Genomic DNA, 96,767 nt, shown 5'->3' with positions numbered 1-96,767 from the left:
ATCTGACAAGGTATAGATGGTTTTAAGCAACAGGTACTTAAACATCCGAACAGGGCTTTGAGCCATACGTCCGTTATTAGTACAGTATTTATTAACCAGCTCTTGGTAAACAAAACTAAAATCTATGATGTCATTAATCTTTCGAAGAAGATTGTCCTTTGGCACTATCAAATCATAAATGGAGCCATACTCACTGAACTTAATCTTTTGTTGATGTAACAGCATGAAATTGAGTATTTTATACACAAAAAGATACAAAAAAAGGTGTAGAAAAGTAATTTTCTTACACCTTTTTTTACTAACAATTAACCATTAAAGGACTTTTTCAGTGGCCTCCAAATCGGCAGGGCTTTTTCCTAACTGAAAGAACGAACAATTTTTATGCAGCATCAACGATGTTCAACACGTTGTATGAGCCATTTTTAAGCGAATACTGAATACCATTCACTTCCTGAAAGAACTCAATCAGCAACAGGTAAAACTTAGTGCCAGTACCAGCAGGAACACCGGCAGGAGTAAGTGTTACAGGAGTGTTGGTTCCGTCAATCGGCAAGTTGGTTACAGGGCTGTACTCAATTGCACTGATTTCATTTGTGAAGTCAACATTTGCAAAAGCACCTTTCATGCTGATATGTGTAGCCCCTGAAGGATACGAAATATCATTAATCGGTACAAAGGCAGGAATGTTGATTACCCCGGTAAGAGGCACAACAGTAAAGGGTGCAAACATCACACCACTCAAAAGAGCTTTGTCGTTGAAATCAAAATCTTTCAACAACGCCAATGCAGCAGGATCAGCAATACCATCGGCAACGGTGCGTTCACCACGAGGAGAAGCCACATCGTAATTTTTGATTTGCGTCATGATTTGCGTTAAACGACTGGTAACACGATTGTCAGCAGCGTTCATCATCAAATTACGAACTGCATTGCGGAGAACTTTTCCGGCAGTTGCAGAGCTTCCAAATTCAGAACCGTTTTCACGGGTACGCTGAAAGTTTGGATCATTTGCAATACGGTCAGCAGAAACACCACCTTTGGTTTTCACCAGGTGGCCATCTTGTGTTTTGTAGAATGTTAACTCATCCAGAGTTCCTTCAATTTTTAGAATACCTTTTAATTTTGCCATTGCTTAAAATTTTTATGAGTTAGTAAAACCGTTTCTTTTTTAGCTGTTTTATCAGCATTTGAAAACAAAAATAGAAGCAGTATTTAGGCTATGCAAAAGTTGAAAGTCATCCGTTCCGTTTCTTCCGCATTATTCCAACAAACACACTTTCACCGCCTATGAAAATGATTTATATTTGCAGTATCACTTTCATATTTGAAGTATATCATCGGTATGGATAGTGTATTAAGAAGTATAATTGAAATAATGAATAGACTGTGCATTTATCCGAAGGACATTCAGGTAATCACAGGCAGAAGCGACAGGTATGGAAGAAACCTCATCAAGAAGATTAAAGATCACTTTAAAAAGCAGCAGCACCAGGTTGTTACTGTTGATGAGTTTTGCCAGTACATGGGCTTGCAACCGGAAACAGTTGCAAAGCAACTTAGGTAAGTAGAAATCTTATCTTTGCTTTTGTCTATGATAAGGCACAGCACACCCTACCATCAACAAAGATTTTTCTTTTCTTTGTGTAGCGTTTTCCCTTGCTTAATCAGTTGTTGTTGGCTATTTGTTGCCCAATCTTCGGAAAGCCCTGATATATAAGGGTTCACTATTTTTTGTATCGGGAAGTAAAGGTATTTGGGAAAAACCCTTCCACCTGATCTAACATTTTTTGCTTAGCTTAATTATTAAGCCTTTTTTACAACTTTTAGCTACATTAATGGAGTTTTCCAGGCAAGTCAGACAAGTCAGATTTATGTTTGAATTTGATTCATTAAAAAACGAGTCCAATAAAATCAAACATGGAATTCATTTTGAAGAATCAAAAATATTATGGAACGATCCGAATAGGATCGTGATTGAACCACGTACAGTAGATGAAATCGAGCATGAAGTAACCGAGACACACTGGGGATAACAATCAAGCAAGCGAGATTCCATGTGACCTATGAAAATCAATTATAGACACATTAAAAGCGATTTATGATGATTGCCGAACTTAATGAAACTATTTGGTCAACCATTTATACACTACGCCTAGATTAAAAAAGAATTATTTCGGTAGGAAGATCCAGAGAAAATGAAAAAGAAATCTATCACAGCGGCTGAATTTGACGAAAAATTTGACGGCAATGAAAATCTCAATGAATTTCTTGATTTGGAAAATAGTACTAGACCTGGCCAAAAATCAAGAAGAGTGAGTGTTGACTTTCCGGAATGGATGGTTCAGGAATTGGACAAAGTAGCTAGAAATCTAGGGATAACTAGGCAAAGCGTGATTAAGGTTTTCATTTCTGACAAGCTCAAAAAGACGGTTTGACATTATTTAAGGAGTATGAATTATTTATACATTTTTTCAAAACCTTGGAATAAGAGCTAGACTCTGATAAAACGACAAAAGTTGTCTTAATTTTTTCCAACTCTTTATCCTATACTTCACTTTTTAGTCAAAAAAAATGCATCTTGTGTACAGATTTTTTTCCAAGCAAGTTGATTTCCTAATGACCGATAAGTTTCTCAAACCCAAACAGGCCCTAAATCCAGCATTCCGAAAAGTAAAGCCCAATCGGACAGCTATTGAGAGCTTTAAATCGAATCTCATCCAACTTATCGACCGAATCAATGAATCTGAAAATGCATATGAGGAATTTCACAAGAATCTCGTCATTGACTTTTTAAAAAAAACCTATTACGACCCCTCCCACTTTGTTAACATCAAAGACAAAAATGATTTGGTCATCCACGTTGGAGAAAGTGCCAAGTCAAGCGTGGGGGTCATCATAGAAGCCAAAAAGCCAACCAATAAGGCGGACATGATCAGCAAGTCCAACCTCAACTACAAGGCTTTTCAGGAGTTGGTGTTGTATTATCTACGTGAACGCATTACCAATAATAACCTGGAAATAAAACATCTGGTCGTTACAAATATTCACGAGTGGTTTATTTTCGACGCACTCGCCTTTGATCGGTATTTTGCCCAAGACAAGGTATTGGTTAAGAAATTCGAGGACTTTGAAGCTGGGAGGTTGTCAGAGTTTAAGACGGATTTTTTCTACAAAAACATCGCTGAACCCGCCATTGAAAAGGTAAAGGATCAGATTCCTTTCACTTACTTTGATTTCCGGGACTATGAAAAGCCACTGCGCAATGCGGACAAAAACGATGATATCAAGTTAATTGCCCTTTTCAAACTCCTTTCACCCGAGCATTTGCTAAAGCTGCCTTTTGCGAACGACAGCAACAGCTTGGACAGACGATTTTACAGCGAACTGCTGCATATCATTGGACTAAGCGAAACCAACGATGGCGGAAAAAAGATAATTGGGAGAAGTAAGGTTGGGGAGCGGAATGTGGGTTCCATTTTGGAAAGCACGATTACCGAGCTGGACAGCCTGGACAAAATCAGCCGATTGGGAAAACCCAGTCAATTTGGTGCCACCCATGAAGAACGGCTTTTCAATGTAGGCTTGGAGCTCAGCATCACTTGGATCAATAGAATCCTGTTTCTCAAGCTATTGGAAGCCCAGCTGATCAATTATCATCAAGGTGACCGCTCCTATTCATTTCTGAATCGGGAGAAAATTAGAAATTACGACGACCTCAATAGCCTATTTTTTAAAGTCTTAGCCAGAAAGTATCAAGACAGATCTGAGGAGATAAACCAGATTTTTGGAAATGTTCCTTACCTAAATAGCTCGTTGTTTGAGCCAACGGATATGGAACACGATACCCTGTTCATCTCCAATCTCCGAGATGAAAAGTCCATCCTGATTATCGGAAGCACGGTTTTGAAAAACGATCAGGGGAAAAAGCGGACCGGAAGTCTCCCCGCTTTGGAATACCTCCTGGAGTTTCTCAATGCCTACGATTTCAGTTCGGAGGGCTCGGAGGACATTCAAGAGGATAACAAGACCCTGATCAACGCTTCCGTGCTGGGTCTCATCTTTGAGAAAATCAATGGCTACAAAGATGGGTCTGTGTTCACGCCCGGATTTATCACCATGTATATGTCTGCAAAGACGATTCGGAAAACAATCGTCCAAAAATTCAATCAGGCCAAAGGGTGGAACTGCCAAACCTTTGAAGAACTAAAGGAGGATATACAGGAGGAAATCAGGTCTGGAAACAGAAAAGAAGTCAGAAGAATAGCCAATGAGATCATCAATAGCCTGAAAATCGTGGATCCCGCGGTTGGGTCTGGTCATTTTCTGGTTTCGGTTTTAAATGAATTGATTGCCATCAAAAGTGAGTTAAAAATCTTGGTGGATTCCAATTTTGACCCGATCAGCAGTCATGTGGTCGAAGTGGTCAATGATGAATTGATCATTGCTGACTTAGAGGGTAATCTGTTTGAATACAAGTATTTAAGTAAAGAAAGCCAACGAATCCAGGAAACACTTTTCCACGAAAAGCAGACGATCATCGAAAACTGTCTTTTCGGGGTGGATATCAATCCCAACTCAGTCAAAATCTGTCGATTGAGGCTTTGGATTGAGCTTTTGAAAAATGCGTATTATAAAACACCAACCCTCCAAGGGTTCGAAACCCTTGGAGGGTTTCAAGGTCGCGAGCTGGAAACCTTGCCCAATATCGACATCAATATCAAAGTCGGCAATTCACTGGTTTCAAGATTTGAATTGGATTCAGATCTTAAATCCGCTTTAAAAGGGGCTTGGAAAATCGAAGACTACAAAACGGCAGTCTCCACCTACCGCAATGCAAAAAGCAAGGACGAAAAAAAGGCTATGGATGCGCTAATTGGCCAAATCAAATCAAACTTTCGAACTACAATAGCTAAAACCAGCAAAGAGCAACAAGCACTTGATAGACTTGGATATGAGCTTTTTAAACTAACTGGAAAGGGGCGTGACGGATATGGAATGATGCTTTTTGAGGAAGGTGAACTTAAAAATTCTGATAAAAAACTTGAAAAAAAGAGAGTTGAGAAAGTCAAAAAGTTAGAGTCAGAAATAGAAAAGTTCACCAAAATCATCAAGGAAATAAAAGACAGTAAGATCTATGAAAATGCCTTCGAATGGCGCTTTGAGTTTCCAGAAGTGCTCAATGACGAAGGTGATTTTGTGGGTTTTGATGTGGTGATTGGTAATCCTCCCTACATCCGACAGGAGGAATTTTCCGATCTCAAACCCTATCTACAGTCCAGATTTAAAACTTTCGCTGGCACGGCCGATCTCTACGTCTATTTTGTCGAGCTGAGCATGAACCTGCTACGGGATTCCGGAGACTTCGTTTTTATCATTCCCAATAAATGGATGCGGGCAGGATATGGCAAATCGCTCAGGAATTATGTCAAAACCTTTCAAATCAATGAATTATTGGATTTTGGGGATTTACCCGTATTTGAGGAAGCCACGACTTACCCCTTGATTATTTCCCTGTCCAAATCCCATGCAGGCGAAAAATTCAGGGCGGTAAACCTGGATACCCTGGATTTCCCGGCTGGTATGGATACCTATTTAAAGGAAAATCAACTGGAAGTTTCCCCGGCTGGCCTTTCGGATAGTGGCTGGACACTAACCGACAGTCGATCCCAGGCACTCCTACTCAAACTCAAATCCCAAGGCGTTCCTTTATCAGAATATGTCGACGGAAAAATCTTCTACGGAATCAAAACAGGCTATAATGAAGCCTTTGTCATCGATCTAGAAACCAAAGAGCGCTTGATTGCCGAAGACCCACGAAGTGCAGAAGTGATCAAGCCCTTTTTGGCAGGAAGGGATATCAAGCGGTATCAATCCCCCAATCCTGAAAAGTTTTTAATCCTTTTTCCAAAAGGCTTCACAATCAAAAGTAATTTACCCGATGGTGACCCAAATAAAATAAGTCATGTAAATGAGCCTCCTAGATACGGATACATGGACTACGATCCAGCATTGGAATGGCTAAAAAGTAATTTTCCCGCTATTGCGAAACATTTAAAACCCTTTGAAAAAGCAGCAAGAAAAAGAACAGATCAAGGAGATTTTTGGTGGGAATTACGGGCATGTGATTATTATGGGGAATTTGAGAAGAACAAAATTATAATTCCCGCTATAGTCAAAAGTGCTTCATACGCTTATGATACCAAAAATCAATTCAGTAACGACAAAACGACTATTATTCCAACTACTGACCTTTTTCTTTTAGGAATTTTGAACTCTAAGACGATTGACTTCTACTTAAAGGCAATAGCATCAACAAAGCAGAATGGATACTTTGAATACAAGCCTGTGTATATCGCCCAACTTCCAATCCTAAACCCTGAACCAAAAATCAAAGACCAAATCGAAGAATTGGTGATAGAAATACTTGAAACCAAAAAGCAAGATCCAACCTCAGACACCTCGACTCTCGAAGCCGAAATCGACCAATTGGTTTATGATCTGTATGGATTGAGTGAGGAGGAGATTGGGATAGTGGAAGGGAGTGAGAAATGAAAGAAAAAAGTAAGGTTAAAAAACAACATTATGTACCTCGTCTTTATCTGAAAAATTTTTCAATTAATGAAAGAATATTTTCATTTGATAAAACCCAAAATAAGACTATAGCCACCAATATTAAAGATATTGCTACAAAAAATTACTTTTATGATGATCAAAAATTAGATAAGGTGACAGGTGAACAAACTTATGAAAAAGCCCTATCTGAAATGGAAGGTATTTTTGATAGGTATCTTAAAATATTTATTCAGAATTTGAATAGTGGTTACTCAGGCCTATCTAATATAGATTTAAAAAGTACAATTTCAGAGTTTATTGTAATTCAATTATTCAGAACACCATCTTCCAATAAGAGTTTTGAATATTTAACTGAAATTTTAAATAAAGAGATTCATAATTGGGTCGGCAAAGATTCTAAAATTAAATCACTTATACCAAACATAGACTTTTTAGAGATTTTTGGAGAAAGTTTGCAAAATCTTAATGCAAGAGCTACTTTAATTTTTGAAAAAATTTGGGTGATATGGCATAACGAAACAAAGCTGAAATTTATAACCTCGGACAATCCAGTTGTGGGTTTCACAGAACCATTAAAAAAGGGTTATGAGATTTATTTCCCAATAAACCCCGAATATTCCATCAGTTTATATGATAAGACTAAATATTCAGATTTTAAAGAATTAGATGGAAATATTATTAAGGTTGGTGAAGAAAGCGTTTTGTATTATAACGATCTAATTTTCAAAAGTGCTGAAAGAAATTTTTACTCAATTAATAATGATTTTGAATATTTAATAAAATCTTAATGAAAACCAACGAACTCCAGAGAGAGAAATTACCTGTGGAGGAGAGAAATTACAACTATTCTATAAGTAAATAAAAAAATGCCCCGCATGCTCCCCATCTCCTTAATCATCCTCGGCGGAATTTTATTGGTTTCCGGAATTGTGCTTTTGATTAAATCCAAGTCAAATCAAAATGAATCGTTGACTCAAGCCATTGCAGCGGTAAAAGCTGATGGAGTATTGACCCCAAAAGAAGAAAAGCTAATTCGGGAAATTGCTATCAGTGAAGGAAAAGATGCCGAATTGGCCATCCTTCAGATCAAAAGTGAACTGGAAGAATCGGAAGAAGACTCAGAGACGGAACTGATCGATGTAAACCAAAAAGCCGGCTTGGATTTCGAGAAGTTTGTGGTCCAGAAGTTTGATAAGAAATTTTTCAAAATTCGGAATTGGGCAGGTGACAAGTTTGTAGATGGCCGATATGCAGACACCACCACACAGCCGGATATTCAGTTATCCCTGACTCTTCGAGGTCAGTCCTACCCTTTTGCTGTGGAATGCAAGTGGAGATCTGAACCCAAAGGTGACTATATCCGCTTCGCCAATGATGGACAATTGGAGCGATACAAGGCCTTCACTGAAAAAGAGAATCATCCTGTATTCATTGTTTTGGGAATTGGTGGTAAAGCTTCAGATCCCGCAGCATTGTACATTTTGCCAATTCAGGAACTCTCCCAACCCTACATTCATAAAGATCGAATAGGTAAATACAGCAAGAAAATCGATGCGGATTTCTTTTTTGATCAAGGGTCAGGACGATTGAGATAGGCAAAAGAGGAAATGAACAACCAGATTGAGATATACCCAATGGTATGTCGGGAATTCCGACATACCACTCCCTACAAGGTCATTCCCAAGAAAAAGAAATTAAGCTCTAGGTGATTAAGGCATTAAAAAAGTCCAGCTTATTAAATCAATATTATTCCATTTTTTGTAATTTTGTTACATATTACAAAATAATTGGATTCAATGAGAATCGTTACTTTCAAGCGGATACAGGAGTTTTCTGAAAAGCATGCCGACGCAGAAACTCAGCTTCGCTTCTGGTATTCGGTAACTAGCAAAAAAGACTGGGAATCACTCAATGATATCAAAAAAGACTTTAATTCAGTCGATTACGTAGGAAATCATCGCTTTGTCTTCAATATAAAGGGAAACTCCTATCGGCTGGTTGCGATCATTTCCTTTAATGCTAAGAAGGTTTATATCCGATTTATTGGCACCCATTCCGAATACGACAAAATAAAAGACATTCAAACTATCTGAGTATGATCAAATCTGAAAAAGAATACAAAGCCATTCTGGAAAGAATAGAAGAATTGCTTGCAGATTCAGAGAACATCGAGAATTCTGAATCAAAAGGTTTTGTGGAACTTAACCTGCTCTCAGATCTTGTAGCAGATTATGAAGAAAGCCATTTCCCAATTTCTCCTCCAACCCTGTCCGAAGCGATTAAATTGAGAATGCATGAGCGTGGATTGACTCAAAAAGCGCTGTCCGAATTTTTGGGAGTCAGCACATCTCGTATCAGTGAATACTTGAATGGTAAAAGTGAGCCCACTTTGAAAATTGCAAGGGAAATCAGCCGGAAACTGGATATTGAAGCCTCAATTGTACTGGGTGTTTAGGGAAAGGATAATTTGTATTTCATTCCAACTATCAAGGAATCCTTGGAGGTTGAATTGACAATTTTATAATGGACAATCAAATCGAAATATATCAGGGTAGCGACGGCCAAACTCTTATTGAGGTGAAGTTTGAGGAGGATACTGTTTGGCTAAACCAAAAACAATTGGCGGAACTCTTTGGCAAAGATGTAAGAACGATAAGTGAGCATATCAAAACAATATATAAAAGCCAAGAATTGGAAAAGGATTCAACTATCCGGAATTTCCGGATAGTTCAAATTGAGGGGAAAAGGAATATTGAAAGGAATATTGACCACTTTAATTTAGATATCATCATTTCGGTTGGTTATAAAGTCAACTCCAAACAAGGAATCCAATTCCGACAATGGGCAACCAAACGCTTAAAGGACTACCTTATTCAAGGATATGCCATCAATGAAAATAGACTCGCTCAGAAAGAGCAAGAAGTCCAAACTTTAAAAGATGGAATCCGGATTTTAAGCAGAGCAATTCAGCAAAAAGAAGAAGATCTGAATTTGGATTGGCTCAATCACTTTGCCAAGGGTCTGGAACTACTTGATGATTACGATCATGAAAATCTAGATAAAAAAGGGTTAAGTAAAAGAAAAGTAAACTATCCTGATTTAGCTCAATATCAGGAAGTAATTAGATCCATGAGATCAGATTTTGAATCCGGTGTATTTGGTAGAGAAAAAGATGGAAGCTTTGAAAGTGCAATAGCACAAATCAGCAAAGGTTTTGGCGAAGAGGACTTCTATCCTACCCTGGAAGAAAAGGCCGCAACCCTACTCTACCTGATCGTTAAGAATCATGGGTTTGTAGATGGGAACAAAAGGATAGCCGCCGCATGCTTTCTTTTCTTTTTGCAGCACAATGATATTCTGCATACTAGTGATGGAATTCCAATCATAAGTAATGACGCCCTTGCCAGCTTAACGCTCTTCATCGCATCAAGCAAGCCGGAGGAAATGGATACAGTGAAGAAATTGGTGATTAGTGTATTGAACCGAAACAGAGACGGTAGGCACTGAACCTGAAAACAGCGTTGTACCCATTTTGCATGGAAAAAACTCAATCCAACCGTTTGGATAAACTTTGTGCACACACTGTGTGCACAAAGAAAGATAGTTGAAAAAGAAAAAGATTTAAATTGCCATTTGCCTTAAAAGCAACGAATTGGCCACCTTCAGTCAAGATAAGTTACTTGACAAATAAGGAAATGTAAAACTGAAAAACAGTACAAAAATGGTGACTTTAAATAAATTTCTCGTTTGACAAATTAATTCTACTTGATTCTATTTGAGTGCTTTACTGATGACACTTTATTTCTGAAGATCCAAAAAAACCTGACTATTTGAGCTTGGGGAGAACTTTATCTGTAAATAGTTTTTTAAATTAGTGGTATGAAGAATGTGAAGAAAACCAAGAGGGCTAAAGTGAGCAAAAATACAGCTTATTTGACCAAGCGTGATTTGGTTCGCGTTGCGTCAGCTGCTGTAAGAAAAGCCTCGGATGACTCCATGCAAATCGCAGGGTATGTAGTCAAAGCGGAAAATGGATGGATTGTAAGAGAAAATTCCGATGGTTCGGTAATTCAGATCGAGAAGTTGAAAGACTATTCAAAATCCCGAAAACTTGTCCTCGACTAAATCAAATCTAAGACTCAGGGTTTTTGCGGGGCCTAATGGGTCTGGAAAGAGCACAATCATCAATTCTGTTCGGGATCACAAGGTTCGTGAAATACCGGTAGATTTTGGTACTTACATTAATGCAGATGATCTTGCAAATGAACTATCAAAGGACATGGTTTCTTTTGCCAGGTATCAAATCAAGACAAGTCTTGAGGAATTTTTAGAATTTAGCCTTTCATCAGGATTAATAAATAAAACCTTCACAAGAGCGGATTTTTTAGAAACATTTTCTTTAGAGAATAATCAAATCACGCTTTTAAAACCTGAGCTGAATGAACGTTTAGCACAAATCATGGCTGATTTTCTACGCAGGAAACTTTTATCTGACAGAAAGAAAATTTCTTTTGAAACTGTTTTTTCACACCCTTCCAAAATAGATATCATGAAAGAGGCAAAAGCGGCTGGATATAAAGTTTATCTCTACTTTGTCTCTACGGAGTCGCCTGAAATCAATAAGTATCGTGTAAAAGTTCGAACCCAAAAAGGTGGGCATAATGTACCAGAAGATAAGATTGAGCAACGTTATTATCGTTCCTTGGACCTTATGTTTGATGCTGCACAAATTGCCTACCAAGCTTATTTTTTTGATAATTCTAAGGATGGTGAAGATTTCAAGCTATTTGCTCATTTCAAAAATCCAAAAGGTGAAAAAATTTGGGATCCGATAGACGAAAAAACCGTCCCCAACTGGTTTATTGAACATTATTCAAAAAAAGTAGGGCTATAAGTGTACTAATCCGGTATCTGCCAAATTCATCCAATGAGCAATTAAACTTATTTCTATAGCTCAAGATATCCCGAGAAATGAGTTATAGAGCGACTTTCTATCCCTCACAGGAAAAGACTTAGAGAAAAACTATATCTAAAAGCATATAAAAATTAATCATTACCAATTTTTATACGTAAAAGCATATAAATCAAATCTTTTTTCTACATTTATATGTAAATACATATAGAATGAATCAAATAGCCGAATTTGTAAAAATCAGAAGAAAGCAATTGGGGATGACTCAGGAAGAATTTGCCGACAAAGCCGGGGTTGCACTAACCGTAATCCGGAAAATCGAGCAGGGAAAGGAAAATCTAAACCTATCCAAGGTAAATCATGTATTGAGCATGTTTGGTCATGTATTGGCACCCATTGATGCAAAAGATCCGAATAGGTATAGTAAAATACTCCTGTGAATTGGCAGCTTTTTGTTGTAGAATAATCAGAATTAGCCCAAACACCAAGTATTTGAAAAGACCAAAAAAACCCTGATTTTTAACCAGGAAAAAAAAGTCCAACTCTCTCTTTTGTACCCTATTTGTACCGATTTTTTCCAAATATCTTTTTTATAACTAGTTACACTTTCTGTATCGACAAATAATACCTCCCAAAAAATACCCCGGAAATATCCGAGGCATTTCTACTAAAATCAAACCTATTGTATTATCTGCCTTCGGAAGGACTGTTTTTCAGATCTTGATTTTTTGGCAAATCAATGGAAAAATCGAGCGTCTTCATCCAAGAAATAACTTTTGAAATAAAAGGAATTAAGAGCAACAAGGCCCCAAATGCCAAAACATGGACAGGATTAGTGAAATAATCCCCTGCACTGAAAATACTTAAAATAATCAGCGTGCTAAATGGCAAAGACACAGCCAGAATATTAATTCCTAACTCAAGGTCAAATGTCCTCGAGGGGTTTCCATTTTCAGTTACTGACTCCAGCTGTCTGACTGCCGACATGTGTGCAAACGGCCAGAATGAGCAACTGGATAGCGGGAAAACAACGGCTAGCAGAATAGCTGTCGTGCTGGAAAAGGAAAACAGGCTAATCAATGCTCCACTTAACAGCAAACTTATCCCTGCCCGCAACATTAATAAACTGATTATTGATTGAATCTGCTTCCGCTTCAAAATCACCGACAATCCGATAAAGAGAAGTATAAGCGGAGTCATCATATCTTTCAGACTGAGGATAGACTTACTGATGAATCCCGGAATAGTGTCCATATTCCAGCCTATGCTAAGTAATAGTATCGCCAAGATCAGAACCAGATTAATGGGCTCTTTAAGCATCGCAAAGAGTAGCTGTTTTACTTTTTCACCTTTGGATCTTTTCCCCAACCGATGCACACGGTAATACCAGGTCATGGCAATCAGGTAAGAGAAAATCAGAACGTAGACTTTATTTCCCACATCAGCTAACGCACCCCAGGCAAGCGCCTCTTCATCCAAATACTCGATCAAAAAAGGAAAGCAGGATAAACCAGGCGCCAATGAAGGAAAAAGCATCAACCAGGTGCGATGCTGAGCACTATCGCGTTCCACTCCCAACCAGGGCAGCCCAAAGTAACCGGCAGCGAGCATGAATCCATTCCACAGCAGTACCAAAACAGGCAGAATCAATAATTCCGCATCCATTTTGATCCCCAACAAGGCCACAAAAATCATAGCCGGCAAAGCTAAATCTAAAATTACCACTTTCAAGCCTTTGCGATGCGAATCATTGTCCAGCTTACTCCGAAGAAGAAAGCCAAGCAAAATCATCAATAAAAGCGAAAGGGAAGTTTGAATTGCTGTAGGCATAGTATTGGCTTATTCAGGCTTTGGTGACTTTTTTGAAAGTCTCGACGAAGTACTCCAACTCCTCATGCGTACCCATGCTGACCCGACACCAGGATTTATCATACATCTCATAGGCTCGGATTCCCACACCTTCATCGTACATGGATTTCATAAAAACCTTTCCATCCATTTCTATTGGGAAAATCATAAAACTGGTAAAAGAAGGAATCGGATTGTAGCCTAATTTGGTGATTTCGGAGGTCACATACGTTCTGCATTCGGTGTTCTGAGCTTTGCATTGGCCCAGAAAATCAGTCTCCTTCATACTTGCAATGGCACCTTTCAGAGAGGTCACACAAAGCCCCATTGTGCTTCTGACCTTACTTGTGATACTTTCGATTCGCTCAGGGGTAGCCACAATATAACCGATTCTCAGCCCTGCCATTCCATGGATTTTGCTGAAAGTCCGGGCGACAATCACATCTCTACCCTCGGCCACTAAATTTACCATGGTTTGAGTTTCTGGCTTTTCTAAAAACTCTAAGTAGGCCTCATCGACAAATACAGGAACTCTTGCCGAGGCATCGATACAGAATTTTTTCAAAGCCGCGGCATTGGTAATGGATCCCGTTGGATTATTGGGATTACAGACATAGACCAATCTCGTTTCGTTATCTATCGCAGATATCATCCCCGCCAAGTCATGGGAATAATCCGCAGCAAGCGGCACAGGTTTCCAGTTTCCCCCCATGGCCTGCGCAGTATTCATCACAGACATGTAGGATGGATCTGCAGATACGATATTGCCTCCATGCTGAAATCGGGTTATTGCCAGCTTTTCCAACAAATCAGTTGACCCGGGTCCGAGCATAATGCATTCTTCACTCACTCCTTCTTTTTCGGCAATCATGCTTATCAGTGTAGCTGCATCACCGTGACCGTATCGGTTTCCCTGACTTATTGACGCTGCGATGGCCTGAATTACTTTTGGAGATGGACCATAGGGATTTTCATTGGCATTCAATCTGGCCAATATCCGGCTTTCATCTATGCGGAATTCAGGAACAAACTCCCGGATTAAACTCGAAGAAGCAGTAGTGACAATTTTATTGGACTTAAAAGCCAAGGATGGTGTAGCGACCAATCCTCCAGCCATCAAAAGACTGGATTTAAGCCAATCCCTTCTGTTTAAAGATTTTATCATTTTAGGACTCAATTAAGTTTAACGAAATATTTAGCATTATTCAATTTCAATTGTATAGGAAATGTGATTTGCCTGAACTGAAAAAGTCAGGAGAAATGGAGCGATAATCTCCTTTACAGGCTATTTTGGGAATTAGGTATAAAAATGAACCTAATATTGAATTGAAATTAATATAAAAAATTAAACAGGTAATTTTTTTAACCTATTTTTTATTAAAAATTGTTTTTTATGGTTTAAATGGTTGATTTTTAACATCAAAGATTAAATTTTTCAAAAGTCCAAACCTTTTTCAGAAAATTTTAATCCATAGTGGCCAACAGAATCATCCTGGACTTAATATGATTTTAAAAGGAATTATCGTATTTCGATAAAGAAATAATTTAAAACTTTTCCAGAATTGATTCATTTTCAGGGAATGATGAGAAGCAATGAAAAAAAAAAATTTGCTTTCAAATACCTAATTTTGCTTTTCGAAGAGAGGTAATTGAATAATATATTGTTTTTGCATTTTTTTCAGAATTTAATTTTGATATATTAATATTTAAGTCTAGTTTTCGTTTATTATTTCCGTTTTATGAAGTTTTTTCCATCAAAAAAACAGAAATAATTACAGGCAAAAATTATGATCATCCAACGCTACTCAGATCAAAATTTATGAAACTTGGAATCCTTGGAGGTACTACACTCTCCAAAACATTGGGAAAGAAATACCTGGAAGCAGGGCTGACCGTTGTATTCGGTGTTAGGAGTGATTTTAACACTGAAGAAAGTGACTGGAAAAATCTAAATCGGCTTCATAATCGAATTTGCCCTTTTCAATCGGCGATAATCCAATCAGAAATCATTCTGATTTGCTGCGAAAACCAATACCTGGAGGAAATATGCAGTGCCTTGAAAAATGAAGATCTCGAAGGGAAAATTATCATTGATTGCACCAACGCAAACTATGATAAAGTCCTTGCCAGCAGTAATACCCAGTTGATCGTCGAATCTGCTCCAAAAGCAATTATCTTCAAGGCATTCAATAACTTAGGCATAGACTATCCCACTTCAGATATATTGGGTATTATCAAAGAGACCTACTACTGCAGCGACAGGGAAGCGGAGAAAATCAGGGTAAAAAGACTTATTGAACTGATCGGTTTCAGAGCCATAGACGCTGGAAAAATGAATAATGCCCCGCTCTTGGAGGCTTTTTACCATCTCAGCAGAGAAATAACCTGGCACCGGAAAGAACAATCTAACTATCACTTCAAGTTAATTTCAGCTTAATCTCATTTTTTGAATCACCCTCTAACCGAAAAGTGAGGTCGAAAGATCTCACTTTTCCTGTTTTTCCCCACTAAGGGACATGTCTTCTACCCAATTGAGAAAATTCAAGAAACTCAGGGCTAAAAATACTTTCGAATGATCAGCGCTAAAGTAATTCTGCAAATTTCACACATTACAAAATAAAATACCTGCAAGTCTTATTTAGCATGAGTATTATTCAGGTTTTTGCAAAAGGATCTGTTTTCAATTTAAAAGGAATAATAAGATAAAGTGAACTTCTCTTTTAACTCCAATCTAAAATGACCTCCTTCTAGCAAAAGGATTGTTTATCTTTGGGCCTGATTTCACAGCAATGCACCTAGAATTTTCCTTTAATCGGATTCTGATTCTAATCTTAGCCTTGTTTTTGTACAGTCAATAACCTTGAATCCTGCAACACTTTAAAGAAAAGAATGAAAGTACTGGTAATCGACATTGGTGGATCCAACATAAAAATTCTTGCAACCGGCCAACCTGAACGAATAAAGATTCCTTCAGGTGGTGACTTTACTCCCGAACAATTAGTGCCATTGGTCATAGAAAATGCCAAAGATTGGGAATACGAAGCGATCTCCATTGGATTTCCCGGAGTGGTAAAGGGAGGTAAAATTGTAGCTGATCCCGTCAATATGGGTGCCGGCTGGAAAGGATTCGATTTTGAAAAGGCCTTCGGCCGTCCCGTGAAAATCATCAATGATGCGGCAATGCAGGCATTGGGAAGTTACGAGGGAGGCAAACTGCTTTTTATGGGTTTTGGAACCGGATTAGGGACTGCCATGGTATTTGAGGACTTGATTCTTCCGATGGAAGGAGGACACCTTCCCTTTAAGCAAGGAACTTTTGAAACACATGTAGGAAATGCCGCCATGGAGAAATTCGGAAAGCCAAAATGGAAAAACTGGGTTTCCCAGGCTATTGCCCATTTCAATCATTGTTTTCAGCCCGACCAGATTGTTCTCGGAGGAGGAAATTCCAAACTTTTGGATACTTTCCCTTCAAACTGCCGCCTGGGGTCCAACAAAAATGCCATTACAGGAGGTTTTCGTTTGTGGGAAAAGCCCTATAAGTATTGATCACTCCCTAATCAGTTTATTCTAAAATATTCGTTGCTGAATTATTTCTAATTAATCGATTCCCTCAATTTCCCCTTCTTCATGACTCAAGTCAAATCAGATGCTTTGGTTTTCTATGGTGCAACCGGTGATCTGGCTTTTAAAAAAATCTTTCCTGCACTCCACATGATGGTCAAGCGTGGAAATCTGAATTGTCCCATTATTGGGGCAGCCCGAGGAGCTTATGACTTGGAAAAGCTCCGAGCCAGAGCCAAGGAAAGTATCCAAAAACACGGACAATATGAGGAGGAATCATATAAGAAATTTTGTAGCCTTCTCGCATTTGTGGGCGGGGACTATACAGATCAAGAAACATTTCTGAAAATCAGAAAAGCTTTGGGTAATGCCAAAAACCCAACACATTACCTGGCGATTCCTCCCGTACTTTTTCCCAAAATTATTGCTCAATTGGATCAATCAGGCTGTGCTAAAGGCGCCAGAGTGATCGTGGAGAAGCCCTTTGGAACTGACCTTGAATCTGCCAAAGCTTTGAACAAAATCCTTCTTAATAAATTTTCAGAGGAGGATATCTTCAGGATCGACCATTACCTGGGCAAGCGACCTGTAAATAATATTGTCTTTTTCCGATTTGTAAATTCTCTTTTGGAGCCGGTCTGGAATAACAAACACATCGAAAGTATCCAGATTACCATGGCTGAGGATTTTGGAATCCAAGGTAGAGGAGCTTTTTATGATGTCACAGGTGCTATCCGGGATGTCATCCAAAACCACTTGTTTCAGGTGCTATGCAATTTGACCATGGAGCCCCCCAAAGCCTTGGATAGTGAATCGATTCGTGATGAAAAAGTTAAAGTGCTGAAAGCAATCAGTCCTCTTCGGAAAGAAGATGTCATTTGTGGGCAATACACGGGCTACCTCAAAGAAATAGCTGTAAAGGAAGGCTCAAAAACCGAGACTTTTGCGGCAATGAAACTACAAATCAACTCACCCCGATGGGATGGAGTGCCACTTTATATCCGTGCCGGAAAGAATCTACCGGTCACTTCAACGGAAATTGTAGTGAAATTCAGGCATTTACCCTCTGCTTATTCTTCCATCGCCACACAACCCAACCATATCCGATTCAGAATCAGTCCGGATGTGAAAGTAGCTTTCGGTATGCTTATCATGGCTCCTGGGGAAGACATGACCTCTGTTTTATCGGAAGTTCAGGGAAATCCCACTCCATTTCCCAATGAAAAAGAAGCCTACGAGCGGGTTTTGACAGACGCAATGGCAGGAGATCCTACCCATTTTGCCCGTCAGGATTATGTGGAGGAAGCGTGGAAGATTGTAGACGATTATTTGGCTCTGGACAAGGAAGTATACCCTTATGAAATCGGGACCTGGGGTCCTGAAAACGTATATCAGGAAATTTATCCACCCGGAGGATGGAACAATCCTGTCGTAAACAAAAAAAATGACTAATGGAAATTCGGACATTTGAATCTGCGGATGTAGTTGCCACAGAAGCTGCGCTCTACATAGCTGATCGAATACGCGAAAACATAGCTAAAAAAGGTATTTTCACCATGGCTATCAGTGGCGGACGTACTCCATGGGCCATGATCAAAGAATTGGCAAAGGCAGATCTTCCTTGGGAAAAAGTATTCCTTTTCCAGGTCGATGAACGAATAGCACCTGATGCACATCCTGACCGAAACCTAACTCAACTTTTTAAAGCAATCGAAGGAAGTAAGCTGGTCTTGAGGCTTAACCTATTTCCCATGCGGGTCAATGCCGAAGATCTCAACGAAGCCTGTGCCGAATATGAAAGTCACATCAACCGAATGACCGGAAATGGAAAACTGGATCTGATTCATCTCGGAATAGGAACCGATGGTCATACGGCCTCCTTGGTCCCGGATGATCCGATACTAGAGGTGATGGATAAAGGCGTAGATATCACCGGAAATACGTATCAAGGACGGCTTAGAATGTCACTCACCTATCCCCTGATCAACCAAGCTGAAAAAATCCTCTGGGTAATCACCGGGGAGGAGAAAGCTGAAATGCTGGATCGGTTGCTACACAGAGACCACGCTATTCCAGCTGGAAAAATAGACCAGCAACACGCATTGGTTTTTACTGAAGAGCTTGCCGCAGCTAAAATAAAATAACCGAAAGAGGTTGTCTCGTAAGTAACGATTGTACGTAGACCGTAGCCGAAATGTGGTCTCATTTACGGGAAATGGCCTTCAATTCCGCTCAGGTTGACACCATTAAGTCTTTTGAGACAGGCTCTTTTCTTTGGTAAAATCACTAATCGGTTAAAAAAAAAGGACTTATTAGTATTAAAAAAAGATGGAAATTCTGATAAAAAATATGGTTTGCCCCCGCTGCATCCAAGCTGTAAAGGAATCCCTCCAAGCTTTGGAGATCCCTTTTGAATCCATCGAATTGGGGAAAGTCACACTCGTAAATTCCTTACTAAAAGACCAAAAGTCGGAGTTGGCCAAATCGTTGAGTGAAAAAGGATTTGAGCTTTTGGAATCAAAAAATGCTGCCCTTATTTCCCAAATCAAATCATTGATCATCAACCAAATTCATCATTCAGATCAGGTAATGGGTGAAAATTTTTCCACTTTTCTGTCTGAAAATCTTCATCAGGAATACACTTCGTTGAGTCGTCTTTTTTCGCAAGTAGAAGGGCTTACCATAGAAAAATACATCACCAGGCAAAAAATCGAACGGGTAAAAGAACTTCTTTTTTATGACCAACTTAGCCTTAGCCAAATTGCCTTTGAGCTGAATTACAGCAGTGTAGCCTATTTATCAGCCCAGTTCAAAAAAGAAACAGGCATGACTCCCAGCGAATTTAAAAAATCCAGAAAAATCGACCGAAAAAGTCTGGATCAGCTTTGATGGAAAGTCCAAACCGATCTTTTTGCTTCATTTAAAAAACAGTGCAGTCAGAAATGAAAAAAGAGGCCTTTCCGAAGAAAAGCCCCTTTTCAAGAAATAATTAAACTAACTCAATCAAAAACCGGACACATTCAGTCTCCCTCCCGTAACAGTCTTTCCTGCAAGAGAAGCTGTCGGAGTAGTAGAGCTCATGATTGCATTTTTGATTTGTAACGCGTCGGCTCCAGGGTTTAAGGATGCATACAATGCGGCTGCACCTGCCACATGAGGAGTTGCCATAGAAGTACCGTTATAGCTCGCATAGCTGGAAATGATAGTTGCATTCTTGCCTTTTCCTGAGGTAGCCGGCACTGTGGACCAAATAGCTGAACCTGGTGCACCTAGATCCACTGTTGTTGCTCCGTATTGCGAGAATGAAGAAAGTCCACCCGTACTGGTAATTGAAGCAACAGCAATGATGTTTTCTGAAGTGTATCCGGATGGATAACTTGCCGATGCATCATTATTTGTACCTGAATTACCCGCAGCTGCTATGAATAAAATGTCAGCAGCTCCAGCTCTGTCAATAGCATCTTTAAGCCCCTGAGAATAACCTCCCCCGCCCCAGGAATTATTGGTAGCAACGAGGTTCAATCCATGACGGGTTTTAAGATCTGTAAAATAATCCACCGATTTAATTGCATTAGCCGTGGTGCCCCCTCTGGAACCTAAGAATTTAGCATTGAGCATTTTTACATTCCACACGACTCCAACAACGCCTTTGTCATTTCCTCCTACAGCACCGATTGAACCTGCCACGTGGGTTCCGTGGTCATCACCTACTCCATCAAAGACCGTATTGTTATTGCCTTCAAAATCCCAACCATAAACGTCATCAATCAGTCCGTTACCATCATCATCCATGCCATTCCCGGCAACTTCTCCCGGATTGACTCCTGCATTGGCAGCTAGATCTTCGTGCATGTACATGTAGCCTTCATCAATAATTCCTATATACACCGTATTGGATCCGGTTTTATTCGCAGCCCAGGCTTCAGCTGCTCTTGAACCATTCAGATTTCCGCCTGCAGACATTCCCCAAAGTTGACCACTTTCAAAATAAGGATCATTGGAAACAGCAGTGTGCTGATAAATCCAATTCGGTTCAGCGTATTCAATCTCCGGCATGTTGCGCAAGCGCTCAATGGCTTCCATGGTACCCATTTTGGATTCCACTAGCAATAAATCTCCAGTTTGGGTGCCCTTTCGCGCATTGGCCATTTCCATCGCTCCAGTACGAATCTCCTCTACCACAGTGGCCTGGATGAGGTTAAGAACATCTTGGGAAAGTCTTGAACCCTGAGTAGATGTTTTGTACTTGATTAAAAGTTGACCCGGAACAAACTGTTCACTAAGCATTCGTTCGGTCGGGGATGTCAAAGCCACATCGCTCTCGATGATGTCCCCGCAGGAGGCTGCAATTCCCAGCAATGCCGAAAAAGACAACACAGAATAGATTTTTCTCATAAGGTGTATTGGTTAAAATTTGTTCTGGAAACTATACAGTTATCACAACAATTACAATAGGTCTGAGGCTGATTTAAAAATATATATTCGTGAAAAAACTCAATCTACTATCTAATTAAAAAATCAGCTTTCAAAGTTCGTTTTACCGTATCCAAAAATTTAAACTAATTAATTTTTAGAAATATTTATTTTTATTTTCCCATCAAGAAGTCCTAGAAAAACTCATCATCTTCCTAAAAGCACGAAAATGATAGGACATAAAATCAAAAAAACATCATCATACGAATGTTCTGCATCGCTTGAAAGTCAGAGATAAGAGATGCATAATTTCATAAAACTTTGTCAAAAATCTATAACAGTTTACACGGTCTAACGGGTGAAATTTGAAGTATGGAAATTCAGAATCCCAAACTCCAAAAGCGATCCTTCCCTGTCACAGGTATGACCTGCGCTGCATGTGCATCCAGTGTGGAAACCATTCTTCAACACACTGACGGGGTAATTTCCGCAGCAGTAAATTTCGCAACCGGCACAGTTCAGATTGAATTCTCGGAAAGCACTACTCCTGAATCATTAAATTCTGCATTGGAAGAAATTGGCTATGGTCTGATTATCAGTGACCGAGAAGTCAGTGAAACGGTGCAAGAAGAACAAGAGAAGAAGTATGAAAAAGTCAAAATACAGACCATGGGGGCGGCACTTTTGACTTTACCGGTATTCGTTCTGGGAATGTTTTTCATGGACTGGGAACCCGGAAGATGGATCAGTTTAGCACTCTCAATTCCGGTGCTATTTTATTTTGGCAATCGTTTCTACATCAACGCCTGGAAGCAAGCCCGTCATGGCAAAGCCAACATGGACACCTTGGTGGCATTAAGTACAGGTATTGCCTTTATCTTCTCGGTGTTTAATACCGTTTTCCCGGAATTTTGGCATCGTCAAGGTATTCATCCACACGTTTATTATGAAGCAGCGACTGTAATTATCGTCTTTATTTCCTTCGGAAAACTACTGGAAGAAAGGGCAAAATCCAGTACAGGTACAGCTCTAAGAAAGCTCATAGGACTTCAGCCAAAAACGCTCACACGAATTCAAGATGGAAAAACGCAGGAAATCAAGATCGAGGATGTGATTCTTAAGGATCGAATTCTAATCAAACCTGGAGAGAAAATCCCTGTGGATGGGAAGGTCATTAATGGATCATCTTTCATAGATGAAAGCATGATTAGTGGTGAACCCGTGCCAATAGAGAAAAAATTGGGGGACAATGTATTTGCAGGAACCATCAACCAAAAAGGCAGTCTGGAAATAGAAGCCGAAAAAGTGGGAGCCTCTACCCTCTTAGCCCAAATTATCCAACGAGTCCAGGAGGCACAAGGCAGTAAAGCGCCTGTTCAGAAGTTGGTTGATAAAATCGCAGGAATTTTCGTTCCGATTGTTATCCTAATATCAATCTTGACCTTTGGAGTTTGGATGGTTTTTGGTGGTGAAAATGCTTTTTCTCATGCTTTGCTCGCCTCCGTTTCTGTATTGGTGATTGCTTGTCCCTGTGCTTTAGGATTGGCCACGCCTACGGCCATTATGGTTGGAGTAGGTAAAGGTGCCGAAAATCAGATCCTGATCCGGGATGCAGAAAGCCTGGAATTGGGTCATCGGGTCAATGCTATCATTCTGGACAAAACCGGGACAATCACAGAGGGAAAACCGACCCTTACCGGTATTCAGTGGGCAGTTGGCAGTGAAAAGAATGTAAGTGGTAAACAGTTAGTAGTAAGTGGTGATGAGAGTTATGACTTACTACTAACGACTCACTACTTACAAATACTGCTGGCATTGGAAAGTAAATCCGAACATCCATTGGCCGAAGCAGTGGTGAAATTTCTAAAGGGAAAAGAAATTGAATCGGTCGATATCCAAGAATTTGAAAGCATAACAGCAAGAGGGGTAAAAGGAAAAGTAAGAGGAAAGACCTATTATGTGGGCAACCCTAAACTCTTGAAAGCAAATAGCATTCAAATTCCAAATGATCTTGCGGATTTGGCAAAAGCTTGGAGTGAGGCTGCCCAAACGGTCATTTGGTTTTCAGACTCTGAGCAAGCATTGGCTATCCTAGGCATTCAGGATCAGATTAAACCGAGTTCAAAATCAGCTATCCAAAAGCTTCAAAAAGCAGGAGTTGAGGTTTACATGCTGACGGGTGACAATCACCAAACTGCAACGGCTGTAGCTCGAGAAGTTGGAATCAGGGACTTTCGTGCCGAAGTGATGCCATCTGACAAATCGCAGTTTGTCAAAAACCTGCAGGAAAAAGGAAAGGTGGTTGCCATGGTTGGGGATGGAGTCAATGACTCCGAAGCTTTGGCACAGGCAGATGTAAGTATAGCAATGGGCCACGGTTCGGATATCGCAATGGATGTTGCCAAAATCACGTTAATTAATTCCGATTTGGAGAAAATTCCACAAGCATTCCGGCTTTCTAAGCTTACAGTAAATGGAGTGAAGCAAAACTTGTTTTGGGCCTTTATCTATAATCTGATCGGAATCCCCATCGCGGCAGGCGCGCTATACCCAATCAATGGATTTCTTCTAGATCCGATGATAGCCGGAGCTGCAATGGCATTTAGTTCGGTATCGGTGGTGTTGAACAGCTTACGATTGAAAAATTCTAAAATTTGAAGATTGAAAAATTAAACCAAGTACGATATACGAGCTCAAAGGGAACTCCTTGCGAAAAAGCCCAATCAAAGCTTAATTCACCAAAATCTTAAAGCCAGCATCAGAAAAAGTACGAAATACGATTTACGAAGTAAAATTGAACCTCAAACTGAAAAACCAAACTGAAGCTTTTCCAAAGTCTTATGTCTGGTATCTAATATCTAATGTCTAAATTCTAACAGATGAAATCGAGCATGACGAAGATCGTCACATACTGGGATGATTATAAACCATGCGAGATTCTCCCGAAGAAAAATCGGGACAGGCTATCTGACCAATTAAAATCAAGTTATAAACAGATGAAAACGCTAAAATTCAAAACCAATATCCAGTGTACCAATTGCCTGGCCAAAGTCACTCCCAAACTCGATGAACAAGCCGATATCCAATCTTGGAATGTCGATTTGTTGGATCCTGAGCGCACCTTGACCGTAGAAACAGAAAATCTAAATCCTCAGGATATCAAAAAAGCCGTGCTCAAGGCAGGCTTTATTGCGAATGAGAAAGAGTAAGAATTTAGACTATCGACACAAGATCCAAGACTGATTGAAAAGGAATTTCAATTTTTGGTTACCCCAATTTGAATTTTCTGGTCTTTTTTCTTGTGTCATGCTTCTAAACTCTTGATACTTATGTCTTGATACTTTTGTCTTAATTATTCCCTACATTTGAACTTGTGAAAACCATTTTCTCCATAGCACTTGCCTTTTTGGTTCTTTTCTCCTCCATAGGGATGGCGAAGACAACCCATTTTTGCATGGGCCATGTGATGAAAAGTGACATAGGTTTTTCTGCGAAGCATCTTGATTGCGGAATGGCAATGGATATGGAACATGAGGAAAGTGATTCCAAGTCAGAAAACTCCCCACAATCCTGCTGCAAAAATATCATCGAGCACCTTCAGGTCGATGAAGATGTCCAGCTCAAAAAAGTAGATCTCAAACTCTCCGTCAACTTTACCGTTGCGCTAGTTCAAGTTTTTGTTTTCGGACTTGAATCTTCTGATAGTGATCAGCCCACTTTTTCGTATTACACCTCTCCCCCACTTAATCAGGACATTCACGTCCTCATTGAGCAATTTCTGATTTAAATCCAAGGTTAGCAGGATTATTCCCTGCATGCGATTGACTTTCGCCAAGCTGGCTTAAAGTTTCATTTTCTGCATTTAACCTTTGTGATTTATGCTAAACAAAATCGTCAAGTATTTCCTTGAAAATAAACTGGTTACCGTTCTTTTCCTCTTGCTGATTATCGGCTGGGGTATCGTCACGGCACCCTTCAATTGGTCTGTCAGTTTTCTTCCGAGGGATCCTGTTCCTGTGGACGCGATTCCCGATATCGGAGAAAACCAACAAATTGTCTTCACCGAATGGATGGGTCGTTCACCACAGGATGTAGAAGACCAAATCACCTATCCACTGACCACTTCTCTCCTGGGACTTCCAGGTGTAAAAAGCGTAAGGTCCAGTTCAGCTTTCGGTTTTTCCAGTATCTATATCATTTTCGAAGAAGACGTTGAATTCTACTGGAGCAGATCCCGTGTGCTCGAAAAGCTAAACTCCCTTTCTGCTGGGCTCCTTCCCGAAGGGGTTCAACCCAAACTAGGTCCTGATGCCACAGCTTTAGGACAGGTCTATTGGTACACGCTCGAAGGCCGTGATCCTGAAGGAAATCCTGCTGGAGGTTGGGATCTCCATGAGCTCAGGACCATCCAAGACTACTACGTTCGCTATTCATTAACTGCCGTGGAGGGCGTTTCGGAAGTAGCTTCCGTCGGCGGATATGTCAAAGAATATCAAGTTGATGTCGATCCGGGAGCCCTAAAGGCAAACGGAGTCACGCTGATGGATGTAATGGAAGCGGTTCGGAATTCCAATTTGGATGTCTCTGCCAACACCATAGAAGTCAACAAAGTCGATTACTTCATCCGGGGTTTAGGGTATGTCGAAGAACTCGCAGATTTGGATAAGGCTGTAGTCAAAGTTACGGACAACGTGCCCATCCGAATTCAGGATGTCGCAAGGGTCAACATCGGTCCTCAAACCCGAAACATGTCAGGCATATTGGATAAGTCCGGTGCAGAGGCTGTGGGCGGTGTGGTCATCGCACGATACGGAGATAATCCGCTCAAAGTCATCGAAGGGGTCAAGGCAGAAATAGAGAAAATCTCCCAAGGGCTTCCTTCCAAAACACTGGCAGACGGCACAGTTTCCAAAGTGACCATCGTCCCTTTCTACGATCGGACAAGTCTCATTTATGAAACTTTAGGAACACTGTACGAAGCAATCAGCCTTCAAATTCTGATCACCATTTTGGTCATCATCGTCATGGTGTACAATCTGAGGGCTTCCTTGCTGATCTCTGCTTTGCTTCCGATGGCAGTTTTGATGTGTTTTATTTTCATGAAATACTTTGGCGTAGATGCCAATATCGTAGCCCTTTCGGGAATTGCCATCGCGATAGGCACCATGGTCGACTTGGGGATTATTTTGAATGAAAATATCCTTCGGCATCTGGAAACTGCTCCTGCCGGCCAAACTAAACTGAAGACTGTCTATCTCGCTACTTCGGAAGTATCCGGTGCAATTATCACCGCTGTCAGTACGACCATCATCAGCTTTTTACCGGTTTTCACACTTCAGGCAGCAGAAGGAAAACTCTTTGGCCCCTTGGCCTACACCAAAACATTCGCATTGATTTCGGCAGTGATTTTCACCTTGCTGATTATGCCGGCATTTTCCCACTGGATTTTTTCCATCAAAAAATCAAAAGGTCATATCGGGCGCTACCTGAATTATGCCTTACTCATCTTGGGTCCCATCATCGCATTTACAGTTTGGTCTTGGGCAGGTTGGTTGCTTTTCGGCTATGGTTTGGTGCATACCGCCGCATTCCATTATCCTGAGAAGGTAGAACCACGGAAAAGTTTCCTAATCATCGTTGTGACGCTTTTGGGGGTTACCTGGCTTCTGACTCAGGAATGGATGCCTTTGGGAGTTTCTGTCAGCTTTCTGACCAATTTCCTTTTCATCGCCTTGCTCCTTGCCTTGGTATTGGGAGGATTTGCCGGATTTATCCGAATCTATCCCCGGATTTTAGGATGGTGTTTGGAAAACAAGTTCAAGTTTATGCTCTTTCCTGTCGTTGTCATCCTACTCGGGGCAAGCGTATGGCTGGGCTTCCATCGGGTTTTTGGGGTTATTCCGAAGGGTTTTGACCTGATAGGTATCAATATTCGAACCTCCGGATTCTGGTCAGGAATGACCCATACCTTCCCCGGTTTAGGCAAAGAATTTATGCCTTCACTCAATGAAGGTTCATTTCTTCTGATGCCAACTACGATGCCGCACTCCGGAATTCAGGAAAATAAGGAAGTCCTGCAAAAGCTCGACATGATGGTGACGGCAATTCCTGAAGTGGATATGGTCGTGGGAAAAGCAGGTCGAGCCGAGACGGCAATCGATCCGGCACCGATGTCCATGTTTGAAAACACCATCAATTACAAAACCGAATACGCCACCGACATCCATGGCAGTAGAATTCGCTTCAAAATCAACGAGGAAGGAAAATATGAATTGAAAGACGGTTCGCTCTTTGATCCTGAAACCATGACTCCCAATCAGATTAATGTCAAGAATCTGGTAGAAGATCCGGATGGAGAATATTTCCGTCAATGGCGACCCCATATCAAAACTCCCGATGATATCTGGAATGAAATTGTCAGCGTGATCAATCTCCCGGGTGTCACTTCTTCGCCGAAGCTCCAACCCATCGAAACACGACTCGTCATGCTGCAAACCGGCATGCGGGCACCGATGGGAATAAAAGTATATGGCCCTGATCTACAAACTATTGAAAGCTTTGGCCTACAGTTGGAAAAGTACCTAAAAGAGGTTCCATCGGTAAAGAAGGAAGCAGTCTTTGCCGATCGGATTGTTGGCAAACCTTACCTTGAATTGGATATCGATCGAGAGCAAATATCCCGCTATGGATTAAATGTCATGGATGTGCAGGACTTCATCGAGACTGCAATTGGGGGAATGAAACTCAGCACCACCGTCGAAGGCCGGGAGCGTTTCCCGATTCGGGTACGCTATGCACGGGAGTTTCGAGATGATCCCTATGCCATTGAAAACTTGCAGATCCCCACTCCTGTCGGGAATTACATTCCTTTGGGGCAATTGGTCAAAGTTAGTTATCGACCCGGCCCGGATATGATCAGAGGCGAAAACAGCTTCTTGGTAGGCTATGTACTATTGGATAAGATGCCGGGCTTTGCTGAGGTTACTGTGGTAGAGGATGCCCAACGGTATCTACAGGGAAAAATCGATTCGGGCGAACTGAAAATCCCAAGTGGGGTCCGCTATGCATTTTCAGGTTCGTATGAGAATCAAATCCGTGCCGAGGAACGGCTTTCTCTGGTGGTACCTTTGAGTTTGATTCTGATCTTTCTGATTCTCTATTTCCAGTTCAGGGCTGTTTCTACGACCCTGTTCGTGTTCTCAGGAATTGCAATGGCTTTTTCAGGAGGATTTCTAATGATTTGGTTCTATGGACAGGATTGGTTTATGAATTTCTCCTTTTTCGGCGCTAATCTCCGGGACCTGTTCCAGATGAAAGTCTACAATCTCAGCGTGGCGGTTTGGGTCGGATTTATTGCCTTGTTTGGAATTGCAACTGACGATGGGGTGGTCGTAGCATCTTATTTGGATCAGAGCTTCAAAGAAAACAAGCCTAGTACTGTTCAGGAAATCCGTGACTCGGTATTGGAAGCCGGAAAACGAAGAGTTTTGCCCTGCATGATGACTACCGCTACCACTATGCTGGCCTTGGTTCCGATCTTCACTTCCACCGGAAGAGGATCGGATATTATGATTCCGATGGCGATTCCTTCTTTGGGAGGAATGGTTTTGGAAATCACCACCGTATTTATTGTACCGACCCTGTATTGTTGGTGGGCCGAACGAAAATTAAAACACAATTCCGAAGTATTCACCGAGGAATCACATGCCTAAGGTTATGAGAAAAACAACCATCAATTGGTTTATTGAGGCTCAGACCTCGATATATCAAATAAAATCTGCAAGAATCCGGGAATTTTTCCGCACTAATCTGTGGGAAAACTTTGTAGGCATTGAAAAAAAATCCGTGCGAATTTGTGCTTTTTTCAGTGAAAATCTAAGAGAGAAATTCAAAAATTCAGCTTTCTCACTTCAGCCTTCTGATTTGAAATTTCAGCTTTCTCACTTCAGCTTTCTGACTTCAAAATTCAACGTTCTAACTTTCTCCCTACTACTTACGCTTTACTTCCCACTATTTACATCTAAGTCAAAAGCCCAATCCCTCGATGACTACCTGATTGTCGCAGCGCAAAACAACCCCGGACTAAAGGCCTCCTACGCCCGCTATGCTGCATCCAAGGAACGAGTTGGGCAAGTTTCACTCCCTGATCCTGAGTTGAGAGTAGGATTTTTCCTTACTCCTATGGAACGATTCATGGGCAATCAGCAAGCTGACATTCAGCTGATGCAGATGTTTCCTTGGTTTGGAATGCTTTCCGCGCAGAAAGAAGAGGCCAATTACATGGCACTTGCGCAATATCAGCTCTTTCTGGAGGAAAAAAATCAGCTGTTCTTTCAGGTCAAATCCACCTGGTACGAGCTGCATCGATTAAACGAAGAGATACGGATAAGCAAGGAAAATCTGGAATACCTGAAAAAATACGAACGTCTCGCCTTGATTAAGTATCAAGCTGCGTCACCAAGTTCTGGCAGTTCCGCTCCGGTGGAGAGGAGTCCTGCTACCAGCATATCAGGAAGTAGCGCTGCTGGAGCATCATCCATGAACTCGATGGGTTCGGGTACCTCACCAATGCCAGCCACCTCCCCTTCTTCGATGAGTGGCGGCGGTATGGAGGCAAGCTCAGGTTCGGGCATGAGTGATGTCTTGCAGATTCGAATCGAAATGAAGGAGCTCGAAAGTAATCTGGTGCAGCTGGAGGCAGATTTGGAACCTTTGCAAATCAAGTTCAACCAACTCCTCAATCGGGAAATTCGAGAGGAGATTCAGTTGGCAGGAGTGCTTTCGCCTGCAAGTTTGAATGAGGAAAAACTCGAAATTCTGGACAGCATCAAAAGACATAATCCTATGCTGGCCATGTATGATTCCGAAATGTCAGCCTACGAGCAGCAGGCCAAAATGGCAAAATTCGACGGACGGCCCATGCTCGGTGCAGGAGTAAACTACATGCCCTTCAAACCCCGAATGGAAGATGGCATGATGATGGGCGGAGAAAATATGGTCATGCCGATGGTAACGATGACTTTGCCGATCTATCGTAAGAAAACCAATGCCAAAATCAGGGAGTCGGAATACCTCAAAGAAGCCGCCTCCCTATCCCGTCAAAAAACCGAAAACCTACTTACCATGGAATGGGCAAATGCTTTTCGGGATTGGGAAGATGCAGAACGGAAAATTGAACTTTACACGGAACAGGTGAAACTTGTCGACCAAACTATCAATCTCCTGCTAACCGCCTTCAGCAGCAATGGACGGGATTTTACAGAAGTTCTGCGGGCACAGCAGCTTTTGCTGGATTACCAACTCAAACGCATCAATGCAATCAATCAGCAATATCAAAGTCTTGCTATGCTGGAAATGCTCGCTTCATCAGATGCTCAACTTAAATAAGATTTTATTATGCAAAAGATATTCGAAAATAAATTCGCAATTATAGTCATCACCTTGTTGATTGGGGGATTGATCGGCTGGTTAATCAAGCCTGCTCCAACTCAAATGATCTCAGAAGAGGGTCATGATCATGCCCTCGAAAATTTGACTAACCAACTATGGACCTGCTCAATGCACCCTCAGGTAAAGTTGGGCGAACCCGGTGACTGCCCGCTTTGCGGAATGGATCTTATTCCGGTTTCAACAAGTTCCGGTTCTTCCAACCCGATGGCTTATGAAATGACTCCGGAAGCCGTGGCTATGGCTCAAATCCACACCACAAAAATCGGTGGAGTCAATGGTGCAGGAGAACTTTTCCTTACCGGAAAAATTCAGGCGGATGAGCGGGAAAATGCCTCCGTCACAGCCAAATATCCGGGCAGAATCGAGCGCTTGTTTGTCAGCTTTACCGGCGAGGAAGTCAAAGCAGGACAGCGATTGGCCACACTTTATTCCCCTGAGTTACTTTCCGCGCAGCAGGAACTTTTAGAAGCTGTAAAAAGCAAAAACGATTTTCCCGAACTCTATCAGGCGGCGAGAGAAAAACTTAAATTCTGGAAGCTGACCGAAAGTCAAATCAATCTCATTGAACAGTCAGGCCGAGTCACCGAGCAAATAGACATTTTTGCAGATCAATCAGGGGTAGTTGTGCAGCGTAATGTGGCGGTGGGCGATTATGTCAACACCGGAACTGTCCTCTTTAATGTGGTTAATCTGAATAAGCTTTGGGTATTATTAGATGCTTATGAATCAGATTTACAGTTCCTTAACATTGGAAATGAGATTAACTTTACCGTATCTGGATTTCCCGGAGAAGCCTTCAAAGCCAAAGTGACCTTTATTGACCGATTGCTCAATCCAAATACCCGAGCAGCATCTGTTCGTGCCGAAATTCAAAATTCAGGTCAAAAGCTCAAGCCGGAAATGTTTGTCACTGCCAAAATTAAAACGAATGCCAAGTCGGCTGCTACAGGAATTTCTGTTCCGAGAACCGCCGTCCTGTGGTCAGGCAAGCGGTCCGTAATCTACGTCAAAGTGCCGGGTGCAGAATTACCCTCCTTTGAAATGCGAGAAGTGACAATCGGTCCAAGAATGGGTGAAAATTACCTGGTCGAATCCGGCCTTCAGGCAGGTGAGGAAATCGTGACCAATGGGGTGTTTGCGATTGATGCAGCTGCACAACTTTCCGGCAATTTCAGCATGATGAATCGTCCGGAAACCAAATCCTTGGAGGTTTCCGACGAATTCAGAGATCAGCTCACCGCAGTGGCAGATGCTTATTTTCTAGTGAAAAATAGTCTCGTACAAGACAAGTTAGCCGATGCCCAAAAATCGCTGAATTCACTGGACCAAAGTTTGACCAATGTGAATATGAATTTGGTGAAAGGTCAAGCCCATGACCTTTGGATGGGAATCCTGAGTGGAATGAAGGATGCCAAAGCAAAAATAGCTGGAACCAAAGACATCGAGGAAGCCAGAAAGCACTTTTCCATGCTTTCCTTTCACATGTTGGAGGCGACCGAAACCTTCGGATTAAATAAAGCGGTGGTGTACAAGGATTACTGCCCGATGGCCTTTGGAGATCAGGGTGCCTATTGGTTAAGTGAGCAAAAAGACATCACCAATCCCTATTTCGGTGCCAGTATGCTAACTTGCGGGGAAGTCAAACAAACCTACCTCAAAGGACAGCCGGTAATGAATCTAGCAGGAAATTCACCTTCCGTTCCTACAACTCATAATCATTGAGAATATCTAAGACCTGTCAGGTTTTCAAATTGACAGGTCTATACCTTTTCAGACTGAAACTTGAAAGAATCAAAATCTAACACGAATCACATTTCAAATCAGCTCTAATTTCAAATGAAAAAGACCCTATTATTTGCTTCTTTTATCACCTTCGCTTTGTTCTCCTGTGGAGAAAAGGCCACCACAGAAACGAGTCAGGAAGAAACTTTGACATTGAATTAAATTAATGTGAAGGGCGGGCATCTAAGAATGCTCGTTTTCAAATTTCACCAAATTATGAACCGGAAAATTCTTATCACCCTAAGTCTGCTTTTCATGTTTTTTGGATCTACCAAAGCTCAAGAAAAAATCCTGGAACCCCTGAAAGTCTCTCAGATCCGAGGCATCAATGTTTTTGGAAAGCCGGTGGACAACCAGACCCGCTGCGTGCATTGGCACTCCGAACTGGACATCATTGCGATCAAATTCAAATGCTGCAATAAATATTACCCTTGCTTTTCCTGCCATGAAGAAGAAGCAGACCATGAACACCAAGTCTGGCCAAAGACAGAATTTGATCAAAAAGCAATTCTTTGCGGCGTTTGTGGAAATGAATTGACAATAGCGGATTACATGGCTTCCAATAATACCTGTCCCACTTGCAAATCAGGTTTTAATCCAGGATGCAGCAAGCATTATCACTTGTATTTTGAGACGGAAGATGGAGGAAAGAAGGACGAAGAGGCTTCCTCTCAAACTAATAACTGATCAATCCATTGCTCTTTCCTCCTTGCCTTATGAGAAAAAACAACCAATTCTACGCCCGAAGAATCCACCGCTTTTTAGGCGTTTTCATCGGGATTCAATTTCTGTTTTGGACGATTTCCGGCTTATACTTCTCTTGGACCGATATTGATGAAATCCATGGGGATCATTTTCACCAGGATCATATGATGCACATGCCTGCTACCCACTTGGTGAATCCGGCAAGTCTGGACTCAACCCTAGAAATTGCAAGTCTTGAACTTCGATTTGTGAAGCATCAACCTTACTATTGGGTGAATTCAGAAAAATTATACCATGCCCAAACTGGCTTGGCTAAGGGTGGGATTTCCGAGGTTGAAGCCAAAGAAATCGCTAAAATCTACATCAAAGGTGACTTTGAAATCAAATCCGTAGAATACTTGACGGAAACGGGTTCGCATCACGAATACCGAGGTCGCCCACTACCTGCTTGGGCTGTGAATTTTGATCACCCAGAGAATCTTACTGCTTACATCGATGCCAAAAGTGGAAATTTCGAACGGGTTCGTCATCGCAATTGGCGCTGGTTTGACACGCTATGGATGTTTCATACCATGGACTACGCCGGGCGTGACAACTTTAACAACCTTTTGCTGAGGGCTTTTTCTCTTTTTGGGCTTTTTACGATTGGATCTGGATTTACACTCTTCTTTATGACGCTGAAAAAGTCAAAAAAAGCCAAATAGTAGTTTCAAATAACTTTTTTAAAATTCAAAACTTTGGAAAAGTTATAACTCTAGTTTTTAACTATTAAGGCCATTTAGGAAATTAAGATTCAAGTATTCAAGTTAAAAACTCATTCAAAGGCCAGCTCTATAAACTCAATGCCCTTAATTTCTTAATTTTCAAATATTTATGAATTTGAATTCATACTGCTTTAATTTTTTCAGCCTTTTGATTTGATTCTTCTGACTTCCAAATCTCTTGTTTCTTGCCTCTTGCTTCCGATATCTTGATACTTGCTACCAAATACTTGCTACTTTAATTTACTCTTTCCACTTCCTATTGGCCTTTTTTTCAGCCTGGACCTTCTTTGATTTCAAGCGATCTTCTATCGCTCCTTTGCCGGGTCGAGTAGCTTTTCGGACCTTCTTCTTATGAAAGGCTGATTTCAGCGTATCATAAAATTTCCTGATCACCAGTTCTTTATTCTGAATCTGTGAGCGCTTTTCCTGACAGGAAAGATTCAGATTTCCCTCCTGATCGATCTTGTTTTTAGCTTTTTGAAGCAAAGTCAATTTCTCTTCTTCAGTCAATACCGAAGATTTATTCACGTTAAAGCTCAGCTGAACTTTAGTTTCGAGCTTGTTTACATTTTGCCCACCCGGTCCGCCACTTCGGGCAGTTTGGAATTGGAGTTCCGGTAAAAAGTCTCCGTCGGCTATTCGTTTTTCGAGGGACATTGGGTTGTAAAGTTTGGAAGTTGCAAGGTGGCAAAGTTAGGACCCAACTTTACAACTTTCACACTTTGCAACCTTACAACTCTTTTAATTTATCTTCACGAACTTATTGAAACCAAATCGACGTTTCATCCCCGTAACCTAATGGACCTTGAATCCATTAATTATTACTTATGCAAAAAAAAACAAGAGTCGTTGTCGGTCTCTCCGGCGGAGTCGACAGCAGCGTTGCTGCCAAATTATTACTAGATCAGGGCTACGAAGTCATCGGCATGTTTATGAAAAACTGGCACGATGAATCCGTCACCATCTCCAACGAATGCCCTTGGATGGAAGACTCCACTGATGCGATGCTAGTTGCAGAAAAACTGGGCATTCCCTTTCAAGCCATTGACCTAAGCGAAGAATACCGGGAGCGCATTGTGGATTACATGTTTTCTGAATACGAAGCCGGCCGAACTCCCAATCCCGATATCCTTTGCAATCGGGAAATCAAGTTTGATATTTTCTTAAAAGCTGCGCAAAAGCTCAAAGCCGACTTTGTGGCCACAGGTCATTATTGCCAAAAAGGTGAAATCGAAGTAGATGGAAAGCCCGTGTACCAGCTTCTGGCAGGTGCCGATCCCAACAAAGATCAGAGCTATTTCCTTTGTCAGCTTTCTCAGGAGCAACTTGCCAAAGCTCTTTTTCCTATCGGTCATTTACAAAAACCGCAAGTTAGGGAAATGGCCAAAGCGGCTGATCTGATCACTGCCGAAAAGAAAGACTCACAAGGACTTTGCTTTATAGGAAAAGTGCGCCTGCCGGAATTTCTTCAGCAACAATTGAAACCTAAAAAAGGAAAAATCATTCAAATTCCGGATAATTTGGAAATCTATCAAAAACTTCAAGTTCCTGCAGGAATCGAACCTGAAGATTGGGATGAAGAAACATTGAAATCCCTTTCTCTTCCCATTCATTACTCAACGGATCAGGGAAAAGTACTGGGTGAGCACAATGGTGCACATTATTTCACCGTGGGCCAGCGTAAAGGACTGCAGGTCGGCGGAACCGGAAAGCCACTTTTCGTGATCGCTACCGATACACAGGAAAACGTGATTTACACGGGTTTGGGAGAAGATCACCCAGGCTTGAACCGCTTTGCCTTATTTGTCAAATCCGATCAAATCCATTGGATCAGAGAAGATTTAGCTTTAATGCCCGGACAAACAGCTGAATATATAGCTCGCATTCGATATCGTCAGCCACTATCCAAATCAACGTTGATTATGCGGGAAAATGGACTCTTTGTGATCTTTGAAAATGCTCAAAAAGGCATTGCTTCAGGTCAGTTTGTGGCTTGGTATCAGGGTGAAGAGTGTATAGGTTCTGGGACGATATTTTAAATCACCACAGAGAGCTCTGAGAAATTAGGAGTTTCTTAGTCAAACTCTAAAATGGACTTCAATCCTAAAAACTGAAATCGGCCTTTTTGAGGTCTCAGAGAAGGCTTTTGTTGCATTTAAATTGTCGATACAACTTTCTTTGCGCCCTCTCAATTTTCCTCCGCGGACTCCGTGGTTAAAAACCCATATGCTAGACATCCTCTTCGAAGACGAACACCTAATCATTATCGACAAGCCTGCCGGATTGCTGGTTCACCGGACCCGACAGGCTTTTGGGGAAGACGAAAATGCGCTAATCCAACTTCGCGATCAGATCGGATCTTGGGTTGCACCAGTCCATCGATTGGATCGGGCCACAAGTGGAACTTTACTTTTTGCAAAAAATGAAGAAGTTTTACCCCTTCTGAAGGCGCAGTTTAGTGACAGAAAAGTGGAAAAAACTTACTTATGCATAGCGCGAGGCATCCCTTCAGAAAAAGAAAACTTCATCGATCATCCCCTGACCAGTGAACGATCCGGTAAACTTCAGGAAGCTCAAACCAAATACAAGGTACTGACAGAATCAGAAATCCCGTTTAACTCCACGGGGCGCTACCCTACGAGTCGCTACAGTTTGCTCGAAGTGGGCTTATTGACCGGACGGACACATCAGATCCGAAGGCATTTAGCACATGTCCGGCATTACATTATCGGAGACAAAAAGCACGGTGACAATAAGCAAAACATCTTTTTCGAAAAGCAATTTGGCTTGAACAACCTTTTGTTACACGCCTGGAAGATATCCATAAATCACCCGATCACCGGAGAAAAAATTATGGTCTCCTGCCCTGTTCCTGTACATTTCCGAACAATCATGCAAGAACTGGGGTGGAAACCGAATGAAATTCTAGAGACACCGGACTGAAACCGGGATTTAGCACTATTTTTCACCCGCTAATAATTACCCTATGACAAAATCAACACTCACGCTGTGCATTTTACTAGCAACAGGCTCAATCGTATTTGCCCAAAGACAAGAGATTGAAAAAAGCTTTGATGGAAAAGCTGCTGTTGCGGAGTTCACCTATTTGGCTTCCGATGAGCTGATGGGAAGGGACCCTGCACGTCCTGAAATGAAGCTGGCCTACACTTTTATCGCCACACAACTCGAAAATGCAGGTGCTAAACCCCTACTCGGGGCAGATGGATTTTACCAAAACATTCCTTTCCGGGTATCTTCACCACCGAAGTCAGGTTCAATCAAAATAGGCGATTCCGAATTTATCCAGGGAAAAAATATGCTCGTCCTGGATGGGAAATCATTCTCAGGAACCTTTGAATTGGTCGAAGTAGGCTTTGGCACCGATGAAGATTTTGCAGGAAAAGATCTTGCAGGAAAAATAGCCATAACCAATGCAGGCGCACCCGGAAAATTAAGCCCAAATCAACTTTTTGCTGAAGGAAGAAGCAAAACCCTTCGAGCCAAAGAAGCCGGGGCGGTTGCATTGATTGAGCGCTTTAATGTACCTGCTATTCCCTGGCAGTTAGTCTCCGGATTTCTAAACCGACCACAAATGAGCGTGGATCAAGGTTCGGCAAGCGAACTTCCGTATGTATGGATAGAAGATCTCAAAAATAAGATGACCGGTGAAAAACTCAGCGCTGCGACAATAAAGGTGGAAGGAAAAGTGAATACACCGGTAGAAGGCAAAAACGTCGTCGCTTGGATCGAAGGAACCGATCCGAAATTGAAAAATGAATACATCATGCTTTCTGCCCACTATGATCACGTCGGTGTGGGAACGCCGGATGCTGCCGGGGATTCCATTTACAACGGTGCCCGGGATAATGCAGTCGGTACCGTGGCAGTAATGAATGCGGCGAAATTTTTTGCTAAAAATCCTCCAAAACGCTCCATTCTGATCGCACTTTGGACTGCTGAAGAAAAGGGATTATTAGGCAGTGCGTATTTTGCAAATAATCCATTGGTTCCCCTGAATCAAATTGTCTATAACCTCAACATTGATAATGGAGGATATAATGACACCTCTATCATCACCGTCATAGGACTTGGCAGGACAAGTGCTGATTTTCTTTTAGAAGAAGCCGTAGCTGAATTCGGTATTAAGGCGATAGCGGATCCCTCTCCCGAACAGGGGTTGTATGATCGTTCGGATAATGTGAATTTTGCAAGAAAAGGAATTCCAGCTCCGACTTTTTCCTTGGGTTTTACTGCATTTGACGATGAGATTCAGAAATATTACCACAAGGCTGGTGATCATGTGGATAACTTTGACCTGGATTATGCACAAGTGTATTGGAAGTCTTACATTTTAAGTGCACAAAAGATTGCCAATTGGGATCAAAGACCTGTTTGGACTCCCGGAGATAAGTATGAAGAAGTCAGCAAAGCGCTCTATGGAGATAACTAGTTTTAATTAGACACGAGACTTAGCTATAAGACAAAAGCCCGATTTCGGATTGAAATCGGGCTTTTTTAGTGTTTTGGATATTCTACCAATTAAAACAACTTGGTAAGTTCTACTATTTGAGTCTAACGTCTTAAATCTTGCGTCTTATTACTTAATACTAGATACTTTCAAAAAAGCATTCCCGCTATCGTTGCAGTCATCAGGCAGGCCAATGAGGCTGCTGCCAAAGATTTGAAACCCAATCGACTCAAATTTCCTTGCTGGTTTGGAGCAATGATTGAAATGCCTCCCAACTGGATAGCAATCGAGCTGAAATTAGAGAACCCGCATAGCGCATACGTGGCAATCACTACAGACTTGGTGCTCAGTGATCCAGCCTCTTTCATTTCTGCCAGACTGAGATAGGCCACAAATTCATTGATGACCGTCTTTTGTCCCAGAAGGCTACCCACCTGCAAAGTATCTACCCAATCCACACCGATCACCCAGGCAAATACCCGGAACATTTGTCCAAAAATATATTCCAAAGAAAAACCTTTGAATTGACCGTTGGTCGAGTTTTCCACCAAAACATTCAGGCCGGTATACTCTCCGATCAAGCCGCTTAGTCCAAAGTTGATTGCAGCGATCACCGCAATAAAGGCCAGTAGCATCCCTCCTACATTCAATGCCAATTTTAAGCCTTCTGAGGCACCGATGGACATAGCATCAATCAGATTTACTCCAATGGCCTCTTCGTTGACTTCCAGCTTATCCTGCTTGATTTCTTTTTCTGTTTCGGGTATAAAGATCTTGGACAAAACGATGGCCGCAGGTGCGTTCATGATACTTGCACCCAAAAGATAGGCTGCGAATTTACTTTGCTCTTCCAAGTTATCCCCTCCCAAAAACGCCACATAACCGGCCAAAACCCCACCGGCAATAGTTGCCATCCCTCCAGTCATCAGACACATCAGCTCAGATTTACTCATGGTGGGAATAAAAGGCCGCACTAAAAGCGGTGCTTCAGTCTGCCCAAGAAAGATATTTCCGGCCGCAGAAAGTGATTCCGGGCCCGAAAGCCGCATTGTCCGAGCCATGACCCAAGCTATCCCGTAGACGATTTTTTGCAAAATCCCCAGGTAATACAATCCTGATGAAACCGTGGAAAAGAAAATAATGGTAGGAAGTACTTTAAACGCGAAAATGAATCCGAAGCTATCACCTGCCAAATCACCGAAAATGAAAATTGCTCCGGCTTCGCTAAAGCTCAAGAATTTCACAAAACCCTCAGAAAGCAATTCAAAACCGGCACGGACGAATTCGACTTTGGTGATCAAAAATCCAAAAACCAGCTGTAGCGATATCCCGATTACAACCAGTCGCCAGTCTATCTTTTTTTTATTACTTGAAAAAATAAAGGCTACCAATACGATAATCGCCAAACCAAAGGTTCCTCTCAAATAGTCCATGAAATCTAATTAAATAAACGAAGCGCTAAAAATAACCCAAACAAGGTCAAGAAAAAAGCCCGAAAATTTCCGGGCTTTGAATGAATCAATTTCTCTTATTTATTTCGTCTCTAATCCGTGCTGCTCGCTCATAATCTTCATTCGTTATCGCTTTCTCCAGAAGCTGATTGAGTTTGTCCAAACTAAAATCTTTAAGCGACCCTTCTTTCTTTGAAGGTACTTTTTGAGTCTCTGGGGTAGTTTCCTTTCTACTTTCCAGTTTCTTATCCTCTTCAGTAAATTCGATTGCAGCTTCCGACATTACTTTTTCGGCACATAAAATATGGGAAGAAAATCTGACTGCTATAGCAATAGCATCAGACGGACGACTGTCAATTTCGACATTCGTAGAACCACTTTTGCAATGAATTTTTGCATAAAAGACCCCTTCCTTCATATCTGAAATGACGATTTTATCAATCTCAAATTTGAAACTATCTGCAAAGGATCGGAACAGATCATGTGTCATCGGACGGTTGGGAATTATTTTCTCAATCTCAATAGCAATGGCCTGAGCTTCAAACATCCCAATTACGATTGGCAATCTCCGACTTCCATCCACCTCTCCCATGACCAGAGTGAACGACCCTGATTGGGAATGATTGGACGAAAGTCCCAAAATCTCCAGTTCTACAAGTTTTTCCACAAAAATTAAAGTTCTTCTTTAAGTGCTGCTGTTAGTTTGGGTACTACCTCAAAAGCATCTCCAACAATCCCGTAATCGGCAGCTCTGAAAAATGGCGCCTCAGGATCTTTATTGATCACTACGATACACTTTGAGGAGTTCACACCTGCAAGATGTTGAATAGCGCCTGAAATTCCTACAGCAATATATAAACTAGGCGCAACTTTTACCCCTGTTTGTCCTACGTGCTCATGATGTGGTCTCCATCCAAGGTCAGAAACAGGCTTGGAGCAACCCGTAGCAGCACCCAGCGTTTTGGCCAGTTCTTCTATCATTCCCCAATTTTCAGGACCTTTCAGACCCCGTCCACCAGAAACTACAATATCCGCTTCAGGTAGCAAAATCTCTCCCGTAGCTCGTTCCGTATTGGTAATTTTCGAGGCAAAGTCGGATTCAGAAAGGGTTACCGCTAATTTTTCAACGGATGCTTCCCCACCATCAGTCTTCAAATCTACTGCATTTTTCTTAACTGCCAGAATTTTGTTTTCTGTGCTGATGGTCGTTTCTGCAAAAGCTTTACCTGTGTAGATACTTCTTTTCACTACATATCCTCCGGAAGTATTGGGAAGTTCTACCACATTTGAAACTAACCCAGCATTCAATTTAATCGAAAGTCTGGCGGCTACTGCATCCCCGAGGGAAGATTTCGCCATGACCAGTGTTTTAGCTCCCACGGAAGAAAATGCCTGCGACACCGCAGTAGCATGAGCCTGAATCACTCCATCAGTTAATCTGGGATCATCTGCATGCAACACTTTTGAGGCTCCCGCTTTGCCTACAGCAACCAACTCTGCGCTTCCAATAGTACCTAAAGCTACGGCAACCACATCTCCCTCACCCGTCTGGGCTGCCAAGGCATTGGCAAAAGAAACAGCCTCCAGACTGGTTTTTTTTACTTTTCCTTCAGCATGTTCTAGATATACTAAAATTGACATAATATCTTGATTTTATGAATCTTAAAACTAAATAATTAAAGTACTTTCGCTTCGTTTTTAAGCAATTTTACCAACTCAGCTACATTGTCTTTGTCCACCAGTTTCACAGACCCTTTGGCAGGAGGTAACTGGTAGCTGCTGACTTCGGTTTGGGTTTCGTCGGATATAGGCTCTACCACCTTCAATGGTTTGGTCCGAGCGGACATAATCCCGCGCATATTTGGAATTTTCCATTCTGCTATCGGTTCCTGGCACCCTGCGATCAGGGGAAGTTGGGCTTCGAGCATTTCTTTACCGCCTTCGATTTCGCGTGCCATTTTCACTGTTTTTCCATCTACTTCTAATTTCATAACCGGGGAAAATGACGGCATTCCCAGCAGTTCACCGACCATACCATGAACCATCCCACCATTGAAATCAATTGATTCACGACCCATCAAAATCAAATCATACCCGCCTTCTTTGGCATAATGTGCGATTTGCTTGGCTACAAAAAATGAATCTTTGGGAAAAGAATTGACGCGAATCGCATCATCTGCACCTATGGCTAGGGATTTTCTTAAGGTCGGTTCCGTCTCAGCTTCTCCCACATTTATTGCAGTCAAGGTGCCACCTGTCTGATCTCTGAGCTCCACAGCTCTTGCGAGTGCATAATCATCGTATGGTCCGATAATAAACTGAACTCCGGTGCTATCAAATTTGGTATTGTTGGCAGTAAACTGAATCTTGGAAGTCGTATCCGGTACGTGGGTGATACAAACAAGAATCTTCATTGGTTTAGAGTTAGGTTATATTAAATTTATTTGCGTGAAAATAACAGGCTACCTTCAATAAAAAAACTATTCATGGGCAATTTGGAAAGGGTGCATTTACTTCGGGAGTACATTAAAGAAGAACCTGAAAATCCATTTAATCGGTATGCTTTAGCATTGGAAATCAAAGAAATAGATCCTGATGAGGCCTCCGAAATATTGGACTTTTTACTCCTAAACCATCCAAGTTACCTCCCTGTTTATTTTCCTTCAGCTCATTTCTTTTTTGAGCTAGGTCAAATAGAAAAAGCAAAGGAAATATTTGAAAAGGGAATTCATTTGGCACAAAGTCAAAAAGAAGAAAAAACACTCAAAGAGCTGAAAAATGCCTATCAGAATTTCCTATTTGAAAACGATCTGGATTAGACTGGTTTCCACTGAGTTTAGTACAAGATCCAGGTGATAATTGCCGATTATTTACTTATTTTAGGCTTATCTCACCATTTAAAAAGCTATGATCTCTCAGAAAGAAATGCTGGAACATTTTTTACCCCTGATGGAATCGCAGGGTAAACGATACAAGAAGAAAAGTCTGGTCCGGGCCAAAAAAGCCGAACCGGGATTAGTCGTAGTGACCCGCACCAGCGATGGAATAGAAACCAAAAATACAGCGGAAAAAGGCGACTGGTTTGTTGAAAATCAGACCTCTGCCAAAGAAAGCTACCTCATCAAAGCAGAAACTTTTGAAAAAAAATACAGCTTGTTGGATTCACTTGGAAATGGATGGGGATGCTATCGTCCAAAAGGAGAAATCTCCGCAATGAAAGTCTCCGCACAGGATTTAGAAAATCTTGGTGCGCAGGATATCTTAGAATTTCAGGCTCCTTGGAAAGAATCCATTGTCCTCAAGCCAGGCGATTTTTTGGTGATTTCTTTGGAGAAAAGTGAAATTTATCGCATTGCAAACAAAGAATTTATCGAAACCTATGAGCAAATTCAACCTACCAAAAGCAAACAGGAAGGGATTTGATGATACTCAAAGGAACATTTTAAATCAAATGGAGTACGGTGTACACCTTGAAAAAAATAATCTAATGGTGAAGATGGGTTTAATAAAACCTCATTCCTCTTTGGCCTAACGGCTTCGGTTTATTTCCCCAGTGAGCGTTCCCACTCACTGGTCGAAATTAAAAACTTCAATATCCCAACACCTTCAGCATACTTTCCTCCGTCTGATCTTTGGCAAAAAGGCGATGCGTGATGTTGCCGTTTTCATCCCGATCAATCAAGACATGCTTGGGTGCTGGAATCAAACAATGTTGGATTCCGCCATAACCGCCAAGTGACTCCTGATAGGCTCCGGTATGGAAGAAACCAATATACTGTTTTCTGCCGGGTTCGATTTTGGGTAGGTAGATGTTGTACTGGTGTGCTTCAGAGTTGTAGTAATCCATGCTGTCACAGGTCAAGCCGCCAAGCGAAATCCCCTGATAGGTTTCATCCCAATTGTTGACTGCCAGCATGATAAACTTTTGATTTAATCCCCAGCTATCAGGCAATTGGGTGATAAATGATCCGTCAATCATGTACCAGAGTTCCTTGTCGTTTTGGAGCTTTTCTTCCAAAATCGAGTAGAGTACTGCCCCACTTTCTCCTACTGTAAAGCTGCCAAACTCAGTGAAAATATTCGGTTCGGTCGTGTTGTTTTTGGCACACATCCACTTGATATTTTTGACGATCTGATCAGCCATGTATTGGTAATCGTAATCGAAAAACACATTGGTCTTAATCGGCCAGCCTCCACCGATATCCATGGTGTCCAAGGAGGGAGCGATCTTTTTCAGATCCACATATTTCTGGATAAATCGGGTCAATTCTGACCAATAATAGGCCGTGTCCTTGATTCCTGAATTGATAAAAAAGTGAAGCATCTTCAGGCTCACCAAAGGATTATCCTGGATTTTTTCTTCGTAAAGCTTCAGGATATCATTGTATCGAACACCCAGCCTGGAAGTGTAAAAGCCAAATTTCGGTTCCTCGTCCGCCGCGATACGAATACCTACCTGAAAGGGCACTTTCACATGCTCCAGGTAATAATCGATCTCACCGATATTATCCAAGATTGGAATACAGTTCGTAAAACCATCATTTAATAGCTCTGAAATGTATTTTTTGTAAAGTTCGCGCTTAAACCCATTGCAGATGATGTGGGTGTCTTTGGTGATTTTCCCCTTTGCATAGAGACTACGAACCAAAGGAATGTCGAATGTCGAGGAAGTTTCGAGGTGGATGTCGTTCTTCAAAGCCTCATCCAAGACAAAGCTGAAGTGCGAAGATTTGGTACAATAGCAATAGGTGTATTTCCCCTGATAATTATGCGTTTCCATGGCATTGCCAAAATAGGTTTTGGCGTTCTGGATGCTTTCTGAAATCTTTGGCAAATAGGTCAGCTTAAGCGGCGTGCCATAAGTTTCGATGATTTCCATCAGGTTGACTCCATTGAAGTAGAGTTGATTGTCTTCTACATGAAACTCTTTGGTGGGAAAGTCAAAAGTCTGTTGGATCAGGTCAATATATCGGTTCATTTACCAGGGGTTTGATTACGCAAATTAGGCTGCAAAAATTGCGCTTTTATCGGGGGATATCAAATTGTAGATGAAAAAACCCCGGCTTCATTTCCCCTTTAGCAAAAAATTAATATTGAGGTAAAAAAGAAAGGTGAATTTCAAAAAAAATTAGTCCGATAAAAACCACAGATTTATAGCCGGAAAGAAAGCTCCGGGAATTCGCTACCTTCAAGCTAAATTCTAACCCAATCAACTTAAAATTCTAATGGGCTTTATCAATAAAATACTGGGGAATTCCAGTGAAGTTTCCTTCGAAAAACTTGTGGAAAAATATGGTCGTCTGCTCGCCGATGGAGAGCAAATCGACATGGGCTTTCAGCTTTTTCGGGATACTTTTATTTTCACAAACAAGCGGTTAATCTTAATTGATGTCCAAGGCGTAACGGGCAGCAAAGTGGAGTTTAAGTCCATGCCATACAAAAGCATCACGAGGTTTTCCCTGGAGACCGCAGGGACTTTTGAACTCGATGCGGAACTCAAAATATGGATTTCAAGCGAGGCTTTGCCCTCTGTATCAAAGAAGTTCAACAAGAGCATTGATATCTACGAAGTACAACGATATCTAGCCGGTAAAGTGATTTAATTGGAATATGACCAACTACTTCTTTTTGGTTCTTTGAAAAATGGAGAGGTAATCAAACCAAAACTCCTTATCAATTCATGACACTTTTACTACTAATCTTTCTTTACTGATAAATCAAAACAGTTCTTCAATTGAATTCCCTGGCCTTTTGAGTAGTTTTGTCAGAACAAAAGCACTTCTTAAACCCAAATCTTATTTTTAAATGCGAAAAATAAAACTCGTAGAAGTCAGATCCGAAATCGCCGCAGGTACCCGAGGCGCGAGTTTGGGAATTGACGCTCTCAAAATCGCAAGTCTTGATAAAAAGTCCAATTTCTTTACTCAATTTGACCCAATCAACGTCCCTGATGCCAACAGTTTCCTTTGGAAAGGCAACAAGCATCCGCATGGCAAATACATCGACGGCGTATATCAAGTCTTGAAAAATGTCTACTCTACCATCGAGTCACTTCGACTGGAAAAGAAATTCCCCATCGTGTTGGCCGGAGATCACAGCACAGCTGCCGGTACAATCATGGGCATCAAGGCTGCCCATCCCGAAAAGCGTCTTGGCGTGATTTGGATCGATGCGCACGCGGATCTTCACACGCCCTTCACCACACCCTCCGGCAATATGCATGGGATGCCGCTGGCCATGACCGCCCAATTGGATAATCTGGAATGCCAAGTGAATGAAGTTGAATCAGAAACTATTTCTTATTGGGAGAAAATCAAAAAAATCGGAGGAGATTTCCCGAAAATTGATCTCAAGGACATTGTCTTTATTTCGGTTCGTGATACAGAAGGACCGGAAGATCACCTCATCAAAAAATACGCTATCCGGAACTTCAGTACGCAGGAAGTCCGAGAAAAAGGAATTGAGAAAGTCGCTGCTCAGGCTCTGGCGGTCTTAAAAGATTGCGAGCAACTCTACATTTCCTTTGATGTCGACAGTCTGGACAGCTCCATTTCAGTGGGGACCGGCACTCCTGTCCCCGATGGCTTGACTGTGGAAGAAGCCATTCGTCTCAATGCCGAACTGATCAAAGACAAACGCGTCTGCTGCTGGGAAATCGTAGAAGTGAATCCCACGCTCGACACCGAAAACACCATGGCCGAAGCCGCCTTTGAAGTCTTGGAGGCTACCACAAAGTCATTGGTGGATAATTACTAACACTTTTTTACCACTAAGGCCGCAAAGGTTAAATTAGAGTTCACAAAGTTTTTAATTATGAGCTATTCGGATTTTTCAGAGGATGAGTTGGCATCAAAAGTTATTGGGTATGGCATTCAAGTCCATCCTGCTTTGGGACCTGGGCTTCTGGAAAATGCATACAAACAAGTTTTGGCTAAAAAATTACTTAAAGAGGGATTTCAAATTGAGGTAGAAAAAATTCTCCCTCTTGAAATGGAAGACATACGAATCGAGGTAGCATATAAAATTGACATCTTGGTCAAAAGGAAGCTTGTCTTAGAAATTAAGTCAGTCGAATCTTTGTCGGACCTTCACATGGCCCAAACCATAAATTATCTGAAACTTGGGAATTATAAACTTGGACTTCTAATGAATTTCAATGTTACCCGTCTTAAATTCGGCCTCCAAAGAGTAATAAATGATAAAACAAGAATTCAATGAATACCTATTCTATAAATTTTAGTTAAATGAAATCTTTGAATTAGGGATTCCTTATCAATAAAAATACTCTAAAATTAAACTCTCCGCGTTCTCTTATTTTCCCTCCGTGAACTCTGTGGTTAAAAAATTTACGATGAACATTCAAGAATCAATCATTCAATGCATACAGCTGGCATTTCAGAACATTTACAACCATGATTTGCCGCTGGATCAAATAGCCCTCGCCCCTACCCGAAAGGAATTTCAGGGAACGTATACCTTTGTGGTTTTTCCATTTCTGAAAATCTCACAGGCAAATCCCGAGGCCACTGCCAATCAGATCGGCGAATACCTCAAAGGGAATCTCTCGATAGTGACCGGATTCAACGTAGTCAAAGGCTTTTTGAATATTGAACTCAATGAACGGGTCTGGGTGGATCTTTTCCAACAACTCTATTCCAACCCGAACTTTGGCCAATTCCCTGCCAACGGCCAAAAAGTCATGGTGGAATATTCCTCCCCCAACACCAACAAACCGCTGCATTTAGGGCATTTACGAAATAATTTCCTTGGCTTTTCAATAGCTGAAATTCTCAAAGCCAACGGCTATGAGGTAATCAAGTCCAACTTGGTCAATGATCGTGGCATCCACATCTGCAAATCCATGGTGGCTTATCAGCATTTTGGAAACGGTGAAACGCCCGAATCATCAGGACTCAAAGGAGATCACTTAGCAGGGAAGTATTATGTGATTTTTGATCAGGAATACAAAAAGCAAATCAAGGAATTGATTGACCAAGGTCAATCGGAAGAAGAAGCCAAAAAAAACGCCCCGCTCCTTCTCGAGGCCCAGGATATGCTGCGCAGATGGGAAGCAAGTGACACGGAAGTGTTGGCGCTTTGGAAGCAAATGAATGCTTGGGTTTATGCTGGTTTTGAAGCCACCTACAAGAGGATGGGGGTGACCTTTGATAAGCTTTACTACGAATCAAACACTTACCTTTTAGGGAAAGAAATTGTGGAAGAAGGCTTGGAAAAAGGTGTCTTTTTCAAAAAAGAAAATGGCTCAGTCTGGGTGGACTTGACAGCTGAAGGACTGGATGAAAAACTTGTCAGACGTGCTGATGGCACTTCGGTTTATATCACACAAGACCTTGGTACAGCTGATTTGAAATATAAAGATTTCCAGATTGACAAGTCTGTATATGTTGTTGGAAATGAGCAGGATTACCACTTCGATGTTTTGTTTAAGATCATGCGGAAACTGGGCCGTTCCTATGGAGATGGCTTATATCATTTGTCCTATGGGATGGTGGATTTGCCTACCGGCAAAATGAAATCCAGAGAAGGGACTGTTGTGGATGCGGATGATTTGATGCAGGAGATGATCGAGACAGCAGCCCACCATACCAAGGAATTGGGCAAGATCGAAGGCTTCACGGAGGACCAAGCCAAAGAATTGTATGAGACGCTGGGACTTGGAGCGCTGAAGTTCTTTTTACTCAAAGTCGATCCGAAAAAACGAATGCTTTTCAATCCCCAAGAGTCCATCGAATTCCAGGGATATACCGGTCCATTTATTCAATATTCGCATGCGCGTATTGCTGCGATTTTGAGAAAAGCAGATCAAATCGGAGTGAATTATGAAGCGCTTGATTTTGCGGAAATCACTGAACTTACGGAATCGGAATCAGCCTTGATTCTGTTATTGAATGACTTCGAAAAGAAAATCAAACTGGCAGCCGAGGAATATTCACCTTCCGTGATCGCGCAGTATTTGTTTGACTTGGCCAAAGAGTACAATCGATTCTACGCGGATGTCCCGATTTTTCATGAGAAAAATCTAGCGGTTCAATCCTTCCGGGTGGCACTTTCATCGATGACAGCCAAAACAATCAAAAAAGGAATGAGTTTGCTTGGTATAGCTGTCCCTGAACGAATGTAAAATGAAAACACTTCTTTTAATTCTCAGTATTACTTTCTTAGCCTGCGGAAAGACCTTGGAAAGACCAACGAATCAGGCGGAATATCACCTATCATTTAACCAATCAATGGAAAGTTCATTTTATAATTTTAAGATGAAAGACATCAACGGAAAAGAAGTTGATTTCTCAGAATTCAAAGGCAAAAAGTTGTTACTTGTTAACGTAGCTTCTAAATGCGGCTATACCAAGCAGTATGCGCAATTGCAAGAACTATATGCTACCCACGGTGACAAAATCCTCATTTTGGGTTTCCCGGCCAATAATTTCGGAGGTCAGGAGCCGGGTTCAAATGAAGAAATCAAAGCATTCTGCGATGCCGAATTTGGCGTGACTTTTCCCCTGTTTGAGAAAATTTCTGTCAAAGGATTTGACAAGCATCCACTTTACAGATGGCTATCTGATGCTTCGCAAAATGGCTGGAACAACGAGGAGCCGAGCTGGAATTTTTGCAAGTATTTCGTAAATGAAAAAGGAGAATTGGTGAAGTTTTTCCCTTCATCCGTCACTCCTTTGGATGAAGAAATACTTGAATTGATAGAGGCATAATCCTGGAATTTCACTTTTGAAAAAAGAAATACAAACCAAAAATGAAGCCTGGCTCCATGCAGTCAGGCTTCGAACTTTACCACTTGCATTGGCAAGTATTTTCGCCGGTTCGTTTTTGGCGGCTTGGAAAAACGAATTTCGATGGGAAATCCTACTGCTCGCATCGCTGACGACCATTTTTCTCCAAATCCTATCCAATCTCTCCAACGACTATGGGGATACCATCCACGGAGCGGATTCTTCCGAGCGAGAGGGACCGGTTCGGGCTGTTCAGTCGGGATTGATTTCTTTGCAGGAAATGAAGGGGGCCATGTACCTATTCGGGGCCCTGTCTTTATTCTCAGGCTTACTACTCCTCTATTTGGCAGTTCAGGACTGGATCCTGTTTGCCCTCTTTCTAGGCTTGGGATTGGCGGCTATTTGGGCCGCAATTTCCTACACATCAGGCAGCAAGCCTTATGGATACTCGGGTTTGGGCGATATCTCGGTTTTTGTTTTTTTTGGTTTATTGGGAGTTTTGGGAACATTCTTTCTGCACACCTTAAGTTTTGAACCGATCACCATCTTCATTGGAATTTCATTAGGCTTGTTTAGTACCGCTGTACTCAACATCAACAACATCCGGGACATCGAATCCGACCAAAAAGCAGGCAAGCGCTCCATCCCTGTGCGAATCGGCCGAAAAGCAGCTGTTCAGTACAATTGGGCCCTTTTGGCTGGAGGGTATTTTTGCCTACTGGCCTTTGCCCTACTGAGTGAAGAGCTACTTTCTTTAGGTGCGACTTTGGCTTGGCCTATTATGATGAAAGTGGGATATGGAGTCCAGCATGCCCAATCTTCAGCCGAAACAGATCCTTTTCTCAAAAAAATGGCAATGAGCACCTTGCTTTGGGTGATACTTTTTGGGATAGGACTTTTATTCTGATCAAATCATGACAAAAATTAGCTTGTTGATCCCCTATTTTGGCTAATTTGGTAAAAACTTAAACCCCAAAGCAATTATGATGAAAGTCCTCGTTCCTTACGATTTTTCTCAAACCGCTGACTATGCCCTGAATTTTGCAACTGGTCTATCCGAAAACTATTCCGGTATTGAAATAACGGTATTGCACATCATCGAAACTCCCGTAGCAACAGGAATGGGAACGATGGGAGGCGGTTTGGATTCTGTTCCTGAATTTGAAAATCAGATCTATTTCATCGAATTAATCGAGCGTCGCAAAAAACAACTCAAGGAAATCGATGAAAAATTTAAAGATTCGGCAGTCACTTTAAAAACTAAACTGGTACTTGGCTCAGTATTCAAAGGAATTACAGAATCGATAGCTGAGCAAAGTCCTGACCTGATCGTAATGGGTTCTAAAGGAGCCTCAGGACTTGAGGAGGTAATCGTCGGAAGCAACACCGAAAAAGTCGTACGCACAGCCACCTGTCCCGTGGTCACCATCAAGGCAGAGACTGATGTTAAAAAGATGAAAAAAATCGTATTTGCCTCTGATTTTCGTGAATCTGATGAGAAAGTTGCCAATCGAATCAAGCGAATCCAAACTGTTTTTGATGCCCAATTCTACTTTGTGGTTGTAAATACTCCTGGCAATTTTGAAACCACCCGGGAATCTATGAATCGGATTCGGACCTTTGTTCAAAAGCACCATTTCGAAAATATCAAAGCAGAAGTTTACAACTCACTCTCTGAAGAATCCGGTATCATTGAATTTGCCGATGATATCGATGCAGACTTGATTGCCATGACTACACATGGACGCACAGGTCTCATTCACCTGATCACCGGAAGTATAGCAGAGGACGTGGTCAATCATTCCAAAAGACCAGTTTGGACATACAGAGTTAAATAATTCGACAAGTAACTCAAAGCCCGCTTTCATTGTGGGCTTTTCTATTTTACCATGAGCAAAAAAGGCAACGATTGGAAAAAGCGGGATGGAGTAGTCTATTCTACCAGTGATTCTTTTGAATATAACCTTGGGGATCAGGGGGAGGCAGAAACAGTGCCTGCTTCCCAACAAAAGCTTAAAGTACTTCTCGATAAAAAAGCCCGTGCCGGAAAGCAAGTGACTCTTGTTGAAGGCTTTGTTGGCAATGAGGAAGATCTGAAAGAACTTGGTAAACTGCTTAAAAACAAGTGTGGTGTGGGCGGGTCAGCCAAAGACGGGGAGATTCTCATTCAAGGCGATCACCGTGACAAAGTCCTTCAAGTACTCCTGGCGGCCGGCTATGGGGCCAAAAAATCAGGAGGCTGAGGATTTCAGAATACCTCAAATTTCAGGCAAAGCGCTATCCGGTTTTGCTTTTTTAATTTTTCAGGCGATCCAGGTCAGAAAGATCACCTCTTGTCTCCTTCGATTTCTACCAGCAATTCTTCGTACCAAGCTTGCCCATATTTTCTGACCAAAGCGTCTTTAAGAAAGCGATAAAGCGGTACTTTCAAGCTTTGCCCGAGTTGGCAGGCAGGATCACAAAGATGCCAGCGGTCGTAATTCAAGGCATCAAACTCTTCATATTTGGTCACCCGAATCGGATACAAATGGCAGGAAATCGGCTTTTTCCAGGATATTTTTCCATCCAGGTATGCCTGCTCTATCCCACACTTAAGTATTCCCCGCTTATCATACAAGGCATAGGCACATTCCCGATTGTCCCCGATGGTAGGAGTTCCCTTGTCACCATCTTTGTCAATGACCCAAGTTCCCTGCTTTTCAATAACAGCCCTACCCTCAGCGGTGATGTAGTTTTTGACAATAGGGTATATTTCTTCCAATATTTTGGTTTCCTCTTCTTCCAGTGGTGCTCCGGCATCTCCCTCCACACAGCATGCTCCTTTGCAAGCTTCCAAGTCGCATACAAAAAAGTTCTCTTTGATATCATCAGATAAAACCGCATTACCCACTAAAATCATAATTGTCTGTTTTTTTCTGTAAAAGTAATTCATTCTGGCCAAAGCTTCATTTTGCCTCAGATTTCCATTTAAAAAGATAACTCAAACAGGCAAAAAAAGAACCGCCCCTTTCGGAGCGGCTCAACCCAGCACTATGAAGAAAAGCTATTTAAGCCTTTAATGGTGTTATAACAGGCAGTGATTCCGAATGTTTTCGAATCTTGAAAAAAAATCAAAAATTTATTTCAAAACCGGCTGTGATGAATCTTGGAAGCCCAACTCTGATTCCCTGTGGCCTTCTGGTCGATATGTATCGCTCGTCGGTAAGATTTTTTACACTCAGATTCACGGCAGAATTCCATTTGGCAATCTGATAGCTAACTACTGCATCCAGTAGAAAATAGGAGGGTAAAAGCCCGGTGGTACCGTCCAAAGACGCCTCAACGGTGTTCAACTCATCACCAAATTGATCTCCAACATAATTTGCGGTAAGTTTAGCTCCAAAACCCGAATTGCCTTCAACTTTAAGCGATGAGTTGATAAACCATTCCGGTGCATATGGAGTCCTGTTACCCTTGATATTGACATCGGAGACAAATCGGTCAGCATCGTAAAATGAATTCACGTAAGTCAAATTGATATCGTAGACAAAATTCCAGTTTTTGGATTGGAAAGTTCATTGTAAACACCAAGTTTAAGTCCCAATTCAGACTTTTCATTTAGCGAGAAAAGGAATTTGGTGTTGAAGTCCGTGATTTTAAATTCAGTAGGCCCTACATTTTCAGCTCCTTTACGAAGTAGATTGACCTGCAATCCGGTATTGCCGAAGGTATTGCCATAATTGACTAGTCCGGAGTAAAATCCACCCTGACCCCCTTGTATTCTTACCGAACCTTCTTCCTCCTGAGGTGGGTTAGGTGTGATGTAATTAACCACTCCACCGATGGTTTGTGGGCCATAAAGTAGCTGCCCGGAACCTTTAAGCACTTCAATCCCAGCCATTCGGTCGATAGCCGGAGAATAATAGAGTTCGGGCTCCCCATAAGGTGCCAAAGCTACCGGAACCCCATCCTCAAGCACCAAAACGGATCTACTGCGATCGGGATCCAATCCACGAATTCCGATATTTACCCGCATGCCCAATCCCTCTTCGTCCACTACATGTACACCGGGCATTCTTCTCAATACCTCATTGCCGGAAATAGGCTTTAGGGATTTGATTTCGCTTTTGTCTAAAAATGAAACAGAACCTGGAACTTTTGAAAAAATCCGGTCTCTGTTTGCAAAAAGAGAAAACTGAGGCATTTCTACTCCTGTTTCTTCAAAAGTGATTTCAAGTTTTTCGGTTCTGCTTTGACTCACAACCACCCTTTGATTGATAGATTTAAATCCGACCGCTGAAATCGACAATTCGTAAGTTCCATCGGCTAGATTAAAAAGCTGGAAAGTACCGTCGGAATCCGTAAACGAACCTTTGACCGTACCTACCACTGCTACATTTGCATAAGCGACGGGATCTCCGGAGGGTGTTTTCACCACACCTTCAATAGACAAAACATTATCACTGACTACACTGTGAGATCCTCCTCTCTCGATTTCAGATAATGGCGTATTAAGCATTAATAAACCGGATAATAGAGATATAATGAACATGTATATTTATTTAGATTGATTTTTAATAAGACAAAAGTGTTTCTTATCTAGACTTAATCCAAATAGCTAGGTGTGGATTTTTCAATATTTTTTTTCCTTCGCGACAAGGCTTCAAAATATGAATCCACATAAGGGAAAATCACGTACTTTGCAGTGTGCAAGTCAACTTGTCGCCCCGATAGGTATCGGGGAGGAAAGTCCGGGCAACATAGAGCGCCATACTTCCTAACGGGAAGGATTTCTGTTGGTGACGACAGAAAGACAGCTAGTGCCACAGAAACAAACCGTCCCGATAGCTATCGGGATAAGGGTGAAAAGGTGGGGTAAGAGCCCACCGTCCGAATGGTGACATTCGGGGCTAGGCAAACCTTATGGGTTGAAAGATCAAATAGGCCCCGGGCAAAGAGCTGCTCGTTCGATTTCTGCTTCGGCGGGATTCCGGGGTGGGTAGATCGATGGACCCCGATCGCGAGGTCGGGGCTAGATAAATGACAGGTATCACTCAATTCGTTGAGTGAAACAGAACCCGGCTTACAGACTTGCACTTTTTTCTTTACTTTACACTATGCCAAAGATTCTCATTATTGACGACGAGCGGTTTATCCGCGCCTCCCTTCGGGAGATCCTCGAGTACGAAAAGTTTGAAGTCACTGAAGCCCAAGACGGAGAAGAAGGATTGGCTAAAATGCAGGAGGAGGAGTTTGATCTTGTCCTCTGCGATATCAAGATGCCCAAAATGGACGGAATCGAAGTTTTGGATCAGGCGAAAGCCATGGGACGATCTCCACAGTTTATCATGATATCGGCGCATGGCAGTATCGAGACAGCTGTAGAAGCTACCAAAAAAGGTGCTTTTGACTTCATACCAAAGCCTCCCGATCTCAACCGACTACTCCTCACTGTCCGCAATGCACTGGACAAAAAGCAGTTGGTGACCGAAACCAAAGTCCTGAAGAAGAAGCTATCTAAGAAATTTGACATGGTGGGAGAATCTCCTGCAATTGCAAAAGTCAAGGAAACCATCGAAAAAGTAGCACCTACGGACGCCCGCGTTTTGATCACCGGACCAAATGGAACGGGAAAAGAACTAGTCGCTCATTGGATTCATCAGAAAAGCAATCGACAGGCAGAACCGTTTGTGGCAGTCAATTGTGCCGCTATCCCATCAGAATTAATTGAATCGGAGCTTTTTGGACACGAAAAAGGAGCTTTTACTTCAGCCCACAAACAACGGAATGGAAAGTTTGAGCAAGCTCAGGGTGGAACTTTATTTTTGGATGAAATTGGAGACATGTCTCTGTCAGCACAATCCAAAGTATTGCGCGCCCTTCAGGAAAATCTAATTAATCGAGTGGGAAGTGACCGGGATATCAAAGTTGACGTTCGTGTATTGGCAGCAACAAACAAAGACCTGAAAAAAGAAATTGAAGGCGGAAGATTCCGTGAAGATCTTTATCACCGCCTAAGTGTGATTCTGGTTCAAGTACCGTCCTTGAAAGAACGAAAAGAGGATATTCCTCTTTTAGTGGATAAATTTCTGGAAGATATCGCTCAGGAAAGTGGCGATGCAAAAAAAGGAATAACCAGCGAAGCACTTCTCAAACTTCAGGAATTCCCCTGGACAGGAAATATCCGGGAACTCCGAAATGTAGTGGAACGATTAGTGATACTTGGTGAACCGATTATCAGCCTGGAGGACATAAAAAAATATGCTGACTACTGACGGTCAGCATATTTTTTAGCTAGTGGCTTTTTGCGCGGCAGGCGCTTTGGCGTAGGCAGGGCAAGGTTTGCTGGAGGCACATGCTCCCAAAGCTAAAATCCCAACTAACAGTGCAATCGTGGCTAATTTTTTCATTTGATTAATTTTATCTTTTCAAATATGTCTATTAAATTTTAAGATAGCAATTACTGCACCAACAAGTTGCAGCCCCGAATCTCTGAGTTGTCAAACCGACCGAGGACTTCCAGAAATCCATTTTCGTCAAACTTCCCCAAATCCTGTGTTTCGATAAAGGCACAGGAATGAAAATTTGCCAAATCTATCACGTTGATTCCACCATGGGAGCGTTTGGACCAGCTCAAGGGATCATTTACATCCCGAAGCATAACGCGCATGGAGCCAGGAAGCGTATATTTCCCCTGCCCTTTTGAATAAGCCTGTGACATCAGTTCGGTCATTCCATATTCGGAATGGATCGATTTAACTTTGAAAAAGGACTTCAGGATGTCATGAACTTCCTCGCGGATCATTTCTTTTCTTCTTCCCTTCATCCCTCCTGTTTCCATCACGATGAGATTCTCCATTGGGGGAAATACCTTACCTGATTCGGCTAAATCCAACAAAGCAAAAGTCACTCCCAGCAATAAAACTTTTCTTGAGTCATTTCTGAGCAAATTCAATTTTGCCAACAACTCCTCCTGATTGTATAAATAAAATCCGGAATGTGGAGAGCCTGACTTTTCGATGAAATGCTTGGCCATGGAGACCAGACTGCTACCCGGACGCTCCAGATAGGCGGGCAGCAAAGCCAATACATGATAATCAGTCAAATCCCCATAAAACCCTTCAAATATCCGCTGTGCATGGTTCAGATACCAAGATTCAGACCAGATAAAATGCCTGCTAGTAATCGTACCTGTGGTGCCACTGCTCGAATAAAAAGTAGTAAAATCAGAAACCTGACCACTTATTACCGGAAAATCTTTGAAAAAACGTATAGGCAAAAACGGAATGGAGTCGAGAGTTTTGATCTTGTCATGCTGAACTTTTCTCGCACTTAAATAAGATCTATAAACTTCATTTTCAATGGATTGAAAGTGAAACAAGTCCAAGGCAAGATCTTCAAAATGACTCTTGTCCAAAAAGGATAGTCTTTCTGAAAAACTTTTAAAATCCTGCATCGTTTTATATTTTGCGTTTTTACTGAGAAAAACTAACGTTATTTTCGGGTGTAAATTTACCTTCAGCCAATGCGATTCAAAAACTATTCAGGATTATTGTTTGTCACGGCCCTGTACTCAACTTCATGTATCAGTCCTCCTGAGAACTTTCCCAGTGTTCCTAGAATTGAATTTTCCACTGTAGAATTTGTCCCTACTTCCGGTCAGGATTCCTTGATCATCAGTGTGGACTTTAAGGATGCTGAGGGAGATTTAGGGCTTTCGGCTACAGATGTCAATCCGCCATTTAATCCACTGAATTATAAGCGGGATAATCTTGGAAATCTAATCACTTACAGTAACAGACCATCCGAAGCTCCCAACTACAACCCCATTGATTGGGTCATAGACCCATTGATCAACAACACCGTAGTCAAAGACACAATTTGGGTTGAGCAAAATGAAAATCAGTATAATATTTTTGTACGATTCTTCATCAAAAGAAATGGACAATTCACAGAATTCAGATGGCAGGACCCTCCGTTTTTTACCACGTTCAATGGAAGATTTCCACGGATTTTAATTTCTGAAGAAGGGCAATCAGTAGAAGGAAATATCAAATATAGAATGCTCTCCTCAGGCTGGGAATCAATTTTCAGAACGGACACCATTCGGGTAGATGTACAGATTCAGGATCGCGCACTCAATCGAAGTAATGAAGTATCAAGTCCCGAAGTCACGCTAAGACAAATCACAAGAAATTAGTTCTTAAATTAGAGACTATTTGAAGATCAAATTCAGATCATCTTTTATTCCCTTAATTCGACCAAAAACAACATTGAAAAGCCCTCAAATTGAGGGCTTTGTCATTTATATAGCGGGAAACTTTTTAGGATTTGATTCATGCATGATACGGTAGACTTTTTCGACTACATCATCCGTGCTTGGCTTTGAAAAGTAATCTCCGTCAGATGAATAGGCTGGACGATGAGGCTTAGCAGCAAGCGTCTGTGGTTCACAATCAAGATATTTAAATACATTCTGTCCTTCTATCACTTGCTGAAGCATAAATGCAGAAGCCCCGCCCGGCACATCTTCATCAGCGAAGAGGACCCGATTTGTTTTTTTGACAGATTCCCCGATTATCCCGAATGTATCAAAGGGCAGTAAGGTTTGCACATCAATGATTTCTACTGAAATACCGATTTCCGACAAAACTTCCGCAGCTTCTCCCACTATTCGGCACATACTTCCATAAGTGACTACAGTTATGTCTTTACCTTCTCTTAGAATTTCCGGTTTGCCTACTGGTACGTTGTATTCTCCAAGATTTGCCGGCATTTTCTCCTTTAACCGATAGCCGTTCAGGCATTCGATCACGAGTGCAGGTTCGTCAGATTCCAAAAGCGTCCTGTACATGCCGGCTGCCTGTGTCATGTCACGGGGCACACAAATAATCATCCCACGTAGAGAAGATAAAATCATCCCCATCGGAGAGCCCGAATGCCAGACACCTTCCAATCGATGTCCCCTTGTCCGAACGATCAAAGGAGCTTTTTGACCACCTTTGGTTCGATAAAGCAAGGAAGCCAAGTCATCAGAAAGCATCTGCAATCCATAAAGTAAATAATCCAAGTATTGGATCTCCGCGACTGGCCTTAGTCCCCTGAGTGCAGTACCTATTCCTTGACCGATAATGGTACATTCCCGAATTCCGGTATCAGAAACGCGCATTTCCCCATATTTAGCCTGAAGTCCTGAGAAAGCCTGGTTAACGTCTCCGATTTTACCGACATCTTCCCCAAAGGCAAAGAATCGGGGATCTTTCTCCAGGGTATAGTCAAAAAACGCCTGTAAGATCTCACGTCCGTCCACCATGGCAGACTTTTCATTATAGCTCGCAGGTACCACCTTTACTTTCTCGGCAGACCATTCCGTTTGGCTATAGAGGTGGCTGTTGTATCGATCAAAGTTTTTCTCTTCCTGAAGTTTGTACCAGGACTTTAGACCGCTTTTCAAAGCTTCTCCATCAAATCTTAACAGAAGGAGCGCCTTTCTCACGGTGCTGATTACATCCTTTCGGATAGGATTGAGCGTTTTGGATAAATCTTCAGCCATTTGGAGCAACACGACTTTACGGGTGCTTTTCTCAGCTGTAGTTTTCAAAAGCTGCACAACTTCCTGAATCTCCTTCTTTATTTCGCCCGAAAACTCATTCCATGCAGCGTCTTTTTGTCTTTTGACTTCAGTCTTTGCCTCAGACTCGATTTGGTCCAATGCATCATCTGTGGCAATGCCATTTGAGATTATATATTCTCTGAATTTGGCGATGCAGTCCCAGTCTTTTTCCCACTGTAGCCGTTCAGCTGATTTGTACCGCTCATGCGAACCAGAAGTGGAATGTCCCTGAGGCTGAGTCATTTCTTCCACATGGATCAAAACCGGAATATGGGAAGTTCTTGCCAAATTTCCGGCAGAGTTGAAGGCTTGCTTTAACCCCTCGTAATCCCAACCTTTGACCCGGATGATTTCAAATCCCTTTTTATTCTCATTTCGCTCAAAACCCATCAAAACTTCCGAGATACTTCCTTTGGTCGTGTGATATTCCTGCGGTACAGAAATCCCATATCCATCATCCCAAACAGAAATCACCATGGGAACTTGCAGCACTCCGGCAGCATTAATCGACTCAAAAAACATCCCCTCGGAAGTTGATGCATTACCGATTGTTCCCCAGGCTACTTCGTTTCCATTTACCGAAAACTTCTTCAGGTCTTTTAGCTCTTTATTTTCTCTGAATAGTTTGGATGCGTAGGCCAAACCCAGAAGTTTGGGCATTTGTGCAGCCGTGGGCGATATATCCGCCGCTGAATTATACATTTTGGAAAGGTCCTTCCAGTCCCCATTTTTGTCTAAAGAGCGGGTAGCAAAATGACCATTCATCAATCTTCCTGCACTGGCAGGTTCTGCTTCCACATCCGTATGGGCGTAGAGCTGTGCAAAATACTGCTGAACACTCAACTCTCCGATAGCCATCATAAACGTCTGGTCACGATAATAACCGGATCGAAAATCGCCAGGCTGAAAGGCCTTGGCCATGGCAAGCTGCGCGAGCTCCTTACCGTCACCAAAAATCCCAAACTTTGCCTTGCCCATAAACACTTCCTTCCGCCCCATCAGAGAAGCATGTCGGCTGGTGACAGCCACCCTAAAATCATTCAAAACTTCCTCCTTTTGAAGATGGGATATCTCCGGAAATTGGGATTGTGATTTGGTTATTGCCATTCTTGAGCTTAATCTAATTGTTAGTTTGGGTTTTGGCTTCGCACTTAGCACTATCAAAAATAGCCAAAATAGAATTTGAAGCAAATTTCAGGTTTACAATTTAACAATCAAAAATTTTGAATCTTTTATAATATTTTCAATCTATTGAAATAATATTTTGAGTTTTATCAACAAACATTACAAATATTTGAAAATTAAGAATGAGGTTATTTTTCGAGTTAAAAAATTTTAAAGAAAAAATTTTCAAAATATTAATCTTTAAAAAATTAAATTTTGGAATATTCTGAATTTTACAGAAGAAAATTAAAATAAACTATCGAAATACAACATTTAGCCAAATCAATACCAAATACTATTTTTTAAACAGCTTTTTCCATCCTCTTTGCTTCTTATCTTTGCAGCGAATATTAAAATCCAAATACGCTAATCATGATTATAGGTGTTCCAAAGGAAATTAAAAACAACGAAAACCGAGTAGCGCTTACTCCTGCCGGTGCCAAAGAATTGATCAAAAGAGGTCATACCGTCTATGTGCAACATACCGCCGGTGAAGGAAGTGGATTCCCCGACTCCGAGTACGAAATTGCCGGCGCCAAAATTTTGCCTACCATCGAAGCAACCTACCAAATCGCTGAGATGATCATTAAGGTAAAAGAGCCAATTGAATCTGAGTACAAATTGATCAAAGAAAATCAGCTGTTGTTCACCTATTTTCACTTTGCTTCTTACGAGCCACTAACTAAGGCAATGGTAGCAAGTAAAGCAGTTTGTTTGGCCTATGAAACTGTAGAAAAATCTGATCGCAGTCTCCCACTTTTAGTTCCCATGTCTGAAGTAGCCGGAAGAATGGCGATTCAAAAAGGTGCAAACTACCTGGAGAAACCCTTGAAAGGTCGTGGAATTCTTTTGGGCGGCGTACCGGGGGTTTTACCGGCCAAAGTTCTCATCCTCGGAGGAGGAGTCGTAGGAACACAAGCCGCCTGGATGGCAGCAGGTTTAGGTGCCGATGTGACCATCATGGATGTATCGCTACCTCGAATGAGATACTTGGCGGACGTCATGCCCCCCAATGTGAAAACGATGATGTCTAATGAATACAATATTCGCAAGCTCATCAAAAACCACGACTTAATTGTGGGCGCAGTATTAATTCCGGGAGCAAAAGCACCGCATCTGATCACTCGGGATATGCTGAAAGAAATGCAGCCCGGAACGGTCTTGGTGGACGTGGCAGTAGATCAGGGCGGCTGTATTGAGACTTGCAGACCGACAACCCACGAAAATCCAATTTACATCATCGATGATGTAGTTCATTATTGTGTAGCAAACATGCCGGGTGCAGTTCCTTATACTTCCACCCTTGCTTTGACCAATGCGACCTTACCTTACGCTATTCAATTGGCGGATAAAGGCTGGAAAAAAGCTGCGCAGGAAAATCCCGATTTAGTCCTTGGTTTGAATGTAATCAATGGAGAAATTGTGTACGAAGCCGTAGCGCAGGCATTCGATATGCCTTACACTCCGGTAGCTAAATATTTGGCTTAATCCCAATAGGTATAAAAGTGAAAATCCCTCGGATTAGCTCCGGAGGGATTTTTTTTTCAATGTCAGTATCTCAAAGAAAGACCACGAAACGGTCGAACTTTTCAATAGCCTAGGTGAAAACCTAGGAAATTTTAAAAAAGGAGGCGAATCAAAACCCCGAATGGGGGTTGAACTTTTGCGAAAGCAAGATTATAGTTCTACACCCTTTAGGGTCTTCTATCAGTATTGAATTTTAATTAATTCTCAAAAGAAGCTATTAGCCAACTACACTAAAATGGCACTCTTAATAGAGCGATGTCAATAACTGGTGGAGTACAAGATCCACCTTATCCAAATCAAATTCTCGATCGCCTCCATAAACAACTCCAGAACTGATTCCCATCCATGCGATTTCATTGGTTTTGGAATCTTGAATCAAAAAAATAACCTTTCCGAGCATTCCTCGATTAATCGTCGTTTTATGACCACCACTAGGCGTCCCATTGCCTGAACTGTTAGCACCATAAAAAATACCACCAGGAATAGACGAATAGTAGAATTCCCGTCCATCCTTGATGAAATCCCGGGAAACAATGACTCCCTGAATTAAAAAATCAGGATTTTCTGAAGCTTCTTCAAATCCAAATTCGATTAATTTGTCTCTAAATGTATGTTTGATTCGCTCATTTCTTTTGTCAGAATAATCCTCTTCAATCATTTTAAAAGTCTGATACTCTTTCATCATTTCAGAGTTTGTTAGGGTGTCTACGGAAACAACTTCTGAAACCTTGCAAGAACTCAAAATAAAAACTAGAGCGAATAATAGAAGTAGATTTTTCATAATTCGAGGATTGTCAAAGAAATAACTAAAATTACGGATTATTCAATAACTAGTTTAAAATCAGGAATTATTTTAAAAATTCATTTTCAAATGTACACCAGTGGGGCCCAAACTAATATTCTGGACCAAGTTTGGCAATTCCTTACCATGAACCTGATGAAAGCCATACATCACGCCGTCAAAAGCCAACAGAAAAGCTCCCTGCAAAATGACCGACTTGCCAAAGCCAATCAATCGGTCATTCCCTTTCCGAAGACCTCTTTCTTTCAAATAAAAACCTCCTGCAATATAGGCCAAATCCAATGCACCGTTTAGAAGCAAAACTTTTTCAATTCCTTGCTGCGCTTCCATGGTGGCCCAAAAATCAGTTCCCGGAGTTTCTTTGGTCGCCTGCCAATAGCCAAAACCTGCGATCACCAGATTGACGGAATTCCAATAGAGGTTCATTTGGTGAAAGGCTTTGGTCTCTCCGGTGGTTTCACCCGCTCCTATCCCACCCCAGACCATATTTCCAACTGCCCAGGACCCGAGAATCAGCATTCCTTTTTCGTTGTAATCGAGACGAGTCTGGTTAAAATCAGACAAAGCAGGAATTTCTTGTGCAAAAAGCGAAAATGAAAAAAGGAATACGAGCAGAAATAGAAGTGACTTAATAGCAGGACTTAAAGTTGATTCCATGAAGCATTAAACCTACATCGATCCAATTTAGTTTAGCAGATAGCTTAGCGGGAAAAGGTATTCCAAATCATTTTCAATCCAAAGTAGCAAACCATCAGTCCCACTCCTTTATTTAAAACCATCCGCAATTGGGTCGTCATCAAATGAGCCAATTTTCCCGCTACAAACGCCTTCACCAAATCTGTCCCAAAAACGGTCAGGAGCAAACCAAAATAATAGAAAAACACATCCAATTGACCCCAGGTCGATTTTAGATTAAGCATGCTTGCGATGGAAATCCAAAAAAGCATCACAAACGGATTGATGCCATTGACTCCGAAGCCTTTGATAAAAGCGGTTCGCTTTTTGGCTTTTGGCAATGGGATACCTCCTGAATTGGGTCTTGACAAATTTTCTTTTCGCCAAAAGCTGATCCCAAAACCCACTAAAATTGCCCCACCTGCGTAGCCCAAAACCTTCTCAATTGTGGGTGATTCAGTTAGAAAACTTACTCCCAAAAATGTAATCGCCACATAAATCAAATCACTAGTCAAAATTCCCAAAGCCAAAACTAAAGCATATCGAAACCCCTGTTCCATACTTGCAGTAATCAGGGTAAAAAATACCGGACCCACCATCAGAGAAAGAACAAGTCCCATTCCTATTCCCTCTAAAATCGGTGCTTGCATCTCCAAAAGTAATCTTCCTAATCTATATTTGTCCGTATACCAATTACAACTTTTGCCACAATGGATATCAAAGCCAATTTAGAAGTAATTAAGAAATCATTTCCAAATCAAGATTGCAAACTGATCGCAGTCAGTAAAACCAAACCCCTCTCCGACCTCAAAGCAGCCTATGAAGCCGGAATCCGGGATTTTGGTGAAAACAAAGTTCAGGAAATCCTAGCCAAGCAACCTGAAATGCCTGCCGACACCCGGTGGCACATGATCGGCCATCTTCAAAGTAACAAGGTCAAACACATTGCACCTTTCGTCCAACTGATTCACGGCGTGGACTCGTTCAAACTACTTCAGGAAATCAATAAACAAGGCAAAAAAATCGACCGCATTATCCCGGTGTTGATCCAAATGCACATCGCTGAGGAGGAGAGTAAATTTGGCTTTGACCGGGCCGAATTGGAAGAAATGCTGAGTTCAAAAGAATTTGCCGAATTGACTCATGTGAAGGTGATTGGGCTGATGGGCATGGCCACTTTTACTGAAAATGCAGATCAGATCCGGAAAGAATTCAGAGGTTTGAAGCAACTTTTTGAGGAATTGAAAGGCCGTAAACTCCCCGATTTCGTTGATTTGAAGGAAATCTCCATGGGAATGAGTGGTGATTACAAAATCGCACAGGAAGAAGGAAGCACGATGGTGCGAATTGGGTCGGCGATATTTGGAAGCCGAAGTTGATTTCGGAGGTTTGATTTCGAATTTCGGATTTGTCCCCCTCATCAAAGCCTACAATGTAAGAACTGATAACTCAACAGCAACTGACTAATCAACCAATAACTCAATCCCCAACTCCCACTTGAAACCAACGACCATCATCCAAACCGCAGCAATCTTTGGCGCTATTGCCGTAGGAATCGGAGCTTTTGGAGCTCACGGACTAAAACCCATGCTGGAAGCTTCTGGCCGATTGGAAACCTTTGAAACGGCTGTCAAATATCATTTTTATCATTCTTTGGCTCTTTTTGGGCTAGGCATTTTGGCCTTGATCAAACCAGAGTGGAAATCCCTTGTTCTTACTTTCTGGGGATTTACGCTAGGGATTTTGATTTTCTCAGGATCCCTTTATGTACTTTGCCTGAGCGGAATCACTTGGCTGGGAGCGATTACACCTTTGGGCGGTGTGGCTTTTATTTTGGGTTGGCTGGGGTTATTTTGGGGAGGTTTAAAAAGCGCTGAAAGCAAATGATTCTTGACCTTTCATTTTGTTTTATAAAAAATCACTTGATTCCAAACCGCAAATGCAGATTCACTTTTTTCCTGCTTTATTGTCTCCTCATAACCAATAGCTTATATGCCCAACTTTCCCGAGACCAATTCATAAAACTCGAATCAGCTCTTGGGGATCAGAGCTTTTTCAGCGGCCACTTAACCGGGTTTATGCTGTATGACTTGGATTCCCAGCAGGTTTTGTTTGAGAAAAACTCCCAAATCCGCATTATTCCCGCATCGACTACTAAGCTTTGGACGCTTTTTGCAAGCATTCTGATCCTTCAGGACAGCACGCAAACGCTCCGATATGTCACTTCGGGTGATACGATCAAAATTTGGGGTAGCGGAGATCCGAGTTGGAAGTACAAGAAATTTACCCAACCTGATTTCCAAAAGTTACTGTCACCCTATTCCGTCGTCCAGTTTTCGGATGCCAATCAGGTATCTCCCGGTTTTGGCTACGGCTGGCAATGGGATGATTATTACTATGATTATTCCGCCGAACGCAGTTCGCTTCCAATCTTCGGGAATCTGGTGGAAGTGCGAAAAGTCGGCAATCAACCCACAGTCTTTCCGCTACTCTTCCAGTCCGCCATTCGCATGACCAACAGACCTATCAAAGAACTGGAGCGGGATTTTCACAGCAATACCTTTGCTTACAATCCAGCCACATTCCTTGGTCGAGAGAAATACATCCCATTTTTGACACAGCCTGACTTACTGGTACAATTGGCAGCTGAGGAAACGGGGAAAAAATGGATTTACTCAGCGGAAAGCCTTCCCGCTGATCATCTGGTTTTTCGAGGAGCACCGCTTTATCCCTTACTTAAAGAGATGATGCTCGAAAGCGATAATTTCATCGCAGAGCAATTGCTTTTCATGATTTCGGATCGGCTTTTTCAGGAATTGGATGCTGAGCGGGCAATCGAATACATTCTCAAAACTCACTTAACCGATCTTCCTGACCTACCCAAGTGGGTCGATGGAAGTGGTTTGAGTCGTCATAATTTATTCACTCCACGCTCGATGATGACACTTTTTGAGAAGATTTACCGAATTCTCCCAGAGGATCAATTGTATGATTTGCTTCCTACAGGCGGAAAAACAGGAACCCTCAAAAACACTTATCAGGCGTCCTCACCCTATGTTTTTGCCAAAACCGGAACCATGGCCAATCATCACAGCCTTGTCGGTCTGATCAAAACTAAAAGCGGAAAAATCTATGGCTTGGTTTTCATGAATTCCAATTATCCTTATCCTGCTTCCACTGTCCGAAAAGAAATGGAAAAAGTACTGGTGATGGTGAGGGAGATGTTGTAGTTGGAAGTGGGGAGGCTAGGAAGTGGGAAGTCGGGAGATTCGGAAAAATTGTAAGTGGTGAAGGGTAAGTGGTAAGTTGTTTCCTTCCGGTCTTAATACTTGGGTCTTGATACATAAGTCTTAATACCTACGTCTAATTTTTTTTCAAATTTCTGTAAGGTTTCCAAGGCCACTTAGTCTAAAGAAGAAAAAAAGCACAAATCATGAAAAAGCTATTTCTTCTTTACTTCATTCTTTTTGGAGGTTTATCCACTGCATTCACCCAAGGCCTTGATGTCCAAGTCTCCGGTGAAGGCCCAAAAATTATTCTTATTCCCGGCCTTGCGTCTTCTGGTGAAGTTTGGGATGAAACGGTCGCCCAACTTTCCAAAAACTTCGAATGTCATGTCTTGACGCTTCCCGGCTTTGGTGGCAATCCAAAAGTCGAAATGCCCGAGGGATTTCTCGGCGCAATGGAAAGCCTGATCACCAATTACATCAATGAACAAACTGAAAAAGTCACTTTAATCGGACACAGCGTCGGCGGGTTTATCTCGCTCAGACTGTCCCGGAGCATCCCTGACAAAATTAATCGCGCCATCATCGTCGACTCCTATCCCTTTTACTCCGCTGCCTTTAATCCCGCAGCAACTGCAGAAAATATGGTAGCTATGGCATCTCAAATGAAGGAGTTGATGATCGCCCAGAGTCCCGAGCAATTCCGTGCTCAACAGGAAATTTCAATGCCTGTGATGACAACCAATCAAGAGAAATTACCTACAGCTGTGAACTGGTCATTGGAAAGTGATCGGGAGACCACCGCCCAGGCGCTCTTTGAACTGATGACCACAGATTATCGGGATGAGTTGGCTGAAGTTTCTACGCCTATCCTGGTTTTGGGTGCTTGGCACTCCGGAAAAGCGTACGGATGGACAGAAGAAAGCGTTAAAAAAACCTTTGAAACCCAATACCAGCTTGCTAAAAATGTCCAAATTGAAATGGCTCCAACAGCTCACCACTTCATTATGTGGGACAACCCGGAATGGTTTATGGAAAAAGTGACTGCATTTATCAAATGAAGAGTACTAAAGAACTCCAGTTCAAATCATTGTACAAAAATCACAAAGACAAGGTTTACCGACTTTGCCTGGGATTTGTGAAAAAAAAGGAATTAGCAAATGACCTTTTCCAGGAGATTTTGATCAAAGTTTGGAGGCACTTGGACAGCTTTAAGGGAGAGAGCGACATCAGCACTTGGATCTACCGGATTGCCTACAATACAGCCCTGACTTTTTCCGCAAGGGAAAGGAAAAAGGACGAAAAGCAAACCGAAATACCTTCAAATCAAGAATTGAGTGAACCTGAAAACTACAACTCAGAGCAGGAAATACGCATCCAGATGCTTTACGAGGCAATTAACGGACTTCCCGAATTAGACCGGGTCATTGCTACACTTCTCTTGGAAAACACCTCCTACAAAACCATCGCAGAGATCAGCGGAATCTCTGAAAACTACGTCGCTGTCAAAGTCAACCGCATCAAAGCAGCTTTAACCCAAAAACTCAATCCTCAAGCTCATGGAAACCAACTTCAACGATATACAACAACTTTGGCAAAGTCAAAAAGCTGAAAATTTCGATTTAGCCTCATTGATTGAAGGTTTAAAAAAGACGGAAGTCAAACAAAAACGGGAACGTATCGCCATTGCCATCATTACACCGGCCACACTCGTCTTTTTATTCATATTCATGCCTTGGCAAGAAAGCAAGGCGATATTGCTGAGTCTATTGGTGATTGCTGTGGCCATGATCGGTGTTGGAATATTGAGTTTCAGTTCACGGATTAGCCCAAGTGACGATTCGGAAAATTTCAGCAACAAGGAATACCTCAAATCACAGTTCGAGAAGCTAAAATTCAGATATAAAATCGCCGGAAAGTACATGTATTACTATGCTTTTCTGTTAGCTGTGGCTCTCAATGTCGCTTATTTTGTATTGCTCGCTCCATTTTCTGATTTGATTCGGATCTTAACCCATACCGGTCTTACGGTCATGATCTTTGGAATAATGCATTTCAGTATCAAACGGCGATTAAAGAAATATGACAAATCGCTCCAACCCATGATGAAACAGCTGGAAAAACTTTTGACTGAAGCAAAAAATTAATTGAAGCCCTGCAATCTGGCAGGGTTTTTCTTTGATGTCCTTCGGAAAAAGAAAGTAATTTGATCTGTTTATAATTTGATTTTAATTGGCCACCTGGAATCTCGCATGAATTATAATCATTCCAGTGTGTGACGAGTTAGTCATGCCTGTCTGCCTAAGGCAGGCTCAATTTCACCTTAAATATTCCCAAGATGGACAAACGGACTTTTCTTAAATCAATTGGACTTGCAGCAGGATCATTCCCATTTCTGGGTTTTGATTTTAACAGAAATGAAGCCTTTCCTTATTCCCTTTTACCCAAATCAATCCAAAAAGGAGATACGGTCGGAATCATCAGCCCTTCTGCGGCTACAGCTGACCGGATGGAATTCACCTACGCCAAAGAAGCGATGGAGGCTTTGGGATTCAAGGTGAAACTCGGCGAAAACCTCAAAAATCGATTCGGCCACCTGGCCGGAACCGATGAAGAGCGGGCAAATGATCTCAATCAAATGTTTTCTGATCAGGAAGTGAAAGCAGTGATTGGTATTCGGGGTGGTTCGGGCGCTGCAAGGATTCTTCCAATGATTGATTACGCAACAATCAAGGCCAACCCAAAACCCCTTTTGGGATACTCGGATATTACAGCACTTCATTGTGCGATCTACAGCCAAACGGGAATGATCACTTTTCATGGTCAAAACGGAACCGGCAGTTGGAACAGCTTTAATGTGAAGCAATTCGAAAAGGTCTTTTTTGAGAAGGAATTGGTTACCTATCAAAATGAAATGACTAAAGGGGACGATCTGGTCACCAAAGGGAACCGCATTCAAACGCTGAAAGGAGGCACAGCAGAAGGCGTTATTCTAGGCGGAAATCTTACTGTACTTACAGCTTTATCAGGAACTCCCTATTATCCTGACTTTCATAATTCTATTTTGTTCATCGAAGACATCGGAGAAGACCCCTACCGCATCGATCGGATGATGAGTACGCTTCACCTGAACGGTACTTTGGGCAAAATCAAAGGCTTTATTTTTGGTCAATGTTCGGGTTGCACTCCGGGGGGAGGTTACGGTTCATTCACTGTGGATCAGATCATGGATCACTACATTTTACCATTGGGAATTCCGGCATATACCGGAGCGATGATCGGACATATTCCCAGGCAGTTTATTATTCCTGTGGGGGCCAAAGTGAGGATGGATTCAGATGCAGGAACTTTCTCTCTTACGGAATCGGTCTTTTCCTGAAGAATAATCCTAATTTTCCAACGCGGAAAAATCTAATTATCCCACAGATGCTATCTGTAAAGTCAATTTTCATCCAGCAAACTTATTTGATCCCGAAATGCGAGTAGTAATTAACTTTATGTTTGTGCTTACCCTCCTGGCCTGCAAGAGTTCTGACCTTTCAACATCCATGTCAAAAAACACCCAACTAACCTACCTCGCCCTCGGAGACAGCTATACCATTGGTGAAGGAGTTCCGGAAAACGACCGATATTCAGTTCAATTGGTCGATGCGCTTAACCATTCCGGTAAAATGAGTTTTTCCGCTCCTCAAATCATCGCTAAAACCGGCTGGACAGTAGACGAATTGGACGCAGGAATCAATTCTGCCAATACAAAAAGTGAGGGCTATGATCTTGTTACTTTACTGATCGGTGTCAACAACCAATACCGGGGCAGGCCTGTGGAAGACTTCGAAAAAGAATTTGAGTTGATTCTGAACCGGGCAATTATTTTTGCCAGGGGAGAAACCGATCATGTCGTGGTACTTTCGGTTCCGGACTGGGGAGTGACACCTTTTGCCGTCAATCGAAAATCAGATCAGGCTAAAGTGGCCAAAGAAATCGATGCCTACAATTCAGCCCAAAAAGCAATCTGCAGAATGTACGGAATCACTTTCATTGATATCACAAAAGATTATCGTGCCATTGGCGCAAGACCCGAGATGGTGGTCGAAGATCAACTGCATCCCTCGGGTCTGGTCTATCAACGATGGATGGAAAAGCTTTTGTCTGAAGTGAAAAAAATCAAGTTTTAAGCCTCAAAAAGCTTCGGACCTTTGCTTGTCTTTGCAAAATCTCAGAATAAAATATTGGGGTTTGGTGTTTTTAGAAATAAGAAATTCGTGTGCCACTTTTAAGTTTGATCAGTAAAGCAAACTTAAAAGCCCATGAAAGTCTTAAAATATGTTTTCGTTTTAGCACTTTTTATTCTTTCAAATTGCGAGGAAAAAGAAATTCCTTCGGGTCAAGCGTTAAACCAATCTGTCAAATACCAAATACTGAACCGATCACTTCATGTGTCTGGAGGATGTGCTTACGGTCAAACAGGCCTTGGTGAAGTGGGAGAAAGAAAAATTCAACTGGCAACAGTATACCGCCGATTGGACATTGACAAAATTTGCCTTGCCCAAAACCCTTCTTCTCAAGCAGATTTTGGATTTGTAGGTAATACGGTCGAATATGAGATCACTTCTGATGGATTCTTGGATTTTTTCGATGCTTCAGGCAATCTCTTAATTTGCTTCGAGCCTTCTGAGTAAAATTCTCCCTTATTCAAAGTTTTCGTCCACTTTTTGCCGCAGATATGCTTATTTTCACGCATTCAAAGCCTTCGTGCTTTTGAGCAAAACCAGCAAAATACTACATGAAAATCATCTGCATCGGCCGAAATTATGCCGCTCATATCGAGGAACTCAAAAACGAAAAACCCGGAAAACCGGTCGTATTCCTCAAGCCGGATACAGCACTGCTAAAAGGTGGAGCTCCTTTTTTCTATCCGGATTTCTCCGAAAATATCCATCATGAAGTGGAACTTGTCCTTAAAATCTCCAAAGAAGGCAAATACATTCAGCCTCAGTTTGCCCATCGCTATTTCGAAGAAATAGGCTTGGGAATTGACTTCACCGCACGGGATCTTCAGGATCAATGCAAGGCCAAAGGTCTCCCTTGGGAAATCGCCAAAGCATTTAACAGCTCGGCACCCATCGGTGATTTCAAGTCAGTCGCGGATTTTAAAGACCTGAAAGACATTGATTTTCACCTCGAAATCAATGGAGAACTCCGACAAAAAGGAAACACAAGCCTAATGCTATTCGATTTTGCTACGATCATCTCCTTCGTTTCCCAGTTTTTTACCCTGAAGAAAGGCGACCTGATCTACACCGGCACTCCCGCCGGAGTTGGGCCCGTCAAAGTCGGGGATCACCTGACTGGTTTTATTGGTACAGAAAAAATGCTGGATTTTGAAGTTAAGTAAATTGAGCTCAGGTCCACGTCAGTGCGAACGCAGTGAAGCAATCTCTGAAGTGTTGAAGTTTAGCAAAATCTTCTTTTTAGTACTGGTAATAAATCTAGCCTCAACAACTGGAAGTTTTTCACAAGAAATCCAACAAGGCTATTTCCGCTCTCCAGTCAAACCCGGAGGACGAAATTACCTTTCAGGAAATTTTGCGGAACTAAGACCCAATCACTTTCATACCGGATTGGATTACAAGTTTGGCGGCTCTGAAGGTGAACCGATTTACGCTGCGGCCGATGGTTGGGTGCATCGGATCAAGGTTTCTTCCTTTGGCTACGGCAATGTCATCTACCTCAAGCACCCCACAGGTCACATCACGCTCTATGGTCACCTGCGGAATTTCAATCCGAGACTGACCGAGTGGATGCGGCAGAAAATGTATGAGGCAAAGCAGAATGAATTGGAAGTCTACCTCACACGCGATGAATTGCCTGTGAAAAAAGGCGAGCTGATCGCCAATGGCGGGAATACCGGAAGCTCGGGCGGACCGCATCTTCACTTCGAAATCCGTGACAGTTTGGATCGGGCGATGGATCCGCTTTTGGCGGGATTCACTGAGATTCTGGACAACATCCCTCCCACTCCACAGAAAATCGCCATCGTTCCCCTGGAAATTGACAGTCGTGTTAATGGCAAATTTCAACGAATCGAACTCACTCCTGTACTCAGTGGGGCAAGCTATCGAATACCTGAAACTATTCGAGTCACCGGAAAAGTAGGCCTTGAAATTCAAGCTTATGATAAATTGGACGGAGCTGAAAACCAAAATGGCTTTCCGAAATTTGAGGTTTCGGACGAAACAGGACTACTCTATTCCCTTACAGTTGATCAGGTAGATTTCAACTTTACCCGGCATTTTCTTCTTCATACCCATCAGAATCGCTTTACCCGACTCTATCACCAACCCAACCTGAAGTTTGACTACTTCAGCCCCAATCAGCCTGGCACCGGCTATTTTGAATTGGAGGGAGGAACAAAAAAGGCACTGACTATCAAATTGCTGGACGCCTACAACAATCCACGGCTGGTCAATCTGACATTGACGGGTACAGACTTAGACTCAACTGTTTCTGATGGTGCTGCACCGGCAAAGGCTCAAACAAGCTATATCAAGCATCATATGAAAATCAAAGTTGCCCAAACGGATAAAGGTGGCTTGGCGCAATTTTTCATCGGAAACAACGTCTACGAAGTTCTACCCGCCTATCAGGACGCTCAGTCACGAACCTATCTTTGGGACTTGAGATTTGGCATTCCATCTAAAATTGACCTCTGCTCAGAGATTTTGATTCCTGAGCTGATTGGCCATTTTCCGCTTGGAAAAGAGCATTTACATGCCATCGACAAATTGAAAATCAGAACGGAAGAAAACAGTCTTTTGGAAGATTTATACCTGAGAGTAAACCTCTCCGGACCCTCAAATGCTCCCGTGCTTCGCCTGCAAGAAACTACTGAATACCTCTGGAATCCCATCGAGCTGACTTGGGATGTAAGTGGCTACACAGGGGACAAAAGCCGCACCCACGTGTATCAGCGTTCACCCAATGGCTCAAGATCTTTTGTCGGTGGGGAATGGGAAGACGGACAAATCCGCTTCAAAACCAGAAATTTTGGTAGTTTTGTTTTGGCTGTCGACGATGTCAAACCTACCATTACTCCGATTAGGGTCAACGGCCAGGGAATGCGATTTACGATTAAAGATAACCTCTCGGGGATCAGGAGTTTTGAAGCTTTGGTAGACGGCAAGTGGGTTTTGATGCGATACGAGCATAAGCAGGCCGTGATCTGGTCTGAGACTTTGGATAAACAACCGCTGAGAGGAGCAGTTTTACTTAAGGTGACCGACATGGCTGGCAATATTGCCGAGTGGAAAGGCACCCTATCTTAATCTTTGTTCCATTCAAACAAAAAAAAATATGTCACTAGAAGTAGGCCAATTGGCACCGGATTTCACAGCAAAAATTGAAACCGGAGAGACCATCAAACTCTCTGATTACAAAGGAAAAAAAGTGATCCTTTACTTTTATCCCAAAGATGCTACACCGGGCTGCACCGCACAAGCCTGTAACCTGCGAGATAACTATGAAGCCCTTCAAAAAGCAGGATATGTTGTCTTGGGCATCAGTTCAGATGCTGAAAAATCCCATCAAAAATTTATTGAAAAGCAATCCCTCCCCTTCTCGCTCATCGCAGACACCGATCTGAAAGTACACGAAGCCTATGGCACTTGGGTGGAAAAATCCATGTACGGACGCAAATACATGGGAACTGCACGGACCACATTTGTGATCGATGAGCAGGGAAAAATTGCCGAGGTGATCGAAAAAGTCGATACCAAAAACCATACTGCTCAAATTCTAAAATAAACCTTAATGAAAAAACAATCAATCGAACAACTTCAAAAAACCTGTACTCAGCTCCGAAGAGATGTGTTGCGAATGGTGCACGCCGTTCAGTCAGGACATCCCGGAGCTCCGCTTGGCTGCGCCGAGTTTTTCGTCGCGCTGTATTTTGATCAGCTGAGACACAATCCTGACTTCAAAATGGATGGCAAAGGCGAGGATATTTTCTTCCTTTCCAACGGTCACCTTTCAGCCGGATGGTATTCTGTACTTGCCCGAAGTGGCTATTTTCCGGTTTCCGAATTGAAAACATTCCGAAAACTAAACTCCAGACTTCAGGGTCACCCCGCTACGCACGAACACCTACCGGGTATTCGTATTGCTTCCGGATCGCTTGGACAGGGACTTTCTGTGGCCTTGGGCGCGGCTCAAGCCAAGAAAATCGACCAAGACGATAAGCTGGTCTACATCCTGATGGGTGACGGGGAATTGCAGGAAGGACAGGTTTGGGAAGCTGCCATGTATGCAGCCCACCACAAAGTTGACAATTTGATTGCCACCGTAGATTACAACGGTCAGCAGATCGACGGTCCGACAAAGAAGATCATGGATCTGATGAACCTGAAAGCGAAATGGGAAGCTTTTGGCTGGGAAGTCAATGAGATCAAAGAAGGGAATGACATGAAGTCTGTCCTGGAAGGATTGGAAAAAGCAAAGGCTTTGACAGGAAAGGGTAAACCGGTCTTGAATCTGCTTTACACAGAAATGGGCTATGGAGTCGATTTCATGGTAGGCACGCACAAGTGGCACGGTTCTCCTCCCAACGACGAGCAATTGGCCCAAGCCTTAGGCCAACTGGAAGAAACCCTCGGCGATTATTAATTCCTCCCTCCAACAGACTTTATCATGAGCTTAGATTTAAAATTTACTTATACAGAAAAAAAAGATACCCGATCCGGATTCGGTGACGGCTTCCTGGAAGCAGGAAGAAAAAATCCAAACGTAGTCGGCCTTTGCGCTGACCTGATTGGATCCTTGAAAATGGGCGATTTCCAAAAAGAATTTCCCGATCGATTCTTCCAAACAGGAATCGCCGAAGCCAATATGATCGGTATTTCTGCGGGCCTTGCCATTGGCGGAAAAATTCCTTTTGCCGGCACATTTGCCAACTTTGCCACCGGCCGGGTCTATGACCAAATCCGGCAATCTGTGGCCTATTCCGACAAAAACGTGAAAATCTGTGCATCCCACGCCGGATTGACCTTGGGAGAAGACGGTGCCACACACCAGATTTTGGAGGACTTGGGCATGATGAAAATGCTCCCCCACATGACGGTCATCAACCCGTGTGATTACAACCAGACAAAGGCTGCAACCTTAGCAATTGCTGAATACGAAGGCCCGGTTTACCTGAGATTTGGTCGTCCGAGCTGGCCGATCTTTACTCCTGCTGATCAGAAGTTTGAAATTGGAAAGGCTTGGAAAATGATCGACGGGAAAGACGTAACCATCTTTGCCACCGGCCATTTGGTTTGGGAAGCGGTAGTAGCTGAGGCTATGCTGCGTGAGGAAGGAATCCATGCTGAAGTGATCAACATTCACACGATCAAGCCTCTGGACGAGGCAGCGATTTTGGAGTCGGTGAAAAAGACCGGTTGTGCCGTATCTGCCGAAGAGCATCAGATCAATGGTGGCTTAGGCGACAGCATCGCTCAGGTTCTCAGCCGCCACCATCCTTCTCCATTGGAATATGTGGGCGTAAATGACAGCTTTGGCGAGTCAGGAACACCAACTGAATTGCTCGAAAAATACGGCTTGAATGCCGAGAATATCGTGAAAGCTGCAAAACGCGCTTTGGCGAGAAAGTAATAAGGCAAACTTACCACTGAGTTCACGGAGAGATAAGTTTCGTGAAGTCAAAAGTAAAAAGTACCTCATTCAAATAGTTTTCTAGTAGCCTTTTTTGAGGACATAGAGTATGCGCTTCGCTAGATTAATTTGAAAAACTTCTACCAAACTAACCTTTGAGTGCGCTGTGGCGTACTCGAAGGTTTTTTTGACCCGAATCCTAAGACCTTGTAGAAAAAATCTGTGTAAATCTGTGTTTTTTTCTGTTCTGATCTGTGGGAACTTTTCTTTTTCATTCTTTTCGCCTTAGAATCTTTCTGGAATGGAATACTATGCGTTCTTATGCACGTGGTGAAAAATCTTCGAGTCCTTTGCGGCTGCCGTAATTACAAAAAGCTTTAGCTTTTCTCCGTGGCCTTGAGAAAGATCTCCTATGCCGGATAGGAATGAAGTTATTTTAATACATTGAACCTCTCAAAAACCTCTTTCTCCGTGACCTCAGTGATTTAAAAATCTTTGCGTTCCTTCGCATCCTTTGTGGCAAAAGTTTTTTTTATTGAAAACACTTTATTGCTCCAGACACGTAGACTATAAAAAAAAATTTTGATTCTATGGAAAACTACGAACCTACCCTTGTCGAAACCCTCGAAAAACTCCGAAAAGAAGGCTACACCGAAGATTTCAATATCCGATTTGACAGCTTGATGTGCGGCGATGTCTGCCTGCTACCTTCTCAGTTTGAGGTGGACAAAACCTTCCGATTTGAGGGAAATACCAACCCTTCGGATGAGGCTGTCCTTTATGCGATTTCTTCCCATGATGGAAAAATAAAAGGCGTCATCGTCAATTCATACGGAGTTTATTCTGATGATATGACCGATGAATTGATGGAAAAATTCAAATAGCTTTTTCTATTTTCGGGAATGAATATCACCCTTGATTCCCGGTTAAAGCTTGTTTTGAATCCCATTCATGCTGAAGATCAAGCAGTCTTGTATCGACTGATGGACGAAGTATACCGATCCGGCTATCGCTACATTTGGGAGGATCAGGGAGATTGGTATGTAAATTTGATTTACAATCGGCATACCTTAAATAAAGAACTCAACCGATCTTCAAGTCACTATTTCTTCGTGGAATTGGACGGGAAGAAAATAGGAATTCTCAAATATGACTTCCCCTTTTCCCCCGGGGAAATAGAAATTCCCAACGCAATGAAACTCCATCGGCTTTACCTTCATTCCGATGTCCATGGAAAAGGAATCGCTCAGCTCTTGATGGATCATTGTGAAAAAGTTGCGCTGGAGAATGGACTGGAAACTATTTGGCTGGAGGCGATGGAATGCCAGCCGCAAGCCCGGAAATTCTATGAAAAAATGGGCTTCCGTGAAGTCCTCACGTATACCTTGGATTTTGAACGGATCTTTCCTGAGTACAGGAAGATTCAGATTATGAAGAAAAGCCTTCATTGATCAGATACGGTTCAATGGAATAGGCTGATATTTTTCAAATTCGTCTTTTTCAAAAGACTCCCTTTTTATGAACAGCAGTTTTTTGTCCTGGATTTTTCAAAAACAGCACCTCAACGATTCGTTGGTATCTCTAAAATTAAAATTTGAATACTAACTATTGCTTTTTCATAACCGCTTGATTAACTTTTACCTACAGTTTCATACTGTTTGTCAATTTGTTTCATTTTAAACCCACACTTTTATGAGTAACCTGATTTCAATTGAAATCCCGGAGCCGGTTTTAGCCAGCGTCCGGGCGCACATTGCAGCCGTCAATGCGGAACTAGGCCCGTACCTGCCGGATATCTCTCCGGATATGTTGGAGGGCCTCCCCAGGATGGCCGATGGAAGAGAACCTTTTGTGGCAAAGGCAATGGATTTTGCCGAAACCAATCCTCAGTTCAATCCACCTTATCTGGATGTCCCCGAACTGCGAAAGGATCTGCAAGCCTATCGTGAACTTACTCCAATTTTCTATGAGTTGGAGCAAATCACTAATCGGGTCAGAGTAGCCTACTCCGCTGCGGGCTCAGAAGCCTTTGTAGCTTCCCTGACCTTCTACAATACGGTGAAGCAGGCTGTCAAAGTAGGTCTGGCTGCTGCCAAACCTCTGTATGAGGCCCTGCGAATTCTCTTTGAGCGTAAAAAGCCAACTGCTCAGTAAGCTTTGCCGGGAGATTTGACTTAACACACCCAACCGGACCTTCACAGGGTCCGGTTTTTTTGTGTCTGTTCGTCTCATGCCCGTTAAGCTGCTTTTCCTCAAGCAGCAAAGGTTGGATATAATATCGCTTCGGCGCTAGTCCCGGTTATTTTTTTTCAAAAAAGGATAATGGAATAATATTCTGTTTTTATTTTTTTTATAGATTTTTATTTTGAAAAATAGAATTATTTGTTGCTGCAGCATCGTGATTGCTACTTTTAGTAGAAATCGTCTATCTGGCAATAGAACATTTCACCAAATTCATAGCCCATTCCTACATTTTGGTACAACGTTCCTACTTTTTGCAAGAACGTTCCTACTTTTTTGGTCAAGTACCCCTACCTACAGTAGGAACGTTCCTACTTTTTACAGGAACGCTTCTGTTTTTTGGTGAATCGTTGATGTTTTTTGGTGAAACGTTGATGTTTTTTGCACAAACCTTCTTCTCCCAGGTGGAACGTTTCTGTTTTTAGGCAGGTCATTCTACCTACAGGTAGAACGTTCCTGTTTTTTGGTACCTCGTTCCTCCATTTACCAGGAACAGTCCTACATTTTGGTACAACGTTCCTGTTTTTTGGTAGATCGTTCTTGCTGGAGGTAGATCGTTGTTGCTGGAGGTAGATCGTTGTTGTTTTTGGATCGAAATGGGGGAGGAAATTGGGCGAAAGCACCATTCCAATTCATAGGATTGAATTCGAACCCATGAATTGCCTCCTGCTTTAGCGGGAGGGATAAAAATCAGGCAAGAGATTTCCGGGCTTTAGCCCAATCCTTCCATGGGCAGTTGGGAGAAAAAATGCCGTAGGCAGGGACGATATTAAATCCGGAGATAGGTTCGACACCCTTCGGGGTCGTGGGGAGATCATGTGGGTATCGTCTTGTCCACGGGTTTCACCCGCGGCTATTGAGAGGTTTGACCCCATACGGGGTCGTGATTCTGGCGATTTGGAAATAATTGAAATTTGGAATCAGAAAATATTGAAGAAAAAAATGACGATCCTGAAAGGATCGAACTTCTCAATAGCCCTAGGTGAAACCTAGGGAAAAGATGTCAAGAACGAGGTGAACAACCCCGAATGGGGTTGAACTTATAGGAAAATGGAATTACTCCCGGCAGCTGTACGGGATTCCGAAAAAATAGGTTCGACACCCTTCGGGGTCGTCGGAGATCATGTGGGTATCGCCTTGTCCACGGGTTTCACCCGCGGCTATTGAGAAGTTTGACCCCTTATCAGGGGTCGGGAATTTGAACCATCAATAGGTCTAAATGGTCATGAATCGAAACCAATGACCACGGAGTGGTCGAACCTCTGAATAGCCCTAGGTGCAACCTAGGGAAAAGATTGTCAGGATGTTTTATGATAACCCCGAAGGGTGTTGAACTTAGAGAAGATATTTCTCATCAAATTCAATTTCATGTTCCATTAACAATGCTTTGTATTCGTCAAGGAATGATATTTTCTTATGATGTTCCTCCTGATTTTTAACATAATTGATCAATCGGTCCTTTGACTTTATGGATTCAGAAAAGGCACCATATCCATCCTGCCAACCATTGAATTTTGGAAAAATACCTTCTCGCTTTATAAAATCATCACTAGCCAATTTGATGTCTTTCACCAAGGAGGAAATCGCAATTGTGGGATGAACGTGAGTAAGAATATGCAGATGATCTTCCACCCCGTTGATCCGGTAGAGATGGCAATTTTTATTGGTGAGAAGGTGGTGGATAAATGCGAATAATCTCTTCTTCTCGTCTTGGATGATTGTTGGTTCACGGTGTTTTGTGGAATAGACGATATGGTAAATCAATTGTGTGTGGGTCCCCATAAAAATCAGGTTTTAAAAATGAATCAAATGAATTTCGGAATTTGTGATGGTTTTGACAATTGGTTTCAGGATTTGTTCGACTCCCTTCGGGGTCGTGTAATGTTCACGCCGGTTCATAATCCACGGGTTGAGGTTCGACTTCGCTCACCCACCCGCGGCTATTGAGAGGTTTGACCCCTTGTCAGGGGTCGGGAATTTGAACCATCAATAGGTCTAAATGGTAATGAATCGAAAACAATGACCACGTAGTGGTCGAACCTTTGAATAGCCCTAGGTGCAACCTAGGGGAAAGATGTAAACGATAACGAGGTGAACAACCCTGAAAGGGTTGAACTTGTGGGAAATGGAATTACTCCCGGCAGCTGTACGGGGAGGAAATTGGGCTAAAGCCCGATGATGTTTGGAGTATCCATTTTGGAATGGGCTAAAGCACCATTCCAATTCATAGGATTGAATTCGAACCCGTGAATTGCCCCCCGCTTTAGCGGGAGGGATAAAAATCAGGCAAGAGATTTCCGGGCTTTAGCCCAATTCTTCCATTGGCAGTTGGGAGAAAAAATACCGTAGGCAGGGACGATCTTAAATCCGGAGATAGGTTCGACACCCTTCGGGGTCGTGGGGATGGTCACGCTCATTCGTTTTCCACGGGTTTCACCCGCGGCTATTGAGAGGTTTGACCCCATACGGGGTCGGGATTCTGGCGATTTAGAAATAATTGAAATTTGGAATCAGAAAAGATTGGAAAAAAATGACGATCCTGAAAGGATCGAACTTCTCAATAGCCCTAGGTGCAACCTAGGGAAAAGATGTCAAAAACGAGGTGAACAACCCCGAATGGGGTTGAACTTATAGGAAAATGGAATTCCAAATTCCGAAGGATAGGAAAGCGTAGATGCAATTTACGCTTAGCGTCAAGCGAACCTCAACGCTGAAAGACAATAGACTCCGTTGAGGTGGGACCTATCGGTTGAAAAATTTTAAATGGCATCCAGAGCTAAATAAACCATTGAAATGGTTTTTCTTCGCTATCCTGTCCACCATAGCCCACGAATTAATGGGCTATAAAGGAAACCACATTTTCCGTAAAATGGATTTATCCATTTCCCTCCACTATCCTAATCTCCTCCGTCAATCCATACAATTTATACACCAAGGCGTCGATTTCGCGGTGGAGGCGGGTGATGCCGAAAATCTGATTTGTTAGATCGGTCATTGGCTTTTCTTTTCCCTAAAGATATCCCTTTACCCGAAAACGAAAAGCCGTTTTTGGGAGGTGGAGGGGAAATGTCGGAGGAATATTATCCATTCTACTTTCCAAACACTCGTAAATCCAAAATTCAGGTGTCTTCCTTAAGCCCGACTTGATTCAAAAATTTCCCATCCTGTGGATTTTTTGGATAATTCTACATCGGATCGCTTCATGAAGTCTTTATGTCCATCGATAGTATTCAAACTATTATTTTGCTTTAAGAGGATTATCTGAAACCTTCTTTGGATTAATGGCAATCTTCTGTTTTCGGACTGATATTGGTTTAACGCTTCAAAACCAAATAACTACACCATGAACGAGACGCCTTCAAACTCTGCATTTCAGCCTCAAGCTGAGGATCAAACGCAATCCAATCAGGTCACCACGCAAAGCCACTATCGGAGGCGCAATTCCCATAATAAAGTCAATCCTAATCATCTGGGTGGAAATACTCAAACTGTCATTCAAAGCAGCAAAATGGATGATCAGCATCATACCCCGACGAATGAATCAGGACAAGAAGAGCTAAAGCCTAGAAAGCAGGCAGAGAAAGTTTCGAATCCCAATGGAATAGAACCCGATTCTCATGGCCATAAACCCGAGGATCAAAAGGAATTTGACCCAAAAAAGGAGATACCCGAAGAAGACAATTACTTGGTAGATGAGGAAGGATCTATCATCAAAGAACCTACTCGTGAACTAGACGACCCCTATCGGCCGGGACATGGAAGCAAGAAGGGCATGCCCCCGATCAAAAAGGACTTTTCCATATCCGACCTCAAGGAAAATATCAAAACCAATTATTAATTAAACCCACGGCTTGATTTTGAAAAAAAGCTCCAAATAATCGCGAGGCGGCGCCATTGGCTTGTTTTTTCTGAGACCTCATTATCAATAGGAAATCAGCAAATTCAGAATTCGAATTAAATATTTTCCCTTAAACAATTATTTGAAAACCTGAGCATTTACAGTGACAGCGGAACAGATTATTGCCGGAGTCAAGGCAAAAGATAGATTGACCACCGAATATCTTTATAAAAAATATTCCAAAGCACTCTATACTGTAGTTTGTAGGATCATCTCCAATAAGCAAATTGCCGAGGAAGTTTTTCATGACTCTTTCATTAACATCACCCGGAAAATCCAAAGTGAATATGTCCACGACGGCCACTTCTACACTTGGATGGCCAATATCTGCAGGAAATTCGCAAAGGAAAAAAACAAGTCCTAGAAATCTTTCTTTCCCATTTTTTTACCATCGGTTGGCGAAAGTGATCCCTGCTGCCTAATTTTCATGAGTTTATAATTTGTTTCTCAATGGCCAGATGGAATGCCCCAGATAATCATCCCCCTGTGTGTGAAGACTTTCTCATGGGCATTTCACCAAATCACTTTCACCATACCTTATGACTAGAATATTACCCCTACTCTTGGCTACAGGACTGGGATTTTCGGCGTTTGGACAAGGAACCCAATTACTCCGTCAGCCCACTTTGAGCCAAACCGAAGTTGTCTTTGTCTATGCCAATGACCTCTGGAAAGTCCCCAAAACCGGAGGCAGTGCCATCCGACTCACCAGCAATGAAGGGGAAGAGACCCTGCCTCACTTTTCCCCTGACGGAAAACACATCGCCTTTACAGCGGAGTACGATGGAAACACGGACGTTTACCTCATTCCTTCCTCCGGAGGCGAACCCGAACGCCTGACCTGGCATCCGGGCGCCGACTTGGTGACAGGTTGGAGCCCTGACGGAAATCACATCACCTTCACTTCGGGGCGGGAAGGCTTTGCGACGCAGGAATCCAAGTTTTTCAAAATCAGTAAAAATGGAGGCATACCTGAAGCCATGCCGATTCCCCGTGCAGTAAACGGAGAGATTTCACCGGACGGGAAGCATATCGCCTATCAGCAAATCGCCTTTTGGGATCCGGAATGGAGAAACTATCGTGGCGGTCAGGCCAAGCCGATTTGGATCGTAGATCTGAAGGATTACAGCCTGAAAATGACTCCTCAAACGGATAATGAGCGCCACACCGATCCGGTTTGGCTGGGAGGAAAAGTCTTTTACATCTCCGAGCGGGATTATTTGGCCAATCTTTGGTCCTTCGATCCGGCTACCGGGCAGGAAAAACAAGAGACTTTCCTCAAAGACTTTGACATCAAAAGCATTGATTCCAACGGAGAAGAAATCATCCTGGAGCAAGGGGGATACCTGCATACCTACAATCCTTCCAGTGGCCAGTTGACCAAGTTGACCATTGAGGTTCAGGGCGATTTTCACTGGGCTAGAGCGCGCTGGGTGGATGTGAAAGGCAATGAACTCAGCAATCCTCAACTTTCTCCCACAGGTCAGCGGGCGATTTTCGAATTCCGCGGGGAAATCATCACCGTTCCCAAAGAAAACGGCGCAGGAAGAAATGTCACCAACACGTCCAAATCTGCCGAAAGAGCTCCTGTCTGGTCGCCTGACGGCAAGCAGATCGCCTATTTCTCCGATGCCAAAGGGGAATATGAACTGGTCATTGCCGATCAGGACGGCGTAATTTCCAAGAAAATCAACCTCCCCGATCCCAGCTTTTTCTTCAAACCGGAATGGGCTCCCGACGGAGCGCACCTTGCTTTTACTGACACGGATTACCAAATCTGGGTGGTGAATGTAGCCTCAGGAAATGCAAAAGTGGTGGAAACGGATCGCTTTGCCCATCCCAACCGAAGCATGAATCCCATTTGGTCACCGGACGGAAAGTGGATTGCCTACGTGCGACTGATGGATAATCAATTCAAATCGGTTTTTGTCCTGAACGTGGAAACTGGAAACAAAATCCAAATTGGCGATGCCATGGCCGATGCGATTTCACCGGTTTGGGATGAAAGTGGAAAGTACCTTTATTTCCTTGCGAGTACGGATTTTGGATTGAATACAGGTTGGCTGGATATGAGTAGCTACGACCATCCCGTCACGAGAAGTCTGTACCTGGCCGTATTGAGTGCGGAGGATTCTTCCCCGCTTTTACCGCAAAGCGATGAGGAAATCGAGGTAAAAAAAGAGGAAAAGAAATCCGAAACTCCCGTTACGGTCAAAATTGATGCGGATGGAATTCAAAACAGAATAGTAGCAATCGACATTCCGGCGAGAAACTATACCGGATTGGCTTCGGCACCGGAGGGTTTTGTTTTCTACATGGAAAGCATCCCCAATCAGGGTACTACGCTGCATCAATACGATCTGAAAAAGCGCAAATCAGAAGTCTTCCTTCCGGGAGTAAGTCAGGTGGTGGTATCCAAAGATCGAAAATCATTGCTCTATCAAAGTGGAAGTACCTGGGGAATTGTAGAAACCACAGGCACAGGCAAAAAGTCCGGTGACGGTGCTTTGAAGGCTATTTCAACCCTGAAAGTCAAAGTCAACCCGATGGACGAATGGCAGCAGATCTACCGGGAAGGCTGGAGATATCAGCGGGATTTCCTCTACGTGGAAAATGTGCACGGCGCGCCTTGGGATGATATCTTCAATTGGTACAAGCCCTGGGTGGATCATGTCAGGCACCGCAGCGACATGAATTACATCATCGACATCATCGGCGGCGAAGTAGCGATAGGCCATAGCTATACACGTGGTGGGGATTTTCCAGAGGTCAATTCGGTCCCAATAGGTTTGCTCGGTGCTGATTACGAAATCGTAAATGGCAACTACCGAATCAAAAAAATCTATTCCGGCGAAAGCTGGAACCCCAATCTCAAAGCACCGCTTGCCCAGCCGGGAGCAACGGCAAAAGTGGGTGAATATGTAGTAGGTGTAAATGGAAAAGCGATCGCATCAGGCACTAATCTCTATTCATATTTCGAAGGTACTGCCAATCAGCCGACAAAAATCCACCTGAACTCTAAACCGGGATTGGATGGATCAAGAGTAATTCAGGTCATTCCTGTAGCCAATGAAGGCCAACTCCGAACCATCGATTGGGTAGAGGGTAATCGCAGAAAAGTAGATGAGCTTTCCGAAGGGAAATTGGCGTACGTCTATATCCCTAATACCGGACAACCCGGCTATACCTCATTCAATCGCTATTATTTTGCGCAGCAGGATAAAAAAGGCGCCGTAATCGACGAGCGAAACAATGGCGGGGGTTCGGCAGCGGACTACATGGTGGACATCATGGCCCGAGACCTGCATGGTTATTTCAATTCCCGTGCTAACGATCACCGGCCATTTACCACACCGATGTCGGGCATCTGGGGGCCGAAAGTCATGCTGATCAATGAGCGCGCAGGTTCGGGCGGAGACCTCCTACCCTACCTGTTCAACAAAATGAAAATCGGACCATTGATCGGTACTAAAACCTGGGGAGGCCTGGTCGGAACCTGGGACACGCCTCCGTTTGTAGATGGAGGCAGAATGGTGGCACCTCGGGGTGGATTCTATGATGTCAATGGGGAATGGGCGGTGGAAGGTGTCGGAATCTCTCCGGATATCGCTGTGGAGCAGACTCCCAAAGATGTCATCGAAGGCCGTGATCCACAATTGGAGCGAGCTGTCCAAGAAGCCTTGGATAGAATCCTGACCGAAGGAATTGAGCTAAAGCCGGAGCCAAAAGCCCCAATTCGATATTTCAGGCCAAAGGGAAATTGATTACATCCATAAAGGAGAGATTAAACCATTAAGGGCATTGAGGAAATTAAGATTTAGGCAAAAATCTCAGGGATTTCCGCATTTCTTAATGCCCTTAATTTTCTAAATGGTTAAAAAAAAGGGCTTTTATTCTGTCAACTTAAAATCCTTTCGAAATTTTTTCGAAAGGATTTTTTTTGGATTTCAATTTATAGCTACATTCTACAATGAAAATCAGAATCACCCTCTATCTGCTTTTTCTTATCCTGGCTTCCTGCGGCATGGAGGACCGTAGACCAAGCGGAGTATTTATCCGTGTTCAGAACAACTCAGATGTCAATTTCACAGGTGTCCTTATCCAATCCGGAAATGTGGAAAAGGCATTTGGAGCCATCTCGGCGAGATCAGTTTCGGATTACAAAGAGTTTGAGTATGCATTCAAATCAGCTACAGTTTGGCTGCAAGCTGAAGGTCATCCATTTTACTTAAATGCCACCGTGAAAGAGGGAGAACTGCCACTGAAAGCAGGATTCTACACCTACCGATTAGGCTTGAATTCGGCGAATCTGACCGATGCGGGTCTGGTATTTGAATTCATCAGGGATTGAAAGGAATTCTATTTTTTCACGGTATTTTCTTATTCAATAATATTTATAGCCCAAGGGGTAGTCGCCTAAATTTCAAATCTCGAAATTCAAATCTGCGATATTCAGCGCTAAAAATCCGCGAAAATCAGCTGGAAATCAATCCGATACCGAATTCAATTCCTCCCTACCCCCTTTTGATTTGCATTTTCCTCTCAATAATATTTCAATTCCAAATATGAGTTGGTACCAATGCAAACTGAAACTGCCTACTTACTATTTACAACTCACATTTAACCACTGACAAAATCTTACTTTCTAACCCCCATACCTCCCTACTTCCCAACCTCCTTCTTCTCCGGCCAAATCACCGAGGCGGCAATCGAAACAAGCAGAATCGTTCCTACCACAGCCAGCGAATTTGTGGAGCTGAAATGGTAAATCGGTGCAGAAACCATCTTTAACCCGATAAACATCAAAATGATGGCAAGCCCATATTTCAACTTGCTAAACATGTGAATGAAATTGGCAAGCAGGAAATAAAGCGATCTCAGGCCCAGAATGGCGAAAATATTGGAAGTATACAGGATAAATGGATCATCAGGAGCGATGGCAAAAATTGCAGGGATCGAATCCACTGCAAACAACAAATCGGTGAATTCAACCACCGCCAAAACAACAAGCAAGGGAGTGGCCATTTTAACTCCGTCTTTGATCACAAAAAACTTATCTCCATGATACTCCCGCGTCACCTTGAAATACTTGTAAATCAAGCGTGCCCCGGGGTTTTTAGTGTAGTCTTTTTCCCCCTCTTGCTCTTTGCTGGCAAACCAGGATTTGTATCCCGCATAGACGAGAAAAACCCCAAAAACGGTCAAAACCACATTGATTTTGACACTTCGCTCCAAAATTGTCATCTCAGGCAGGTAGGTCATTCCGATGATCCCCACTCCTGCAAAAATAAAAATCGCACGCATCACCAGTGCGCCCAGGATTCCCCAAAAGAGCACCTTGTGGTGGTATTCTCTCGGTACATTGAAAAATCCAAACACAAGAATAAAGACAAACAAATTATCTACCGACAGTGCCTTCTCGATCCAATAAGCGGACTGAAATTGCGAGAATTTCTCCAGACCAACTTGCTCACTTGTAACGATGTAAATGAAAACACTAAACACCATCGAAAGCCCAATCCAGAAAATAGACCAGATGGCAGCCTCTTTATTGGAAATGATATGGCTCTTTTTGTTGAAAACGCCCAAATCAAGTAAGAGCATAAAAGCAACAATGAGGGCAAATCCGATAAGAATACCGGGGTGATTAATTAATGAATCCATGGGAATTAGAATTTCAAAATGGGAAGAATGGAATTATTATCCAGACTAGAGGCCGGATATTTAGGTAAACTTAAATTGGCTCATCCTAGGCTACCAAGTCTCAAAAAACACCTGGAAGATCAGCCTTGTGTTAAAAAAAGAGGGAACCGGAATCAAGCCATCTCCCTTGGCAGAAAGAAAGCGAAACTGAATTTGGGGATAGAAATCAAAACCTGAATTGAGTCCTGACGCCTCCGAGTGAAAATCAATCGGGAAGGTACTGGTCAGGGAAGTAGCTCGCTGGTTGAGTTCCGGAATCCCCTCCTGACTGATGGAACCTGAACCGTCACCGTCAATTTGGTAATCCGGAATTGGTGGAAAAAGACAAATCAAAGAAAGTCCGGCAATCCAACTCAAAAATAAAAGCGTAAAGCAAACTTGGTTATTCATGGATTTACAAAGACTGGGCAAAGGTAAAGTTTATTTAAGGCGAGATCAAAAAACTTTTTCAGGCTTGTTGACTCGGAAAATAGCGGTGGAAATCTTCAGCTAGCGTTTCACCAAAATGTGCTTTCGCAAGTTTGTTGGCCCTGATTTCTGTCCAAAAAGTCCGGTGCGGGCCTGAAAATGCAGGAATCCGGTTGAGGATCGGAACGAGGTTTAACAGGCTGGGAATTCCGATCAAAAAGTAAAAGCCCAGCAGTCTGGAACCAAGTAATCTTTTTTGGTCGGCATTGCTCCCGAATTTATAATCCAAAAAATGCCCGTATTCGTGCTGGATGATCCCCAACTTCGCCTTTTCATGAATGGAAGAATGGATAAAAATTCCGATGCCCGGCAGGCAGATTCCACTTCCCCGCAGCATCCACGGAGTCTGGTACACCCGGATTCCGATTATCCTATTTAGATTTTCAATTTCTCTGATCACTTGTCTGATAAAAGTACCTCAAATTTCTAGTTTGATCTAGACCCCAGGATCTCAACCTAAACAAAAGGGAGCGTGAAATTATAACTCAGAAAATTTTTGAAGCACTTACTTTTATGTGCAAATTTAATAGAACAAACTTTTAAAATCATGCTAGAGAAACTGTTGAAAATGGCTGATGGACCACTGCAAGACGCACTGGCAAAATCAGGTGTAAATGCTAGTCCCGGTACAGTAGGGACTATAGAAGATGTATTGGGATCACTGCTGCAAAAGCAGGCAAAATCAGGAAATCTCGATGCGGTGATGGAAATGTTTTCGGGCAAAGAAACCTCTCCTAACAGCCCCGTGGTCAATAATCTGTCCGGTGATCTCGCCAATGGATTAGCCAATAAGTTGGGAATTGATTCCAAGCAAGCCATGGCCTTGGCCGCTACAGCTTTACCGCTTTTGATGAATTTTTTCAACAAAAAAGTAAATGATGCTCCTCAGGCCAATGAAGACATCATGTCATCCATCGCCAAATCGCTTCAAGGCGGTGGAAACGGTGGCGGATTGGAAAGCATCATGGGCAGCCTGCTCGGCGGAAGCGGAAGCAAAGGCGGAGGAATGGACCTCGGAGGTTTGATGGATTTGGGAAAAGGCCTGTTCAAATAGATTCAGCGCTGCCTATTAAGAAATATCTGAAGAATAAGACCAAAGGAATTGAGCCGCTCAAATCAAAATTCGGACTGTCATCACTTGCATTCTGCCGTCTTTTTGATTCACTTTGAAGCCTTGGAGCTCTTCCAAGGCTTTTTATTTACCCCAAATTCATGAACAAACTCTTCAGCTTACTCGCTTTATTCTGCATTTTTTCTTGTTCAAAACCCCAACAACCGATCGAATTTTGGCTGACAGACCCCGAGCAAGGCATCCTTTTCCAAAAGCAAACCCAGGCTCAAGATGTCGCCGACACCGAACTAAAAGTGCTGATCGACCCGGAAACCAGCTTCCAACTGATGGATGGATTTGGATTTACTCTGAGTCAGGGAAGTGCCAAGCATCTCTTGGGAATGAGTGAGTCAGCAAGAGCTTCGCTTTTACAGGAACTCTTCGGTAATGGGGAAAATGACATTCGGATATCTTACCTCCGATTGGCAGTGGCAGCCTCGGATCTGAATGAATTTCCATTTTCATACAATGATTTGGAAGATTCCCTGGCAACTGATCCTGCATTGGAAAACTTCAGTCTAAGTCATGACACATTAGATGTCATCCCGGTTTTGAAGGAAATTTTGAAAATCAATCCAAGGATCAAATTGATGGCCTCTCCCTGGTCCCCGCCGAAGTGGATGAAGGATAACAAGGACACCAGAGGAGGATCTCTTCTGGAGGAATTTGAGGGTGTTTATGCCTGCTATTTGGTCAATTACATCAAAGCAATGAGCGAAGAAGGAATTGAAATTGATGCGCTGACCATACAAAATGAGCCGCTTCACCCGGGAAATAATCCTTCACTTTTGATGCTGCCTGAGCAGCAGGCGCGATTTATTGGCGTTCATTTAGGCCCTGCTTTCGAAGAAAACGACATCAAAACCAAAATTTTGATTTATGATCACAATGCCGATCGGCCAGACTATCCGATCAGTGTTTTACGGGATTCGCTTGCCAATCCCTTCATCGATGGTTCAGCATTCCATTTGTACGGAGGAGATATTTCCGCATTGAGCGAGGTTCATCAAGCCTTTCCTGACAAAAACATTTATTTTACCGAACAATGGATCGGGGCTCCCGGCAATCTCCAGGGAGATATGCCTTGGCATGTGAAAAACCTGATCATCGGTGCTACCCGCAATTGGGCTAAGACGGTTTTGGAATGGAACCTGACTTCCAATCCTGAACTGACACCACATACAGACAGAGGAGGTTGCGACCGCTGCTTGGGTGCTGTGACTGTAGCCGGTGACTCTGTATCCCGAAATCCGGCCTATTACATCATCGCCCACGCCAGCAAGTTTGTAGAACCTGGTTCGGTAAGGATCGACAGCAATATTTTTGAAGGTTTGCACAATGTGGCTTTTCTGAGACCTGACGGGAAAAAAGTGCTAATTGCGCTGAACGACGCCAAAGGACCTATCAGCTTTCAAATCGTCGATAAGGAAAAAGTTTTCTTTGCAGAATTGAATCCCGGGGCAACAGGAACTTGGATTTGGTAGAAAGAGTTTTTTACCGCGATGGTTCAAGGTACTATCTTTCAAACCCACAATTATGCAGTCTTCAGACTGCTTAAAAAAACAACCACAGAGGGCGGGAGAAAAATGGAGATTGGTATAAAAAATCTATGTCCATCTGTGACTTTTTCTGTGATTATCTGTGGGAAATAATCCGCGGAATTCCGCGACCTTTTCTGCGGCTATCAGCGGGAAATTTTGACGCGTTATTTATACTTAAAATACTTAGCGTCTTCGCGCCTTTGTGGCAAAATCCCTCTCTGCGCACTCTCATTCTTACTTTGTGAACTCAGCGGTTAACAAAAAGGATCCATGACACTTATCCCCGCACTTAAATCGATTTTCTAAACGTCCATACATTTCCATGGATTTGACTTAATATTTTTTCATTTTAGACATTTAATCCAAACTCATGATGATCAAAACAATCTTGGTGGATGACGAACGGCACGCACTCGAATCTCTCCAATTACTTTTAGAACAACTTTTCCCCGAGCAATTCGAATTTTTGGCGCTATGCCATTCCGTGGACCAAGCCATCCCTGCCATCCAACTTCATGAGCCGGATTTGGTGTTTTTGGATATTCAAATGCCGCAAAAAAACGGCTTTACCTTGCTTGATGTCATGCCAAATCGTGACTTCGATGTAATCTTCACCACCGCCTTTCAAAATCATGCCTTTGAGGCTTTCAAACATACCGCTTTTGATTATTTGCTGAAGCCAATCGACACCATAGCTCTTCAGAAAACCATTGTCCGCTACCTCGAAACCAAAAAAGCAGACCCGATACATTCCATTTTGGAATCGCTCTCCCAGCAAATGGGTGGATTGGACATCGTGGCTTTTTCCACTTCAGAAGGGCTGGAATTTGTCCATTTCGATGAAATCAAATATTTGGAAGCCGACCGGAATTACACCACTCTTTTCCTGGAAGAAAACCGCAAACTCCTTATTTCGAAATCCATCGGTCAGATCGAGACAAAACTTCCCGAAAACCGATTTATCAGAATCCATCAATCCTTCACGGTGAATGTGACCAAAATTCTCCGCTACGATCGATCAGAAAACTATTTGGTTCTCAAATCCGGTGAAAAACTCTCCGTATCCGTCCGCAAAAACTCCAATTTGACCAAGCGCTTTGTCTAGAATTCTGCTCAAACTGTGTCTGGTTCTCTTTTTCTCCCATTTCCAGGGAATAGCACAGCAATTTCCTTCCCGTCAATACACCACTGCGGAGGGCCTGTCCAATAATGCCATTCGAGCACTTCACTTGGATTCGAGAGGAATTTTATGGATTGGGACAGAAAATGGAGTTACGTCACTGGAAAACGGAGTTTTCCGAACTTTCTTCGAATCTGACGGACTGGCATTCAACAGTTGCTGGGCCATCGCGGAGGATAGAAACCACAACCTCTGGTTTGGCAGCTACGGTGGTGGAGTGACTTTTTTTGATGGAAAAACCTTTCAGAAAATCCAGGAAAAAGATGGGCTAACCGACAACAGAATCCGACATTTTTACCCTTATCAAGACTACATGCTGGTCGGGACAGAGGACGGAATAAGCTTAGTTCATTTGGAAACGCTCAAAGTGACCACATTAGCAGGATCGTCCAATGACACGGACCTAAACTACACGGCTGGATTTTGGGAGTCAAATGGCAGGCTTTTTTACAGTACCTATCGCAGAGGTTCTTTCGAGATCATTTGGGAGAATGATATTCCCAAAACTCGGAAAATTAATGATTGGCTTCCGATTTACGCTGTTTTTCAGGAAAGTGAAAAACTCTTTCTTTCCGACAAAGGAAGCCTCAAATCGATTCCAATTGATGATTTCATCGTGGGGAAAACTCCATTTGAATCTCAGGAATCATCCGTTTTCTGGCAAAAACTTTCTGGCCCAAATCAAGAAACGTACCTTTTGGCAGCAGGTCTTTTCACAAAAGATGGTGGAGTTTTTCAATTGGAAAACGGGGGCTTAACCTCACTCAACGAACGATTTGGAATTGATTCCAAATTCATCCTGACAGGTGTTTTAGATGCCGACAGTGGTCTGTTGTATTTGGGGTCCAAGGACAAAGGCCTATACAAAGTTCGAATTGACGGCACCGTGATCTATGAGGAGTTTGGTGAAAAAGAAGTCAAAGGAATAGCCGGAAATGAAAATCTGCTCGGCCTATTACATTCTCAAGGTCTTGAAATCCGAAATAGGGAAACAGGAAAAATCATTCAGGTCCAAAACCAGAAGTTGAAGGAAACTCAATCCAACTATTTCCGACGATTTCCGGAGAAAATTCCGGAGCACATGGAAGGCTTTTTCGAACTGGACCCTATGATCTCAGCCGAAGAATTGGAGTTTTACGAGCTCCATTTTCAGGATTCGTTTTTTTGGCTTAACTCCAATTTAGGGGTTTACAAAATTGATGAAGCCGGAAAAATAATGACCTATATTCCCGTGCATTGCTACAGCATGGGTTTTACTCCGGAGGGAAAATTAATGGAAACCAATCCCTACGCGGGAGTTCGGGTCTATGATGACCCGGATAATTTCTCCTACACCTATTTCCATCCTGACGAACCCTCAACGCCACTTCAAATCTCAAAAGTGGTAACCGGAAAGCAGCGTACTTATCTGGCTTCCGTTTTTCATGGATTCTATCAATGGGACGGGAAAAACTTCATCTCCTATGTCAAAGAGGGGATTTGGGCAGAGCAAAAATTCAAGTCTTTGCATCAACTCGATAACGGGAATATTCTGGTGGGAACTGAGTTTGGAAAACTATTTCAAATCACACCCTATCCGGATTTTAAGGTCATAAAGCATTGGAAAAGCGATGACCTTCAAGGCGCTTCAATCTTAGGTATTGAGTCCTATAAAAATGTCATCATCGTCATTACCGAAAAGGGAATTCATCTTTTGGAGGGTGAGAAAAACAGCTTTTTGGACGAAGAGCAAGGATTTAATCAAAAGGTCTTCCTAAGCACAAAACGCATCGGTGATGTGCTTTACATCGGGACCTCGAAAGGATTTTATCAGGTAGACTTACCAAAATTCATCGAAAACCAAAAGCTAGAAATCCAACTCGGAATCACAGAACTGAAGATCAATCATCAAGCTTTGACCAATGAATATTTTGATTGGTTTGTGCTGGAAGGGAATAAATTAAACCTAAAATCAAGTCAAAACACCCTTTTCATCCGCTTCAAGCCTATCGGTACCATCAGTTCAGAAAAGCTTAAGTATCGCTATCGGTTAAAACCGGAAGCAGAATGGACTGAATATTTTTCCGAACCCAATCTTGAACTCCCCTATCTGCCTTGGGGAAAGTACCTGTTGGAAGTGGAAGTTTGGGACTATTATTCGGGTTCGATGTCTGTAATCCCACTTTTGGACTTCAGTATAGAGCGCCCCTATTTTCTTAGGGTATGGTTTATTTTAATGGCGATTTCAGCCTTGGCTTGTCTTTTCTTTTTGATTTATCATGCTAGAAGTCGTCAGTTTAAAGCCAAAGCCTTAATGAATCAAAGGCTCACTGAAATAAAATTAGAGGCTCTTCGATCCCAGATGAACCCACATTTTACCTTCAATGCGATCAACAGCATCCAGTATTTTATCCTGAAAAATGACACCAAGCAAGCCCTGAACTACCTGGGCAAGTTCAGTTCATTGATTCGCAACACCCTAGACCAAAGTTCAAAATCTCAAATTACACTTCAAGAAGAGATCGACTACCTCAGTCGCTACATCGAAGTGGAAAATATGCGGATGGACAATCGGGTGACTTGGACCATCGAAGGCGATGCGCTAGACCAAAAAAATGACCTTCGACTTTCTCCAATGCTGATTCAGCCTTTGGTGGAGAATGTCTTCGTCCATGCCTTCCCTCCGAATCATCCCGAACCCAAACTTACCATCCGTTTCGAAATCCAAGTTCCTAACCAACTTACCTGCACCGTCGAAGACAATGGCGTCGGTTTCCCTACCGACCAACAAACCACCCACGAATCCAAAGGCACCAAGCTTATCCGCGAAAAACTCATGCTCCTGCCGGGGTATTCCGAGGATAATTTGGTGGTGGAGACCGGAGATTGGGGGACTAAAGTGAGGGTGAGGATTTACTTTTAAGTGGGAAAAGGGGACGGATGTATTAAAAAATTTGTCGCTTATACATTATTTAAATACCTATTATTTTTAATACTCATATTCAAATAAAAAGATATGGGATTAAATACTGAATGTCCAAGATGCGGCCACGAATCTGCTTTTCACAATGACACATGCTATGAATGTCCTGAGTGTGATTATGAATGGGGGTGTATTGAGGAAGAGGATAATGATAACGATGATGGTGACAAAAAAGGGAAAGATTGAGAATAAAATCAAAATTTAAAAAGTATTAAATAAAAAGTCAAATGGAATTAACTCCTGAAATTATAATAAGCTTTTGCTCAGGTTTACTTATTTCTTCCTTTATTTTTATCTTATATCTAAAAAAAATAGCATCTGAAAGAGGGGCTTTTACTAAGGAAAAAGATCTTTTTTTTGAGACAAATAAACTTAAATCTGAAAAGTATTTTCAACTCGGGAGGGAAGCAGGTATCAAAGAGGAACGAAATAAATTACAAGTTCGAATTATTCCATATTTTGAAAAAGAGGATGGGTTTTTCTCTTCTACCTTATTTGTGGGATACTTTGAAGAAGTGATATACAATGGATTTTCTATCGGGGAACCTTCTTACAGGAGTTTGAAAATTTATGAAAAATTCAAACAAGAAAACTTTGATAAAATAACGTCTATAACTTTCGATACTATTGAAAAAATAGCTACCAGCTATATATCTAAGTTCGGTTTATCAGCAAGTATAGATAGAAACATAGACATTTTAGAAAAAAAATAACCATGCCCACCTTCCACTGCGAATACTGCGGGACGAAATTCCCCTCAGTTGCCAACTTAACCAGCGTACCCTGTTACCGACATCCTAATGGCCCAAATAAGGGAAAGCATAAATTGTATGAGGGTTCAGAAAAGTCTCGCTATACCTGCAAATATTGCGGTACAACAAACACAACCATTGCCAACTTGACCTCTATCCCCTGTGTCAGACATCCGAAAGGAATTAACAAAGGCCACCACGCTCCTGCTTTATAGCCAATTCAGAACAGATATTCATTGAAACCCATCGATTGCTCATAAAGTGATTCGATTCAAAATCAAGTAAATACCTTAGTAATGTGTTAAGCAATACTTTTTCATAACAACCGGTCTTTCTTCAGGGGTGATGGAAGGATCGGTTTTTTATTGTGGATTTTTCTTTAAAATTAGTTCGACGCCCTACGGGGTCGTTTGAAATATATGCATCAATTTTTTTCCACGGGTTGCACCCGCTGCTAATGAGAAGTTTGACCCCTGTCAGGGTCGGGAATTGAATTATTGATTTCAAATACTGACCAGGAAGTGGTCATGATCCTGAAAGGATCGAACATCTGTATCCATCCGACCAACCCATGTTGTAAGTAAAAAAATTTTATGTAGG

Annotated in this window: 89 protein-coding genes, 1 other RNA gene and 1 pseudogene; 66 read left to right on the top strand and 25 right to left on the bottom strand. The window is 42.4% G+C overall.

The annotated features are described in order from the left end of the window. The 3 genes and pseudogenes from C4S61_RS14090 to C4S61_RS21880 form a co-directional block, all read right to left on the bottom strand. Window positions 1–225 (bottom strand): annotated as a pseudogene (locus C4S61_RS14090) (IS5/IS1182 family transposase); the annotation flags it as partial. A 154-nt stretch (window positions 226–379) separates the two neighbouring features. Continuing rightward, window positions 380–1,129 (bottom strand): hypothetical protein, encoded by a 750-nt coding sequence (locus tag C4S61_RS14085; protein WP_103925448.1) that lies wholly within the window; start codon window positions 1,127–1,129, stop codon window positions 380–382. Between the two features lie 225 nt (window positions 1,130–1,354). Further along, complete coding sequence (locus C4S61_RS21880) at window positions 1,355–1,534, bottom strand: hypothetical protein (protein WP_160111256.1); 180 nt, start codon at window positions 1,532–1,534, stop codon at window positions 1,355–1,357. 661 nt (window positions 1,535–2,195) lie between these two features. On the opposite strand from C4S61_RS21880, the gene brnA reads away from it, so the two are divergent. The 10 genes from brnA (at window position 2,196) to C4S61_RS14025 (ending at window position 11,925) form a co-directional block, all read left to right on the top strand. Beyond that, window positions 2,196–2,435 (top strand): type II toxin-antitoxin system BrnA family antitoxin, encoded by a 240-nt coding sequence (gene brnA, locus C4S61_RS14070; RefSeq protein WP_200820587.1) that lies wholly within the window; start codon window positions 2,196–2,198, stop codon window positions 2,433–2,435. A gap of 181 nt (window positions 2,436–2,616) precedes the next feature. After that, window positions 2,617–6,552, top strand: coding sequence for a class I SAM-dependent DNA methyltransferase (locus C4S61_RS14065; RefSeq protein WP_103925453.1), 3,936 nt, complete (start codon window positions 2,617–2,619; stop codon window positions 6,550–6,552). Further along, window positions 6,549–7,361: a DUF4238 domain-containing protein gene (locus tag C4S61_RS14060; RefSeq protein WP_103925447.1), complete on the top strand. Its 813-nt coding sequence runs from the start codon at window positions 6,549–6,551 to the stop codon at window positions 7,359–7,361. The genes C4S61_RS14065 and C4S61_RS14060 overlap by 4 nt, the downstream gene beginning before the upstream one ends. Before the next feature lie 87 nt (window positions 7,362–7,448). Next, window positions 7,449–8,168 (top strand): hypothetical protein, encoded by a 720-nt coding sequence (locus C4S61_RS14055; protein WP_103925446.1) that lies wholly within the window; start codon window positions 7,449–7,451, stop codon window positions 8,166–8,168. A 201-nt stretch (window positions 8,169–8,369) separates the two neighbouring features. Beyond that, on the top strand, window positions 8,370–8,666 hold the full coding sequence (locus tag C4S61_RS14050; RefSeq protein ID WP_103925445.1) for a type II toxin-antitoxin system HigB family toxin: 297 nt from the start codon (window positions 8,370–8,372) through the stop codon (window positions 8,664–8,666). Between the two features lie 2 nt (window positions 8,667–8,668). Next, the gene (locus C4S61_RS14045) at window positions 8,669–9,028 is read left to right on the top strand and encodes a helix-turn-helix domain-containing protein (protein ID WP_103925444.1); all 360 of its coding nucleotides are present in this window, start codon (window positions 8,669–8,671) and stop codon (window positions 9,026–9,028) included. A gap of 68 nt (window positions 9,029–9,096) precedes the next feature. Continuing rightward, window positions 9,097–10,080, top strand: coding sequence for a RhuM family protein (gene rhuM, locus C4S61_RS14040; RefSeq protein ID WP_103925443.1), 984 nt, complete (start codon window positions 9,097–9,099; stop codon window positions 10,078–10,080). 372 nt (window positions 10,081–10,452) lie between these two features. Beyond that, the gene (locus C4S61_RS14035) at window positions 10,453–10,698 is read left to right on the top strand and encodes a hypothetical protein (protein ID WP_103925442.1); all 246 of its coding nucleotides are present in this window, start codon (window positions 10,453–10,455) and stop codon (window positions 10,696–10,698) included. Then, window positions 10,685–11,467, top strand: coding sequence for a zeta toxin family protein (locus tag C4S61_RS14030; protein WP_103925441.1), 783 nt, complete (start codon window positions 10,685–10,687; stop codon window positions 11,465–11,467). Before C4S61_RS14035 ends, C4S61_RS14030 begins: the two co-directional genes overlap by 14 nt. Before the next feature lie 230 nt (window positions 11,468–11,697). After that, window positions 11,698–11,925 (top strand): helix-turn-helix transcriptional regulator, encoded by a 228-nt coding sequence (locus tag C4S61_RS14025; RefSeq protein WP_103925440.1) that lies wholly within the window; start codon window positions 11,698–11,700, stop codon window positions 11,923–11,925. Window positions 11,926–12,172: 247 nt separating this feature from the next. On the opposite strand, the gene C4S61_RS14020 is transcribed toward C4S61_RS14025, so the two are convergent. Together C4S61_RS14020 and C4S61_RS14015 are read right to left on the bottom strand one after the other, a co-directional pair. Beyond that, window positions 12,173–13,315 (bottom strand): AEC family transporter, encoded by a 1,143-nt coding sequence (locus tag C4S61_RS14020; protein ID WP_103925439.1) that lies wholly within the window; start codon window positions 13,313–13,315, stop codon window positions 12,173–12,175. 13 nt (window positions 13,316–13,328) lie between these two features. Then, on the bottom strand, window positions 13,329–14,498 hold the full coding sequence (locus C4S61_RS14015; RefSeq protein WP_103925438.1) for a pyridoxal phosphate-dependent aminotransferase: 1,170 nt from the start codon (window positions 14,496–14,498) through the stop codon (window positions 13,329–13,331). 654 nt (window positions 14,499–15,152) lie between these two features. On the opposite strand from C4S61_RS14015, the gene C4S61_RS14010 reads away from it, so the two are divergent. From C4S61_RS14010 to C4S61_RS13990, 5 genes are all read left to right on the top strand, one after another. Then, window positions 15,153–15,770: an NADPH-dependent F420 reductase gene (locus C4S61_RS14010; RefSeq protein WP_103925437.1), complete on the top strand. Its 618-nt coding sequence runs from the start codon at window positions 15,153–15,155 to the stop codon at window positions 15,768–15,770. 452 nt (window positions 15,771–16,222) lie between these two features. Further along, window positions 16,223–16,882 carry an ROK family protein gene (locus tag C4S61_RS14005; RefSeq protein WP_103925436.1) on the top strand — a complete coding sequence of 220 codons (660 nt, stop codon included), beginning with the start codon at window positions 16,223–16,225 and terminating at the stop codon, window positions 16,880–16,882. 81 nt (window positions 16,883–16,963) lie between these two features. Then, the gene (gene zwf / locus C4S61_RS14000; protein ID WP_103925435.1) at window positions 16,964–18,349 is read left to right on the top strand and encodes a glucose-6-phosphate dehydrogenase; all 1,386 of its coding nucleotides are present in this window, start codon (window positions 16,964–16,966) and stop codon (window positions 18,347–18,349) included. Continuing rightward, the gene (gene pgl, locus C4S61_RS13995) at window positions 18,349–19,041 is read left to right on the top strand and encodes a 6-phosphogluconolactonase (RefSeq protein ID WP_103925434.1); all 693 of its coding nucleotides are present in this window, start codon (window positions 18,349–18,351) and stop codon (window positions 19,039–19,041) included. The genes zwf and pgl overlap by 1 nt, the downstream gene beginning before the upstream one ends. A gap of 184 nt (window positions 19,042–19,225) precedes the next feature. Then, window positions 19,226–19,786: a helix-turn-helix domain-containing protein gene (locus C4S61_RS13990; protein ID WP_103925433.1), complete on the top strand. Its 561-nt coding sequence runs from the start codon at window positions 19,226–19,228 to the stop codon at window positions 19,784–19,786. 114 nt (window positions 19,787–19,900) lie between these two features. On the opposite strand, the gene C4S61_RS13985 is transcribed toward C4S61_RS13990, so the two are convergent. Further along, window positions 19,901–21,292 (bottom strand): S8 family peptidase, encoded by a 1,392-nt coding sequence (locus tag C4S61_RS13985; RefSeq protein ID WP_103925432.1) that lies wholly within the window; start codon window positions 21,290–21,292, stop codon window positions 19,901–19,903. Window positions 21,293–21,682: 390 nt separating this feature from the next. Here C4S61_RS13985 and C4S61_RS13980 point away from each other — a divergent pair, with 390 nt between their 5' ends. From C4S61_RS13980 to C4S61_RS13945, 8 genes are all read left to right on the top strand, one after another. Beyond that, window positions 21,683–23,968: a heavy metal translocating P-type ATPase gene (locus C4S61_RS13980; RefSeq protein ID WP_103925431.1), complete on the top strand. Its 2,286-nt coding sequence runs from the start codon at window positions 21,683–21,685 to the stop codon at window positions 23,966–23,968. Between the two features lie 338 nt (window positions 23,969–24,306). Next, a complete protein-coding gene (locus tag C4S61_RS13975; protein ID WP_103925430.1) occupies window positions 24,307–24,519 on the top strand; it encodes a heavy-metal-associated domain-containing protein in 213 nt (70 codons plus the stop codon). Between the two features lie 164 nt (window positions 24,520–24,683). Next, window positions 24,684–25,097, top strand: coding sequence for an HYC_CC_PP family protein (locus tag C4S61_RS13970; RefSeq protein WP_146064411.1), 414 nt, complete (start codon window positions 24,684–24,686; stop codon window positions 25,095–25,097). 91 nt (window positions 25,098–25,188) lie between these two features. Then, on the top strand, window positions 25,189–29,022 hold the full coding sequence (locus tag C4S61_RS13965) for an efflux RND transporter permease subunit (RefSeq protein ID WP_103925428.1): 3,834 nt from the start codon (window positions 25,189–25,191) through the stop codon (window positions 29,020–29,022). A 4-nt stretch (window positions 29,023–29,026) separates the two neighbouring features. Further along, the gene (locus tag C4S61_RS13960; protein ID WP_160111254.1) at window positions 29,027–30,697 is read left to right on the top strand and encodes a TolC family protein; all 1,671 of its coding nucleotides are present in this window, start codon (window positions 29,027–29,029) and stop codon (window positions 30,695–30,697) included. 9 nt (window positions 30,698–30,706) lie between these two features. After that, window positions 30,707–32,482, top strand: a complete 1,776-nt coding sequence (locus tag C4S61_RS13955) for an efflux RND transporter periplasmic adaptor subunit (RefSeq protein ID WP_103925426.1) — start codon at window positions 30,707–30,709, stop codon at window positions 32,480–32,482. A gap of 276 nt (window positions 32,483–32,758) precedes the next feature. After that, complete coding sequence (locus C4S61_RS13950) at window positions 32,759–33,229, top strand: CHY zinc finger protein (RefSeq protein ID WP_103925452.1); 471 nt, start codon at window positions 32,759–32,761, stop codon at window positions 33,227–33,229. Window positions 33,230–33,258: 29 nt separating this feature from the next. After that, window positions 33,259–33,951: a PepSY domain-containing protein gene (locus tag C4S61_RS13945; RefSeq protein ID WP_103925425.1), complete on the top strand. Its 693-nt coding sequence runs from the start codon at window positions 33,259–33,261 to the stop codon at window positions 33,949–33,951. Window positions 33,952–34,251: 300 nt separating this feature from the next. On the opposite strand, the gene arfB is transcribed toward C4S61_RS13945, so the two are convergent. Continuing rightward, the gene (gene arfB / locus C4S61_RS13940) at window positions 34,252–34,668 is read right to left on the bottom strand and encodes an alternative ribosome rescue aminoacyl-tRNA hydrolase ArfB (protein WP_103925424.1); all 417 of its coding nucleotides are present in this window, start codon (window positions 34,666–34,668) and stop codon (window positions 34,252–34,254) included. A 170-nt stretch (window positions 34,669–34,838) separates the two neighbouring features. Between arfB and mnmA the strand changes: the two genes are divergently transcribed. The 3 genes from mnmA (at window position 34,839) to C4S61_RS13925 (ending at window position 38,461) form a co-directional block, all read left to right on the top strand. Next, a complete protein-coding gene (gene mnmA / locus C4S61_RS13935; protein ID WP_103925423.1) occupies window positions 34,839–36,050 on the top strand; it encodes a tRNA 2-thiouridine(34) synthase MnmA in 1,212 nt (403 codons plus the stop codon). A gap of 187 nt (window positions 36,051–36,237) precedes the next feature. Then, the gene (locus tag C4S61_RS13930; protein WP_103925422.1) at window positions 36,238–36,954 is read left to right on the top strand and encodes a pseudouridine synthase; all 717 of its coding nucleotides are present in this window, start codon (window positions 36,238–36,240) and stop codon (window positions 36,952–36,954) included. 43 nt (window positions 36,955–36,997) lie between these two features. Then, window positions 36,998–38,461 carry a M28 family peptidase gene (locus C4S61_RS13925; protein WP_103925421.1) on the top strand — a complete coding sequence of 488 codons (1,464 nt, stop codon included), beginning with the start codon at window positions 36,998–37,000 and terminating at the stop codon, window positions 38,459–38,461. 167 nt (window positions 38,462–38,628) lie between these two features. Here the strand turns inward: C4S61_RS13925 and C4S61_RS13920 are convergent, their stop codons facing one another. The 4 genes from C4S61_RS13920 to C4S61_RS13905 form a co-directional block, all read right to left on the bottom strand. Continuing rightward, window positions 38,629–39,912, bottom strand: coding sequence for a NupC/NupG family nucleoside CNT transporter (locus C4S61_RS13920; protein ID WP_103925420.1), 1,284 nt, complete (start codon window positions 39,910–39,912; stop codon window positions 38,629–38,631). A gap of 85 nt (window positions 39,913–39,997) precedes the next feature. Beyond that, window positions 39,998–40,597, bottom strand: coding sequence for a bifunctional nuclease family protein (locus C4S61_RS13915; protein WP_103925419.1), 600 nt, complete (start codon window positions 40,595–40,597; stop codon window positions 39,998–40,000). Window positions 40,598–40,602: 5 nt separating this feature from the next. Further along, a complete protein-coding gene (locus C4S61_RS13910; RefSeq protein ID WP_103925418.1) occupies window positions 40,603–41,571 on the bottom strand; it encodes an electron transfer flavoprotein subunit alpha/FixB family protein in 969 nt (322 codons plus the stop codon). Between the two features lie 35 nt (window positions 41,572–41,606). Further along, window positions 41,607–42,344, bottom strand: a complete 738-nt coding sequence (locus tag C4S61_RS13905; RefSeq protein WP_103925417.1) for an electron transfer flavoprotein subunit beta/FixA family protein — start codon at window positions 42,342–42,344, stop codon at window positions 41,607–41,609. 72 nt (window positions 42,345–42,416) lie between these two features. Here C4S61_RS13905 and C4S61_RS13900 point away from each other — a divergent pair, with 72 nt between their 5' ends. Continuing rightward, a complete protein-coding gene (locus tag C4S61_RS13900) occupies window positions 42,417–42,749 on the top strand; it encodes an enzyme of heme biosynthesis (RefSeq protein WP_103925416.1) in 333 nt (110 codons plus the stop codon). A gap of 88 nt (window positions 42,750–42,837) precedes the next feature. Beyond that, window positions 42,838–43,353, top strand: a complete 516-nt coding sequence (locus C4S61_RS13895) for a hypothetical protein (protein ID WP_103925415.1) — start codon at window positions 42,838–42,840, stop codon at window positions 43,351–43,353. A 166-nt stretch (window positions 43,354–43,519) separates the two neighbouring features. Here the strand turns inward: C4S61_RS13895 and C4S61_RS13890 are convergent, their stop codons facing one another. Continuing rightward, window positions 43,520–44,908, bottom strand: coding sequence for an arginine decarboxylase (locus tag C4S61_RS13890; RefSeq protein ID WP_103925414.1), 1,389 nt, complete (start codon window positions 44,906–44,908; stop codon window positions 43,520–43,522). A 247-nt stretch (window positions 44,909–45,155) separates the two neighbouring features. On the opposite strand from C4S61_RS13890, the gene C4S61_RS13885 reads away from it, so the two are divergent. The 8 genes from C4S61_RS13885 to C4S61_RS13850 all read left to right on the top strand — a co-directional run bounded on the left by C4S61_RS13885 (window position 45,156) and on the right by C4S61_RS13850 (window position 51,919). Beyond that, a complete protein-coding gene (locus C4S61_RS13885) occupies window positions 45,156–45,533 on the top strand; it encodes a PH domain-containing protein (RefSeq protein ID WP_103925413.1) in 378 nt (125 codons plus the stop codon). Between the two features lie 202 nt (window positions 45,534–45,735). Continuing rightward, window positions 45,736–46,686: an arginase gene (locus C4S61_RS13880; protein ID WP_103925412.1), complete on the top strand. Its 951-nt coding sequence runs from the start codon at window positions 45,736–45,738 to the stop codon at window positions 46,684–46,686. Window positions 46,687–46,743: 57 nt separating this feature from the next. Continuing rightward, a complete protein-coding gene (locus C4S61_RS13875) occupies window positions 46,744–47,148 on the top strand; it encodes a GxxExxY protein (protein ID WP_103925411.1) in 405 nt (134 codons plus the stop codon). A gap of 133 nt (window positions 47,149–47,281) precedes the next feature. Then, on the top strand, window positions 47,282–49,072 hold the full coding sequence (gene argS, locus C4S61_RS13870) for an arginine--tRNA ligase (protein ID WP_103925410.1): 1,791 nt from the start codon (window positions 47,282–47,284) through the stop codon (window positions 49,070–49,072). 1 nt (window position 49,073) lies between these two features. Next, on the top strand, window positions 49,074–49,658 hold the full coding sequence (locus C4S61_RS13865; RefSeq protein ID WP_103925409.1) for a glutathione peroxidase: 585 nt from the start codon (window positions 49,074–49,076) through the stop codon (window positions 49,656–49,658). Window positions 49,659–49,674: 16 nt separating this feature from the next. Continuing rightward, window positions 49,675–50,583, top strand: coding sequence for a 1,4-dihydroxy-2-naphthoate polyprenyltransferase (locus tag C4S61_RS13860; RefSeq protein ID WP_103925408.1), 909 nt, complete (start codon window positions 49,675–49,677; stop codon window positions 50,581–50,583). Between the two features lie 76 nt (window positions 50,584–50,659). Continuing rightward, window positions 50,660–51,514 (top strand): universal stress protein, encoded by an 855-nt coding sequence (locus C4S61_RS13855; protein ID WP_103925407.1) that lies wholly within the window; start codon window positions 50,660–50,662, stop codon window positions 51,512–51,514. Between the two features lie 51 nt (window positions 51,515–51,565). Beyond that, entirely contained in the window at window positions 51,566–51,919 is a 354-nt protein-coding gene (locus tag C4S61_RS13850) for a translation initiation factor (RefSeq protein WP_103925406.1), read from the top strand. 83 nt (window positions 51,920–52,002) lie between these two features. Here the strand turns inward: C4S61_RS13850 and C4S61_RS13845 are convergent, their stop codons facing one another. The 3 genes from C4S61_RS13845 to C4S61_RS13840 all read right to left on the bottom strand — a co-directional run bounded on the left by C4S61_RS13845 (window position 52,003) and on the right by C4S61_RS13840 (window position 54,207). Continuing rightward, window positions 52,003–52,575 carry a DUF3109 family protein gene (locus C4S61_RS13845; RefSeq protein WP_103925451.1) on the bottom strand — a complete coding sequence of 191 codons (573 nt, stop codon included), beginning with the start codon at window positions 52,573–52,575 and terminating at the stop codon, window positions 52,003–52,005. A 211-nt stretch (window positions 52,576–52,786) separates the two neighbouring features. After that, complete coding sequence (locus tag C4S61_RS22335; RefSeq protein WP_235009994.1) at window positions 52,787–53,179, bottom strand: TonB-dependent receptor domain-containing protein; 393 nt, start codon at window positions 53,177–53,179, stop codon at window positions 52,787–52,789. 5 nt (window positions 53,180–53,184) lie between these two features. Further along, complete coding sequence (locus C4S61_RS13840) at window positions 53,185–54,207, bottom strand: TonB-dependent receptor (protein ID WP_235009992.1); 1,023 nt, start codon at window positions 54,205–54,207, stop codon at window positions 53,185–53,187. A gap of 154 nt (window positions 54,208–54,361) precedes the next feature. On the opposite strand from C4S61_RS13840, the gene rnpB reads away from it, so the two are divergent. Beyond that, window positions 54,362–54,757: RNase P RNA component class A (rnpB, locus tag C4S61_RS13835), an RNA gene on the top strand. Window positions 54,758–54,772: 15 nt separating this feature from the next. Next, window positions 54,773–55,930: a sigma-54-dependent transcriptional regulator gene (locus tag C4S61_RS13830; protein ID WP_103925405.1), complete on the top strand. Its 1,158-nt coding sequence runs from the start codon at window positions 54,773–54,775 to the stop codon at window positions 55,928–55,930. A 185-nt stretch (window positions 55,931–56,115) separates the two neighbouring features. Here C4S61_RS13830 and C4S61_RS13825 read toward each other — a convergent pair whose 3' ends face one another. After that, window positions 56,116–57,111, bottom strand: a complete 996-nt coding sequence (locus C4S61_RS13825) for an acyl-CoA synthetase family protein (RefSeq protein ID WP_103925404.1) — start codon at window positions 57,109–57,111, stop codon at window positions 56,116–56,118. A gap of 69 nt (window positions 57,112–57,180) precedes the next feature. Here C4S61_RS13825 and C4S61_RS13820 point away from each other — a divergent pair, with 69 nt between their 5' ends. Further along, on the top strand, window positions 57,181–57,855 hold the full coding sequence (locus C4S61_RS13820) for a hypothetical protein (protein WP_103925403.1): 675 nt from the start codon (window positions 57,181–57,183) through the stop codon (window positions 57,853–57,855). 105 nt (window positions 57,856–57,960) lie between these two features. Here C4S61_RS13820 and C4S61_RS13815 read toward each other — a convergent pair whose 3' ends face one another. Further along, window positions 57,961–60,375, bottom strand: coding sequence for an alpha-ketoacid dehydrogenase subunit alpha/beta (locus C4S61_RS13815; protein WP_103925402.1), 2,415 nt, complete (start codon window positions 60,373–60,375; stop codon window positions 57,961–57,963). A gap of 429 nt (window positions 60,376–60,804) precedes the next feature. Between C4S61_RS13815 and ald the strand changes: the two genes are divergently transcribed. Continuing rightward, a complete protein-coding gene (ald, locus tag C4S61_RS13810) occupies window positions 60,805–61,920 on the top strand; it encodes an alanine dehydrogenase (protein ID WP_103925401.1) in 1,116 nt (371 codons plus the stop codon). Window positions 61,921–62,203: 283 nt separating this feature from the next. Here ald and C4S61_RS13805 read toward each other — a convergent pair whose 3' ends face one another. The 3 genes from C4S61_RS13805 to C4S61_RS13795 form a co-directional block, all read right to left on the bottom strand. Beyond that, entirely contained in the window at window positions 62,204–62,644 is a 441-nt protein-coding gene (locus C4S61_RS13805; protein WP_160111253.1) for a DUF4136 domain-containing protein, read from the bottom strand. 168 nt (window positions 62,645–62,812) lie between these two features. After that, complete coding sequence (locus C4S61_RS13800; protein WP_103925399.1) at window positions 62,813–63,418, bottom strand: DUF6992 family protein; 606 nt, start codon at window positions 63,416–63,418, stop codon at window positions 62,813–62,815. Window positions 63,419–63,462: 44 nt separating this feature from the next. Continuing rightward, window positions 63,463–64,086, bottom strand: coding sequence for a LysE family translocator (locus tag C4S61_RS13795; RefSeq protein WP_103925398.1), 624 nt, complete (start codon window positions 64,084–64,086; stop codon window positions 63,463–63,465). Window positions 64,087–64,146: 60 nt separating this feature from the next. Between C4S61_RS13795 and C4S61_RS13790 the strand changes: the two genes are divergently transcribed. The 17 genes from C4S61_RS13790 (at window position 64,147) to C4S61_RS13710 (ending at window position 78,465) form a co-directional block, all read left to right on the top strand. Then, the gene (locus C4S61_RS13790; RefSeq protein ID WP_103925397.1) at window positions 64,147–64,815 is read left to right on the top strand and encodes a YggS family pyridoxal phosphate-dependent enzyme; all 669 of its coding nucleotides are present in this window, start codon (window positions 64,147–64,149) and stop codon (window positions 64,813–64,815) included. A 118-nt stretch (window positions 64,816–64,933) separates the two neighbouring features. Beyond that, window positions 64,934–65,323 carry a DUF423 domain-containing protein gene (locus tag C4S61_RS13785; protein ID WP_103925396.1) on the top strand — a complete coding sequence of 130 codons (390 nt, stop codon included), beginning with the start codon at window positions 64,934–64,936 and terminating at the stop codon, window positions 65,321–65,323. Beyond that, a complete protein-coding gene (locus tag C4S61_RS13780) occupies window positions 65,320–66,666 on the top strand; it encodes a D-alanyl-D-alanine carboxypeptidase (RefSeq protein WP_103925395.1) in 1,347 nt (448 codons plus the stop codon). The genes C4S61_RS13785 and C4S61_RS13780 overlap by 4 nt, the downstream gene beginning before the upstream one ends. 203 nt (window positions 66,667–66,869) lie before the next feature. Further along, a complete protein-coding gene (locus C4S61_RS13775; protein ID WP_103925394.1) occupies window positions 66,870–67,724 on the top strand; it encodes an alpha/beta fold hydrolase in 855 nt (284 codons plus the stop codon). Further along, window positions 67,721–68,275 (top strand): RNA polymerase sigma factor, encoded by a 555-nt coding sequence (locus tag C4S61_RS13770; RefSeq protein ID WP_160111252.1) that lies wholly within the window; start codon window positions 67,721–67,723, stop codon window positions 68,273–68,275. The genes C4S61_RS13775 and C4S61_RS13770 overlap by 4 nt, the downstream gene beginning before the upstream one ends. Then, the gene (locus C4S61_RS13765; protein WP_103925392.1) at window positions 68,223–68,810 is read left to right on the top strand and encodes a hypothetical protein; all 588 of its coding nucleotides are present in this window, start codon (window positions 68,223–68,225) and stop codon (window positions 68,808–68,810) included. Before C4S61_RS13770 ends, C4S61_RS13765 begins: the two co-directional genes overlap by 53 nt. 191 nt (window positions 68,811–69,001) lie before the next feature. Then, on the top strand, window positions 69,002–70,042 hold the full coding sequence (locus tag C4S61_RS13760; RefSeq protein ID WP_103925391.1) for a S66 peptidase family protein: 1,041 nt from the start codon (window positions 69,002–69,004) through the stop codon (window positions 70,040–70,042). A gap of 97 nt (window positions 70,043–70,139) precedes the next feature. After that, on the top strand, window positions 70,140–70,838 hold the full coding sequence (locus C4S61_RS13755; RefSeq protein WP_200820586.1) for an SGNH/GDSL hydrolase family protein: 699 nt from the start codon (window positions 70,140–70,142) through the stop codon (window positions 70,836–70,838). A 132-nt stretch (window positions 70,839–70,970) separates the two neighbouring features. After that, entirely contained in the window at window positions 70,971–71,342 is a 372-nt protein-coding gene (locus C4S61_RS13750) for a hypothetical protein (protein ID WP_103925390.1), read from the top strand. Window positions 71,343–71,446: 104 nt separating this feature from the next. Continuing rightward, the gene (locus C4S61_RS13745) at window positions 71,447–72,058 is read left to right on the top strand and encodes a fumarylacetoacetate hydrolase family protein (protein WP_103925389.1); all 612 of its coding nucleotides are present in this window, start codon (window positions 71,447–71,449) and stop codon (window positions 72,056–72,058) included. Further along, window positions 72,045–73,988 carry a M23 family metallopeptidase gene (locus tag C4S61_RS13740; RefSeq protein ID WP_235009988.1) on the top strand — a complete coding sequence of 648 codons (1,944 nt, stop codon included), beginning with the start codon at window positions 72,045–72,047 and terminating at the stop codon, window positions 73,986–73,988. Before C4S61_RS13745 ends, C4S61_RS13740 begins: the two co-directional genes overlap by 14 nt. 28 nt (window positions 73,989–74,016) lie before the next feature. Then, complete coding sequence (bcp, locus tag C4S61_RS13735) at window positions 74,017–74,466, top strand: thioredoxin-dependent thiol peroxidase (RefSeq protein WP_103925388.1); 450 nt, start codon at window positions 74,017–74,019, stop codon at window positions 74,464–74,466. A gap of 6 nt (window positions 74,467–74,472) precedes the next feature. Continuing rightward, entirely contained in the window at window positions 74,473–75,324 is an 852-nt protein-coding gene (locus C4S61_RS13730) for a transketolase (protein ID WP_103925387.1), read from the top strand. A gap of 24 nt (window positions 75,325–75,348) precedes the next feature. Then, window positions 75,349–76,311: a transketolase family protein gene (locus C4S61_RS13725; protein WP_103925386.1), complete on the top strand. Its 963-nt coding sequence runs from the start codon at window positions 75,349–75,351 to the stop codon at window positions 76,309–76,311. Between the two features lie 590 nt (window positions 76,312–76,901). Further along, on the top strand, window positions 76,902–77,195 hold the full coding sequence (locus C4S61_RS13720; protein WP_103925385.1) for a phosphoribosylpyrophosphate synthetase: 294 nt from the start codon (window positions 76,902–76,904) through the stop codon (window positions 77,193–77,195). 18 nt (window positions 77,196–77,213) lie between these two features. Continuing rightward, entirely contained in the window at window positions 77,214–77,762 is a 549-nt protein-coding gene (locus tag C4S61_RS13715) for a GNAT family N-acetyltransferase (RefSeq protein WP_103925384.1), read from the top strand. A 241-nt stretch (window positions 77,763–78,003) separates the two neighbouring features. After that, window positions 78,004–78,465 carry a hypothetical protein gene (locus C4S61_RS13710; RefSeq protein WP_103925383.1) on the top strand — a complete coding sequence of 154 codons (462 nt, stop codon included), beginning with the start codon at window positions 78,004–78,006 and terminating at the stop codon, window positions 78,463–78,465. A 1,422-nt stretch (window positions 78,466–79,887) separates the two neighbouring features. On the opposite strand, the gene tnpA is transcribed toward C4S61_RS13710, so the two are convergent. Then, window positions 79,888–80,334: an IS200/IS605 family transposase gene (gene tnpA / locus C4S61_RS13700; RefSeq protein WP_103925381.1), complete on the bottom strand. Its 447-nt coding sequence runs from the start codon at window positions 80,332–80,334 to the stop codon at window positions 79,888–79,890. 500 nt (window positions 80,335–80,834) lie between these two features. Next, on the bottom strand, window positions 80,835–81,017 hold the full coding sequence (locus tag C4S61_RS13695) for a hypothetical protein (RefSeq protein ID WP_103925380.1): 183 nt from the start codon (window positions 81,015–81,017) through the stop codon (window positions 80,835–80,837). A gap of 878 nt (window positions 81,018–81,895) precedes the next feature. Here C4S61_RS13695 and C4S61_RS13690 point away from each other — a divergent pair. The 4 genes from C4S61_RS13690 to C4S61_RS13675 all read left to right on the top strand — a co-directional run bounded on the left by C4S61_RS13690 (window position 81,896) and on the right by C4S61_RS13675 (window position 86,801). Then, window positions 81,896–82,390 (top strand): hypothetical protein, encoded by a 495-nt coding sequence (locus C4S61_RS13690; protein WP_103925379.1) that lies wholly within the window; start codon window positions 81,896–81,898, stop codon window positions 82,388–82,390. Between the two features lie 163 nt (window positions 82,391–82,553). Continuing rightward, window positions 82,554–82,814 (top strand): RNA polymerase sigma factor, encoded by a 261-nt coding sequence (locus C4S61_RS13685; RefSeq protein ID WP_103925378.1) that lies wholly within the window; start codon window positions 82,554–82,556, stop codon window positions 82,812–82,814. 175 nt (window positions 82,815–82,989) lie between these two features. Then, the gene (locus tag C4S61_RS13680) at window positions 82,990–86,214 is read left to right on the top strand and encodes a S41 family peptidase (protein ID WP_103925377.1); all 3,225 of its coding nucleotides are present in this window, start codon (window positions 82,990–82,992) and stop codon (window positions 86,212–86,214) included. A gap of 206 nt (window positions 86,215–86,420) precedes the next feature. Then, entirely contained in the window at window positions 86,421–86,801 is a 381-nt protein-coding gene (locus C4S61_RS13675) for a hypothetical protein (RefSeq protein WP_103925376.1), read from the top strand. Window positions 86,802–87,112: 311 nt separating this feature from the next. Here C4S61_RS13675 and C4S61_RS13670 read toward each other — a convergent pair whose 3' ends face one another. The 3 genes from C4S61_RS13670 to C4S61_RS13660 all read right to left on the bottom strand — a co-directional run bounded on the left by C4S61_RS13670 (window position 87,113) and on the right by C4S61_RS13660 (window position 89,021). After that, a complete protein-coding gene (locus tag C4S61_RS13670) occupies window positions 87,113–88,114 on the bottom strand; it encodes a TerC family protein (protein WP_103925375.1) in 1,002 nt (333 codons plus the stop codon). Window positions 88,115–88,204: 90 nt separating this feature from the next. Then, window positions 88,205–88,543, bottom strand: a complete 339-nt coding sequence (locus tag C4S61_RS13665) for a hypothetical protein (protein ID WP_103925374.1) — start codon at window positions 88,541–88,543, stop codon at window positions 88,205–88,207. A gap of 58 nt (window positions 88,544–88,601) precedes the next feature. Continuing rightward, complete coding sequence (locus C4S61_RS13660; RefSeq protein WP_103925373.1) at window positions 88,602–89,021, bottom strand: hypothetical protein; 420 nt, start codon at window positions 89,019–89,021, stop codon at window positions 88,602–88,604. A gap of 147 nt (window positions 89,022–89,168) precedes the next feature. On the opposite strand from C4S61_RS13660, the gene C4S61_RS13655 reads away from it, so the two are divergent. From C4S61_RS13655 to C4S61_RS13635, 5 genes are all read left to right on the top strand, one after another. Further along, on the top strand, window positions 89,169–89,675 hold the full coding sequence (locus C4S61_RS13655) for a DUF937 domain-containing protein (RefSeq protein ID WP_103925372.1): 507 nt from the start codon (window positions 89,169–89,171) through the stop codon (window positions 89,673–89,675). Window positions 89,676–89,833: 158 nt separating this feature from the next. Continuing rightward, window positions 89,834–91,216, top strand: a complete 1,383-nt coding sequence (locus tag C4S61_RS13650; protein ID WP_103925371.1) for a glycoside hydrolase family 30 protein — start codon at window positions 89,834–89,836, stop codon at window positions 91,214–91,216. Window positions 91,217–91,643: 427 nt separating this feature from the next. After that, a complete protein-coding gene (locus tag C4S61_RS13645) occupies window positions 91,644–92,378 on the top strand; it encodes a LytR/AlgR family response regulator transcription factor (protein ID WP_103925370.1) in 735 nt (244 codons plus the stop codon). Continuing rightward, window positions 92,371–95,355: a sensor histidine kinase gene (locus C4S61_RS13640; RefSeq protein WP_103925369.1), complete on the top strand. Its 2,985-nt coding sequence runs from the start codon at window positions 92,371–92,373 to the stop codon at window positions 95,353–95,355. The genes C4S61_RS13645 and C4S61_RS13640 overlap by 8 nt, the downstream gene beginning before the upstream one ends. A gap of 287 nt (window positions 95,356–95,642) precedes the next feature. After that, on the top strand, window positions 95,643–96,128 hold the full coding sequence (locus tag C4S61_RS13635) for a hypothetical protein (protein ID WP_103925368.1): 486 nt from the start codon (window positions 95,643–95,645) through the stop codon (window positions 96,126–96,128). Window positions 96,129–96,767: the final 639 nt, after the last annotated feature.

The sequence above is a fragment of the Algoriphagus boritolerans DSM 17298 = JCM 18970 genome (assembly GCF_900108085.1).
GTDB classification, from domain to species: Bacteria; Bacteroidota; Bacteroidia; order Cytophagales; family Cyclobacteriaceae; genus Algoriphagus; species Algoriphagus boritolerans.
This window is presented reverse-complemented; position numbering and strand designations above follow the sequence as displayed.

Bases quoted from the DNA above. Each gene is read 5' to 3' on its own strand.
- C4S61_RS13945 (WP_103925425.1), top strand. From the start codon at position 33,259: ATGAGAAAAAACAACCAATTCTACGCCCGAAGAATCCACCGCTTTTTA.
- C4S61_RS13830 (WP_103925405.1), top strand. From the start codon at position 54,773: ATGCCAAAGATTCTCATTATTGACGACGAGCGGTTTATCCGCGCCTCC.
- C4S61_RS13850 (WP_103925406.1), top strand. From the start codon at position 51,566: ATGAGCAAAAAAGGCAACGATTGGAAAAAGCGGGATGGAGTAGTCTAT.
- C4S61_RS13680 (WP_103925377.1), top strand. From the start codon at position 82,990: ATGACTAGAATATTACCCCTACTCTTGGCTACAGGACTGGGATTTTCG.
- C4S61_RS13815 (WP_103925402.1), bottom strand. From the start codon at position 60,375: ATGGCAATAACCAAATCACAATCCCAATTTCCGGAGATATCCCATCTT.
- C4S61_RS14020 (WP_103925439.1), bottom strand. From the start codon at position 13,315: ATGCCTACAGCAATTCAAACTTCCCTTTCGCTTTTATTGATGATTTTG.
- C4S61_RS14010 (WP_103925437.1), top strand. From the start codon at position 15,153: ATGAAACTTGGAATCCTTGGAGGTACTACACTCTCCAAAACATTGGGA.
- C4S61_RS13635 (WP_103925368.1), top strand. From the start codon at position 95,643: ATGGAATTAACTCCTGAAATTATAATAAGCTTTTGCTCAGGTTTACTT.
- C4S61_RS13960 (WP_160111254.1), top strand. From the start codon at position 29,027: ATGAGAAAAACAACCATCAATTGGTTTATTGAGGCTCAGACCTCGATA.
- tnpA (WP_103925381.1), bottom strand. From the start codon at position 80,334: ATGGGGACCCACACACAATTGATTTACCATATCGTCTATTCCACAAAA.
- brnA (WP_200820587.1), top strand. From the start codon at position 2,196: ATGAAAAAGAAATCTATCACAGCGGCTGAATTTGACGAAAAATTTGAC.
- C4S61_RS13900 (WP_103925416.1), top strand. From the start codon at position 42,417: ATGGGCAATTTGGAAAGGGTGCATTTACTTCGGGAGTACATTAAAGAA.
- C4S61_RS13760 (WP_103925391.1), top strand. From the start codon at position 69,002: ATGGACAAACGGACTTTTCTTAAATCAATTGGACTTGCAGCAGGATCA.
- C4S61_RS14085 (WP_103925448.1), bottom strand. From the start codon at position 1,129: ATGGCAAAATTAAAAGGTATTCTAAAAATTGAAGGAACTCTGGATGAG.
- C4S61_RS13930 (WP_103925422.1), top strand. From the start codon at position 36,238: ATGCTAGACATCCTCTTCGAAGACGAACACCTAATCATTATCGACAAG.
- C4S61_RS13990 (WP_103925433.1), top strand. From the start codon at position 19,226: ATGGAAATTCTGATAAAAAATATGGTTTGCCCCCGCTGCATCCAAGCT.
- C4S61_RS14045 (WP_103925444.1), top strand. From the start codon at position 8,669: ATGATCAAATCTGAAAAAGAATACAAAGCCATTCTGGAAAGAATAGAA.
- C4S61_RS13880 (WP_103925412.1), top strand. From the start codon at position 45,736: ATGCGAAAAATAAAACTCGTAGAAGTCAGATCCGAAATCGCCGCAGGT.
- C4S61_RS13980 (WP_103925431.1), top strand. From the start codon at position 21,683: ATGGAAATTCAGAATCCCAAACTCCAAAAGCGATCCTTCCCTGTCACA.
- C4S61_RS14035 (WP_103925442.1), top strand. From the start codon at position 10,453: ATGAAGAATGTGAAGAAAACCAAGAGGGCTAAAGTGAGCAAAAATACA.
- C4S61_RS13920 (WP_103925420.1), bottom strand. From the start codon at position 39,912: ATGGACTATTTGAGAGGAACCTTTGGTTTGGCGATTATCGTATTGGTA.
- C4S61_RS13710 (WP_103925383.1), top strand. From the start codon at position 78,004: ATGAGTAACCTGATTTCAATTGAAATCCCGGAGCCGGTTTTAGCCAGC.
- C4S61_RS13840 (WP_235009992.1), bottom strand. From the start codon at position 54,207: ATGTTCATTATATCTCTATTATCCGGTTTATTAATGCTTAATACGCCA.
- C4S61_RS13845 (WP_103925451.1), bottom strand. From the start codon at position 52,575: ATGATTTTAGTGGGTAATGCGGTTTTATCTGATGATATCAAAGAGAAC.
- C4S61_RS13675 (WP_103925376.1), top strand. From the start codon at position 86,421: ATGAAAATCAGAATCACCCTCTATCTGCTTTTTCTTATCCTGGCTTCC.
- C4S61_RS13775 (WP_103925394.1), top strand. From the start codon at position 66,870: ATGAAAAAGCTATTTCTTCTTTACTTCATTCTTTTTGGAGGTTTATCC.
- C4S61_RS13925 (WP_103925421.1), top strand. From the start codon at position 36,998: ATGACAAAATCAACACTCACGCTGTGCATTTTACTAGCAACAGGCTCA.
- C4S61_RS13695 (WP_103925380.1), bottom strand. From the start codon at position 81,017: ATGGGGTCAAACCTCTCAATAGCCGCGGGTGAAACCCGTGGAAAACGA.
- C4S61_RS13885 (WP_103925413.1), top strand. From the start codon at position 45,156: ATGGGCTTTATCAATAAAATACTGGGGAATTCCAGTGAAGTTTCCTTC.
- C4S61_RS13890 (WP_103925414.1), bottom strand. From the start codon at position 44,908: ATGAACCGATATATTGACCTGATCCAACAGACTTTTGACTTTCCCACC.
- C4S61_RS13800 (WP_103925399.1), bottom strand. From the start codon at position 63,418: ATGGAATCAACTTTAAGTCCTGCTATTAAGTCACTTCTATTTCTGCTC.
- C4S61_RS13750 (WP_103925390.1), top strand. From the start codon at position 70,971: ATGAAAGTCTTAAAATATGTTTTCGTTTTAGCACTTTTTATTCTTTCA.
- C4S61_RS13865 (WP_103925409.1), top strand. From the start codon at position 49,074: ATGAAAACACTTCTTTTAATTCTCAGTATTACTTTCTTAGCCTGCGGA.
- argS (WP_103925410.1), top strand. From the start codon at position 47,282: ATGAACATTCAAGAATCAATCATTCAATGCATACAGCTGGCATTTCAG.
- pgl (WP_103925434.1), top strand. From the start codon at position 18,349: ATGGAAATTCGGACATTTGAATCTGCGGATGTAGTTGCCACAGAAGCT.
- C4S61_RS13975 (WP_103925430.1), top strand. From the start codon at position 24,307: ATGAAAACGCTAAAATTCAAAACCAATATCCAGTGTACCAATTGCCTG.
- C4S61_RS13965 (WP_103925428.1), top strand. From the start codon at position 25,189: ATGCTAAACAAAATCGTCAAGTATTTCCTTGAAAATAAACTGGTTACC.
- C4S61_RS13670 (WP_103925375.1), bottom strand. From the start codon at position 88,114: ATGGATTCATTAATTAATCACCCCGGTATTCTTATCGGATTTGCCCTC.
- C4S61_RS13910 (WP_103925418.1), bottom strand. From the start codon at position 41,571: ATGTCAATTTTAGTATATCTAGAACATGCTGAAGGAAAAGTAAAAAAA.
- C4S61_RS13645 (WP_103925370.1), top strand. From the start codon at position 91,644: ATGATGATCAAAACAATCTTGGTGGATGACGAACGGCACGCACTCGAA.
- C4S61_RS13905 (WP_103925417.1), bottom strand. From the start codon at position 42,344: ATGAAGATTCTTGTTTGTATCACCCACGTACCGGATACGACTTCCAAG.
- C4S61_RS14060 (WP_103925447.1), top strand. From the start codon at position 6,549: ATGAAAGAAAAAAGTAAGGTTAAAAAACAACATTATGTACCTCGTCTT.
- C4S61_RS13715 (WP_103925384.1), top strand. From the start codon at position 77,214: ATGAATATCACCCTTGATTCCCGGTTAAAGCTTGTTTTGAATCCCATT.
- C4S61_RS13895 (WP_103925415.1), top strand. From the start codon at position 42,838: ATGATCTCTCAGAAAGAAATGCTGGAACATTTTTTACCCCTGATGGAA.
- C4S61_RS14005 (WP_103925436.1), top strand. From the start codon at position 16,223: ATGAAAGTACTGGTAATCGACATTGGTGGATCCAACATAAAAATTCTT.
- C4S61_RS14065 (WP_103925453.1), top strand. From the start codon at position 2,617: ATGACCGATAAGTTTCTCAAACCCAAACAGGCCCTAAATCCAGCATTC.
- C4S61_RS13650 (WP_103925371.1), top strand. From the start codon at position 89,834: ATGAACAAACTCTTCAGCTTACTCGCTTTATTCTGCATTTTTTCTTGT.
- C4S61_RS13790 (WP_103925397.1), top strand. From the start codon at position 64,147: ATGGATATCAAAGCCAATTTAGAAGTAATTAAGAAATCATTTCCAAAT.
- C4S61_RS13655 (WP_103925372.1), top strand. From the start codon at position 89,169: ATGCTAGAGAAACTGTTGAAAATGGCTGATGGACCACTGCAAGACGCA.
- C4S61_RS14015 (WP_103925438.1), bottom strand. From the start codon at position 14,498: ATGATAAAATCTTTAAACAGAAGGGATTGGCTTAAATCCAGTCTTTTG.
- zwf (WP_103925435.1), top strand. From the start codon at position 16,964: ATGACTCAAGTCAAATCAGATGCTTTGGTTTTCTATGGTGCAACCGGT.
- C4S61_RS13745 (WP_103925389.1), top strand. From the start codon at position 71,447: ATGAAAATCATCTGCATCGGCCGAAATTATGCCGCTCATATCGAGGAA.
- C4S61_RS13795 (WP_103925398.1), bottom strand. From the start codon at position 64,086: ATGCAAGCACCGATTTTAGAGGGAATAGGAATGGGACTTGTTCTTTCT.
- mnmA (WP_103925423.1), top strand. From the start codon at position 34,839: ATGCAAAAAAAAACAAGAGTCGTTGTCGGTCTCTCCGGCGGAGTCGAC.
- C4S61_RS13820 (WP_103925403.1), top strand. From the start codon at position 57,181: ATGCGATTCAAAAACTATTCAGGATTATTGTTTGTCACGGCCCTGTAC.
- rhuM (WP_103925443.1), top strand. From the start codon at position 9,097: ATGGACAATCAAATCGAAATATATCAGGGTAGCGACGGCCAAACTCTT.
- C4S61_RS14025 (WP_103925440.1), top strand. From the start codon at position 11,698: ATGAATCAAATAGCCGAATTTGTAAAAATCAGAAGAAAGCAATTGGGG.
- C4S61_RS13875 (WP_103925411.1), top strand. From the start codon at position 46,744: ATGAGCTATTCGGATTTTTCAGAGGATGAGTTGGCATCAAAAGTTATT.
- C4S61_RS13825 (WP_103925404.1), bottom strand. From the start codon at position 57,111: ATGCAGGATTTTAAAAGTTTTTCAGAAAGACTATCCTTTTTGGACAAG.
- C4S61_RS13770 (WP_160111252.1), top strand. From the start codon at position 67,721: ATGAAGAGTACTAAAGAACTCCAGTTCAAATCATTGTACAAAAATCAC.
- bcp (WP_103925388.1), top strand. From the start codon at position 74,017: ATGTCACTAGAAGTAGGCCAATTGGCACCGGATTTCACAGCAAAAATT.
- C4S61_RS13730 (WP_103925387.1), top strand. From the start codon at position 74,473: ATGAAAAAACAATCAATCGAACAACTTCAAAAAACCTGTACTCAGCTC.
- arfB (WP_103925424.1), bottom strand. From the start codon at position 34,668: ATGTCCCTCGAAAAACGAATAGCCGACGGAGACTTTTTACCGGAACTC.
- C4S61_RS13955 (WP_103925426.1), top strand. From the start codon at position 30,707: ATGCAAAAGATATTCGAAAATAAATTCGCAATTATAGTCATCACCTTG.
- C4S61_RS14050 (WP_103925445.1), top strand. From the start codon at position 8,370: ATGAGAATCGTTACTTTCAAGCGGATACAGGAGTTTTCTGAAAAGCAT.
- C4S61_RS13985 (WP_103925432.1), bottom strand. From the start codon at position 21,292: ATGAGAAAAATCTATTCTGTGTTGTCTTTTTCGGCATTGCTGGGAATT.
- C4S61_RS13780 (WP_103925395.1), top strand. From the start codon at position 65,320: ATGATTCTTGACCTTTCATTTTGTTTTATAAAAAATCACTTGATTCCA.
- C4S61_RS13855 (WP_103925407.1), top strand. From the start codon at position 50,660: ATGATGAAAGTCCTCGTTCCTTACGATTTTTCTCAAACCGCTGACTAT.
- C4S61_RS13690 (WP_103925379.1), top strand. From the start codon at position 81,896: ATGAACGAGACGCCTTCAAACTCTGCATTTCAGCCTCAAGCTGAGGAT.
- C4S61_RS13805 (WP_160111253.1), bottom strand. From the start codon at position 62,644: ATGATGAAAGAGTATCAGACTTTTAAAATGATTGAAGAGGATTATTCT.
- C4S61_RS13765 (WP_103925392.1), top strand. From the start codon at position 68,223: ATGGAAACCAACTTCAACGATATACAACAACTTTGGCAAAGTCAAAAA.
- C4S61_RS13725 (WP_103925386.1), top strand. From the start codon at position 75,349: ATGAGCTTAGATTTAAAATTTACTTATACAGAAAAAAAAGATACCCGA.
- C4S61_RS13665 (WP_103925374.1), bottom strand. From the start codon at position 88,543: ATGAATAACCAAGTTTGCTTTACGCTTTTATTTTTGAGTTGGATTGCC.
- ald (WP_103925401.1), top strand. From the start codon at position 60,805: ATGATTATAGGTGTTCCAAAGGAAATTAAAAACAACGAAAACCGAGTA.
- C4S61_RS13720 (WP_103925385.1), top strand. From the start codon at position 76,902: ATGGAAAACTACGAACCTACCCTTGTCGAAACCCTCGAAAAACTCCGA.
- C4S61_RS14055 (WP_103925446.1), top strand. From the start codon at position 7,449: ATGCTCCCCATCTCCTTAATCATCCTCGGCGGAATTTTATTGGTTTCC.
- C4S61_RS13950 (WP_103925452.1), top strand. From the start codon at position 32,759: ATGAACCGGAAAATTCTTATCACCCTAAGTCTGCTTTTCATGTTTTTT.
- C4S61_RS13755 (WP_200820586.1), top strand. From the start codon at position 70,140: ATGCGAGTAGTAATTAACTTTATGTTTGTGCTTACCCTCCTGGCCTGC.